The organism is Mesorhizobium sp. M1D.F.Ca.ET.043.01.1.1, assembly GCF_003952385.1.
Classification (GTDB): Bacteria; Pseudomonadota; Alphaproteobacteria; order Rhizobiales; family Rhizobiaceae; genus Mesorhizobium.
Window position 1 is genome coordinate 1,283,117 of record NZ_CP034444.1, and the last position, 111,141, is coordinate 1,394,257.

The 111,141-nt window shown below is 64.7% G+C and carries 116 protein-coding genes, 1 pseudogene and 1 riboswitch (1 of these 118 running past the window's edge); of the genes and pseudogenes, 46 read left to right on the forward strand and 71 right to left on the reverse strand.

The window, feature by feature from the left end; genetic code table 11:
- The first annotated feature begins 12 nt into the window (after window positions 1–12).
- The 4 genes from thrC to EJ067_RS06555 all read left to right on the forward strand — a co-directional run bounded on the left by thrC (window position 13) and on the right by EJ067_RS06555 (window position 6,324).
- Window positions 13–1,410: a threonine synthase gene (gene thrC, locus EJ067_RS06540; RefSeq protein ID WP_126085217.1), complete on the forward strand. Its 1,398-nt coding sequence runs from the start codon at window positions 13–15 to the stop codon at window positions 1,408–1,410.
- A 14-nt stretch (window positions 1,411–1,424) separates the two neighbouring features.
- Window positions 1,425–2,717, forward strand: coding sequence for a pitrilysin family protein (locus EJ067_RS06545; RefSeq protein WP_126085218.1), 1,293 nt, complete (start codon window positions 1,425–1,427; stop codon window positions 2,715–2,717).
- Between the two features lie 118 nt (window positions 2,718–2,835).
- Window positions 2,836–3,432: a GNAT family protein gene (locus tag EJ067_RS06550; protein WP_126085219.1), complete on the forward strand. Its 597-nt coding sequence runs from the start codon at window positions 2,836–2,838 to the stop codon at window positions 3,430–3,432.
- A 3-nt stretch (window positions 3,433–3,435) separates the two neighbouring features.
- A complete protein-coding gene (locus EJ067_RS06555; protein ID WP_126085220.1) occupies window positions 3,436–6,324 on the forward strand; it encodes an EAL domain-containing protein in 2,889 nt (962 codons plus the stop codon).
- Between the two features lie 273 nt (window positions 6,325–6,597).
- Here the strand turns inward: EJ067_RS06555 and EJ067_RS06560 are convergent, their stop codons facing one another.
- Window positions 6,598–7,206: a YqgE/AlgH family protein gene (locus EJ067_RS06560; RefSeq protein ID WP_095813713.1), complete on the reverse strand. Its 609-nt coding sequence runs from the start codon at window positions 7,204–7,206 to the stop codon at window positions 6,598–6,600.
- A gap of 127 nt (window positions 7,207–7,333) precedes the next feature.
- Between EJ067_RS06560 and EJ067_RS06565 the strand changes: the two genes are divergently transcribed.
- The 3 genes from EJ067_RS06565 (at window position 7,334) to EJ067_RS06575 (ending at window position 9,235) form a co-directional block, all read left to right on the forward strand.
- Entirely contained in the window at window positions 7,334–8,140 is an 807-nt protein-coding gene (locus EJ067_RS06565; protein WP_126085221.1) for a protein-disulfide reductase DsbD domain-containing protein, read from the forward strand.
- Between the two features lie 136 nt (window positions 8,141–8,276).
- Window positions 8,277–8,759 carry a peroxiredoxin gene (locus EJ067_RS06570; RefSeq protein WP_126085222.1) on the forward strand — a complete coding sequence of 161 codons (483 nt, stop codon included), beginning with the start codon at window positions 8,277–8,279 and terminating at the stop codon, window positions 8,757–8,759.
- A complete protein-coding gene (locus tag EJ067_RS06575; RefSeq protein WP_126085223.1) occupies window positions 8,759–9,235 on the forward strand; it encodes a DUF2938 domain-containing protein in 477 nt (158 codons plus the stop codon). The genes EJ067_RS06570 and EJ067_RS06575 overlap by 1 nt, the downstream gene beginning before the upstream one ends.
- Here the strand turns inward: EJ067_RS06575 and EJ067_RS06580 are convergent, their stop codons facing one another.
- From EJ067_RS06580 to coxB, 12 genes are all read right to left on the reverse strand, one after another.
- Window positions 9,236–9,817, reverse strand: coding sequence for a histidine phosphatase family protein (locus EJ067_RS06580; protein WP_126085224.1), 582 nt, complete (start codon window positions 9,815–9,817; stop codon window positions 9,236–9,238).
- Window positions 9,818–9,859: 42 nt separating this feature from the next.
- Complete coding sequence (rnhA, locus tag EJ067_RS06585; RefSeq protein WP_126085225.1) at window positions 9,860–10,393, reverse strand: ribonuclease HI; 534 nt, start codon at window positions 10,391–10,393, stop codon at window positions 9,860–9,862.
- On the reverse strand, window positions 10,390–11,352 hold the full coding sequence (locus EJ067_RS06590; protein ID WP_126085226.1) for a homoserine kinase: 963 nt from the start codon (window positions 11,350–11,352) through the stop codon (window positions 10,390–10,392). Before EJ067_RS06590 ends, rnhA begins: the two co-directional genes overlap by 4 nt.
- 6 nt (window positions 11,353–11,358) lie before the next feature.
- Entirely contained in the window at window positions 11,359–12,363 is a 1,005-nt protein-coding gene (gene ispH / locus EJ067_RS06595) for a 4-hydroxy-3-methylbut-2-enyl diphosphate reductase (protein WP_126085227.1), read from the reverse strand.
- Window positions 12,364–12,500: 137 nt separating this feature from the next.
- A complete protein-coding gene (locus EJ067_RS06600) occupies window positions 12,501–13,256 on the reverse strand; it encodes an SURF1 family protein (protein WP_189510441.1) in 756 nt (251 codons plus the stop codon).
- Window positions 13,253–13,639: a DUF983 domain-containing protein gene (locus EJ067_RS06605; protein ID WP_126085228.1), complete on the reverse strand. Its 387-nt coding sequence runs from the start codon at window positions 13,637–13,639 to the stop codon at window positions 13,253–13,255. The genes EJ067_RS06600 and EJ067_RS06605 overlap by 4 nt, the downstream gene beginning before the upstream one ends.
- An 84-nt stretch (window positions 13,640–13,723) precedes the next feature.
- Window positions 13,724–14,605: a cytochrome c oxidase subunit 3 gene (locus EJ067_RS06610; protein ID WP_126085229.1), complete on the reverse strand. Its 882-nt coding sequence runs from the start codon at window positions 14,603–14,605 to the stop codon at window positions 13,724–13,726.
- 1 nt (window position 14,606) lies between these two features.
- Window positions 14,607–15,236, reverse strand: a complete 630-nt coding sequence (locus EJ067_RS06615) for a cytochrome c oxidase assembly protein (RefSeq protein WP_126085230.1) — start codon at window positions 15,234–15,236, stop codon at window positions 14,607–14,609.
- Between the two features lie 7 nt (window positions 15,237–15,243).
- Entirely contained in the window at window positions 15,244–15,426 is a 183-nt protein-coding gene (locus EJ067_RS06620; RefSeq protein WP_126085231.1) for a hypothetical protein, read from the reverse strand.
- Complete coding sequence (locus EJ067_RS06625; RefSeq protein WP_126085232.1) at window positions 15,423–16,367, reverse strand: heme o synthase; 945 nt, start codon at window positions 16,365–16,367, stop codon at window positions 15,423–15,425. Before EJ067_RS06625 ends, EJ067_RS06620 begins: the two co-directional genes overlap by 4 nt.
- A gap of 74 nt (window positions 16,368–16,441) precedes the next feature.
- On the reverse strand, window positions 16,442–18,091 hold the full coding sequence (gene ctaD, locus EJ067_RS06630; protein WP_126085233.1) for a cytochrome c oxidase subunit I: 1,650 nt from the start codon (window positions 18,089–18,091) through the stop codon (window positions 16,442–16,444).
- A gap of 38 nt (window positions 18,092–18,129) precedes the next feature.
- Window positions 18,130–19,002, reverse strand: a complete 873-nt coding sequence (gene coxB, locus EJ067_RS06635; RefSeq protein ID WP_245468188.1) for a cytochrome c oxidase subunit II — start codon at window positions 19,000–19,002, stop codon at window positions 18,130–18,132.
- 339 nt (window positions 19,003–19,341) lie between these two features.
- On the opposite strand from coxB, the gene EJ067_RS06640 reads away from it, so the two are divergent.
- The 3 genes from EJ067_RS06640 to EJ067_RS06650 all read left to right on the forward strand — a co-directional run bounded on the left by EJ067_RS06640 (window position 19,342) and on the right by EJ067_RS06650 (window position 22,204).
- Complete coding sequence (locus tag EJ067_RS06640; RefSeq protein WP_126085235.1) at window positions 19,342–19,869, forward strand: invasion associated locus B family protein; 528 nt, start codon at window positions 19,342–19,344, stop codon at window positions 19,867–19,869.
- Window positions 19,870–20,000: 131 nt separating this feature from the next.
- Window positions 20,001–21,413, forward strand: a complete 1,413-nt coding sequence (tldD, locus tag EJ067_RS06645; RefSeq protein ID WP_126085236.1) for a metalloprotease TldD — start codon at window positions 20,001–20,003, stop codon at window positions 21,411–21,413.
- A 125-nt stretch (window positions 21,414–21,538) separates the two neighbouring features.
- Window positions 21,539–22,204 carry a transglutaminase-like cysteine peptidase gene (locus EJ067_RS06650; RefSeq protein WP_189510444.1) on the forward strand — a complete coding sequence of 222 codons (666 nt, stop codon included), beginning with the start codon at window positions 21,539–21,541 and terminating at the stop codon, window positions 22,202–22,204.
- Window positions 22,205–22,342: 138 nt separating this feature from the next.
- Here the strand turns inward: EJ067_RS06650 and EJ067_RS06655 are convergent, their stop codons facing one another.
- The 3 genes from EJ067_RS06655 to EJ067_RS06665 all read right to left on the reverse strand — a co-directional run bounded on the left by EJ067_RS06655 (window position 22,343) and on the right by EJ067_RS06665 (window position 27,205).
- Window positions 22,343–25,024, reverse strand: a complete 2,682-nt coding sequence (locus EJ067_RS06655; RefSeq protein ID WP_126085238.1) for a caspase domain-containing protein — start codon at window positions 25,022–25,024, stop codon at window positions 22,343–22,345.
- A gap of 169 nt (window positions 25,025–25,193) precedes the next feature.
- Window positions 25,194–26,435, reverse strand: coding sequence for a class I SAM-dependent RNA methyltransferase (locus tag EJ067_RS06660; protein ID WP_126085239.1), 1,242 nt, complete (start codon window positions 26,433–26,435; stop codon window positions 25,194–25,196).
- Window positions 26,432–27,205: a TlyA family RNA methyltransferase gene (locus tag EJ067_RS06665; RefSeq protein ID WP_126085240.1), complete on the reverse strand. Its 774-nt coding sequence runs from the start codon at window positions 27,203–27,205 to the stop codon at window positions 26,432–26,434. Before EJ067_RS06665 ends, EJ067_RS06660 begins: the two co-directional genes overlap by 4 nt.
- Before the next feature lie 106 nt (window positions 27,206–27,311).
- Between EJ067_RS06665 and EJ067_RS06670 the strand changes: the two genes are divergently transcribed.
- Entirely contained in the window at window positions 27,312–27,713 is a 402-nt protein-coding gene (locus EJ067_RS06670) for a GFA family protein (RefSeq protein WP_126085241.1), read from the forward strand.
- On the opposite strand, the gene EJ067_RS06675 is transcribed toward EJ067_RS06670, so the two are convergent.
- From EJ067_RS06675 to EJ067_RS06700, 6 genes are all read right to left on the reverse strand, one after another.
- A complete protein-coding gene (locus EJ067_RS06675) occupies window positions 27,710–27,997 on the reverse strand; it encodes a hypothetical protein (RefSeq protein WP_126085242.1) in 288 nt (95 codons plus the stop codon). The genes EJ067_RS06670 and EJ067_RS06675 overlap by 4 nt on opposite strands.
- Window positions 27,998–28,184: 187 nt before the next feature.
- Window positions 28,185–30,098: a 1-deoxy-D-xylulose-5-phosphate synthase gene (dxs, locus tag EJ067_RS06680; RefSeq protein ID WP_126085243.1), complete on the reverse strand. Its 1,914-nt coding sequence runs from the start codon at window positions 30,096–30,098 to the stop codon at window positions 28,185–28,187.
- 135 nt (window positions 30,099–30,233) lie between these two features.
- On the reverse strand, window positions 30,234–31,154 hold the full coding sequence (locus tag EJ067_RS06685) for a pirin family protein (protein WP_126085244.1): 921 nt from the start codon (window positions 31,152–31,154) through the stop codon (window positions 30,234–30,236).
- Window positions 31,155–31,163: 9 nt separating this feature from the next.
- Window positions 31,164–31,430 carry a DUF2277 domain-containing protein gene (locus EJ067_RS06690; RefSeq protein ID WP_126085245.1) on the reverse strand — a complete coding sequence of 89 codons (267 nt, stop codon included), beginning with the start codon at window positions 31,428–31,430 and terminating at the stop codon, window positions 31,164–31,166.
- A 64-nt stretch (window positions 31,431–31,494) separates the two neighbouring features.
- Window positions 31,495–31,746, reverse strand: coding sequence for an exodeoxyribonuclease VII small subunit (locus EJ067_RS06695; RefSeq protein ID WP_126085246.1), 252 nt, complete (start codon window positions 31,744–31,746; stop codon window positions 31,495–31,497).
- Between the two features lie 3 nt (window positions 31,747–31,749).
- A complete protein-coding gene (locus EJ067_RS06700; RefSeq protein WP_126085247.1) occupies window positions 31,750–32,676 on the reverse strand; it encodes a histone deacetylase family protein in 927 nt (308 codons plus the stop codon).
- A gap of 114 nt (window positions 32,677–32,790) precedes the next feature.
- Window positions 32,791–32,969: riboswitch (cobalamin riboswitch) on the forward strand.
- 42 nt (window positions 32,970–33,011) lie between these two features.
- Between EJ067_RS06700 and bluB the strand changes: the two genes are divergently transcribed.
- Window positions 33,012–33,749 (forward strand): 5,6-dimethylbenzimidazole synthase, encoded by a 738-nt coding sequence (gene bluB, locus EJ067_RS06705; protein ID WP_126085248.1) that lies wholly within the window; start codon window positions 33,012–33,014, stop codon window positions 33,747–33,749.
- A gap of 24 nt (window positions 33,750–33,773) precedes the next feature.
- On the opposite strand, the gene EJ067_RS06710 is transcribed toward bluB, so the two are convergent.
- Both EJ067_RS06710 and EJ067_RS06715 read right to left on the reverse strand, forming a co-directional pair.
- Window positions 33,774–34,754, reverse strand: coding sequence for a hypothetical protein (locus EJ067_RS06710; RefSeq protein WP_126085249.1), 981 nt, complete (start codon window positions 34,752–34,754; stop codon window positions 33,774–33,776).
- A 218-nt stretch (window positions 34,755–34,972) separates the two neighbouring features.
- On the reverse strand, window positions 34,973–35,581 hold the full coding sequence (locus tag EJ067_RS06715) for a TetR/AcrR family transcriptional regulator (protein WP_126085250.1): 609 nt from the start codon (window positions 35,579–35,581) through the stop codon (window positions 34,973–34,975).
- Window positions 35,582–35,701: 120 nt separating this feature from the next.
- Here EJ067_RS06715 and EJ067_RS06720 point away from each other — a divergent pair, with 120 nt between their 5' ends.
- A complete protein-coding gene (locus EJ067_RS06720; RefSeq protein ID WP_126085251.1) occupies window positions 35,702–36,919 on the forward strand; it encodes an MFS transporter in 1,218 nt (405 codons plus the stop codon).
- Window positions 36,920–37,027: 108 nt separating this feature from the next.
- Here EJ067_RS06720 and ribB read toward each other — a convergent pair whose 3' ends face one another.
- The 3 genes from ribB to aroC all read right to left on the reverse strand — a co-directional run bounded on the left by ribB (window position 37,028) and on the right by aroC (window position 40,381).
- Window positions 37,028–38,128, reverse strand: a complete 1,101-nt coding sequence (ribB, locus tag EJ067_RS06725; RefSeq protein WP_126085252.1) for a 3,4-dihydroxy-2-butanone-4-phosphate synthase — start codon at window positions 38,126–38,128, stop codon at window positions 37,028–37,030.
- Window positions 38,129–38,138: 10 nt separating this feature from the next.
- Window positions 38,139–39,095: an IS481 family transposase gene (locus tag EJ067_RS06730; protein WP_126063820.1), complete on the reverse strand. Its 957-nt coding sequence runs from the start codon at window positions 39,093–39,095 to the stop codon at window positions 38,139–38,141.
- Window positions 39,096–39,271: 176 nt separating this feature from the next.
- Entirely contained in the window at window positions 39,272–40,381 is a 1,110-nt protein-coding gene (gene aroC, locus EJ067_RS06735) for a chorismate synthase (protein ID WP_126085253.1), read from the reverse strand.
- Window positions 40,382–40,592: 211 nt separating this feature from the next.
- On the opposite strand from aroC, the gene EJ067_RS06740 reads away from it, so the two are divergent.
- Window positions 40,593–40,853, forward strand: a complete 261-nt coding sequence (locus EJ067_RS06740) for a DUF1344 domain-containing protein (protein ID WP_059186700.1) — start codon at window positions 40,593–40,595, stop codon at window positions 40,851–40,853.
- 3 nt (window positions 40,854–40,856) lie between these two features.
- Here the strand turns inward: EJ067_RS06740 and EJ067_RS06745 are convergent, their stop codons facing one another.
- The 4 genes from EJ067_RS06745 to EJ067_RS06760 all read right to left on the reverse strand — a co-directional run bounded on the left by EJ067_RS06745 (window position 40,857) and on the right by EJ067_RS06760 (window position 43,937).
- Window positions 40,857–41,444, reverse strand: coding sequence for a histidine phosphatase family protein (locus EJ067_RS06745; RefSeq protein ID WP_126085254.1), 588 nt, complete (start codon window positions 41,442–41,444; stop codon window positions 40,857–40,859).
- A gap of 55 nt (window positions 41,445–41,499) precedes the next feature.
- Window positions 41,500–42,318, reverse strand: a complete 819-nt coding sequence (gene fabI, locus EJ067_RS06750) for an enoyl-ACP reductase FabI (protein ID WP_126085255.1) — start codon at window positions 42,316–42,318, stop codon at window positions 41,500–41,502.
- 106 nt (window positions 42,319–42,424) lie between these two features.
- The gene (locus EJ067_RS06755; protein WP_126085256.1) at window positions 42,425–43,354 is read right to left on the reverse strand and encodes a J domain-containing protein; all 930 of its coding nucleotides are present in this window, start codon (window positions 43,352–43,354) and stop codon (window positions 42,425–42,427) included.
- 118 nt (window positions 43,355–43,472) lie between these two features.
- Window positions 43,473–43,937, reverse strand: a complete 465-nt coding sequence (locus tag EJ067_RS06760; protein ID WP_126085257.1) for an RT0821/Lpp0805 family surface protein — start codon at window positions 43,935–43,937, stop codon at window positions 43,473–43,475.
- Window positions 43,938–43,977: 40 nt separating this feature from the next.
- On the opposite strand from EJ067_RS06760, the gene pdxH reads away from it, so the two are divergent.
- A complete protein-coding gene (gene pdxH / locus EJ067_RS06765; protein ID WP_126085258.1) occupies window positions 43,978–44,595 on the forward strand; it encodes a pyridoxamine 5'-phosphate oxidase in 618 nt (205 codons plus the stop codon).
- 93 nt (window positions 44,596–44,688) lie between these two features.
- Here pdxH and EJ067_RS06770 read toward each other — a convergent pair whose 3' ends face one another.
- From EJ067_RS06770 to EJ067_RS06785, 4 genes are read right to left on the reverse strand one after another with little or no spacing between them, the layout of a single operon-like run.
- Entirely contained in the window at window positions 44,689–45,261 is a 573-nt protein-coding gene (locus tag EJ067_RS06770; RefSeq protein ID WP_126085259.1) for a hypothetical protein, read from the reverse strand.
- A gap of 10 nt (window positions 45,262–45,271) precedes the next feature.
- Window positions 45,272–45,850 (reverse strand): hypothetical protein, encoded by a 579-nt coding sequence (locus EJ067_RS06775; RefSeq protein ID WP_126085260.1) that lies wholly within the window; start codon window positions 45,848–45,850, stop codon window positions 45,272–45,274.
- Window positions 45,847–46,440, reverse strand: a complete 594-nt coding sequence (locus EJ067_RS06780) for a hypothetical protein (RefSeq protein WP_126085261.1) — start codon at window positions 46,438–46,440, stop codon at window positions 45,847–45,849. Before EJ067_RS06780 ends, EJ067_RS06775 begins: the two co-directional genes overlap by 4 nt.
- A complete protein-coding gene (locus EJ067_RS06785) occupies window positions 46,433–47,758 on the reverse strand; it encodes a hypothetical protein (RefSeq protein ID WP_126085262.1) in 1,326 nt (441 codons plus the stop codon). Before EJ067_RS06785 ends, EJ067_RS06780 begins: the two co-directional genes overlap by 8 nt.
- 252 nt (window positions 47,759–48,010) lie before the next feature.
- Here EJ067_RS06785 and EJ067_RS06790 point away from each other — a divergent pair, with 252 nt between their 5' ends.
- Window positions 48,011–48,643: a LysE family translocator gene (locus EJ067_RS06790; protein ID WP_126085263.1), complete on the forward strand. Its 633-nt coding sequence runs from the start codon at window positions 48,011–48,013 to the stop codon at window positions 48,641–48,643.
- A gap of 7 nt (window positions 48,644–48,650) precedes the next feature.
- On the opposite strand, the gene EJ067_RS06795 is transcribed toward EJ067_RS06790, so the two are convergent.
- Together EJ067_RS06795 and EJ067_RS06800 are read right to left on the reverse strand one after the other, a co-directional pair.
- Entirely contained in the window at window positions 48,651–49,406 is a 756-nt protein-coding gene (locus tag EJ067_RS06795; RefSeq protein ID WP_126085264.1) for a crotonase/enoyl-CoA hydratase family protein, read from the reverse strand.
- A 25-nt stretch (window positions 49,407–49,431) separates the two neighbouring features.
- A complete protein-coding gene (locus EJ067_RS06800; protein ID WP_126085265.1) occupies window positions 49,432–51,201 on the reverse strand; it encodes an acyl-CoA dehydrogenase family protein in 1,770 nt (589 codons plus the stop codon).
- 191 nt (window positions 51,202–51,392) lie between these two features.
- On the opposite strand from EJ067_RS06800, the gene EJ067_RS06805 reads away from it, so the two are divergent.
- Complete coding sequence (locus EJ067_RS06805; RefSeq protein WP_126085266.1) at window positions 51,393–51,629, forward strand: hypothetical protein; 237 nt, start codon at window positions 51,393–51,395, stop codon at window positions 51,627–51,629.
- Window positions 51,630–51,706: 77 nt separating this feature from the next.
- A complete protein-coding gene (locus tag EJ067_RS06810; protein ID WP_126085267.1) occupies window positions 51,707–52,867 on the forward strand; it encodes a glycoside hydrolase family 25 protein in 1,161 nt (386 codons plus the stop codon).
- Window positions 52,868–52,879: 12 nt separating this feature from the next.
- On the opposite strand, the gene EJ067_RS06815 is transcribed toward EJ067_RS06810, so the two are convergent.
- Entirely contained in the window at window positions 52,880–53,722 is an 843-nt protein-coding gene (locus EJ067_RS06815; RefSeq protein WP_126089520.1) for an AraC family transcriptional regulator, read from the reverse strand.
- Between the two features lie 249 nt (window positions 53,723–53,971).
- Here EJ067_RS06815 and EJ067_RS06820 point away from each other — a divergent pair, with 249 nt between their 5' ends.
- The 6 genes from EJ067_RS06820 to EJ067_RS06845 all read left to right on the forward strand — a co-directional run bounded on the left by EJ067_RS06820 (window position 53,972) and on the right by EJ067_RS06845 (window position 62,953).
- Window positions 53,972–55,438, forward strand: a complete 1,467-nt coding sequence (locus tag EJ067_RS06820) for an alpha-glucosidase/alpha-galactosidase (RefSeq protein WP_126085268.1) — start codon at window positions 53,972–53,974, stop codon at window positions 55,436–55,438.
- Window positions 55,439–55,541: 103 nt separating this feature from the next.
- The gene (locus EJ067_RS06825) at window positions 55,542–57,623 is read left to right on the forward strand and encodes an ABC transporter substrate-binding protein (protein WP_126085269.1); all 2,082 of its coding nucleotides are present in this window, start codon (window positions 55,542–55,544) and stop codon (window positions 57,621–57,623) included.
- Window positions 57,624–57,736: 113 nt separating this feature from the next.
- Window positions 57,737–58,744: an ABC transporter permease gene (locus EJ067_RS06830; RefSeq protein ID WP_126085270.1), complete on the forward strand. Its 1,008-nt coding sequence runs from the start codon at window positions 57,737–57,739 to the stop codon at window positions 58,742–58,744.
- Window positions 58,745–59,881 (forward strand): ABC transporter permease, encoded by a 1,137-nt coding sequence (locus EJ067_RS06835; protein WP_126085271.1) that lies wholly within the window; start codon window positions 58,745–58,747, stop codon window positions 59,879–59,881.
- 10 nt (window positions 59,882–59,891) lie between these two features.
- Window positions 59,892–61,562, forward strand: a complete 1,671-nt coding sequence (locus tag EJ067_RS06840) for an ABC transporter ATP-binding protein (RefSeq protein WP_126085272.1) — start codon at window positions 59,892–59,894, stop codon at window positions 61,560–61,562.
- Between the two features lie 20 nt (window positions 61,563–61,582).
- On the forward strand, window positions 61,583–62,953 hold the full coding sequence (locus EJ067_RS06845; protein ID WP_126085273.1) for an alpha-glucosidase/alpha-galactosidase: 1,371 nt from the start codon (window positions 61,583–61,585) through the stop codon (window positions 62,951–62,953).
- A gap of 59 nt (window positions 62,954–63,012) precedes the next feature.
- Here EJ067_RS06845 and purD read toward each other — a convergent pair whose 3' ends face one another.
- Complete coding sequence (gene purD, locus EJ067_RS06850) at window positions 63,013–64,296, reverse strand: phosphoribosylamine--glycine ligase (protein ID WP_126085274.1); 1,284 nt, start codon at window positions 64,294–64,296, stop codon at window positions 63,013–63,015.
- A 173-nt stretch (window positions 64,297–64,469) separates the two neighbouring features.
- Complete coding sequence (locus tag EJ067_RS06855; RefSeq protein WP_126085275.1) at window positions 64,470–65,264, reverse strand: phytanoyl-CoA dioxygenase family protein; 795 nt, start codon at window positions 65,262–65,264, stop codon at window positions 64,470–64,472.
- 88 nt (window positions 65,265–65,352) lie between these two features.
- On the opposite strand from EJ067_RS06855, the gene EJ067_RS06860 reads away from it, so the two are divergent.
- Window positions 65,353–66,264 carry a LysR family transcriptional regulator gene (locus tag EJ067_RS06860; protein ID WP_126085276.1) on the forward strand — a complete coding sequence of 304 codons (912 nt, stop codon included), beginning with the start codon at window positions 65,353–65,355 and terminating at the stop codon, window positions 66,262–66,264.
- 153 nt (window positions 66,265–66,417) lie between these two features.
- A complete protein-coding gene (gene ubiA, locus EJ067_RS06865) occupies window positions 66,418–67,401 on the forward strand; it encodes a 4-hydroxybenzoate octaprenyltransferase (RefSeq protein WP_189510450.1) in 984 nt (327 codons plus the stop codon).
- A 43-nt stretch (window positions 67,402–67,444) separates the two neighbouring features.
- Here ubiA and EJ067_RS06870 read toward each other — a convergent pair whose 3' ends face one another.
- The 3 genes from EJ067_RS06870 to EJ067_RS06880 all read right to left on the reverse strand — a co-directional run bounded on the left by EJ067_RS06870 (window position 67,445) and on the right by EJ067_RS06880 (window position 70,669).
- Window positions 67,445–68,011, reverse strand: a complete 567-nt coding sequence (locus tag EJ067_RS06870) for a DUF6101 family protein (RefSeq protein WP_126085277.1) — start codon at window positions 68,009–68,011, stop codon at window positions 67,445–67,447.
- Between the two features lie 185 nt (window positions 68,012–68,196).
- Window positions 68,197–69,627 (reverse strand): FAD-binding oxidoreductase, encoded by a 1,431-nt coding sequence (locus EJ067_RS06875; protein ID WP_126085278.1) that lies wholly within the window; start codon window positions 69,625–69,627, stop codon window positions 68,197–68,199.
- 79 nt (window positions 69,628–69,706) lie between these two features.
- On the reverse strand, window positions 69,707–70,669 hold the full coding sequence (locus EJ067_RS06880) for an L-threonylcarbamoyladenylate synthase (RefSeq protein WP_189510452.1): 963 nt from the start codon (window positions 70,667–70,669) through the stop codon (window positions 69,707–69,709).
- A 269-nt stretch (window positions 70,670–70,938) separates the two neighbouring features.
- On the opposite strand from EJ067_RS06880, the gene EJ067_RS06885 reads away from it, so the two are divergent.
- The gene (locus EJ067_RS06885; protein WP_126085279.1) at window positions 70,939–71,442 is read left to right on the forward strand and encodes a hypothetical protein; all 504 of its coding nucleotides are present in this window, start codon (window positions 70,939–70,941) and stop codon (window positions 71,440–71,442) included.
- 78 nt (window positions 71,443–71,520) lie between these two features.
- Here EJ067_RS06885 and EJ067_RS06890 read toward each other — a convergent pair whose 3' ends face one another.
- From EJ067_RS06890 to EJ067_RS06900, 3 genes are all read right to left on the reverse strand, one after another.
- The gene (locus EJ067_RS06890) at window positions 71,521–71,865 is read right to left on the reverse strand and encodes an ATPase (RefSeq protein ID WP_126085280.1); all 345 of its coding nucleotides are present in this window, start codon (window positions 71,863–71,865) and stop codon (window positions 71,521–71,523) included.
- 268 nt (window positions 71,866–72,133) lie between these two features.
- On the reverse strand, window positions 72,134–74,287 hold the full coding sequence (gene glyS, locus EJ067_RS06895; RefSeq protein WP_126085281.1) for a glycine--tRNA ligase subunit beta: 2,154 nt from the start codon (window positions 74,285–74,287) through the stop codon (window positions 72,134–72,136).
- A gap of 68 nt (window positions 74,288–74,355) precedes the next feature.
- Window positions 74,356–74,757 carry a DUF559 domain-containing protein gene (locus EJ067_RS06900; protein ID WP_126085282.1) on the reverse strand — a complete coding sequence of 134 codons (402 nt, stop codon included), beginning with the start codon at window positions 74,755–74,757 and terminating at the stop codon, window positions 74,356–74,358.
- A gap of 253 nt (window positions 74,758–75,010) precedes the next feature.
- On the opposite strand from EJ067_RS06900, the gene EJ067_RS06905 reads away from it, so the two are divergent.
- Window positions 75,011–75,190: a hypothetical protein gene (locus EJ067_RS06905; protein ID WP_126085283.1), complete on the forward strand. Its 180-nt coding sequence runs from the start codon at window positions 75,011–75,013 to the stop codon at window positions 75,188–75,190.
- On the opposite strand, the gene EJ067_RS06910 is transcribed toward EJ067_RS06905, so the two are convergent.
- Window positions 75,187–76,131, reverse strand: coding sequence for a glycine--tRNA ligase subunit alpha (locus tag EJ067_RS06910; RefSeq protein WP_126085284.1), 945 nt, complete (start codon window positions 76,129–76,131; stop codon window positions 75,187–75,189). The two genes, EJ067_RS06905 and EJ067_RS06910, sit on opposite strands and share 4 nt — an antisense overlap.
- 170 nt (window positions 76,132–76,301) lie before the next feature.
- On the opposite strand from EJ067_RS06910, the gene EJ067_RS06915 reads away from it, so the two are divergent.
- Window positions 76,302–76,763, forward strand: a complete 462-nt coding sequence (locus EJ067_RS06915) for a GNAT family N-acetyltransferase (RefSeq protein WP_126085285.1) — start codon at window positions 76,302–76,304, stop codon at window positions 76,761–76,763.
- Between the two features lie 379 nt (window positions 76,764–77,142).
- Here EJ067_RS06915 and EJ067_RS06920 read toward each other — a convergent pair whose 3' ends face one another.
- Window positions 77,143–78,918, reverse strand: coding sequence for a tetratricopeptide repeat protein (locus EJ067_RS06920; protein ID WP_126085286.1), 1,776 nt, complete (start codon window positions 78,916–78,918; stop codon window positions 77,143–77,145).
- 294 nt (window positions 78,919–79,212) lie between these two features.
- The gene (locus EJ067_RS06925) at window positions 79,213–80,226 is read right to left on the reverse strand and encodes a polyprenyl synthetase family protein (protein ID WP_126085287.1); all 1,014 of its coding nucleotides are present in this window, start codon (window positions 80,224–80,226) and stop codon (window positions 79,213–79,215) included.
- Window positions 80,227–80,389: 163 nt separating this feature from the next.
- Here EJ067_RS06925 and EJ067_RS06930 point away from each other — a divergent pair, with 163 nt between their 5' ends.
- The 7 genes from EJ067_RS06930 to EJ067_RS06960 all read left to right on the forward strand — a co-directional run bounded on the left by EJ067_RS06930 (window position 80,390) and on the right by EJ067_RS06960 (window position 84,767).
- Window positions 80,390–80,614: a DUF2007 domain-containing protein gene (locus tag EJ067_RS06930; protein ID WP_059186744.1), complete on the forward strand. Its 225-nt coding sequence runs from the start codon at window positions 80,390–80,392 to the stop codon at window positions 80,612–80,614.
- Window positions 80,614–81,423, forward strand: a complete 810-nt coding sequence (locus EJ067_RS06935) for a methyltransferase (RefSeq protein WP_126085288.1) — start codon at window positions 80,614–80,616, stop codon at window positions 81,421–81,423. Before EJ067_RS06930 ends, EJ067_RS06935 begins: the two co-directional genes overlap by 1 nt.
- 210 nt (window positions 81,424–81,633) lie before the next feature.
- Window positions 81,634–82,491, forward strand: a complete 858-nt coding sequence (locus EJ067_RS06940) for a S49 family peptidase (RefSeq protein ID WP_126085289.1) — start codon at window positions 81,634–81,636, stop codon at window positions 82,489–82,491.
- Window positions 82,492–82,574: 83 nt separating this feature from the next.
- Window positions 82,575–82,760, forward strand: coding sequence for a membrane protein (locus EJ067_RS06945; RefSeq protein ID WP_040971812.1), 186 nt, complete (start codon window positions 82,575–82,577; stop codon window positions 82,758–82,760).
- Between the two features lie 25 nt (window positions 82,761–82,785).
- On the forward strand, window positions 82,786–83,667 hold the full coding sequence (locus EJ067_RS06950; RefSeq protein WP_126085290.1) for a 4-(cytidine 5'-diphospho)-2-C-methyl-D-erythritol kinase: 882 nt from the start codon (window positions 82,786–82,788) through the stop codon (window positions 83,665–83,667).
- Window positions 83,667–84,215, forward strand: a complete 549-nt coding sequence (gene moaB, locus EJ067_RS06955; RefSeq protein WP_126085291.1) for a molybdenum cofactor biosynthesis protein B — start codon at window positions 83,667–83,669, stop codon at window positions 84,213–84,215. Before EJ067_RS06950 ends, moaB begins: the two co-directional genes overlap by 1 nt.
- A 126-nt stretch (window positions 84,216–84,341) precedes the next feature.
- Complete coding sequence (locus tag EJ067_RS06960; RefSeq protein ID WP_126085292.1) at window positions 84,342–84,767, forward strand: aldehyde-activating protein; 426 nt, start codon at window positions 84,342–84,344, stop codon at window positions 84,765–84,767.
- Window positions 84,768–84,794: 27 nt separating this feature from the next.
- Here the strand turns inward: EJ067_RS06960 and EJ067_RS06965 are convergent, their stop codons facing one another.
- On the reverse strand, window positions 84,795–85,769 hold the full coding sequence (locus tag EJ067_RS06965) for a hypothetical protein (RefSeq protein ID WP_126085293.1): 975 nt from the start codon (window positions 85,767–85,769) through the stop codon (window positions 84,795–84,797).
- 176 nt (window positions 85,770–85,945) lie between these two features.
- The gene (locus tag EJ067_RS06970) at window positions 85,946–86,449 is read right to left on the reverse strand and encodes a glycosyltransferase (RefSeq protein ID WP_126085294.1); all 504 of its coding nucleotides are present in this window, start codon (window positions 86,447–86,449) and stop codon (window positions 85,946–85,948) included.
- A gap of 149 nt (window positions 86,450–86,598) precedes the next feature.
- On the opposite strand from EJ067_RS06970, the gene EJ067_RS06975 reads away from it, so the two are divergent.
- The 3 genes from EJ067_RS06975 to EJ067_RS06985 all read left to right on the forward strand — a co-directional run bounded on the left by EJ067_RS06975 (window position 86,599) and on the right by EJ067_RS06985 (window position 89,798).
- Entirely contained in the window at window positions 86,599–87,753 is a 1,155-nt protein-coding gene (locus EJ067_RS06975) for a PA0069 family radical SAM protein (RefSeq protein WP_126085295.1), read from the forward strand.
- Between the two features lie 159 nt (window positions 87,754–87,912).
- Window positions 87,913–88,611 (forward strand): ribonuclease HII, encoded by a 699-nt coding sequence (locus tag EJ067_RS06980; protein ID WP_126085296.1) that lies wholly within the window; start codon window positions 87,913–87,915, stop codon window positions 88,609–88,611.
- A 92-nt stretch (window positions 88,612–88,703) separates the two neighbouring features.
- On the forward strand, window positions 88,704–89,798 hold the full coding sequence (locus EJ067_RS06985; RefSeq protein ID WP_245468096.1) for an ISAs1 family transposase: 1,095 nt from the start codon (window positions 88,704–88,706) through the stop codon (window positions 89,796–89,798).
- A 269-nt stretch (window positions 89,799–90,067) separates the two neighbouring features.
- On the opposite strand, the gene EJ067_RS06990 is transcribed toward EJ067_RS06985, so the two are convergent.
- The 7 genes from EJ067_RS06990 to EJ067_RS07020 form a co-directional block, all read right to left on the reverse strand.
- Window positions 90,068–90,559 (reverse strand): F0F1 ATP synthase subunit B, encoded by a 492-nt coding sequence (locus EJ067_RS06990; protein ID WP_126085297.1) that lies wholly within the window; start codon window positions 90,557–90,559, stop codon window positions 90,068–90,070.
- Window positions 90,560–90,569: 10 nt separating this feature from the next.
- Window positions 90,570–91,151 (reverse strand): F0F1 ATP synthase subunit B, encoded by a 582-nt coding sequence (locus EJ067_RS06995; RefSeq protein ID WP_126085298.1) that lies wholly within the window; start codon window positions 91,149–91,151, stop codon window positions 90,570–90,572.
- 62 nt (window positions 91,152–91,213) lie between these two features.
- Window positions 91,214–91,438, reverse strand: coding sequence for a F0F1 ATP synthase subunit C (locus EJ067_RS07000; protein WP_027164582.1), 225 nt, complete (start codon window positions 91,436–91,438; stop codon window positions 91,214–91,216).
- An 80-nt stretch (window positions 91,439–91,518) separates the two neighbouring features.
- Window positions 91,519–92,277: a F0F1 ATP synthase subunit A gene (locus EJ067_RS07005; RefSeq protein WP_126085299.1), complete on the reverse strand. Its 759-nt coding sequence runs from the start codon at window positions 92,275–92,277 to the stop codon at window positions 91,519–91,521.
- A 64-nt stretch (window positions 92,278–92,341) separates the two neighbouring features.
- Window positions 92,342–92,734 carry an AtpZ/AtpI family protein gene (locus EJ067_RS07010; RefSeq protein ID WP_126085300.1) on the reverse strand — a complete coding sequence of 131 codons (393 nt, stop codon included), beginning with the start codon at window positions 92,732–92,734 and terminating at the stop codon, window positions 92,342–92,344.
- Window positions 92,735–93,024: 290 nt separating this feature from the next.
- Window positions 93,025–94,206 (reverse strand): cell wall hydrolase, encoded by a 1,182-nt coding sequence (locus tag EJ067_RS07015; RefSeq protein WP_126085301.1) that lies wholly within the window; start codon window positions 94,204–94,206, stop codon window positions 93,025–93,027.
- 137 nt (window positions 94,207–94,343) lie between these two features.
- Complete coding sequence (locus tag EJ067_RS07020) at window positions 94,344–95,642, reverse strand: MFS transporter (RefSeq protein ID WP_245468189.1); 1,299 nt, start codon at window positions 95,640–95,642, stop codon at window positions 94,344–94,346.
- Window positions 95,643–95,749: 107 nt separating this feature from the next.
- Between EJ067_RS07020 and EJ067_RS07025 the strand changes: the two genes are divergently transcribed.
- Entirely contained in the window at window positions 95,750–96,670 is a 921-nt protein-coding gene (locus EJ067_RS07025; RefSeq protein WP_126085302.1) for a LysR substrate-binding domain-containing protein, read from the forward strand.
- Window positions 96,671–96,717: 47 nt separating this feature from the next.
- Here EJ067_RS07025 and der read toward each other — a convergent pair whose 3' ends face one another.
- Window positions 96,718–98,148: a ribosome biogenesis GTPase Der gene (gene der / locus EJ067_RS07030; protein WP_126085303.1), complete on the reverse strand. Its 1,431-nt coding sequence runs from the start codon at window positions 98,146–98,148 to the stop codon at window positions 96,718–96,720.
- A 67-nt stretch (window positions 98,149–98,215) separates the two neighbouring features.
- Complete coding sequence (locus EJ067_RS07035) at window positions 98,216–98,881, reverse strand: tetratricopeptide repeat protein (RefSeq protein WP_126085304.1); 666 nt, start codon at window positions 98,879–98,881, stop codon at window positions 98,216–98,218.
- Window positions 98,882–99,086: 205 nt separating this feature from the next.
- Here EJ067_RS07035 and EJ067_RS07040 point away from each other — a divergent pair, with 205 nt between their 5' ends.
- Complete coding sequence (locus EJ067_RS07040) at window positions 99,087–100,103, forward strand: polysaccharide deacetylase family protein (RefSeq protein WP_126089523.1); 1,017 nt, start codon at window positions 99,087–99,089, stop codon at window positions 100,101–100,103.
- Between the two features lie 16 nt (window positions 100,104–100,119).
- Here the strand turns inward: EJ067_RS07040 and sbmA are convergent, their stop codons facing one another.
- The 3 genes from sbmA to EJ067_RS07055 form a co-directional block, all read right to left on the reverse strand.
- On the reverse strand, window positions 100,120–101,385 hold the full coding sequence (gene sbmA, locus EJ067_RS07045) for a peptide antibiotic transporter SbmA (RefSeq protein ID WP_126085305.1): 1,266 nt from the start codon (window positions 101,383–101,385) through the stop codon (window positions 100,120–100,122).
- Between the two features lie 122 nt (window positions 101,386–101,507).
- Complete coding sequence (locus tag EJ067_RS07050; RefSeq protein ID WP_126085306.1) at window positions 101,508–102,668, reverse strand: YbfB/YjiJ family MFS transporter; 1,161 nt, start codon at window positions 102,666–102,668, stop codon at window positions 101,508–101,510.
- Window positions 102,669–102,739: 71 nt separating this feature from the next.
- Window positions 102,740–102,937, reverse strand: coding sequence for a hypothetical protein (locus EJ067_RS07055; RefSeq protein WP_126085307.1), 198 nt, complete (start codon window positions 102,935–102,937; stop codon window positions 102,740–102,742).
- Between the two features lie 96 nt (window positions 102,938–103,033).
- Between EJ067_RS07055 and EJ067_RS07060 the strand changes: the two are divergent.
- The 3 genes and pseudogenes from EJ067_RS07060 to EJ067_RS07070 all read left to right on the forward strand — a co-directional run.
- Window positions 103,034–103,945: pseudogene (locus EJ067_RS07060) on the forward strand (LysR substrate-binding domain-containing protein); the annotation flags it as partial.
- A 102-nt stretch (window positions 103,946–104,047) separates the two neighbouring features.
- Window positions 104,048–105,304, forward strand: a complete 1,257-nt coding sequence (locus tag EJ067_RS07065; protein WP_126085309.1) for an aminopeptidase — start codon at window positions 104,048–104,050, stop codon at window positions 105,302–105,304.
- Window positions 105,305–105,381: 77 nt separating this feature from the next.
- On the forward strand, window positions 105,382–105,735 hold the full coding sequence (locus EJ067_RS07070) for a DUF488 domain-containing protein (protein ID WP_126085310.1): 354 nt from the start codon (window positions 105,382–105,384) through the stop codon (window positions 105,733–105,735).
- A 95-nt stretch (window positions 105,736–105,830) separates the two neighbouring features.
- Here the strand turns inward: EJ067_RS07070 and EJ067_RS07075 are convergent, their stop codons facing one another.
- Window positions 105,831–106,178, reverse strand: coding sequence for an ArsC family reductase (locus EJ067_RS07075; protein ID WP_126085311.1), 348 nt, complete (start codon window positions 106,176–106,178; stop codon window positions 105,831–105,833).
- Between the two features lie 186 nt (window positions 106,179–106,364).
- Window positions 106,365–106,718, reverse strand: a complete 354-nt coding sequence (locus tag EJ067_RS07080; RefSeq protein WP_126085312.1) for a nuclear transport factor 2 family protein — start codon at window positions 106,716–106,718, stop codon at window positions 106,365–106,367.
- 206 nt (window positions 106,719–106,924) lie between these two features.
- Between EJ067_RS07080 and EJ067_RS07085 the strand changes: the two genes are divergently transcribed.
- Window positions 106,925–107,158 carry a hypothetical protein gene (locus EJ067_RS07085; RefSeq protein WP_126085313.1) on the forward strand — a complete coding sequence of 78 codons (234 nt, stop codon included), beginning with the start codon at window positions 106,925–106,927 and terminating at the stop codon, window positions 107,156–107,158.
- 59 nt (window positions 107,159–107,217) lie between these two features.
- Window positions 107,218–107,526 carry a hypothetical protein gene (locus EJ067_RS07090; protein WP_126085314.1) on the forward strand — a complete coding sequence of 103 codons (309 nt, stop codon included), beginning with the start codon at window positions 107,218–107,220 and terminating at the stop codon, window positions 107,524–107,526.
- Between the two features lie 33 nt (window positions 107,527–107,559).
- Here EJ067_RS07090 and EJ067_RS34480 read toward each other — a convergent pair whose 3' ends face one another.
- From EJ067_RS34480 to EJ067_RS07115, 6 genes are all read right to left on the reverse strand, one after another.
- Entirely contained in the window at window positions 107,560–107,730 is a 171-nt protein-coding gene (locus tag EJ067_RS34480) for a hypothetical protein (RefSeq protein ID WP_189510454.1), read from the reverse strand.
- The gene (locus EJ067_RS07095) at window positions 107,705–108,070 is read right to left on the reverse strand and encodes a hypothetical protein (RefSeq protein WP_126085315.1); all 366 of its coding nucleotides are present in this window, start codon (window positions 108,068–108,070) and stop codon (window positions 107,705–107,707) included. Before EJ067_RS07095 ends, EJ067_RS34480 begins: the two co-directional genes overlap by 26 nt.
- Window positions 108,067–108,765 (reverse strand): hypothetical protein, encoded by a 699-nt coding sequence (locus EJ067_RS07100; protein ID WP_126085316.1) that lies wholly within the window; start codon window positions 108,763–108,765, stop codon window positions 108,067–108,069. Before EJ067_RS07100 ends, EJ067_RS07095 begins: the two co-directional genes overlap by 4 nt.
- Complete coding sequence (locus EJ067_RS07105; protein ID WP_126085317.1) at window positions 108,762–109,688, reverse strand: IS1595 family transposase; 927 nt, start codon at window positions 109,686–109,688, stop codon at window positions 108,762–108,764. Before EJ067_RS07105 ends, EJ067_RS07100 begins: the two co-directional genes overlap by 4 nt.
- A gap of 96 nt (window positions 109,689–109,784) precedes the next feature.
- Window positions 109,785–110,771, reverse strand: a complete 987-nt coding sequence (locus EJ067_RS07110) for a 2-dehydropantoate 2-reductase (RefSeq protein WP_126085318.1) — start codon at window positions 110,769–110,771, stop codon at window positions 109,785–109,787.
- Window positions 110,771–111,141, reverse strand: partial view of an acyl--CoA ligase gene (locus tag EJ067_RS07115; RefSeq protein WP_126085319.1) — the 3' portion only. Its footprint extends 1,159 nt past the window's final position; the window shows 371 of its 1,530 coding nt (coding positions 1,160–1,530); its start codon lies beyond the right edge, outside the window; it ends in the stop codon at window positions 110,771–110,773. Before EJ067_RS07115 ends, EJ067_RS07110 begins: the two co-directional genes overlap by 1 nt.

Consider the following 111,141-nt stretch of genomic DNA (forward strand, 5'->3'; position numbering starts at 1 on the left):
GGACTGTTAGCGATGCAATATGTGAGTACCCGCGGGGATGCGCCCGTGCTTGGATTTTCCGACGCGGTGCTGGCCGGGCTGGCGCGCGACGGCGGGCTTTACGTGCCGCGCGAATGGCCGCAGTTCTCGGCCGCCGACATCCGTGCCATGCGCGGACTTGGCTATCCCGACCTTGCCATCCGCGTCCTGACGCCCTTCCTCGGCGGCGAGATCGCCGCGCCCGTCTTCGAGCGGCTGGTGCGCGAGGCCTATGCGACTTTCCGGCACGACGCGGTCTGCCCTCTGGTGCAGACCGGCACGAACACCTTCGTCCTCGAGCTGTTCCACGGCCCGACGCTCGCCTTCAAGGACGTGGCGATGCAGCTACTGGCGCGGCTGATGGACCATGTGCTTGCCGAACGCGACCAGCGCGCCACCATCGTCGGCGCCACCTCCGGCGATACCGGGGGTGCCGCAATCGACGCTTTCGCCGGCCGCGACCGCACCGATATCTTCATCCTTTTCCCCAACGGCAAGGTCTCGCCGGTGCAGCAGCGGCAGATGACGACGTCGAGCGCGGCCAACGTCCATGCGCTGTCGATCGAAGGCAATTTCGACGACTGCCAGGGCCTGCTGAAGGACATGTTCAATGATCACGCCTTCCGCGACAGGGTGTCGCTGTCGGGCGTCAATTCGATCAACTGGGCCCGCATCATGGCCCAGATCGTCTATTATTTCTCCTCCGCGCTATCGCTCGGCGCGCCCGAACGGCCGGTGTCCTTCACCGTGCCGACCGGCAATTTTGGCGACATTTTCGCCGGTTACGCCGCCAAGCGCATGGGGCTGCCGGTCGAACGGCTGATCATCGCCACCAACGACAACGACATATTGGCGCGCACATTGTCGAGCGGCGAATACCGTACCAAGGGCGTGTTCGCCACCACCTCGCCATCGATGGATATCCAGGTGTCGTCGAACTTCGAGCGCCTGCTGTTCGAGGCTGCAGGCCGCGATGCCGCCACCGTCAGGCGCTACATGAACGGGCTGAAGCAATCCGGCGCCTTCACCGTCGAAGCAGGCGAAATGGCCAGGATCCGCGCGGAGTTCGACGCCGGCCGCGCCAGCGTCGAGGAGGTTGCCGCAACCATCCGCCAGACGCTCGAAGCGAGCAGCTACCTGCTCGATCCGCACACGGCGGCCGCCGTGCACGTAGCCGCCGGCCAGCCGTCTGGCGCCGTGCCCATGGTGGTGCTGGGCACCGCTCATCCGGCCAAGTTCCCGGCAGCGGTAGAGGCTGCCAGCGGCGTTGCCCCGGCGCTCCCCTCATGGCTTGCCGGCTTGATGACAGCCGACGAAAAGTACACCATACTTCCATCCGAGCTGAAAATGGTGGAAGATTACGTGAGCCGCCACACGCGGGCGGCCCGTTAGGGAGTAGTTGCCATATGGGTGTTGAGGTAAGCCGTCTGTCGAACGGCCTGACAGTCGCCACCGAAACCCTTCCAAGCCTCGAATCCGTTGCCCTTGGCGCCTGGGTCAAGTCAGGCGCCCGTAATGAACGCGACGAAGAGCATGGCATGGCCCATCTGCTCGAACACATGGCGTTCAAGGGAACCAAGCGGCGCAGCGCCTTCGAGATCGCCTCGGAAATCGAGAATGTCGGCGGCGAGATCAACGCCGCCACCAGTGTGGAGACGACGTCCTACTATGCCAGGGTGCTCTCCGACGATGTGCCGCTGGCGGTCGATATCCTGGCCGACATCCTGCAGGAATCGGAATTCGATCCCGAGGAACTGGAGCGTGAGCAGCATGTGATCCTGCAGGAGATCGGCGCCGCGCACGACACGCCCGACGACATCGTCTTCGACCGCTTCACCGAAACCGCCTTCCGCCACCAGACCATCGGCCGATCGATCCTCGGCACGCCGGAGACGGTCAAATCCTTCACTTCTAAGCAGCTGCACGATTTCATCGAGCGGCAATACGGCGCCGAGCGGATGGTGATCGTGGCGGCCGGCGACATCAAGCACGACAATTTCGTGCGCGAGGTCGAAAAGCAGCTCGGCGGCTTTCGCGCCAAGGCCGACAGCAGCATTCCGCAATATGCGCAATATGTCGGCGGCGACTTCCGCGACGACCGCGACCTGATGGATGCGCAGATCGTGCTCGGCTTCGAGGGCCGCGCCTACCATGTGCGCGACTTCTACGCCTCGCAGGTGCTGTCGATGATCCTCGGCGGCGGCATGTCATCGAGGCTGTTCCAGGAGGTGCGCGAGAAGCGCGGCCTGTGCTACTCGGTCTATGCCTTCCACTGGGGCTTCTCCGACACCGGCATTTTCGGTGTGCATGCCGCGACCGGGCAGAGCGATATCGCCAAGCTGGTGCCGGTCATCATCAACGAACTGCAGAAGGCCGGCGAAAGCATCCAGCAGGAGGAGCTCGACCGGGCACGCGCGCAATATCGCGCCGGCCTCATCATGTCGGCCGAGAGCCCGGCAAGCCGCGCCTCGCAGATCGCCAGGCAATTGCTCCTGTTCGGCCGGCCGATCGCCAAGGAGGAGTTGATGGAGCGGCTGGCGGCGCTGACCGTCGAGCGGCTGACCGACCTCTCGTCGCGGCTGTTCTCGACCAAGCCGACGCTGACCGCCGTCGGCCCGGTAGGCACGCTGGCGCCCTACGAGGCGATCCTCGAATCGCTTGCGGGTCCGCAGACGACGGCCCGCAGGCTCGCCGTCTAACCCTAAGCAGGTTCCGCAAAAGTGTCCCACGGTTTTGCGATCAGAACCTGCGAAAAACCAGGGAATCTAAGCAGATATTCGTGGGGCATCCCACGAATATCTGCTTAGAACAAACGCCGTGTTCGCGCTCCCTTTCTTTCGTCGCGACCTGCCGGCACTGAAGGGTGAAAAGGTCACGCTGCGCGTGCCGCTGACCAACGACTACCGCGAGTGGTCGACACTGCGTGGCGAAAGCCGCGCCTTCCTCGAGCCCTGGGAGCCGCGCTGGCAGCCGGACGAGCTCGACCGCACCGCCTGGCGGCTGCGCATCGGCCGCTACCGCGAGGACTATGCGCAAGGCACGGCCATCGCTTTCTTCATCTTCGAGAAGTCGAGCGGCAAGCTCGCCGGCGGCATCACGCTCGGCAACATCCGCCACGGCGTCGCGCAAAGCGGCCATATCGGCTACTGGATCGGCGAACGCTACGGCGGCCGCGGCCTGATGACCGAAGCGGTCAAGCTGGTGTCGCGTTTTGCCTTCGATACGCTGAGGTTGCACCGGATCGAGGCTGCCTGTATTCCCGACAACGCCCGGTCGATCCGCGTGCTTGAAAAAGCCGGATTCCGGCGCGAAGGACTTCTGCGATCCTATCTCAGGATCAACGGCATCTGGCAGGATCACTACCTCTACGCCCGGATCGCGGACGATCCGCCGGGTGATGGAACGAAGGGCTGATATGTGACGAATTTTCCGCGAATCGCGTCGCTGTTCGCCCTCATCCTGGCGGTCGTCGTCACGCTCTCGGCAGCCGCGCCGGCGCTAGCCGTCGAGCCGATCAAGATCGCCCGCGACGACAAGGCGCTCGATCTTTCGGGCGCCCTCGAGATCTACCCGAACCAGGGCGAGAATTTCCAGGTCTCCACCGCGCCCGGCCCCGACGGCATCGTGCGGCGCATCGAGGTCGAGGCCAAGGACGCGCGCTCGACCGGCGACTGGGCGGTGTTCGCGCTCGCCAACACCACCGACCAGCAGCTGGACCGACTGATCGTCGCGCCGCATTTCCGCCTGGTGAATTCCGGCATCTTCTGGCCGGATCTCGGCTCGACCCGCATCGCGGCGATCACGCCCAGCGAAGGCTTCGCGCTCGACCGCCAGACCAGCCCCGACGCCGACGTCTTCCGGGTGACGCTGAACCCCGGCACGGTGGTCACATTCGTGGCCGAGCTTGCCTCGCCGAAGCTGCCCCAGGTCTATCTGTGGGAGCCGGAATCCTACAAGGACTCGGTCAATTCCTACACGCTGTTCCGCGGCATCGTCATCGGCATCGCCGGGCTGCTGGCGCTGTTCCTGACCATCCTGTTCGTGGTCAAGGGAACCTCGATGTTCCCGGCCACCGCCGCCCTCGCCTGGGCGGTGCTCGCCTATATCTGCGTCGATTTCGGCTTCCTCAACAAGGTCATCGAGATTTCGCCCGGCAATGAGCAGATGTGGCGGGCCGGAACCGAGGTGGCTTTGGCCGCGACCTTCGTGGTGTTCCTGTTCGCCTATCTCAACCTCAACCGGTGGCACGGCCATTTCAGCTATGGCGCGCTGGTCTGGATCCTCGGCCTGCTCTTGATCGCCGGCGTGGCGATCGTCGATCCGGCGGTCGCCGCCGGCATAGCCCGCATCTCGTTCGCGGCAACCGCCCTCACCGGCCTCGGCCTCATCATCTTCCTCGGCATTCGCGGCTATGACCGCGCGATCATGCTGGTGCCGAGCTGGGTGATGGTCTTGCTCTGGCTATGCGGGTCGTGGATGGCGATCACCGGGATGCTGGACAACGATATCGCCCAGCCGGCGCTGGGCGGCGGCCTGATCCTGATCATCCTGTTGATCGGCTTCACCGTCATGCAGCACGCCTTCGCCGGCGGCGCGCTGCACCAGGGCCTGTTCTCCGACCTCGAGCGCCAGGCGCTCGCGGTCGCCGGATCGGGCGACACCGTGTGGGACTGGGACGTGCTGCGCGACCGCGTGGTGACCAAGCCCGACATCAGCCTGCAGCTCGGCCTCGCCCCCAACAGCCTGTCGGGCGCGGCCCGCAACTGGCTGCCGGTGCTGCATGCCGACGACCGCGACACGTTCCGCACGACGCTCGACGTGGTGCTGGAGCACCGCCGCGGCCGGGTGGCGCAGAATTTCCGCCTGCGCGGCGCCGACGGCCATTATCACTGGTTTTCGCTGAGGGCGCGGCCGGTGATCGGCTCGGACGGCGAAGTGATCCGCTGCGTCGGCACGATGGTCGACGTCACCGAGCAGAAGAAGTCCGAGGAAAGGCTGCTGCACGACGCCGTGCACGACAACCTCACCGGCCTGCCGAACCGCGAGCTGTTCATGAACCGGCTGGAGGCGATCATCTCGATCGCCCGCACCGAGGACAAGGTGCGCCCGACGGTCTTCGTCATCGACATCGACCGCTTCAAGCAGGTCAATGACGGGCTCGGCATTTCCGCCGGCGACACCATCCTGCTCACCATCGCGCGCCGGCTGCACCGTCTGCTCAAGCCCAAGGATTCGCTGTCGCGCTTTGCCGGCGACCAGTTCGCGCTGATGCTGCTTTCCGAGCAGGACCCTGCCCGCATCGCCGCCATGGCCGACGCCATCAAGCATGCGATCAACAACCCGATCACCTTCGCCAAGCGCGAGATCGTGCTCACCGCCTCGATCGGCCTGATCACCTGGACGACGGCGCAGACCTCGTCCGAGGACATGGTCAAGGACGCCGAGCTTGCCATGCACCAGGCCAAGCGTTTCGGCGGCGACAGGATCGAGCCGTTCCGGCCGGCCTTCCGCACCGTCGGCACCGACCGGCTGCAGTTCGAATCCGATCTTCGCCGCGCCATCGAGCGGCGCGAGTTCACGCTCGCCTACCAGCCGATCGTGCGGTTGGAGGACGGCAGCGTCGCCGGCTTCGAGGCGCTGTTGCGCTGGGACCATCCCAGGCGCGGCATGATCCCGCCCGGCGATTTCATCCCGGTGGCCGAAAATTGCGGCCTGATCGTGCAGCTCGGTCTGTTCGCCATGCAGCAGGCGGCCGAGGATCTCGCCACCTGGCAGAAACAGATCGGCGACGCGCCGCTGTCGGTTTCGGTCAATCTCTCCAGCCGGCAGCTCATCCGCCGCGACCTCGTCAGCGACGTCCGCTCGGTCATCGCGCGCGCCAATCTGAAGCCGCGCTGCTTCCGGCTCGAGCTCACCGAATCCCTGGTGATGGACAATCCCGAGCAGACCGCGCATGTGCTGAGCAAGCTCAAACAGCTCGGCATCGGGCTGTCGCTCGACGATTTCGGCACCGGCTATTCCTCGCTGTCCTATCTGACGCGCTTCCCCTTCGACACGATCAAGATCGACAAGAGCTTCGTCGACGACGCGACGCCGAAGCGGGCGGTGCTGCTCAAATCGATGGTCAACATGGCGCATGAGCTCGGCCTGTCGGTCGTGGCCGAGGGCATCTCGGACGAAAGCGACGCGCTGGAGCTGCGCCAGATGGGCTGCGAATATGTCCAGAGCTTCATGTTCGGCGCGCCGATGCCCGGCGACCAGGTGCTGAAGACGCTGAGGGAGCAGTACCCGCTGACGCAGGCTTAGCCTGGCGCAGCGCGCCAGCGGTTGCAGACTGGCGGAGACAACCCCCAACCTCGTCATCCTAGGGCGAACCAAGGAGCGAAGCGACGCAGCGCAGACCCTAGGATCCATGCCATTACGCTAAGGCGTTGCAACGGTTCAGAATTCTGAGCCGCTGCGCCCTTCGATAAGGTCACGGCATGGATCCTAGGGTCTTCGCGACGGAGCTTCGCTCCTGCTTCGCCCTAGGATGACGAAGGCGCGAGCGTTCATGCTAATCGCGAGCGTTGGTTGGCTTTACGCGTGCCCCGCAGCGGCGCTGAGATGGGCGAGATCGATGCCGATCGAGGCAAGGATGCGGTCGTATTTGCGCTCGATGTCGGCGTCGAACAGCAGTTCGGGCGTCGCCGGGCAGGTCAGCCAGCCATTCTCGGCGATCTCGCTTTCGAGCTGGCCGGCACCCCAGCCGGAATAGCCGAGCGCCATCAGCGCATGACGCGGCCCGCGGCCCGTCGAGATGGCGCGAAGAATGTCGACGGTGGCGGTCAGGCAGATGTCGTCGGAGACGTTGAGCGAGGATTCCACACGATAGTCGCCGGAATGCAGCACAAAGCCGCGACTGCGGTCGACCGGCCCGCCATTGCGCACGACGAAGTCGCGCGCATGCGCCGGCAGCCGGATCGCTTCCTGCTCGTTCACGATGCCAAGCTGCACCAGAAGGTCCGGGAACAGCATCTGCTGCGTCTGGTTGATGATCAGGCCCATGGCGCCCTCGTCGCTGTGGGCGCAGATATAGATGACCGAGCGCGTGAAACGGTCGTCCTTCATGCCGGGCATGGCAATCAGGAACTGATCGTCGAGAAAGCCGCGGCCGGCCGCCTTCTTTTTGTGGCGCAACAAGTCCATGACGTTGAGCGTAACCCGTTTCCGCCGCGCCGAAAAGATGGTGAGGCTGCCGGATGTCACGCAAATATGATACCGGCAGGACAATGAAATCATTGCGCGGCCAAGAACGGGCGATCAAATCACCGCCATGCGATACCTGAACATTGCGGCGCTCGGCGCCGTCATCGGCCTGGGAGCGGGCCTGCCGGCCGAGGCATCGTCCTCGGCCTGGTACAACAGCGAAGGCGGCAAGGTGCGGCTGGTGACCAGCGGCAAGCCTGACGAGGCCGGCAAGATCCACGGCGTGCTCGACATTGCGCTCAAGCCCGGCTGGAAAACCTACTGGCGCGACCCCGGCGACGCCGGCGTGCCGCCGCAGATCGACATCACTGCCAGCACCAACATCGCCGACGCAAGGCTGTCGTTCCCGCCGCCGCAGCGGCACGACGACGGCTACGGAAAGTGGGCCGGTTACGACCGCCCCGTGTCGCTGCCGGTGACCTTCACGCTGTCGTCGCCCGACCAGCCGGCGACGATCGACGCCAACGTCTTCCTTGGCATATGCGAGACGATTTGCATTCCGGTGCAGACCCGGCTCAGCGTCGATCCGACGTCCGATCCGGACAACGCTGTCGACGCGGCGCTGGTGAAGACGGCGCTTGCAATGCTGCCCTCGCCGGCGCGGCCCGATTTCGGCATCCGCGTGCTGTCCGGCGACCACGAGACCCTTATGGTCGAGGCGCGGTCCCCGGGCGATCCGGACTCGGTCGATTTCTTCATCGCCGGCGAGCGCGACTACATGTTCGGCGCGCCGGTGCGCAGCGAAAAGGACGGCAAGCTTGTCTTCACCGTGCCGATCCTCGACCGGCCGTCGGCGACGCCTACGGGTGGGGGGCTGTACTACACGCTGACCAGCGCCGAGGGCGCGGTGGACGGACTGCTGCCTTTCCCTTGATCCAGCCCCTCTTGGAGCCGCAATTGCGGTCGGAAAACCGCCGGGCAGTTTTCCTGCAATTGCTCTGGATGGTTGCGGGAACCCGCCCAGTCCGATACGCAGGCACAGATCCTTCCAATCCCCAAGCGAGGAATCCATGACCATTTCGGTTGGCGAAAAACTGCCCGAAGCGACCTTCAAGGTGATGACCGCCGACGGCGCCAAGCCGGTGACCGGCGCTGAAATCTTCGCCGGCAAGAAGGTCGTGCTGTTCGGCGTTCCCGGCGCCTTCACGCCGACCTGCAGCAACAACCATTTGCCGGGTTATCTGGAGAACCACGACGCCATCCTGGCGCGCGGCGTCGACACCATCGCGGTCGTTTCGGTCAACGACGTCCATGTCATGGGCGCCTGGGCGCGCTTCACCGGCGGCGAAGGCAAGATCCTTTATCTGGCCGACGGCAGCGCCGACTTCGCCAAGTCGGTCGGCCTCGACAACGATCTTTCCGCGAGCGGCATGGGGCTGCGCTCGAAGCGCTTTTCGATGATCGTCGAGGACGGCAAGGTCACGGCGATCAATGTCGAGAGCAAGCCGGGTGTCGACGAGAGCGGCGCGGCCAAGATCCTCGAGCAGCTCTGATGCTCGATATCGCCTGGCGCGCCGTCGCGATCGGCATCGGCGCCACGGTCTTCATGGACGTCTGGGCGATCGTGCTCAACAAGGCGTTCGGCCTGCCGCGGCCGAATTGGGGCCTGGTCGGCCGCTGGGTCCGGCACCTGCCGGAGAAGGTCTTCCACGACGATATCGGCCGGGCCGCGCCCTATGCGCATGAAAAGGCGCTGGGCTGGGCGTTCCACTATCTGGTCGGCATCCTCTACGGCGTGATCCTGGTCGTGCTCGCGGGCGCGGGCTGGCTTGCCGCGCCGACCTTCCTGCCGGCCTTCATCCTCGGCATCGTCACCGTCGGCGCCGGCTGGTTCCTGCTGGCGCCCGGCATGGGCGCCGGCTGGGCGGCGTCCAAACTGCCCAACCCGATGCTGGTGCGCACGCTCAACCTCGTCTCGCACACGGTCTTCGCGGTCGGCCTGTTTTCGACGGCGCTGCTGCTCCGGTAGTCAGCGCGGCTGGCTGTCGATCGGCCGCCATCCATGGATGACGCGTCGTGCGCCGATATCGTAGGCGAAGTAATTGCCGCCGCCCGCCGGCTGATCGGCCTCGCGGCTGATTTCCTGCCCGCTCAGATGGAGCAGCAAAAGCGTTCCTGCTCCGCCATGGCCTACGAAAGCGATGTCATCGCCTTCATTGGTTGCGAGCGCGATTTCGACTTCGCCCGCGATACGATTTTGGGCATCGACAGCTCGCTCCCATCCGCGAATGCTGACGTGCGGATTTGCGAAGAACTGATCCGCGACCGCTTCGAATTCCGGCGGCGGCAGAAAGCCGGTTGCCGACCGATCATTCTCATGCATCCGTCCCCTCACCTCGACGGCAAGACGGAGATGCCTTGCCAGGATTTCGGCGGTTTCGGTCGCCTTGCGTTCACCCGACGACACGATGCGCCGGATCGACCCGACCCAGGGCTGATCGAGCATTGCAGAGGCTCTCGCCCTGCCGATGTCGGATAGCCCCCACTCCGGCACTGGAATGTCGGCGTCGATCTGAACCTGGGGGTGCGTGATGTAGTAGGCGATCGGCACGACTGAGCTCCTCCGGTCAGAGAGCTGGCTCCTTTGCGGAGATCAATAGCTCTGGGTCGAGCGTCGGGGCGCGGGCTTCCTGGCCGGAGCGCCTCCCGGCTTCGGCGCAGCCACAACCGGTGCCGGCCGCGCTTGCTTCGGCTTGAACGGCGCCATGCCTTGCCTTGCCAGTTCGTCGGCGCGCTCGTTTTCCGGGTGGCCGGCATGGCCCTTCACCCAGTGCCAGGTGACCTTGTGGCGCCGGTTGGCGTCGTCGAGCGCCTGCCAGAGCTCGCCGTTCTTGACCGGCTTCCTGTCGCCGGTCTTCCAGCCGTTCTTCTTCCAGCCATGGATCCATTTGGAGATGCCGTCCATGACGTATTTGCTGTCGGTATAAAGATCGACCGTGCAGGGTTCCTTCAGGGCATTGAGCGCGGTGATGGCGGCAAGCAGTTCCATGCGGTTGTTGGTGGTCTCCGCCTCGCCGCCCGACAGCTCCTTGGTGATGCCGTTGTAGCGCAGCACAGCGCCCCAGCCGCCTGGGCCGGGATTGCCCGAGCAGGCGCCGTCGGTGAAGATCTCGATCTCTTTGTTCATATCAGCCCGTATTCGGATGGCGATCTGATGGCGCGGTGGAAGCGCATGCGGCGGATATATTCGGTCGGATCGCGCTTCATCACCAGGCCGCCGTTGGGGATGGTCAGCCAGTCATAGAGCCTGGTCAGCATGAAGCGCAGCGCCGAGCCGCGCGCCAGCATCGGCAGCGCCGCCTTCTCGCCGCCTTCGAGCGGCCGCACCGACTGGTAGCCGGCAAGCAGCGCCGTGCCCTTGGTGAGGTTGAAGGAAAAGTCCTTCTCGAAGCACCAGGCGTTGAGGCAGGTGGCGACATCGTAGGCGTAGAGGTCGTCGCAGGCGAAATAGAAGTCGATCAGGCCCGACAGTTTTTCGCCGAGGAAGAAGACATTGTCCGGGAAGAGATCGGCATGGATGATGCCTTGCGGCAGGTCGACCGGCCAGTTGCGCTCGAATTCGGCAAAGTCTGCGTCGACCTCCGCCGCCAGGCCCGGTTCGACCTCGTCGGCGCGGTCGCGCGACGCGGCCCAGAGCTTGCGCCAGCCGTCGATGGCAAGCGCGTTCGGCCGCTGCATCGGGAAATCCCGGCCGGCGAGATGGAGCGCGGCCAGCGCCTTGCCGACCTCGCCGCAATGCGCCGCCGTCGGGCGCCTGAGCGACAGGCCTTCGAGGAAGGTGATGATGACTGCGGGCCGGCCGGCGAGCGTGCCGATGACGGTGCTGTCATGCGCGGTGACCGGCAGCGGGCAGGAAATGCCTTTCCGCGCGAGATGGCCCATCAGGCCGAGGAAAAACGGCAGATCGGCCTTGTCGACGCGCTTCTCGTAGAGCGTCAGGATATAGGAACCGGTGGAAGCGTGGACGAGAAAATTCGAATTCTCGGTGCCCTCGGCGATGCCCTTGTAAGACAGGAGCTCGCCCACAGGATAGGCTTTCAGGAATGCGCTCAGCTCGTTTTCGTTGACGTCGGTGTAGACGGCCATCTGGGTTTACGCGGCTCCGTTGACGAAGGCCATGTCGGCCGCCGTCAGTTCGACATCGCGCAACACCCGCATCACCGGAAAATCCTCCGTTTCGGTGGCCGTGATGGCCAGATCGATGGTGACGTCGAAGCGCTGCCGGAAGGCGTCGATGATCTCATCGACGATGATTTCCGGCGCCGAGGCGCCGGCCGACAGGCCGAGCGTCGAAATCTCGCCGATCTCATCCCACGGAATTTCGGCAGCCCGCTGCACGAGAAGCGACATCGCGGCCCCGGCGCGCTCCGCCACTTCGACAAGACGCCGCGAGTTGGACGAGTTCGGCGCGCCGACGATGAGGAAGAGGTCGGCGCCGGCGGCCGTTTCCTTCACCGCCTCCTGGCGGTTGGTGGTGGCATAGCAGATCGATTCGGCCGCCGCGGCGTGAAGCTGCGGGAAGCGCTCCTGCAGCGCCCGGATGATGCCGGCGGTGTCCTCGACCGACAATGTGGTCTGGGTGACGAAGCCAAGCGCCGCCGGGTCCGTCGGCACGAAGGTTGCCGCATCCGCTTCGGTCTCGATCAGGGTCACCGCGCCCTCCGGCAACTGCCCCATCGTGCCGATCACCTCCGGGTGGCCGGCATGGCCGATCAAAAGCACGTGGCGGCCGAGCCGCTGATGGCGCATCGCCTGCTTGTGCACCTTCGACACCAGCGGACAGGTGGCGTCGAGATAGAAGAGGTGGCGCGCCTCGGCGTCGGCCGGCACTGATTTCGGCACGCCATGCGCGGAAAAGACGACCGGCGACTGGCGATGCTCGGGTGGGATCTCGGACAATTCCTCGATGAACACCGCGCCCAGGCTCTGCAATCCTTCGACGACATAGCGGTTGTGCACGATCTCGTGGCGGACATAGACCGGCGCGCCGTATTTCTTCAGCGCCAGCACGACAATCTGGATGGCGCGGTCGACACCGGCGCAGAAGCCGCGCGGCTGGCAGAGCCTGATCGTCAGCGGTGGCTTTTTCTCAATCATCAAAACGGGCCGGTTCAGTCGGAAAGCTATCTGATTGTTTTGACGCAATTCCGGACGGAAAACCGCTCACACTTTTCCTGGAATTGCTCAAGGGCGAAATGAGGCGTGCAGCCCTGCCCTGTCAAGAGCGGCCGCGCTCAACCTTCCTTCGCCGGGCGGCGGAGCCTCAGGATCAGCACCGCGGCAAGGGCGGCGGCCAGGCCATACCAGGTGACGGCATATTGCAGGTGGTTGTTCGGCAGATCGATGATGGTAACGCCGCCGACCGGCAGACCGCCGGGATTGGGCGTCCTGTCGGCATCGATGAAGAACGGCACCAGCCCGGCGCCTGCCGTCAGGCCGGCGCTCGAAGCCATGACGTCGCGGTCCTTCCAGTAGAAGATGTTCTTGGCGACATCGTTGTCGGGCAGCATCATCGAAGGTTTTTCCGGGAGCGGATTGCGGGCAAGCCCGGTCACCGTCACCTTGCCGGCGACCTCGCCCTGCCGGCGCTTGGCCGGATCCTTGAGATCGTAGGGGACGAAGCCGCGATTGACGAGCACGAACCGGCCATCTTCGAGCTGCAGGGGCGTGTAGACGTTGAAGCCGCTGTTGCCTTCCCAGGTCGAGAAGAAATGCCGCTCGCCCTGGTGCAGGAAGGTGCCGGTCACCGTCACCGGCGTGTAGTCGACATCATGAGAGGCGGCGAATTCCTTCTCGACATCGGCCAGCGGCAGAGGCGCCGCGTGCGTGCGCCTGTCGATGGTCTCGAGCAGCCCTTCCTTCCAGTGCATGCGCTGCACCTGCCAGGTGCCGAGACCGAGGAGAATGGCGAACAGGACAAGGCCGAGACCAAGCAGCAATGCCGAGCGCGGCCGCCAAGGGCCGGCAGCCGAACCGGTCGTATCGCTCATTGGCCGCTGTCCAGCCTGCCTTCCGCGGCTTTCTTCGAATATTGCAGGGTGATCAGCACGCCCTTGATCAGGCGCAGCGCCGTCAGGCTGAGCACCAGCGCCAGCGGTATCCACAAAATGAAATGCAGCCAGAGCGGCGGGCTCAGCGTCACTTCCATCCACAGCGCCAGACCGACGACGATGAAGCCGATGATCAGGATGACGAAGACAGCCGGGCCGTCGCCGGCATCGGCAAAGGAATAGTCGAGGCCGCAACTGTAGCAGCGCTTGCCGACAGTCAGGAAGCCTGAGAACAGCTTGCCCTCGCCGCAGCGCGGGCAGCGGCCGTGCAGCCCGGCCGAGATCGGGTCGATGGGTGGCCAGATCGCCTTGTCTTCGCTCATGTCGGGCATCCTATCGCATTGCGCGCAAAAGATAAGGCGGCCACGTCGCCGCAGCCGCCTTTTGGGATTCCGAAAACCGTCGGTTTAATGGGCTTCGATCAACGCGCCATTCGAGGCCCAGACATAGATGCAGCTGAACAGGAACAGCCAGACCACATCGACGAAGTGCCAGTACCAGGCAGCCGCCTCGAAGCCGAAATGCTGCTTCGGGGTGAAGTCGCCGCGCATCGCGCGCACCAGGCAGACGAGCAGGAAGATGGTGCCGATGATGACGTGGAAGCCGTGGAAGCCGGTCGCCATGAAGAAGGTGGCGCCGTAGATGGAATCCTTAAAGGCGAAGGGCGCGTGCATGTACTCGTAGGCCTGCACCATGGTGAACAGCATGCCGAGGCCGACGGTCAGCACTAGGCCGTTGATCAGGCCCTTGCGGTCGCCGTGAAGGAGCGAGTGATGCGCCCAGGTCACCGTCGTGCCCGACAGGAGCAGGATGATGGTGTTGTAGAGCGGCAGATGGAAGGGATCGAGAACCTCCAGGCCCTTCGGCGGCCAGACACCGCCGGTGAAGGTGGTGCGGGCATATTGCGCCGCTTCGCCGGGGAACAGGCTGGCGTCGAAGAAGGCCCAGAACCAGGCGACGAAGAACATCACCTCGGAGGCGATGAACATGATCATGCCGTAGCGCAGATGCAGCGAGACGACGCGCGTGTGGTGGCCCTCATGCGCTTCCTTGATTGTGTCCGACCACCAGGCGAACATCGTGTAGAGCACGATGATCAGGCCGATGAAGAACAGCCACGGATTGGCGATGTTGTGGCCGAAGACCGGGAAGTTGCCGGCCTTCAGATACTGCATCAGGCAGACGCCGCCGATGGCCGTGACCAGCGCGCCGATCGAGCCCAGGAAAGGCCAGGGGCTGGGATTGACGAGATGGTAGTCGTGGTTCGGTTTTGCGTGCGCGTCTGCCATATCAACCCCCGAGGCTTGCTTCGGAATCTGGAACTTTGTTGCTGTTCTTGCCAGCAGCCGGCGCGGACGACGCGACCGGCTGTTTCTTTTCGACCGGGAACATGGTGTAGGACAGGGTGATGGTCTTCAAGTCCTTCAGTTCCGGCACGTTGACGATGTCTGGATCGACATAGAACACGACCGGCATGTCCAGCGTCTCGCCGGGCTTCAGCGTCGTGTCGGTGAAGCAGAAGCACTCCACCTTGTTGAAATAGGCGCCCGCCATTTCCGGCTGCACGTTGAAGGAGGCGCGGCCGGTGATCGGGCGGTCGAACTTGTTGGTGGCGCTGTAATGCGCCTGCGTGGTCTCGCCGATCTTGATCGTCACCGAACGGGCGACGGGCTCGAACTGCCACGGAATGCCGTTGGTGTTGGCGTCGAAGCGGATGGTGATGTCGCGGTCGAGCACGCGGCCGGCATATTGCTTCTCGGCGCGCTGCGTCGTGCCGCCATAACCGGTGACCTGGCAGAACATCTTGTAGAGCGGCACCGCCGCATAGGCCATGCCCACCATGCCGGTGAAGAAGGCGAGGCAAACCGCCACCACGATGCGGTTGCTGTTCTTCCTGAGGGGGCTGGTCTCGACGCTCATCGCCGCCTCACATCAAATTCGTGGGCATCACGCCCGAAGCGTGATGGCCGAAGCGCACGATGGTGGCGATGTAGAAGATGATGACGAGCGCGGCGAGCGCGACACCGATGGCGACGGAGCGGTTGCGCCGCGCCTTCCGCTGGCGTTCGGTCAAGGTGACCAGTTCGAGGTTCTTGTCGGCCACGATCATGCTCCCCCCATGACGAGGGCGCGCCCGACCACGCTGTCGACGAGATAGGCGGCGAAGATTGCAAAGAGATAGAGTAGCGAATAGCCGAACAGCGCCTTGGCCGGCTTCATCGCGCGGTCGTCGTCGCTCATCCCCAGCACCTTCCAGGCATACCAGACGAAGCCCAGGCCGAGCGCCAGGGAGACGGCGCCATAAGCGGCGGTGGTGTAGCCGAGCAGCCAGGGCAGCACGCCGACCGGCGCCAGGATCAGCGCATAGGCAAAGATCTGGCGGCGGGTCGAGGCCGGGCCGGCGACGTTCGGCATCATCGGGATGCCGGCGCGGGCGTAGTCGTCCGACTTGAACAGCGCCAGGGCCCAGAAATGCGGCGGCGTCCACAGGAAGATGATCAGGAACAGGATCAGGCTTTCGAGGCTGACCGATCCGGTCACCGCGGCCCAGCCGATCACCGGCGGGATGGCGCCGGCGGCACCGCCGATGACGATGTTCTGCGGCGTCCAGCGCTTCAGCCACATCGTGTAGACGACGGCGTAGAAGAAGATGGTGAAGGCAAGAAGCGCCGCCGACAGCCAGTTGATGAGCACGCCCAGCGTCATCACCGACAGTGCCGACAGCACCAGGCCGAAGCTCAGCGCCTCGCCCGGCGTGACGCGTCCGGCCGGGACCGGACGGCCGGCGGTTCTTGTCATCACCGCGTCGATGTCGGCGTCGTACCACATGTTGAGCGCGCCCGAGGCGCCGGCGCCGATCGCGATCGCCAGGATGGCGATCACCGCCAGCAGCGGATTGATGGCGACCGGCGCCGCGACCATGCCGACAAAGGCCGTGAAGACGACCAGCGACATGACGCGCGGCTTGAGGAGAGCGAAGAAATCGCCCGCGGTGGCTTCCGACATTCGAAAGCCAACTTCCTCCATCAATTTGTGGTCGGCAAGGGCCATGCGTACTTAAAGTCCATCATTCCGTTGGCCAAGAACGCCGGCTCGCCGGCGGCCTCGTATTTCGGGCAGCCGCCTTACTTGATCTTCGGCAGCTGTTCCCACTGGTGGAACGGCGGCGGCGAAGGCAGCTGCCATTCGAGCGTGGTGGCACCCTCGCCCCACGGATTGGCGCCGGCGACCCGCTTCTTCTGGAAGGCCTCGAACACGCCATAGAGGAAGATCGCAACGCCGACGGCCGCGATGTAGGAGCCGTAGGACGAGACCATGTTCCAGCCGGCGAACGCGTCCGGGTAGTCGACGGTACGGCGCGGCATGCCGGCGAGACCGAGGAAGTGCTGCGGGAAGAAGATCAGGTTGACGCCGACGAAGGTGACCCAGAAGTGGGTGTTGGCGATCACCGGCGAGTACATGTAGCCGGTCATCTTCGGGAACCAGTAGTACCAGCCGGCGAAAATGGCGAACACCGCGCCCAGCGACAGCACGTAGTGGAAGTGGGCGATCACGAAATAGGTGTCGTGCAGCGAGCGGTCGAGACCGGCATTGGCCAGTTGAACGCCGGTGACGCCACCGATCGTGAACAGGAAGATGAAGCCCAGCGCCCACAGCATCGGCGGCTTGAAGGAGATCGAGCCGCCCCACATCGTGGCGATCCAGGAGAATATCTTCACGCCGGTCGGCACCGCGATGACCATGGTGGCGAACACGAAATAGCGCTGCGTGTCGAGCGACAGGCCGGTGGTGTACATGTGGTGCGCCCAGACGATGAAGCCGACGGCGCCGATCGCGACCATGGCGTAGGCCATGCCGAGATAGCCGAAGACAGGCTTCTTCGAGAAGGTCGAGACGATGTGGCTGATGATGCCGAAGCCCGGCAGGATCAGGATGTACACCTCGGGGTGGCCGAAGAACCAGAATAGGTGCTGGAAGAGGATCGGATCACCGCCATTGTCCGGCACGAAGAAGGAGGTGCCGAAGTTGCGGTCGGTGAGCAGCATGGTGATGGCGCCCGCCAGCACCGGCAGCGACAGGAGAAGCAGGAAGGCCGTGATCAGTACCGCCCAGGCGAACAGCGGCATCTTGTGCATGGTCATGCCGGGCGCGCGCATGTTGAAGATGGTGGTGATGAAGTTGATCGCGCCGAGGATCGACGAGGCGCCGGCGATGTGGATCGACAGGATCGCGAGGTCCATCGCGGGACCAGGCTGGCCGGAGGTCGAGAGCGGCGGATAGATCGTCCAGCCGCCGCCGACGCCGAAGGCGCCGGGCGCGCTCGGCACGAACATCGAGGAAAGCAGCAGGATGAAGGCCGGCGGCAGCAGCCAGAAGGAGATGTTGTTCATGCGCGGGAAAGCCATGTCCGGCGCGCCGATCATGATCGGCACCATCCAGTTGGCGAAGCCGCCGATCAGGGCCGGCATCACCATGAAGAAGATCATGATCAGGCCATGCGCGGCGCCGAAGGCGTTGTACATGCTCTTGCCGCCGTCGATGGCGGCGTCGCCCTGCATGCCGTAGACCATCTGCGCCAGACCGCTGAAGATCTGGATGCCCGGCTCCTGCAGCTCCATGCGGATGGCGACCGAAAGCGCGCCGCCGATAATGCCGGCGATGATCGCGAAGATCAGGTAGAGCGTGCCGATGTCCTTGTGGTTGGTCGAATACACCCAGCGGACCCAGCCATGCGGCCTGTGGTCGTGGTGCTCGTGAGCTGCAGCCTCTGCCATATTCCGCTCCGTTCCCTAAATCTTGCTAACCCGCGGCGTCAGTTGCCGGCGGCCGCTACCTTGTTGGTGCCATCGATCTCGGCCATCAGCGCCTTGTTGGCGGCAGGCACATCGGTCTTGGCCGTCTCCAGCCAGGTCTTGAACTGCGCATCGGACACGACGCGAACCGCGATCGGCATGAAGGCGTGATCCTTGCCGCAGAGCTGCGAGCACTGACCGTAGTAGAGGCCTTCCTTCTCGGCCTTGAACCAGGTCTCGTTGGTGCGGCCCGGCACGGCGTCCATCTTGATGCCGAAGGACGGCACGGCGAAGGAGTGAATGACGTCGGTGGCGGTGATCAGCACGCGGGTCATGGTGTTGACCGGCACCACCAGCTCGTTGTCGACGGCAAGCAGGCGCGGGTAGAGGTTGCGGTCTTCCTTGCCGGCCTTGGCGCGATCACCATCCTGAAGGATCGCCGAGTTGAAGGAGAAGCTCTTGTCGATCTGGTATTCGTAGTCCCAGTTCCACTGGTTGCCGGTCGCCTTGACGGTGAGCTTGGCTTCTTCCGGCGGCGTGTACTGCGCGGTGAGCAGCTGGAACGAGGGAATGGCGATGAGCAGCAGGACGATGACCGGCCCGACCGTCCAGATGACCTCGATCAGCGTGTTGTGGCTGGTCCGCGAGGGCAACGGGTTAGCGCTCGCGCGGAACCGCAGGATGCAATAGGCGAGCAGGATCAGCACCAGAAGGGTGATCACCACAATGAACACAAACGTGTAGTTCCCGAACCATTCGATCTGCCGCATCATCTCGGTCGCGGGCGCCTGGAAGGCGGTTTCCCATGGCCGCGGCTGATCAGCATAGGCGGACGTGCCGGAGAGGAGCGCGCCTGCGGCCGCAGCACCTGCCAGAAGTCTGGCGCCTGCCATGAATTTTCTCATCGCCCTCTCGTCTCCCACTTCCTGCGATCGGATCGCACCAATAACGAACGACGCCGGGATTGGGAATCCCGGTCTGTCCTAAGGTGGTTCAAACCATACTCTATTTCCCTCCGCAAGGAAGGAGCGGGCGAAACCGTGCGGCATTTTTGCGCGCAGCCCGAAGGGCATCCCCGGCCGTCGAGGCAGTGTGTGCCGGACGGTCGCAATTCGGGCGAATTTGCTCTGGAAAAGCGCGTAACTGCCAGTATCTGGGCGGGCCGGCGACGGTCTCGTCCTTTACTTGGCCTTGGCGCAGCTTAAAGTGCCGTGATTCGCAATGGAGCCGTCATGACTTCCTGGCTTTTGAGACCCCTGGCGAAGGTCGTCTTCCTTGCCGCCTTGCTTGGCGCCGGCGTGGCGAACGCCGCGCCGCCGCAGACCGCGGCGCCGCCCAGCGGCACGGTAAAGTCGACGCATGGCGCGTGGTCGATCATTTGCGACACGCCGGCCGGCGCGACCTCCGAGCAGTGCGTGATGATGCAGAACGTCGTCGCCGAGGATCGTCCGGAGATGGCCTTCAGTGGTGTGCGCACCGCCGACAACAAGGCCGAGATCCTGCGGGTGCTGGCGCCGCTCGGCGTGCTCCTGCCCAACGGGCTTGGCCTCAACGTCGACGGCAAGGACATCGGCCGCGCCTATTTCGTGCGCTGCTTCCAGGACGGCTGCTATGCGGAAGTGATCCTCGAGAAGCCGTTGCTCGACACGCTGAAGAGCGGCACCTCGGCCACGTTCATCGTCTTCCAGACGCCGGAGGAAGGCATCGGCATCCCCGTCGATCTCAAGGGATTCGCCGAAGGCTTCGCCGCCCTGCCCTGAGCGCGGCGGCACCGCGGGTCGTCCACTTGTCCGCGGCGATGACAATCGCGTGTGAATGCCGCCGATTGTCTTGACGTGCCTTCGCCCCTACATCGGGTGGAATGATGAAACCGCCAGTGGACAGTCCCGCCATGAATAGCCTGATCGGCCAATTCGACATTTCCGACGACCGCGTCAAAGAGATCGTCGCCGACACCATCAAGGGCGCCGACGACGGCGAGCTTTTCCTCGAATACAGCGAGAGCGAAGCGCTGATGTTCGACAACGGCCGGCTGAAGACGGCCAATTTCAACACCGACCAGGGTTTCGGTCTGCGCGCCGTCGCCGGTGAGGCAAGCGGCTATGCGCACTCCAGCGATCTTTCGGAAGCCTCGCTGCTGCGCGCGGCCGACGCGGTCTCGGCGGTCAAGGGCGGCTATTCCGGCACGCTTGCCGCAGCGCCCGCCCGCACCAATCGCCACCTTTACGGCGACGAAAATCCCATCCCCTCGCCCAGCTTCGAGGCCAAGGCGAAGCTGCTGCAGGAGATCGATGCCTGGCTGCGCGCCGCCGATCCGCGCGTGCGGCAGGTGACGGCCTCGCTCGCCGCGTCCTGGCAGCATGTCGAGATCGTGCGCGGCGACGGCCAGGTGGTGCGCGACATCCGTCCCATGGTCAGAATCAACGTCTCGGTGGTGGTCGGCGATGGCGACCGGCAGGAAAGCGGCTCCTACGGCATGGGCGGCCGCAAGAGCTTCGGCGAGTTCCTCACCGAGGAGAGCTGGAAGCACGCCGCGCGCGAGGCGCTCAGGCAGGCGCTGGTCAATCTCGAGGCCGTTCCGGCGCCGGCCGGCACCTTTGACATCGTGCTCTCCAGCGGCTGGCCGGGCGTGATGCTGCACGAAGCGGTCGGCCATGGCCTGGAAGGCGACTTCAACCGCAAGAAGACGTCGGCCTTCGCCGGGCTGATGGGCCAGCAGGTGGCGGCCAAGGGCGTGACCGTGGTCGACGACGGAACGATCGCCGAGCGTCGCGGCTCGCTCACCGTCGACGACGAGGGCACGCCTTCGGCGCGCAATGTCCTGATCGAGGACGGCAAGCTGGTCGGCTACATGCAGGACCGCCAGAACGCTCGCCTGATGGGCATGAAGGCGACCGGCAACGGCCGGCGCGAAGGCTACGCGCACCAGCCGATGCCGCGCATGACCAATACCTACATGACCGCGGGCGACATGAACCCGGAGGAGATCATCGCGTCGGTCAAGAACGGCATCTATGCCGTCTCCTTCGGCGGCGGCCAGGTCGACATCACCTCCGGCAAATTCGTGTTCGGCTGCACCGAGGCCTACATGATCGAAGACGGCAAGGTCACCCAGCCGATCAAGGGCGCGATGCTGATCGGCAATGGGCCCGACGCCATGCACCGCGTGACCATGGTCGGCAACGACATGAAGCTCGACAACGGCATCGGCATGTGCGGCAAGGCCGGACAGGGCGTGCCCGTCGGCGTCGGCCAGCCGCATCTGAGGATGAACCAGATGACGGTGGGCGGCACCAGGGTTTGAGGCAAGGGATGGTCGGGGCTAGCAGCGAACACGATCGTGTTAGCAAGTTATTAATTGTTCAATTGCCTTGGCCGGCGTTTCCGCATTAACTCATCGCCAGTCTCCTCGTTGCGGTAGTGTTGGCAGTGCAGCGTTCCCCTGGCGTCCTGACCTCTTGCTTCCTCCTTGGCCTTGTTTCGTTGATCGGCGCGACGTCGCTATCTGCCGGTCCGGCGGCGGCGCAGTCGACATTGTTCAAGCGGCCATCGACGCAGCCCTCCGCGGACCGGGTTCGCTCCGCCTCGGTTGGAGGACGCACCAGCGTTCCCTACGGCTGGCTCGATTTCTGCGGCCGCCGGCCGAAAGAATGCAAAGTGGCGGCTTTGCCGGCCGCGAGCGTCAAGCTGACCGCGCAGAACCTGCGCACCCTCAAGCGGATAAACCAAAAGGCGAACCGCGCCATCAAGCCCGTCAGCAATTACGACCACTGGGGCACGATGATGGATCACTGGGACTATCCGGTGGACGGCAAGGGCGACTGCAAGATCTACGCGCTCTACAAGCGCAAGCTTCTCATGGAAGCGGGATTCCCCCGCCAGGCGCTGCTGATGACGGTGGTGCGCGACCTCAACAATGAAGGCCACACCATCCTGACGGTGAAGACCGACAGGGGCGACCTCGTCCTCGACAATCTGGTCGACGAGGTCCGGCCCTGGAATGCGACCGGCTATTATTTCCTGAAACGCCAGTCGCAGCAGAACCCGAATGTCTGGGTATCGATCAACCAGCGCGGCGGCACGCCGAAAACCTGACGGATGCCGCCAGGCTTGTAAGCCGAGCGGCCCGCATAACCAGGACTCGGGTCAGCAAGCAGGTGCTCCCTGTCTTACAAATTCGCGGGCCGGAAAGTCCGGCCCGCGCAACGGCAAGCTATTGTCCGGCCCGACAGCCTACTGCTTGCAGGGCGGCTCGCCCGGCTGCCCGCAGGCAAACTTCTTGTTTCCTTGCGGCGGCTGCTCCTTGGGCTGCTGTGGCAGGCGCCGTTCCTGCGGCTGGGCCTGAAGCCTCGGTTGCTCGCGGAACTCAGGCTTCCGCGGCCTGGAGAACGCCTCACCATTGGGCTGTTCCTGCAGCTTGTACTGGCGCTGCGCATTCTCGTTCGGCCTGTTGACCCTGAACTTGCGCTGGACGTCGACCTCCGCGCCGCCGGACCCTTCCTGGTTCTGCAGCCGGCGGAACTTCCTGCCCCTGTCGCTCCCGCCGACCGGGCCCTGGTTCTCGTCGGAGAACACGGACGGATTGTTTCTCCTAGGCCGCTTCTGCACGCTCGGCCCGTTGTCGGCCGGCTCACCGTTGACGATCGGCAGCCTGCGGAACTTCCTGCCCCTGTCGTTGCCGCCGACCGGGCCCTGGTTCTCGTCGGAGAACACGGACGGATTGTTTCTCCTAAGCCGCTTCTGCACACTCGGCCGGTTGTCGGCCGGCTCACCGTTGACGGTCGGCAGCTTGCGGAATTTCCTGCTCTTATTGTCGCGGTTGGCCGAGCCCTGGTCGCCCGGTTCGACCATTGCCTGGCCGGCGGACAAATCCCTGCGCGTCAGCTTCTTGGGTTTGCCGGACAGCAGGTTCGGATTGTTCTTCCCAAACCGCTGCTGAGCGCTCTGGCCGTTGTCGGCCGGCATGCCGTTGACGGTGGGTAGCTTGCGCAGTTTCTTGCCCTTCTGCTGACCGGTGCCCTGCTCTCCCGTTACGGCGGCGCCGGCATTTCCCGTCGCCTCCTGATTGCCGCCCACAATGCCTTGCCTGCCGAACTGCTTCCTGGACTTGCCGCCCGGCAAATTCCGGCCGTCAAGCACTGGTTTGCCGTTGACGAGCGGCAGCGTTCTGCCATCGGCTCCCGGCAAGGCGTGGTCGGTTCCTAGCCTGCGGGTGGAAAGGTCCTTCGACAGCGGAACCGCAGCACCAGGCTGCTGGTCCTGCGTCTGGCCGGGCCTAAGCGGCACGCCGCTCTCATTCTGATTGAACCGGGTCTGACCGGACATGGCCGCCCTCTTCTTCAGCACCGGCGGCAGCGCGACCCTGGCCGCCAGCGCGGCGCCGGTGCCGACGGCGGCTCCGCCCATCTTCTGGCGGGTGGTGAGGCCACCCTCGGCAGTGCCGCTTGGCTGTCCGGCCTGATTGGTAATCTCGTTGTTGATCACCGTGTTGTTGATGACGGTCGCGTTGTGGATGTTGTTGAAGATGATGTTGTCCGGCGGCGGCACGATGTGACGCGGCGGCCTGACCCATACGGGCACGGACACGAAAACCGGCACCGGCAGAACGAAAACCTCGACCGGCGGCCGCGGCGGCGGCAGCACGATGAAATCCGGCGGGGGCGGCGGCAGGAAGATGATTGCGATCGGCGGCGGCGGGTCGAAATCGAAATCGGGATCGTCGAAATAAAGCACCGGCCGGTCGATGTAGATAATCTCCTCCGGCGGCGGCGGCGGCACGTCATAGACAATGACGGTGAAGCTCGGCGGCGGCTCGAGCTCGGCGTCGAAATGCTCCAGCCGGCGGCGGGCGTCCCAGGCATGCGGTCCGCGCGGATAGCGTTCGAGGTAAGACCAGTAGGCTTCGGGCGTATCGCGCATCCAGGTCTGGCGCCAGGTGATCGCCTCGCGACGCGCCGCGATGATGGCGCGCACCCGCTTGGCCATCGGATCGTGCGGATAGGCGACGAGGAAATCCTGGTAGCCGCGCAGCGTGTCGCGGTCGAGGGCCGCGACATAGGCATCGCGGGCGTCGAAATCGCGGATTTCCCTTGTCCGGTTGGCCTGGTCTTCAGCCTCGGAAACCCTCGGCGCCGGCGCATCGGGCGCGCGGTCGAAGAAAACGAAGGGCACGCTGATCTTCGAAGCGTTCCACGGCACCTCGGCGCCTTCTGTCACCTCGTTGACGCGCAGGCGCGTGCGGTCGAACACATCTTCGAGCGGCAGGCCGCCCTCGCGCATCATCTCGGCCAGAGCCTGGGCATAGGCGCCATAGGGTCCTTTACCCTCGGGCGCGACGGTTCCCGGAGCGGCATTGAAGGCGATCAGCATGTTCGGGTCGGGATCGGCGAGCGCGAGGCCACCGGCCAGCGGCTGCTTCATCCGCGGGAAGCCATTCGGCCGCGCCCCGTCGAGCACAATGATATTGACCTTCGTCGGCAGCGCGGCAAGCGGCCGGGTCAGGTCGGAGACGCGAATGGCCTGGATCGGCACGTCGGCAGGATTGGCGATGTTGGCGTCGACCGGCAGGAAATAGTTCTCGCCTTCGAACTGCGCGCCGTGCCCGGCGAGGTAGACGAAAACCACCGCCTCGGGACCGGCGGCCGAAACCTTGGCGAGGAAATCGCGGAAGGCGCCGCGCAGCGATTCCTGGTCCACATCGCGCGCGCCGACGACGTCGAAACCGGCTGCCTGCAAGGTCTGTCCGATCAGGCCCGCATCATTGGCGGCCGTCGCGAGCTCGCCGGACTGATAGGCGCCATTCCCGATGACGAAGGCGAGGCGTTTCTGCTCCTGCGCGAGCGCGCCGGTCGCCGACGCTACGGCGAACACGATGAGAACAACGATTAGGCCGATGAATTTCTGAAGTGCCTGCATTGCAATCCGCCGTCCGTTGTCCGCCATCCGTTCAGAACAATAACGCCGGAGAGGCAGGAATGTTTCCCTACAGCGCGAAATCAAGACCCTGCAAAAAGGCGGCTTTAGGGCGCAATTTCGTCGAAAGAACAGAGACTTCACAAAACTTCTTGCGAACGCCGCACGTGAACTACCGGCGCCGTCTCGGCTTCTCCAGCAGCGCGACGGCCTCGACATGCGGCGACCACAGGAACTGGTCGATCGGCGTGACGCTCTTCAGTTGATAGCCGCCGTCGAGGAGGATGCGCAGGTCCCGCGCCAGCGTCACCGGATTGCAGGACACGGCCGCGACCAGCGGCACGTCCGAGCGGGCGATCTGCTTGGACTGATCCTCCGCCCCTGCGCGCGGCGGATCGAAGACCAGGCCGTCGAAGCCGTTCAATTCCTTGAAGGTCAGCGGCCTGCGGAAGAGGTCGCGGCGTTCGACGGTCACCCGCTTCAGGCCGCTGGCGAAACGAAAGGCGCGGTCGAGCGCCGCAAGGGCCGGCGCGTCGCCCTCGACGGCATGGACCTCCGATCTCGCCGCGAGCCGGAGCGCAAAACTGCCGCAGCCTGCAAAAAGGTCGGCGACCTTTTTTGCGCGCGACAGATGCTGGCCGACGAGTCCGGCCATCGTCTGCTCGGCGGCCTCCGTCGCCTGCAGGAAGGCGCCCGGCGGCACCGCGACGGCGACCGACCCGAACTGCACCACCGGCTTCTTCGGCTCGACGATCACCTCGCCGTCGACCGAAAGTCTCGCCAGCCCCTCGGCAAGAACGAAATTCGAGGCGATGCGGCGCTGGTTCTCACCGAGCTTGCCGGCGTCCTGGACGGCGACATCGAGGCCCGAGGCGGTAACGGTGACCGTCATGGGGAAGGCCTTCGGCGTGGCGCAGACAAGAGCGGCCAGCCTCCGCAAACGATCGAGCGACGCAACGATCGCCGGCAGCGAAATCGGGCACTCCTCGATCGGGATGATCTCGGAAGAAAGCGCGCGCACGAAGCCGAGCAGCATGCCGGCCTCGGTGCGCCGGGCGCTGAAGACGACGCGGCGGCGGGTCTGCGGCGCGCACGGCACCAGCGCGTCGACCGCGCTGGCGATGCCCTTGGCCTTCAACGCCTGCACCACCCGCTCGCGCTTCCACTGGCGATAGGCCTCGGCTTCGAAATGCTGCAGTGCGCAGCCGCCGCATTCGATGAAATGGCGGCAGGCCGGTTCGACCCTGAGCGGGGACGCCTCCAGCACCGACATAAGCGTCGCGCGGTCCTTCTGCCGCGCCGCGGTGACCGTCTCGCCCGGCAGCGTGAACGGGATGAAGACCTCGCCGCCATCGGCATTGGCGATGCCGTCGCCCTGCGAGCCGAGCCTGGTGATGCTGAAGCGCGCGCTCATCGCGGTTCCGCGTCCTTGATCGCGGCGAGCAGGAATTCGCGATTGCCGTCGCCGCCCTCGATCGGCGACGAGTGCAGCCCGAGCACGCGCCAGCCCGGCATGCCGGCAAGCCAGTCGCGCAAACCGGCGGCGATGGCCTCGGCATCGCTCGGGTCCTTGAGCAGCCCGCCCTTGCCGATCGCCTCGCGGCCCGCCTCGAATTGCGGCTTGACGAGAAACAACGCCCTGGCGCCCTCGCCCGCCAGGGCGAGCGCCGGCGGCAGCGCCAGCTTTAGCGAGATGAAGCTGACGTCGCAAACCAGGAAGTCCGGGATGCGGCCGCCGAGGTCCGCTGTCGTGAGGTCGCGGGCGTTCAGCCCCTCGACCACCGTCACGCGCGGGTTGGCGGCGATATCGGGATGCATCTGGCCATGGCCGACATCGATCGCCGTGACATGGGCGGCGCCGCGCTCAAGCAGAACCTGAGTGAAGCCACCGGTCGAGGCGCCGATGTCGAGCGCGTCGCTCTCTGAGGGGTCGAGGCCGAAATGGTCGAGGCCGGCAATCAGCTTCAGCGCCGCGCGCGACACATAGCCTCGAGCCGGGTCGTCGATGGCGACGAGGCAGTCCGCCGCGACGGACTGGCCGGGCTTGCGGGCAACCGCGCCGTCGACGGTGACCGTGCCGCGCTCGATCGCGTCGCGGGCGCGCGAACGGCTGGCGAACAGGCCGCGCTCGACGAGCAATTCGTCGAGCCGCTGGCGTGTGCTGGCTGGCAACGGAGAGTTCATCGGCCTTCATTGGCGAAAGCCGGACGCGAACGCAATGGCAGCCTGTTGAATATGGCGCGCGGGGCACGGCAGAATGCGGGCCGTTTCACCAGCCCAGGAGGAGGCAATGCTGAAGGGAACCTGCCATTGCGGCGCCGCGCACTGGACCCTGGAAGGCGATCCGAGATCGGTCACGGCCTGCAACTGCACGCTTTGCCGCCGCTACGGCACGCTCTGGGCCTATGACTATGTCGACGAGCGCATCCGCATCGCCGGACCGGTGCGTTCTTACAGGCGCGCCGCAGTGGCCGAGCCGGCGCTCGAGATCCTGTTCTGCCCGACCTGCGCCTGCGTGCTTGCCTGGCGCGGCCTGCGTTCAGGTTCCAGCGGCCGCACACGCATCGCCGTCAATGTCAGGCTGGCGCCGCCGGAGACTGTGGCCGACCTGCCGATCGACCATTTCGACGGTCTCGACAGCTTCGACGACCTCCCGCGCGACGGCCGCTGCGTGCGCGACATGTGGTTTTAGAAGACCCTCCGCGAGACCGGCCGCTCGACGGCCGGCGTCAGGCCGTTGTCGCTGGAAGCCTGGCTGCGCGAAGCCTCAGCCGGCAGCGGCGCGCCCGGCGCGGCTTCAGGCAGTACCACAAGCTGGGGAACCTGCTTGTAGGAGAAGCCGCCGCGGATGTTGCCCATCTTGCCGGCGACGATGTCCATGACCGCCTTTTCGAGGTTGCGGTCGTAAGGCGTTTCGGCTGCCACCGGCGCGGCCATGGCCATCAGGAAGGCCATGCCGCAAAGGAACGGTTTCATTGTTCTTACCCCCGCGTAAAGCGCGTCGCATCCCTTGATTTCGGGAGACATGCCTCAGACCAAGGTCTTAGCAGGGGGGCGTTGAAAATCGGCCAAAAGACAGGGTAACCGAAGCGCCAAACAAAAGCGTCAACAAACACTTACAACCGGAAGCCGGCAAAGCGATTCAGCACGTTGAGAATTCGATTCAAGCGCGCTGCGCCTGCACGCCGTGGCCGAGCGCGGCGAAGACCGTGCGCACGATGCCGGCCGTGTCGAGGCCCGCGTCGGCATACATCTTCTCCGGCCTGGCGTGATCGGTGAACTCGTCCGGCAGCACGAGCGGGCGCACCTTGAGGCCGTTTTCCAGCAGGCCTTCATGGGCGAGGAAATGCAGCACATGGCTGGCGAAGCCGCCGACCGCGCCCTCCTCGATCGTCACAAGAACCTCATGCGAGCGCGCAAGGCGGCGCACGAGATCTTCGTCCAGCGGTTTGGCGAAGCGGGCATCGGCAACGGTGGTGGAAAGGCCCGCCGCGCCGAGTTCTTCCGCCGCCAGCAGGCAATCCTGCAGCCGCGTGCCGAAGGAGAGAAGCGCCACCTTGGTGCCTTCCTTGAGGATACGGCCCTTGCCGATCTCGAGCACCGAGCCGCGCTCCGGCATGTCGACGCCGACGCCGTTGCCGCGCGGATAGCGGAAGGCGATCGGGCCGCCATCATAGTCGGCTGCGGTGCGCACCATGTGGCGAAGCTCGGCCTCGTCGGCTGCGGCCATGACAACGAAGCCGGGCAGCGAGGCCAGGAAGGTGGTGTCGAAGGCGCCGCAATGGGTGGCGCCGTCGGCGCCGACGAAGCCGGCGCGGTCGATCGGGAAGCGCACCGGCAGCTTCTGGATCGCCACGTCATGCACGACCTGGTCATAGGCGCGCTGCAGGAAGGTCGAATAGATGGCGGTGAAGGGCTTGTAGCCTTCGGTGGCGAGCCCGGCGGCGAAGGTCACCGCGTGCTGCTCGGCGATGCCGACATCGAAGGTTCGCGACGGGAACACCTCGCCGAAAAGGTCGAGGCCGGTGCCGCTCGGCATCGCGGCGGTGATCGCCACGATGCGATCGTCCTCGCGCGCTTCCTGGATCAGGCTCTCGGCGAAGACCTTGGTGTAGCTCGGCGCGTTGGCCGGCGCCTTGGCCTGCGCGCCGGTGATGACGTCGAATTTGTTGACGCCGTGATATTTGTCGGCGGCGGCTTCAGCCGGCGCATAGCCCTTGCCCTTCTGGGTCACGACATGAATCAGCACCGGGCCGTCGGCATTGTCGCGCACGTTCTTAAGCACCGGGATCAGGTGCTCGAGATTGTGCCCGTCGATCGGGCCGATGTGGTAGAAGCCCATCTCCTCGAACAGCGTGCCGCCGGTGACGTAGCCGCGCGCATGCTCGACGGCGCGGGTGATGGCGCGGTCGGCCCGCTTGCCGAGATAGGACGACAGCTTCTTGCCGAAATCGCGCAGGCCGAGATACGCCTTGCCGGAGGCGAGCCTCGCCAGATAGGCGCTCATCGCGCCGGTCGGCGGCGCAATCGACATGTCGTTGTCGTTGAGGATGACGATGAGGCGGGCGTCGAGCGCGCCGGCATTGTTCATCGCCTCATAGGCCATGCCGGCGGACATGGCGCCGTCGCCGATGACGGCGATGACGTTGTTGCGGCCGCCCGCGAGCTCGCGGCCCACGGCCATGCCGAGGCCGGCGGAAATCGAGGTCGAGGAGTGCGCGGCGCCGAAGGGGTCGTATTCGCTCTCCGCCCGCCGGGTGAAGCCGGAGAGACCGCCTTCCTGGCGAAGCGTGCGGATGCGATCGCGGCGGCCGGTCAGGATCTTGTGCGGATAGGCCTGGTGGCCGACATCCCAAATCAGCCGGTCCTGCGGCGTGTTGAAGACATAGTGCAGCGCAACCGTCAGCTCGACCACGCCCAGCCCAGCGCCGAGATGGCCGCCGGTGTGCGACACGGCATCGATCAACTCGGCGCGCAGTTCCGTCGCCAGCTGCGTCAGCTCGCTTTCGTCAAGCGACCGCAAATCCGCGGGAATGCGGACCTTGTCGAGAAGCGGCGTGTCGGGCTTTGGGTTCACTCTGGTGCAGCCTGCTCAGTCTTAACGTTGCGCTAACCTTTGAATATGCGCCTCGATCATGCGCGAAATATGCTGCTGGCGGGCGAATGTAAATGCGTGCCAGTGACGCGGCTGGCGCACGTCGTCCATCCCGCTCTAACCTTCCGGCAGCGGAATGAATTCTTCCTCATCGCCAGGAACGATATCGAAGCGGCCCGTCTTCCATTCTTCCTTGGCCTGCTCGATGCGTTCCTTCGAGGAGGAAACGAAATTCCACCAGATATAACGCTTGGAACCCAGCGACGCTCCGCCGAACAGCATGAAATGCGCGCCGCGCTCGGACGAAACGACGATCTCCTCGCCCGGCTTGAACACCAGAAGTCGCTCGGCCGGGAAGCGGTCGCCGGCGATGGAAACCTCACCCTCCAGCGTATAGATGGCGCGCTCCTCTGCATCGGCGGGGATTTTGACGCTGGCGCCCGCCGCCAGCCGCAAATCGGCGTAGAGCGTCTCCGAGGCGGTCGCGACCGGCGAGCGCAGCCCGGAAAATTCACCGATGACGACTCGGCCGCTGACGCCGTCGGCGTCGATCTCGGGCAGGCGGATCACCGACGTATTCGCGAACACCGGGGCGACCTCTTCCCTGCCGTCGGGCAAGGCCAGCCAGGTCTGCAGGCCAGAGACCGACATCGGCGCGCCACGCAACTCCTTGGGCGTGCGCTCGGAATGAACGATGCCGCGGCCGGCGGTCATCAGGTTCACGTCGCCGGGTGAGATCACCATTTCGGTGCCGAGCGAATCGCGATGCCTGATCTTGCCGTCGAACAGATAGGTGACCGTGGAAAGCCCGATATGCGGATGCGGGCGCACGTCGATCGCCTGGCCAGCGCGCAGGATCGCCGGTCCCATGCGGTCGAAGAAGATGAAGGGACCGACCAGCCGGCGTTTCGCCGTCGGCAGGGCGCGGCGAACCTCGAAGCCGCCAATATCCTTGGCGTTGGGGATGACCATCAACTCGATCTGGTCGCAGGCAAACGCGTCGCCGGCCTCAGGGTCGTTTCCCGGGAAGAAGCTCATGTCATGACCTCAGGCGAAGCGGAGCGCGGACCTGGCTTTCGCCTTAGCGGCCTCTTCCTCGCGATTGCGCGGATGCTGCGTGGTTTCGAGGCTGTCGAGCAGCTCGCGCGCGGCTGCCGCGATCGCCTCGACGGCGTGGTGAAACGCATGCTCGTTGCGCTTGGACGGCTTGGTCGAGCCGCTCAGCTTGCGCACGAACTGCAGCGCCGCATCTTGGACCTCGTCATCAGTCGCCGGCGGATCGAAATTGAACAGGGTCTTGATGTTGCGGCACATGCTTGAACTCCTTACCTGCTTTTCTTCCCCCGACCTGCTTTTCTTCCCCCGCCCCTCTTCCACGCTACTCGGCGTCGAGCGGCTCCGTTCCAACCGGCTTGCCGTCGCGCGACAGCCTGATCTTCTCGACCTTGTCCTCGGCCGCCTTTAGCAGCCGGTCGCAATGGGCTTTCAGCGCCTCGCCGCGCTCGTAGATCCTGATCGACTGATCGAGCGGGACATCGCCGCGCTCCAGATCATCGACGATCTTCTCCAGCGCGTCGAGCGCCTGCTCGAAGCTCATCGTCTTGACGTCTTCGTTAGCTTCATCAGCCATAATTCATCCCTTCATCAGCCGCCCGACATGGGCGGCGACCGAAAATGCCAGTCCCTGCAGATCGTAGCCGCCCTCCAGCAGGCTGACGAGCCGGTTGCCGCTGTGGCGCCCGGCGCGCTCCATAAGCTGGCCGGTCGCCCAGTCGAAATCGTCTTCGGTCAGGTTGATCGCGGCCAGCGGATCGCGATGGTGCGCATCGAACCCGGCGGAAATGATGATCAGGTCCGGCTTGAATGCGTCGATCGACGGCAGCACGCGCGACAGGAAGGCGTCGCGGAACGTATCGCTGCCGGTGCTCGGCGCGAGCGGCGCGTTGACGATGTTGCCGGCGCCGGTTTCGCTCTTGGCGCCTGTGCCCGGGTAAAGCGGCATCTGATGCGTCGAGCAATAGAGCACCGACGGATCGTCCCAGAAGATGTCCTGCGTGCCGTTGCCGTGATGCACGTCCCAATCGACGATGGCGACGCGCTCGGCCTGGTGCTTCTTCTGCGCGTAGCGGGCCGCGATCGCCGCGGTGTTGAACAGGCAAAAGCCCATCGCCGTCGTCCTCTCGGCATGATGGCCGGGCGGACGGGCGGCGACGAAGACATTGGCGGCGCGCCCCTCGAAGACATCGTCGATCGCCGCATTGGCGGCGCCGATCGCCGTCACCGCGGCCTGCCAGCTCTTCGGGCTGGCGCTGGTGTCGGCATCGATCGAGACGATGCCGGTCTCAGGAATGGCCGCGCGGACGCGGGCGACGAAATCTTCCGGATGGGCATAAAGGATGGTTGCCTCGTCGCCTTCCGGCGCCCTGACGCGGTCGAGAGCCGAGAAAGCCTCGTCGTCCAGCACGCGCTCGATGGCGCGCAAACGGTCGGGACGCTCGGGATGACCGGGCGGCGTGAGGTGCTCCAGGAATACCGGATGGGTGTAGAGACGGGTAGCCATGGCCCCTAATCTAGGCACCTGTCGCCCGGATAGCCATGTTTCGGCGCCGAATGATTGGGGAAAATCGCGCCCGATCGTGCGCAAGCGGCATTGGCGCGGCTTCCGCTTCGCTATAGAGTCCTGCCGCTGCCTGGTGCCCGCGACGCGGGAGAATCGGGAACACGGTTGAAATCCGTGGCGTGCCCAACGCTGTGAGGGGGACCGCGCCGGCAAAAGCCACTGTCCTAGACGGGAAGGCGCCGGATGCGGGTCGATCCCGAGCCAGAAGACCGGCCCGGCAGAAATGGTCGTCCGCATGGTCAGGCGGAGGGCTGCTTATCGCAAGGGGACAAGCGATGCAGGCACGAATGGCCGCCACCGGCGGCGGCGACTTTGACCAATTGGCGCGCGAGGCCGTCTACCGGGCGATGTTCACCCGGCGCGACGTGCGCAGCCATTTCACTGCCGACGATCTCGACGATGGCGTGCTGGCGCGACTGTTGACGGCTGCCCATCATGCGCCGTCGGTCGGCTACATGCAGCCGTGGAACTTCATCGTCATCCGCGATGCGACAAGACGGCGGCAGGTGCGCGACCTGTTCCTGGCCGCGCGCGAGCAGGAACTGCCGGCGATCGAGGCGGAGCGGCAGGCGCTCTACCGCACGCTGAAGCTCGAGGGCATCTGCGAAAGCGCGCTCAATCTTTGCATCACCTGCGACCGGCAGCGCTCGCAGAATTCGCCGCTCGGGCGCTGGCACAATCCGGAGATGGACCTCTACAGCACCGTCTGCGCGGTACAGAACTTCTGGCTGGCGGCGCGCGCCGAAGGCGTCGGCGTCGGTTGGGTGAGCATCATCGAGACCGAGGCGCTGAAGCGGCTGTTGTCGATCCCCGACCATGTCACGCCGATAGCCTATCTCTGCGTCGGCCGCGTCTCGGAATTCGCGCCGCGGCCGGACCTCGAGGCGCATGGCTGGGGGCGGCGCCTGCCGCTGCCCGACCTGGTGATGAGCGAGACCTTTTGCGGCGCCGGCGAGGCGCCGCTCAAATCGGCGATTGCCAAGCTTCGCGGCGCTGACCTGCCGAAGCCTTGATCGGGTTGCCTTCGGGGCTGCCGATCAGGCAGGCCGGGGCGAATCCCAGCGCGAGCCGCCGAAGGAGCCCAGCGCCTTGTCGCGAAGCTCCCTGAACTTCGACGAGGCCTCGGCTAGGCGCCGGTCCCATTCCGGATTGGGAACCTGGCCTTCGATGGTGGCGAAATAGACCTGCATCAGCGAAGCGATGGCGAAAGGCTCGATGAAGGCCGCCTTGAAGGCCCAGGCGAAGACGATGGCCAGCACGAAGGCCCAGCCGGCGAGCTGCCCGGGCATCACCCAGAGGATGGCGGCTGCCGGGGCAAGCATCAAAAGGAAGATGACGAAGGACACGCCCCACATGATCACCGCCAGCCAGACGGCATTCTTGACCATGTGCTTGCCGTTCTGCGCGTAGAGCACGACGCCTTGCCTGGCGGTCTCGAAAGGCGAGTTCGAATTGATGCGGATGTTGTAGCCGAGGATGATCTCGTCGACATAGGTCAGCGACAGCCGAATGACCGTGTTGATGAAGCTGACGAGGCCGCTCAAGCCGGGAATGGGGAGGAACGCGGCAATGCCGCCGATCAGGCCGGTGATGGCGCGGATGGCGCCTTTGACCAGTTGGTCGACCACGAAAAGGATATTGGCCTCGGCGAAGCGCTGGGTCACCACTTCCTTCGCATAGGCGATCTGGCCCTGGCCATCCGGAACGTCGTGGCCGTCGATCAGATGCACCATGACGGCGATGTGGCCGGCCTTGAGCACATAGAGGATATATTCGCGGATCCAGTAGACGGCGATCGAGACGACGCCGAAGCCGACGACCCCGCCCCACAAGGCAAACGACATCGGTCCGTCAGGGTCGGTGGAGATATGGCCAACGCCATAGCCGACACTGGCGCCGGTGCCGGTCGCCATGATGTAGGCCAGCGTGATGCCGAAATAGACGATCATGCGAAAGACGATGAACGGCCATGTCCGCATCATGATGGACACCGACCGGCCGATGCTGAAGTCCCACATAGCCCCGACTCCCCGCCTCGCGCATGACCCCGAAAATCGGAATCGTTTTTTCGGAAAGGATCATGCGCAGAATCAAAAGTGTTACAGCGTCCTTTGCGCGTTCGAAGAACCGCTGCGCTGCAAGACAATTGGCGGGAGAGGATGCGCTCGCCCCTGACATTGTCAACGCGGCGGCGGCGTGCCGGGCCCAAAAACCGGTGCACAAACCGGCAGCGTGGTTACGCGGTGGTTTGCTCTGGTTTCCTGAGCAAGCCTTCCAGCAGCTGCTTGAACGCCGCTATCGCCTTCTTGGAGGTCGCTTCGGGATCCTCGGAATTGGCGATGCGCTGCGCGGCCTGGCTGCTGGCGCCGTTGATCAGCCGCGCAGCGGTCTCGGGATCGAGATCGGGAACGACGACGCCGTCCCGCTGCAAGCTGGTCAGATGCCCGGTGATCGACGCCGTGCAGGCATTGGCGTTCGGCCATTGCGCCGGATCGCCAAGCACCGCCGGGCCGTCGCGGAACATGATGCGCTGGATCTCCGGCTCCAGCGCCATCTCGATATAGGTGGTGCATTCGTCGACGAAATGCTGCCAGCGGGTCGGCGCCCGTGACGCCACCTCGTTCACCCGGGCGGCCATCTCGCCGTCGATCTCGGCGATCACCGCCTGCAAGAGCCCCTTCTTGTCGCCGAAATGATGATAGAGTGCGCCGCGCGTCAGGCCCGCCGAAGCGGTGAAATCATCCATCGAAGCCTCGGCATAGCCGATCGTGCCGAAGGCGTGGCGTGCGGCCGCGATCAGCTTGGCGCGCGTCTCGGCGATCATCTCCTTGCGCCGTCTATGCATGGCTCTGGCCCTATTCGCATACGTCTCGTATGCCAATTGACATACGCGACGTATGAACTATCTGACATTCATACGCGGCGTATGTAGTTGCGGCGCCTTTCCCTGTCGAGGAGCACGATCATGCGAAACCCCTATTCGGAAATCTTTCGGGCTCCCGGCACGAAGGGCTTCGCCGCGGCGGCGTTTATCGCTCGGCTGCCGATCGCCATGTCGCCGATCGGCATCGTGGCGATGCTGTCGCAGACGTATGGCGAATACTGGCTGGCCGGCGCTGTCTCGGCGACTTACGCGCTGGTCAACGCCTTCCTGTCGCCGCAGGTATCGCGGCTGATGGACCGGCTTGGCCAGACCCGCATTGCCATGCCGACGACACTCGTTTCGGTGCTTTCCTTCGCTGCCTTGATCGCGGCGGCCAACCAGCACTGGCCGGTATGGACCTTGTTCCTGTCCGCGCTGCTTGCGGCCGCCATGCCCAGCGTTCCGGCGCTGGTCAGGGCGCGCTGGACCGAGATTTTTCGCAATCGCCCCGAGTTGAACACGGCCTTCGCCTTCGAATCGGCGGCTGACGAGTTGGTCTATGTCGCCGGCGCCTCGCTGTCGGTGGGCTTGAGCACCGCGCTGTTCCCCGAGGCCGGCATGGTGGTGAGCACGCTGCTGCTTGCCTTCGGCTCGGCGGCGTTCCTGCTGCAGCGTTCGACAGAGCCACCCGTGCGTCCGGCGGAACATGGGGCGGCCGCTTCGGCGATCCGGTTGCGGCCGGTTCAGATCATCACGTTCGCCCTGATCTTCGTCGGCGCGACCTTCGCGACCACCGAGGTCACCACGGTGGCGATCACCAAAGCGCTCGGCCAGCCCGAAGCGGCGAGCCTCGTCATCGGCGTCTACGCGCTCGGCTCCTTCGTGCTCGGCATCATCGTCGGCGCGCTTAGCCTGAGAGCGCCGCTGCAGCGGCAACTGGCGATAGCGGTGGCAGTGATTGCGCTCACCACGCTGCCGCTGCTCTTTGCCGACACGGTGCCGACGCTGGCGCTCGTCGTCTTCGTCAGCGGCGTCGCGATCTCGCCGACCTTCATCACCGCCTTCGGCCTGATCGAGCGTCACGTGCCGGCCGCGATGCTGACGGAAGGGGTGACCTGGGTGACGACAGGGATCGGTATCGGCATGGCGCTGGGCTCCTTCGCCGCCGGCTGGATGGTCGACGCTTTTGGACCGCAGAACGGCTTCTGGGTGTCGGTCACGGCAGGCGCGATTGCATTTGCCACGGTGCTTGCCGGTCAGTACCGGCTAGCGACACCGGATTGCGACGTGGACGGTAACGAAGCGATGGCGTCGGGTTGAGTGACGAAGCGTTCAGCCATCCATTTCAGATGACGCCTGCGTCACGGACGCTTCAGTCAATCGCGTAAGCGTGCGATTTGCTTGGAGGAGCTTCCGTCCCTCGACAGCCTAGAGAATTTCCGTCTTGGCGATATGGATGCCGAAGCCTTCGAGGCCGACATAGTGGCGCTCACGCGAGGCGATCAGGTTGATCGAGGAAATGCCGAGATCCTTCAGGATCTGGGCGCCAAGGCCGATCTCACGCCATTCGTTCTCACGGCGGCGCGCTTCCTCATGGTCCTCACGCTCGCCGCTCAGCGGGCGCTTGCGCTCCTGGTGGGCGACGCCCACCGAGCCCTCGCGCAGATAGACGATGACGCCGCGCTTGCGCTCGCCCATTGCCTTCATGATGCGGTCCAGCCGGTGGCTGGTGCCGAAGACATCGGTCACGACATCCTCCGAATGCAGGCGCACCGGCACCTCCTCGCCATCGCGGATATCGCCGAAGACGACCGCGACATGGTGCATGGAATCCCAGGGCAGCGTGTAGGTGAAGACCTGCGCCTTGCCGCCGGGGGTTTCGATGTCGGAGCAGGCGACGCGCTCGACCAGCGTTTCCTTGCGCTGGCGGTAGGCGATGAGATCGGCGACCGAAACCTGCTTCAGGCCATGCTGTTCGGCGAAGGCCTGGACCTCGGGCCCGCGCTTGACGGTGCCGTCGTCATTGACAAGTTCGGAAATGACGCCGACCGGCGGCAGTCCGGCGAGCTTGCAGAGGTCGACAGCGGCCTCCGTATGGCCCGAGCGCATCAGCACGCCGCCCTCACGCGCGATAAGCGGGAAGATGTGACCGGGGCGCACGAAGTCGGAGGCGCCGACATTGCCGTTGGCAAGATTTCGCACGGTGAGCGTGCGGTCGTCGGCCGATATGCCCGTCGTGGTGCCGTGCTTGAAGTCGACGCTGACGGTGAAGGCGGTGGTGTGGGCGGAATCATTGTCCGCCACCATCGGCGCAAGGTTGAGCCGCCTCGCATCCTCGCGCAGCATCGGCGTGCAGACGATGCCGGACGTGTTGCGGACGATGAAGGCCATCTTTTCCGGCGTGCAGTGGACGGCGGCGACGATCAGGTCGCCCTCATTCTCGCGCCCGTCATCGTCCATGACGACGACGATCTCGCCGCGCTCAAAAGCGCGGATCGCTTCGACGATCTTCTTCTGGTCGTATGGCATGTGGCGCTCACTAGCTGTGGAGCCTCAACAGGTTGTCCTCGGTTAGAGCGAGGCGACTGATAGGTGTTTTGGACTTTAGGCTCCCGTGGGGACGGTGCCAATTGTATCTGTGCAGCCAGACCGGCAACTCTGCGGCGCGGTGATCTGAAGTCGGATAAGCGATGGCATAAGCCCATTCGCGCAGTGCTGTCTGGATGAAGCGCTCGGCCTTGCCATTGGTCTTGGGTGTATAGGGTCTTGTCCTGACGTGCTTGAGGCCGAGATCGCGGCAGGCCTTGGCGAAGGCCTTTGATCTGTAGCAGGAGCCGTTGTCGGTCATGACGCGGGCTATCGTGACGCCGAGGCTGGCGTAGTAGGCCACCGCCGCCTTGAGGAAGGCGATGGCGCTTTCTTTTTTCTCGTCGGGCAGGATCTGCGAGAAGGCGATGCGGGAGGCGTCGTCGATGCAGACATGGACGAACTCCCAACTGCTGCCGCGCGAGCTGGCATTGCCGGTGCGCTTGCCGGTAATGCGATGACCGATGCGCTCGAAACGACCGAGCTTCTTGATATCGATATGGATCATCTCGCCAGGATGCTCGCGCTCGTAGCGTCGGATCGGCTCGGCCGGTTCGATATCCCGCAACCGCGACAGTCCGGCACGCTTGAGAACCCGGCTAACGGTGGCGGGCGAGACGCCGACCTCATGGGCGATGTGCTTGCCGGTCCAACGTTGCCGCCGCAGCGCCATGATGCGCTCGGCGATCAACGCAGCGGTGGCCTGCGGCATATGGGCGGGCCGCGAGGAACGGTCGATCATGCCGGCCCGCCCTTCGGACTTGTAGCGCTCGACCCAGCGCGCCACGATCTTGGCCGACACGCCGTAGACACGCGCCGCATGGGCTTTGGAGAAAGCGCCTTCTATCACCGACAGCGCCATCTCCTCTCGACGCAGCGGTGTGAGACGGGCATTCTTATGGATGTTCATTCGGATCCTCCGATGGATGCTGAAGCGTGGTAACTCCAGTCTCCTCGGTCCGGTCCGAATGGACAACCTCCCGAAAGCTCACAACTAGCTCGCTAGGGGAATAGGGCAGTAAGGGAGTAGGGGAAAGGAAAAAATTGGCGGTCACGAGAGGCCGCTCAACAAACTCCCCTATTGCCTTACTCCCCTACTCCCCTCCCCGTCTGTCCTCGATGCCGCAGATAGTGGTCGGCAATCGCGCAGGCAACCATGGCCTCGCCGATCGGCACGGCGCGGATGCCGACGCACGGATCATGGCGGCCCTTGGTCATGACCTCGACATCCTTGCCGTCCTTGTCGATGGATTTGCGCGGCGTCAGGATCGAGGAGGTCGGCTTGACGGCGAAGCGGGCGACGATCGCCTGCCCGGTCGAGATGCCGCCCAGGATGCCGCCGGCATTGTTGGACAGAAACACCGGCTTGCCGTCATTGCCGATGCGCATCTCGTCGGCGTTCTGTTCGCCGGTGATGCGCGCCGCCTCGAAGCCGTTGCCGATCTCGACGCCCTTGACGGCGTTGATCGACATCAGGCCGGAGGCGATGTCCTGGTCGAGCTTGGCATAGATCGGCGCGCCGAGGCCGGCCGGCACGCCGTCGGCGACGATCTCGATCACCGCGCCGACCGAGGAGCCGGCCTTGCGGATGCCGTCGAGATAGGCGGCAAAGACCGAGACCGAGGCCGGATCGGGGGTGAAGAACGGGTTCTCGGCATCGCCGACGAAATTCCAGTTCCAGTTGGCGCGATCGATCGCTTTTTCGCCTATCGAGACCAGCGCGCCGCGCACCACCATGCCCGGCACCACCTTGCGGGCCAGCGCGCCGGCAGCCACCCGCGCCGCCGTCTCGCGCGCCGAGGAGCGGCCGCCGCCGCGATGGTCGCGCAACCCGTATTTGACCTCGTAGGTGTAGTCGGCATGGCCCGGCCGGTACTGGCGAGCGATCTCGCCATAATCCTTGGAGCGCTGGTCGACGTTCTCGATCAGCATCGAGATGGGCGTGCCGGTGGTGATCATCGTCTCGCCGTCCTCGTCGAGGATGAAGCCGGACAGGATCTTGACCTCGTCAGGCTCCCGGCGCTGGGTGACGAAGCGCGACTGGCCAGGGCGGCGCCGGTCGAGCTCGGCCTGGATGTCCTCGCGCTTGAAGCGGATGCCGGGCGGGCAGCCGTCGACAACGCAGCCGAGTGCGGAGCCATGGCTTTCACCCCAGGTGGTGACGCGGAAGAGATGGCCGAAGGTGTTGTGAGACATGGAAAAACGCCCTGCCCGGCGGCGGAGCCGGTTCGCCGGTTCAAGGCTGCCTTCTATTGGCGTTTTCCACAGCGGTCAAACGGTGATCAGCTGCATCAATCTGTGATCCGGCCGATTTAGTTTTGACACATTCGGTTGGTTTCTGCTCTCTTCCATCCGCCGTTGAGGATCCGCCGCTGACCAGCCGGCGCAATGACCAAAGAGGACGACGATGCGTACCCTGATTGGCGCCGTTGGCGCCATGCTCATGATTTCCACCGCCGCATTCGCCGGCCAGACCGAAGGCCTGATCAAGAAGGTCGACAAGGACACGCTGACGCTGACGCTGGACGACGGAAAGTCCTACAAGCTAAACGCCGAGACCGATCTCGACGCGCTGAAGCCCGGCATGGACATCGTCATCGCCTTTGACGTGACCAATGGCGAGAACGTCGTGACCGATATGCAGTTGCCGGACAGCGACGCCAACTAAGATCTACAGCCACTCCAGGCTCCGGCCCTCCAGCCGGAGCAGGCGATCCTGCGGGATTTCGAGGCCGGCCGCTTCCTGCTTGGACAGGCCGGCGACGACGCGGAAGAAGCAGCGCATGACGCCGCCATGGGTGACGCAGACCGTCTGCCGGTCCAGCGCGTCGAACCATGGCTTTAGCCGCTCGAGAAGCATCTCATAGCTTTCGGCGCCCTCGCCGGGCGGCTGGAAGTCCCATTTGGCGGCGCGGCGGCCCTTGGTCGAGCCCGGATGCTGGGCCTCGAGCTCGGCGAAGGTGAAACCCTGCCAGTCGCCGAAACTCAGCTCCACCAGGCGCGGGTCGGTGCGATAGTCGGAGGGGTCGAGCCCCATCGCCGCGCGCATCAGCTCCATTGTCTCGCGCGTGCGCCGCATCGGGCTGGCGACAAAGTCGAAATCCGCGGGATTTCTGACGAGCGCTGCCAGACGATGGCCGTTACGGGTCGCCTGCTCGCGGCCGAGCGCGTTGATGTCGGTATCAGCCTGGCCCTGCAGCCGACGCTCGGTATTCCACTGCGTCTGGCCGTGGCGCACGATGTAGACGAGCGGATACATCAGGTCTTCCGTAGGTCGGGCCAGGGCCTGGACGGGAGGGATAGGCGGAGAAGAGTTAGTCCTTGACGGTCGAGATGTCCGGCGCGTCGACCGCCTTCATGCCGACGACATGGTAGCCGGAATCGACGTGATGGACCTCGCCCGTCACGCCCCGCGACAGATCCGACAGGAAGTAGACGCCGGAATCGCCGACCTCTTCCTGCGTCACCGTCTGCTTCAGCGGCGCGTTGTACTCGTTCCACTTGAGGATGTAGCGGAAGTCGCCGATGCCCGAGGCGGCCAGCGTCTTGATCGGGCCGGCCGAGATCGCGTTGACGCGGATCTTCTTGGGACCGAGGTCGACGGCCAGATAGCGCACGCTCGCTTCGAGCGCCGCCTTGGCGACGCCCATGACGTTGTAGTGCGGCATCACCTTCTCGGCGCCGTAATAGGTCAGCGTCAAAAGCGAGCCGCCTTCGCTCATCAGCGGCTCGGCGCGCTTGGCGATGGTGGTGAAGGAAAACACCGAAATGTCCATGGTGCGCAGGAAATTGTCGCGCGTCGTCTCGACATAACGGCCGGTGAGCTCGTCCTTGTCGGAGAAGGCGATGGCATGGACGAGGAAGTCGAGCTTTCCCCAGTGCTTGGCGATGTCGGCAAAAACCGCGTCGAGGCTTTCCGGGTCGGTGACGTCGCAATGCCCGGCGACATGGGCGTTGAGTTCCGCCGCCAGCGGCTCGACGCGCTTCTTGAACGCCTCGCCCTGATAGGTCAGCGCGATTTCGGCGCCGTGATCGGCGCAAGCCTTGGCGATGCCGAAAGCGATCGACCGATTGTTCGCGACGCCGAGGATGAGGCCTCGCTTACCGGCCATGAGGCCCTGTCCACCCGCCATGTGCGCGTTCTCCGCAAGAATGTCTGCTTTGTGGAGCCCTATCGCACAGGCACAGAGCCCCTTCAAGCGTCGAAAACAGACTGGCTTGAGGAGAAAATCGCCTCGATCAGCCTTTTCGCTTGCGCATCAGGGCTTCGAGATCGGCATCTCCGCCCTCCGGCAGCATCAGCCGCACATGGGCGTAAAGGTCGCCATGGCCGCCGGCTTTTTCCGGCAGGCCCCTGCCCTTCAGGCGCAACACCTTGTCCGAGCTCGACCATGCCGGAACGTTGACCGCCAGCTTGCCGGTCGGCGTCTCGACGGCCACCTTGGCGCCAAGCACCGCATCTGCGAGGTCGACGGGAAGGTCGACATGCAGGTCGCGGCCCTCGATGCGGTAACGCGCATGGCGGCGGATGTGGATCTTGACCAGGGCGTCGCCCGGCTGGCCTGGTCCCTGCTCGCCCTGGCCCTTGAGGCGGATGGTCTGGCCATCCTCGACATAGGCCGGCAGCTTGACCGCCATCTTGCGGCCATCGGGGAACATCGCCGTCACCTTCTCGGCCGTGGCGGCCTCTTCGACGGTGATGTCCAGCGTGACGTTGAGGTCAGCCGCCTGGGCCGGCTGGCGACGGTCGCCGCGGCCAGCGCCGCGCGCGCCCGAAAAGGCATCGCCAAAGATCTGGCTGAAGATGTCGCTGTTGCCGTCGAACGGATCGCCGCCCGGGCGTCCGGTGCGGAACTCGAAATGCGCCCCGCCGGGGCCCTGCTGACGCCGGAACCCGGCGAACGGGTCGCCTCCGCCGGCCGCACCTTCGAAGCCCTGGAATCTCGGCTTGCCGTCGGCGTCGATCTCGCCGCGATCGTAAGCGGCGCGCGTCTTCTCGTCGCCGACGATCTCGTAGGCCTGGTTGGCGGCGGCAAAACGCTCCTTCGCCTTCGGATCATTCGGATTCTGGTCCGGATGATGCTGCTTGGCGAGCTTGCGGTACGCCGATTTTATGTCCTTGGCCGATGCGTTCCTGGCAACGCCCAGCACCTCATAGGGGTCGCGCATGCTTCCTGCCTGACAGAGAGGATGAGTCCACGGTTGCCCCCTATATGCGCTTGGATAGGAAGAAATTCCAGTGGCGCAAGAGGGATCGGCGAGCGAAAATCGGAACACCCCGAATTATTCAGAGCGCTTTGAACTGTTGCATATGCCAGCCACCGGCGCCAGCCATGCAAAGCTCGCCCTTGTATAGGGCGACGCCGTCGAAGCTCTCGCGCGTGGCGTTGAAGCGGCGGCAGGTGAGGCCGCCATCCTTGAGCTCCACCAGTTCGGTGATCGCGCCGCGCGAGCCGGTGCCGGCATTGGCCCAGGGCACGGGCTGGCTGCCGAGCTCCCGGATGTCGGCGGACGAGACCGCGTTGCCGATGGTGGTCTGATCCGAATCGGTGTCGCTGCCTGCCGGCTGGGCGGGAGAAGACGGCGCGCTGGAGGTGACGATCGAGCGGTCGACCTCCGCCTTCTCGAGACTGAAGCCGCCGGCGCCGCAGGCAGCAAGGGGGAGCGCCAATGTCAGCAGCGCAGCCTTGGCGCTGGCCGAAGCGATAACGCTCCATTGCCCGCTGTCAAAAGCTTGCGCGATACGCGACAATCGGCGAACTCCTCCCGCAATGTTAAAAATTTGGAAAACTATGAACGAAACCGAGTTAACAAGCAGTGACTTTACAGAGGTGGCGGAGCCGTTCCGGCTCTTTGCCGCATGGCTGGAGGACGCCACCAGGAGCGAGCCCAACGACCCCAACGGCGTGGCGCTGGCAACCGTCGATGCCGACGGCATGCCGGATGTGCGGATGGTGCTGCTCAAGGGGTTCGACGAAAAGGGATTTGTCTTCTACACGAATTTCGAGAGCGCCAAGGGCCGCGAGATTCTTGGCAGCATGAAGGCGGCGATGTGCTTCCACTGGAAATCGCTGCGCCGCCAGGTGCGGGTGCGCGGGCCGGTCGAGATCGTCAGCGACGCCGAGGCCGACGCCTATTACGCGACGCGGCCGCGCGGCAGCCGCATCGGCGCCTGGGCCTCGAAGCAGTCGCGGCCGCTGGAAAGCCGATTCGCGCTGGAGAAGGCGGTGGCCGAATACACGGCGCGCTACGCGATCGGCGAGATCCCGCGGCCGACGCACTGGTCGGGCTTCCGCATCCTGCCGCAGACGATCGAGTTCTGGCACGACCGTCCGTTCCGGCTGCACGACCGCATCGCCTTCTCGCGCAATGCCAAAGGCGGCTGGGACAAGACGCGGCTGTATCCCTAGAGCGTTTCAGCGATTCATAGAATCGCCCGGTCTAAGTATTTGTTTTTACACAATTCCGGGCGGAAAACGTTAGACACTTTTCCTGGAATTGCTCTAATCCTTTTCCAGCTGGAACAGCAGGAAATGCGGCCGCTCGCTGGCGACACCGACGGCCGGGCGCACCGACTTGGTCGCCTCCTTCGGCACAAGGAACGTCTCGCGCAGGTTGAGCGTATCGCCGCCCTTGGCGCCGGAGAAGATCGCCGACGTGCAGGTCTGCACGTTGTCCGTGGTTTTCAGCGACACAACAACGGAAGTCGGCGACCAGCGCCGTCCGTCCTTGTCGATCAGCATCACCTTGCAGCCGAGCCATCGGTTCTGCAGGTCGGGATCGCCGATCTTGACCTGGAAGTCGGCCAGCACCGGCACCGAATCGGGCGGCAGGTTCGACATGCCGAAGGCGCCGCGCAGGTCCGTCAGCTTCCAGTCGCTGCCGCCGAAACGGGCGCTTTCGCCCCAGGCGACACGGCGCGGAAACAGGTCGCTGTCGCCAAGCAGCGCCTTGACGTTGTCGTAGGACTCAATGGCCAGGCTCAGTGGGATGAGCAGAACAAGCGACCAAAGGCTGCGGCGGCGCCATTTCCGCTCGCTCGTCCCGCTCTCGCGATCCAGAAGCTCCGCCGTCATTCGATACCCCTCAGATCGGCTGCGTCATATCGAGCGTGCCGAGCGTTCCGGGCGGCAGGCCGTCGGGTCCGATGGCGACCGGCCCGAGCGATATTTCGGCTTGCGAATCGAGCGCCGACAGCAGCTTTTCCGAAACCAGCACCACCGCATCGCTCGCTTCATCCGGCCGCAGCTCGAAGATCAGCCTCGCCTTCTTCGGCAGGCCGGGGTCGATGGCCACGGGAAGCAGGCCATTGGCGAAGGACAGCCGCTCGGTCTGGTCATAGGTCAGGCCCGTCGTTCCGCGCCAGGACGCGACCGCCACCGTTGTCGATTGCGCCCGTGCCGCAAGCTCCACCGTGACGACGGCCCAGATGCCGCCGGTGGTCAGGACCTTGCTGTCGCCGAACCTGTCGACTTTCAGGTTGCGGGCGAATTCCACCTTCTCGGCACGGATTTCGAAGCCTCGCCCGACGACCGTGTCGCCGAGCTTGCCGCGCGCGGGGATCGGCCCGATCAGGTCGCCGTAATGCGGCTTCGACAGCTGCAGGCCGTAGCAAAGCGACACCGCGGCGAGCAGCAGGACGACGTTGGCGAGCTTGCGCATCATGGCTGGATTTCCACGCTGCCGGGCCCGCTGCCGACGGGCAGCGTCAGCGTGCCGATCGGCGCCGGATTGAACCAGCCCGGCAGACCGTAGAGATTGTCGCGCTGCTTGTAGGTCTTGCGGATGACCGTCAGTTCGAGGCTTGCCGGCGGAGCCGCTCCGTCCGGCAATTGCCAGACAAAGACCATGCGCTCCGGCATGCCGGGGTGCAGTTCCGGCGACAACGTGGAATCGCGTGTCAGCACGATGAAAGGTTTCGTCGCCGGATCGACCGTTGCCCGGCTCGCCCGCAGGACATCGAAATAGTCCTTTGTCGATTTTGCCGTCCGGTTGGTCATCTCGAGCTCGAGGACGAGTGCCTTCGCGCCGGGCTTGAGCGGCACGCCGTAGAGGTTCTCGCCTTCGGCGGAGTAGGCCTTGAGCGGCCTCAGCAGCCATTCGCCCGTTTCGATCCGGCCGCCGGGCGCCAGAACGGCAAGAGGCTCGTGCCTTGCGCCGAAGGCGCCCATGACGCCGGCGACGGCAATCGCCGCCGCGGTGCCGAAGCCGGCCACCAGCCAGGCTTTCAGGCGGGAACCGGCATTCTCAAGCATTCTGGGCCTCGACTTCCGCGCCGCCCGGCGAGCCGGCCGGCCGCGCATCTTCGCTGGTCTGGCGCTTCGGCAGCGCGAAGGCCGTTTCGAGGACGGCGGCGAGGAAGCAGATCCGGACAGGCTCGACGAGGATGCCAGTCGAGGAGTCCTGGAACGGGCTGCCGAACAGCAGCGATACGCCCTCGGAAAGCACCTGCCAGGTATCGAGCCCATGCGGGCCGATGAGGCGCGTCATGCCGAGCCACGCCCAGGCCGCCAGCCAGTCGATCAGGCGGTAGCCGACGATCAGCGTGACGATCAGCACCAGGCCCGAGCTCAGCGTGATGCGCACGCCATTGGCGATCGGCAAATAGCGCGAGCGGTAGCCGGAGACGAAGTGCTCGACGAAGTCGCGCAGGAATTTCGGAATGGCGCGGTAGCGCTCGCCGGCACGTTCGACGCGCCGGTGCATGCGCCTCAGCTCCCTGTCGTCGCGCACGTCGTAGCCGTAGATCAGCGCGGCAAGCACCAGCCAGATCACCGGCAGGAGCATGTAGAAGAACAGGTTGACCAGCTTGGCGGTCGTGTCGATCGACGTGACCTCGACGGGAACCATCGGATCGGCAAAGGCGCTTGCGATCGGGTTCGCGATGCCGTCGGCAGCGGCCTGCAGGGTCGAAAAGAAATTGCGGCTCATGATCCAGCCGACGACCTCGTCCTTCCAGCGCGAGATCACATAGAGACCGATGAAGATCCAGTTGGTCTCGCAGATGACCACGACGATCTGCCAGAAGGAGCGCGAGCCGCCGCGCGCCTGCTTGGTGATGGCGAAGCGGCGGATCAGCCAGGAGATGACGACAGAAAGGACCAGCCACCGGGAATCCAGGACGTCGAGCACGTTGCCGGCGCCCTCGCCGAAGGGCGCCATGTCGAGCGTGACGCGGGAATATTGCCGCACGGTGTCGCCGAGAAAGCCCCAGGCGGCGTAATAGGCGAAGAAGGGCAGCAGCGCGACGGTGACCATGCGCGCCAGCCGCGCGCTGCCGCTGCGCGCCTCGCCCAAACTTTCATCGCGCGCGGCCTGCTGTGCCGCGCGTGTTGCCGGCAAAGCCGGCAGCAGCATCTGGAACATGGCGACGGTGACAATGAGCTGCGTCAGCGCGACCAGCGTCAGCAAGGCAAGCCCCGCCATATGGTTGACAAGGGCGGTGCGCGCGGCGAGCTGCATGAACAGGTCGCCGAACACGATGCCGAGGAGCACCATGGAAACCAGTTGCGGCCAGAAGCGCCACCAGAGCTTGAAGGTCAGCGCCAGCGGCTTTGCGGCATCGGCAAGCATGTCGAGGCGTTCAGTTGGTTTGCGAACGCCCCCCAGTCATGTCGGCGGGTCGGGTATCGAAGGCGGCGTCTCGGCTCATGTCCTCTCCATTTTCACGAGCCCCCGCACGCGTCGACGAGAGATAGTACAGACCCGAGCGCTTTGACACCCCTGCACCAACCTTTAGGCGAAATTGGACGCACAACTCGCCTTACGCCAGGAGCCATTTCCGGTCATATTGATGCCAGGACCTCAAGCTTGGCGAGGGTCGGCATGGCAATCTTCCTGGCATTCCTCGGCGTCGCGCTCGTGGTGATCGTCACGCCCGGACCCGATACCGCGATCACCATCCGCAACACCTTGCTCGGCGGCCGCCCGGCGGGAATCCTGACCGCGCTCGGCGTCGGTTGCGGCTTGACGATCTGGGCGCTCGCGACGAGCGTCGGCCTCGTCGCGCTGCTGACGGCGTCCGAACCGCTCTTCCTCGCCGTCAAATATGCCGGCGCCGCCTATCTCGTCTATCTCGGCATGCAGGCGCTGCGCGAGGCGATCCGGCCGGCGCATTTCGACCATGCGCAGGCGCCGGCCCTGCATCATAGACGATTGGCGGCGATCGCCGCATTCCGGCAAGGCCTCATCAGCGATCTCGGCAATCCGAAAATAGCCGTGTTTTTCCCCAGCCTGCTGCCGCAATTCGTGCCGGCCGGACAAGCGTCTTTTCTGTCGCTGCTCCTGCTCGGCGTCGTCTTCGCGCTGATCACCTTCATCTGGCTGACCATCTACGCAACTGTCGTGGCCAAGGCCGGCGACTGGCTGCGACGGCCGACTGTGCGCCGCGTCGTCGAAGCGGTCAGCGGCACGCTGCTGATCGGGCTCGGCATCCGCATCGCGGCCGAGCAGCGATAACGTTAAATCAGCCCGCCTTCTTGCGCGTCATGAAGGCCGTCAGCGCGGCGCGCGCCTCGTCGGAGGTCAGTCGCTCGCGGAAGTGCGCGCTTTCGACCTCGATGCGGGCGATCAATTCGTCGCGCGGCTCGCGCATCAGGTCGCGCGCGATCTTCAGCGCTTGCGGCGGCTTGGCGGCGATCTCGTCGGCGGCCGCCAGCACCGCGCTTTCAAGCGCGTCTTCCGCGACCACGTCGTAGATCAGGCCGGCGGCCTTGGCGCGCTCGGCCGAAAAACCTTCGCCGAGACCGAGCAGCGCGAAGGCGCCCTGCCGGCCGAGGACCCGCGGCGCCAGCAGGCTGGAGCCGGCCTCCGGCACCAGGCCGAGGTCGACGAAGGGGGTGCGGAAGAGCGTGCGCGGGGTGGCGAAGGTCAGGTCGCAATGCAGGTTGAGCGTCGTGCCGATGCCGACGGCGATGCCATCGACGCCCGAAACCATCGGCTTTTCAGTCTTGGCCAGCGCCATCAGGAAATCCCAGACCTCGTTACCGCCCTCGCCGCCGGTGGCGATGACCAGGAAGTCGGCAAGGTCGTTGCCGGAGGAAAAGGCGCCGGGCACACCGAGGAAGACGTGGACGCGGATAGCCGGATCGGCATCGCCCTCGACAAGAGCGGCCGACATTTTGCCGTACATGGCGCGCGTCAGCGCATTCTTCTTGTCGGGCCGGTTCATGCGGATGATCTGCACGGCGCCCCGGCGCTCGATGAGGATATGGTCGGTCACGGTCGGTTCCTTCGAATGTCAGGGGTCAGGCGGATATCAATGCCCTGCCGGCGACGGCGAGGCTGTCGGCGCCGTCGATGACGCGCTCCTTCAGGGCGCGTGTCTCGCCGAGCAGGTTTTCGGCAAAGAAGCGGCAGAGCGCGATGCGGCCGCGGTCGGCCAGCCCGCCTTGCGCCAGATAGGCGCCGCCGGCGGCGAGCGAGATCAGGCGCAGATAGGGCGTGGCGCCGGCCATGGCGGCGTCGGCCTTGCCGCCGGCCAGCAGCTTCTGCAGGAAGCGCGTCGCCTCATCGAGATCGGCAAGGGCGCGATCGAGATTGTCGGCGGTGCGGCCGAAGCCCTCGATGTTGGAGGTGCGCACGCCGTCGGCCATCGCTTTGAGCTCGCCGATATAGCGGTGCACATGCTCGCCGCCGCCGAGCGGCAGCTTGCGCGAGACGAGGTCGATCGCCTGGATGCCGTTGGTGCCTTCATAGATCGGCGCGATGCGCGCATCGCGATAAAGCACGGCCGCGCCTGTCTCCTCGATGAAGCCCATGCCGCCATGCACCTGGACGCCCAGCGAAGCGACCTCGACGCCGACGTCGGTCGAGAAGGCCTTTGCCAAGGGCGTCAACAGATTGGCACGGTCGCGCCAGGTGGCGGCGGCCTCGCCCTCGGCGACGCGCGCGCGGTCGATGGCATGCGCGCAGGAATAGCTGATGGCGCGCGCGATCTGGGTCAGCGCCCGCATGGTCAACAGATTGCGCTGCACATCCGGGTGATGGACGATCGGCGCCATACCGGACCCGGCATAGTCCGACGCCTTGCCCTGGCGGCGCTCATTGGCATAGGCGATCGCCTTCTGCGTCGCGGCCTCGGCCACCGCCACGCCCTGCATGCCGACGGCAAGGCGGGCGTTGTTCATCATGGTGAACATGCAGGCGAGACCCTTGTTCTCCTCGCCGATCAGCCAGCCGATGGCTCCCCGCGTCGCGCCCTGGAAACCATCGCCGTAGATCATGGTGCAGGTCGGCGAAGCATGGATGCCGAGCTTGTGCTCGAGGCCGGAACAGAAGACGTCGTTGCGGGCGCCGAGCGAGCCGTCGTCATTGACCAGGAATTTCGGCACCAGGAACAGCGAGATGCCGCGCGTGCCGGCCGGCGCGTCGGGAAGCCTCGCCAGCACCAGATGCACGATGTTGTCGGTGAAATCGTGCTCGCCATAGGTGATGAAGATCTTCTGGCCGAAGATGCGGTAGGTGCCGTCGCCGGCGGGCTCGGCGCGGGTGCGCAGGGCCGCGAGGTCGGAGCCCGCCTGCGGCTCGGTGAGGTTCATCGTGCCCATCCACTCGCCGGAGACGAGCTTGGCCAGATATTTTTCCTTGAGCGTCTTGGAAGCGTGCTTGTCGAGGGCCTCGACCGCACCCATGGTCAGCGTCGGGCCGATGCCGAAGGCCATGGCGGCTGAGTTCCACATTTCGAGCGCGGCGACGCCGAGCATTGTGGGCAGGCCCTGGCCGCCGAATTCTTCCGGCCCGGAGAGCGCGTTCCAGCCGCCGTCGATCCAGCGCCGGTAGAGCTCCCTCCAGCCGGGCGGCGTGGTGACGGCCGCGTCCTTCAACACCGCGCCATGCTCGTCGCCGATCTTGTAGAGCGGCGCCACCTCTTCGCTGGCGAAACGGCCCGCCTCGGCCAGGATCGCGTCGACGAGGTCTTCGCCGAGATCGCCGAAGGTGCCGGACTCCAGCGCCGGCTTCAGGCCGGCAACGTGCTTCAGCGTGAAGGCGATATCCTCGACCGGTGCGCGATACATGTCTGCTCCTCCTCCGTTCCGGCCAACCGTAGTCGCGGGGCCGAACCGAGACCATCCGCCTTTGGGCCGGTCCCGCGCCTTCTTTTTACGTAAACGTCAAACTTTGTCACGCGGATTTTGCATTCCTTTCCAGGCGTACTAGATACGAAGCAGCCGGCCGTCGAGGTCCGGCTCGAGACCAGGCCGAACCCATGCTTGCCAGACCTGACGCCTATCGTTGCATCGAATGCGGCCTCCCCTATCGGGCTGCCGGCTTCTGGTACCATGAAGGCAAGATGGAGCATGGACCGGCCTACTGGACGGACCGCGGCATATTGTGCTCCCCGCAATGCTCGCTGGCGCATCACAAGAAACGCGCCGCCGAGGGCACGCTGCCGCAAGATCCGGCGCCCGATCCTTTCGAGGCGCAGTCGCTGTTTCGGCGCTGAGCGCCCAATCGGCTTTGAAAGCACTTCCTTAACCATAGCGGTTCAAGATCGTCCTCTGGTCAGTGGGGACACCCTGATTGAAAAAGCCGGCGCGCCCTCTTCGCCGCCTGGCGCTTCTCGCGGCAGCGGTTGCGCTGGGCACGGCGGCAAAGGCCTCGGATTTCTCCGAGCCCTGGAAGAATGCCGACCGCGCGCTGGTGATCGACGCCTACGAATACAATTCCATCGACTGGGCTGAGCTTGCCACCGACAAGCGCATCGTCGGCTTCATCAACAAGGCTTCCGACGGGCTGCCGCCGCCCTATTTCTGCTTCGGCGAAGAGACCGACGTGAAGCTCTGCAAGGCGCTGTGGAAGCGCTACGCGGTGACGCGCGAGCTCTTCCAGACGCGCAAGGTGGTGGCCAGGGCGCTCGGCCTGAAATGGGGCGCCTACCACCTTGCCCGCCCCGGCAATCCGGTCGAGCAGGCCAATAATTTCGTCGATTTCGCCGAGCCCGCGCCGGACGATCTCATTGCCCTCGACATCGAGGGCATCGATCCGGCGCAGTGGATGTCGCTCGAGGACGCGGAAGAATTCGTGCGCCAGGTGCACCGCCGCCTCGGGCGCTTCCCGGTGCTCTACTCGAACGGCAAGACCGCCCAGTACATCGCCGACAACCGCTACACTTACCGGCTGCTGTCCAGACTGCCGCTCTGGTATGCGCGCTACAAGCCGGACATCGACGTGCATTTCCCGATGGGCAACTGGCAGGGCTACGCGCTGTGGCAGTTTTCCGCCAAGGCGAATTGCGGCCGCTTCAGCTGCCCCTATCGCGTGCCGGGCACGCCCAACGACATCGACGTCAGCGTCGCGCCGATGAAAGCCGATGAGTTGCGCCAGCAATGGGCCTTCGGCGGGCTGATCGACGTGCCGCCCGACTATCTGGCCTCGATCCCGGTGCCGATCCCGCGCGAAGCCGGCCTCGCCGGCAAGGTCACCATCACCTATGCCGATGTGGCGGCGCCGCCGACTTTCGAGGAGCTGGTCGCGGTACTCGGCGCGCGCTGGGAGAAATTCCGCGACGGATTCCGCATGCCGGTGGTGAAGACCGTACCGCAGCGCCCGGGTTTCGGCATCGTTCAATATGTCGCCTGGAAGCGGGCCGGGCAGCGCACGCCCGAACAGCTCGACGCCGCCTTCGCGGCCGCCGATCCGGTCAGCACCGCTTCGACGACGCTCGACCACCGCAGGCAATAGTCAACGGCACCGTCAACGATGATTGCCCAGGCTGGCATACATGCCGGTGGTGCGAAACTGCGTCGGGTTGATGCCGTAGCAGCGGCGGAAAACCTTGGAGAAGTAGTTCGCGTCCTCGAAACCGCACAGCACCGCGACTTCCTTCACCGGCAGGAAATCCGCCCTGGTCAAGAGTTTCGCCGCGCGCTGCAGCCGTTGCTGCAGCACGAATTCGGCCGGCGGCAAGCCTTCGCTCTCGGCAAAGCAGCGTGAGAAATGCGCGCGGCTGAGACCGCTGATCCCGACAAGCTCCGCCACCGGCAGAGGCTTGTCGAGATTGGCGTTGATGTGATCGATCACCGGCTGCATGGCGCTCTGCTTCTCGGCGAAGGCGTGCGAGCCGAAGACATCGTCATAGAGCGCCATCGCCGCCTCGTAGGCGATCGCCGACGCGGCGCCCGGCGAGCCCGCCCCCTTGATGAGGCGCAGGCTGCAATCAGCAAGGTGATCGATGGTCGGGGGCTGCAGCCGAAACACGGGGCCTGACACGCCGAGGATGGACTTGTGGACGCGCAGCGCTTCCTCGCCGTTCATCGAGATCCAGAAATATTCCCAGCGGTCGCCCTTGGCCAGCCAGTAGCGATGGTTGTGCGGCACCAGCACCAGCAGCGTGTCGTTCGCCTGCAGGCGATAGTTGCGGTTCTCGTAGCGCAACTGCCCGGTGCCGCTGATCGTATGCTGGAGCACGGTGAACGGGGTCTGGCCGCGCTTTCGCCCGTCCCAGTCATAGGTCTCGTCCTCGCGCACCTCGTAGCCTGAGCTGGTCGGCATGGCGTGCAGGCGCTGGCGGCCGCGCGGCAGCGAGATCGTCCGCATCGACTGCCCGTTGGCGATCAGGTCCTGCAGCACAAAATTACCCTCGAAAGCATAATCCTTCTCTGGCCGCGCCCGCGAATAAGCGCATAATCCGGCTCATCAAGAACGGGAAAGACCCGCGGTCGAGGAGCGGGCGGGAGGAGAAAGAGCCGGATTTCCGGCTCGAATGGCGAGCACGCGTGCTGGCGTGCGGCCATATCCTCCCCTGCTGCTCCTTGCCTAGCATTCGAATGGATCGAGGTGAAGGTGATGGGTTTCAAAATCGCTATCATTGGCGCCGGGAGCGTCGGTTTCACCAAGAAGCTGTTCACCGATATTCTCTGCGTCCCCGAATTCCGGGACATCGAATTCGCGCTGACCGACATCAGCGAGCACAATCTCGGCATGATCAGGGCGATCCTCGAAAGGATCGTGGAAGCCAACAATCTGCCGACCAGGGTGACGGCGACGACCGACCGCCGCAAGGCGCTGGAGGGCGCGCGCTACGTCATCAGCTGCGTGCGCGTCGGCGGCCTCGAAGCCTATGCCGACGATATCCGCATTCCGCTGAAATATGGCATCGACCAGTGCGTCGGCGATACGATCTGCGCCGGCGGCATTCTCTATGGCCAGCGCAACATTCCGGTGATCCTCGATTTCTGCAAGGACATCCGCGCGGTCGCCGAGACCGGCGCCAAATTCCTGAACTATGCCAACCCGATGGCGATGAACACCTGGGCCGCGATCGAATACGGCAAGGTCGACACGGTCGGGCTCTGCCACGGCGTCCAGCACGGTGCCGCGCAGATCGCCGAAGTGCTCGGTGCGAAATCGTCGAAGGAACTCGACTATGTCTGTTCCGGCATCAACCACCAGACCTGGTTCATCGAGCTCAGGCTGAACGGCCGGCCGATCGGCAAGGACGAGCTGATCGCCGCCTTCGAAGCGCACCCGGTCTATTCGAAGCAGGAAAAGCTGCGCATCGACGTGCTGAAGCGTTTTGGGGTCTATTCGACCGAGAGCAACGGGCATCTCTCCGAATATCTGCCCTGGTACCGCAAGCGCCCCGACGAGATCACACGCTGGATCGACATGTCGGACTGGATCCATGGCGAGACCGGCGGCTATCTGCGCTACTCGACCGAGACGCGCAACTGGTTCGAGACGGAATATCCGCAATTCCTCGAAGCGGCGTCGAAGCCGATCGATCCGGCAAAACGCTCCAACGAGCATGCCAGCCACATTCTCGAGGCGCTGGAGACCAACCGCGTCTATCGCGGGCACTTCAACGTCCGGAACAACGGCGTGATCGCCAACCTGCCGCAGGACGCCATCATCGAGTCGCCCGGCTTCGTCGACCGCTTCGGCATCAACATGGCGGCCGGCATCACGCTGCCCGAGGCCTGTGCCGCCACCTGCATGTCCTCGATCAACGTCCAGCGCATGTCGGTGCATGCCGCGATCGCCGGCGACATCGATCTGTTGAAGCTCGCCGTGCTTCACGATCCGCTGGTCGGCGCGGTTTCGACGCCGGAGGAGGTCTGGCAGATGGTGGACGAGATGGTCGTCGCCCAGGCCGCCTGGCTGCCGCAATACGCCGATGCCGTGCCGGCGGCAAAAGAGCGGCTTTCGAAATCCAGGGTCAAGACCCGCGAATGGGCGGGCGCGGCGCGGCGAAGCGTGCGCTCGATCGAGGAATTGCGCGCCGAAAAGGCGGCATTGAAACAGGCCGGTTGAGCCTCGGCTATTGTGCTGGCCCAGGGAGGCGGGTCGGCCGGTTCAGCCGCCTGGAAATAGCGGGCGGAAAGCAGAAAACGTCCTGATCACGTGGGAGGAGACAATGAGGACCTTACGCAGAATTGGCATTGCCGCCGGACTGACGCTCGGCGTTTCAGTTCCGGCTCTCAACGCTTTCGCATCCGAGCCGACGGCGCCTCCGGAACCGGCGACGTTTCCGGCCGAAGGCAAGATCCATTTTGTGGCGCGCGACTCCATCCTGGAGTTCAAGGCGCTGCCCGAATATCACGAGCCCGACTGGGTGACGGAGAAATACGTCAAGACCGGCAAGCTGCCGCCGGTGAAGGACCGGCTGCCGAAAGAGCCGCTGGTCTTCAAGACCGCCAACATGCCGGACGGCGTCGGCGTCTATGGCGACACGATGCGGCACGTCATCGGCGGCAGGCCGGAGGGCTGGAACTACGGCGCCGGCCAGACGCAAGGCTGGGGTGGCATCGACATCGGCCTTTCGGAATGCCTGACGCGCACCGCGCCGCTGTTCCAGGTCGAGGCCAAGGACACCGAACCGCTGCCGAACCTCGCCAGGAGCTGGGAATGGTCGAAGGACGGCCACAAGCTCACCATGCATCTCATCGAAGGCGCCAAATGGTCGGACGGCGTGCCCTTCAACGCCGACGACGTCATGTTCTACTGGGACGATGAGGTCGTCGACCCCAACGTCTCGCCGCTGAACGGCGCGACGCCGGAAACCTTCGGTGTCGGCACGACGCTGAAGAAGATCGACGACTACACCGTCGAGTGGACCTTCAAGGACGCGTTCCCGAGACAGTATCTCTACACGATGGCCTATGGCACCTTCTGCCCCGGCCCTTCGCACATATTGAAGCCGCAGCATCCGAAGTATTCGAAGAATACCTACGACCAGTTCAAGAATGCCTTCCCGCCGGAGTTCATGAACATGCCGGTGATGGGTGCCTGGGTGCCGGTCGCATACCGGCCCGACGACATCATCGTCCTGCGGCGCAACCCCTATTACTGGAAGGTCGACGAGAAGGGCAATCAACTGCCCTATCTCAACGAGCTGCAATACAAGCTCTCGACATGGGCCGACCGCGACGTCCAGGCGGTGGCGGGCTCGGGCGACTTCTCCAACCTCGAGCAGCCGGAAAACTTCGTCGCCTCGCTGAAGCGCGCCGCCGAGAAGAACGCGCCGGCACGGCTTGCCTTCGGTCCGCGCCTCATCGGCTACAATCTGCGCTTCAACTTCTCCGCCAATGGCTGGGGCAACCCGGACGAGCGCGGCCAGGCGCTGCGCGAGCTGAACCGCAATGAGGACTTCCGCAAGGGCGTCACCATGGCGCTCGACCGCAAGGCGCTCGGCGATTCGCTGGTCAAGGGGCCGTTCACCGCCATCTATCCCGGCGGCTTCTCGTCCGGCACCAGCTTCTACGACCGCAAGTCGACCGTCTACTATCCCTTCGACCTCGAAGGCGCCAAGGCCGAGCTTGCCAAGGCCGGCCTCAAGGACACCGACGGCGACGGCTTCGTCAACTTCCCGGCCGGCACCGCCGGCGGCAAGGATGTCGAGATCGTGATGCTGGTCAACAACGACTACATCACCGACAAGAGCCTCGCCGAAGGCGTCGTAGCGCAGATGGAAAAGCTGGGCTTGAGGGTCGTGCTCAACGGCGTAAACGGCACGCAGCGCGACGCGACCCAATATTCGGGCCGCTTCGACTGGCTGATCCGGCGCAACGAGCAGGAGCTCACCTCCGTCGTGCAGAACACGGTGCAACTCGCTCCGGTCGGTCCGAAGACCAGTTGGGACCATCGCGCGCCGGAAAGCGGCGAGGTCGATCTGATGCCGTTCGAGAAGAACTTGGTCGACATCGTCAACAAGTTCGTCTCGACGCAGGACAACGACCAGCGCGCGGAGCTGATGAAGAAGTTCCAGAAGATCTCGACGGAAAACGTCTACAATGTCGGCCTGACGGAATATCCGGGCGCGCTGATCGTCAACAAGCGCTTCTCGAACATCCCGCAGGGAACGCCGATCTTCATGTTCAACTGGGCCGAGGATTCGATCATCCGCGAACGCGTCTTCGTCGCGGCCGACAAGCAGGCCAAGTATGAACTCTTCCCTGAGGAACTCCCCGGCAAACCGGGAGACAAAGGCCCGATGTAAGGTTTACCTCCCCTGACGAAGAAAGTCCGGCCGCGCCGCGGCGCGGCCGGACCAACGAAACTTCCGCACGCACCCGAGGGAGCGACCGGCCAGACAAAGGAAGCGGACCGTCCATGTTGCGATTCCTGCTCATGCGCATAGCGTCGGCGCTTCCCGTCCTCGCCATTTTGAGCCTCGTCACCTTCGCCATAATCCAGGCGCCTCCCGGCGACTACGCCGACTATATCCGCTCGCAGCTGATCAACCAGGGCGGAGCCTCCTACGCCGAGGCGGATGCGCAGGCGCAGGCCTACCGGAAAGAACATGGCCTCGATAAGCCGCTGCCCGTCCAGTATCTCAACTGGATCGGCGGCATCGTCACTCGCGGCGATTTCGGCTACAGCCTCTATTACAACAAGCCGGTCGCCGATGTGGTCGGCGAGCGGCTGCCGCGCACGCTGCTCCTGGCGCTGGTCTGCCACCTGCTCGCCTCGGTGCTCGGCATCAGCTTCGGCATATGGGCGGCGACCCGGCAGTATTCCTGGATCGACTCCACGCTTTCGGCCATCTCATTCCTCGGCATGACGGTGCCGCGCTTCCTGATGGCGCTGATCATCGTCTACCTGCTGGTCTTCCAGTTCAACGTGTCGGAGATCGGCTCGTTCTTCTCGCCGCAATATGGCGGCGCGCCATGGTCGTGGGCGAAGTTCGTCGACCTCGTCAAGCATGTCTGGCCGGTGGTGGCGATCGCGACCTTCGGCGGGCTCGCCTACAACATGCGCGTCATGCGCGGCAACCTGCTCGACACGCTCAACGCGCAATATGTCGAGACGGCGAAGGCCAAGGGACTGACCGGCGGCGCGGTGGTGATGCGCCATGCCGTGCCCAACGCGCTGCATCCTTTGGTCATGTATCAGGGCGTGGTCCTGCCCTACATGCTGACCGGCGAGATCGAGACGGCGATCATCTTCGCGCTGCCCACAGTCGGACCGGCGATCGTCGGCTCGATGGCGGTCGGCGATGTCTATGTGACCGCAACCTTCATGATGGTGCTGTCGGCGACGCTGATCGTCGGCAACATCATTGCCGACATGCTGCTCGCGCTTCTCGACCCGCGCGTGCGCCAGTTCGGGGAGCATTAGATGCTGGCGCGCGATCCATCACCTCCACCGCCGCCGGCCGAAGGCGCAGTGCACCAGCCCGCCCACGGCAACGAGAGCTACGTGGCGCTCGTCTGGCGCCGGCTGAGGCGCTCCTGGACCGGCATGGCCGGACTTTGCCTAGTCGTGCTGCTGCTCGCGATGGCCGTGTTCGCGGAATTCCTGGCGCCTTTGGACCCGAAGGCGACCGATATCGCCTTCGCCCCGCCGGAGGTGCCCGCTTTCCGCGACAAGGACGGCAATTTCACCGCGCGGCCGAGAATCTACGTGCTGGCCGAGTCGACCGATCTCGACCCGGTCACGTTCCAGCCGATCGTCGGGCCCGACTACGACCATCCGCGACTGCTCGGCTTCTTCGTCGAGGGCGCGCCCTACAAGCTGCTCGGTCTCATCCCGGCGGACCGGCACCTCTTCGGTTCGATGGACGGCCAGCCGGTGCATTTCCTCGGCACCGACAAGTTCGGCCGGGACGTGCTGTCGCGCGCCATCCATGGTTCGCGCGTCTCGCTGATGATCGCGCTGACGGTCGTCTTCATCGTCACCGTCATCGGCACCACTGTGGGCATGGCATCGGGCTATTTCGGCGGCAAGTTCGATGTCTGGATGCAGCGCTTCGTCGAGCTTGTGCTCGCCTTCCCGCAACTGCCGCTCTATCTCGCGCTGACGACGCTGATCCCGGTCACCGCGCCGACCAATGTCTTCCTCGCCTTCGTCATCATCGTCATGTCGGCGCTGGGCTGGGCGCAGATGTCGCGCGAGGTGCGCGGCAAGACTCTGGCGCTGGCGCGCATCGACTATGTGCGCGCCGCCATGGCGGTGGGCGCCACCGACCGGCGCATCATCATGCAGCACATCTTCCCCAATGTGATGAGCCATGTGATCGTCGCCGTGACGCTGGCGATCCCGACGGTGGTGCTGCTCGAATCCTTCCTCGGCTTCCTCGGGTTCGCGGTGAAGCCGCCGCTGATCTCGTGGGGGCTGATGCTGCAGGACACTGCCACCTATTCGGTCATCGGCACCTATCCGTGGATCCTGTCGCCGGTCGGCTTCGTGCTGATCACCGTCTTTGCCTTCAACGCGCTGGGCGACGGCCTGCGCGATGCCGTCGATCCCTATTGAGGTGGCGAGGATGACGACGATCGCGCTAGCCGAATCCTTCGCACCCGCCGTCCGGCACGACCATGACGGTCGCCATGAGCAGCCCGTCATCGACGCCCGCAACATCGAGGTCGCCTTCAAGGTCGAGCACGGCACCGTCGAGGCGGTCAAGGACGTCTCGTTCCAGCTCTATCGCGGCGAGACGATCGCGATCGTCGGCGAATCCGGCTCCGGCAAGTCGGTGACGGCACGCACCGTCATGGGCCTGCTGTCGCGGCGGGCGACGGTATCGCCGAGGTCGAGCGTCGAATATCTCGGGCAAAACATCCTGAAATTTTCCGAGCACGCCCGACGTAAGCTGCGCGGCAACCGCATCTCGATGATCTTCCAGGAGCCGATGAGCTCGCTCAACCCGATCTACACGGTCGGCAGCCAGATCGTCGAAGCGATCAGGGTGCATCGCAAGGTGAGCCGCAGGCAAGCCTGGGCGCGGGCGCTCGAGCTTTTGCGGCATGTGCAGATTCCCGAGCCGGAAGCGCGGCTCAAGCAATATCCGCATCAGCTCTCCGGCGGGCAGCGCCAGCGCGTCATGATCGCCATGGCTCTGGCCAACGACCCCGACGTGCTGATCGCCGACGAGCCGACGACAGCGCTCGACGTCACGGTGCAGGCGCAGATCCTGAACCTGATCCGCAATCTGCAGAAAGAACTGCGGATGGCGGTGATCCTCATCACCCACGACCTCACCGTGGTGCGCAAGTTCTCCGACTACGTCTATGTCATGCAGCATGGCGAGATGCGCGAGCACAACGTCACCGAACGGCTCTTTGCCGACCCGCAGCATCCCTATACGCGGCGGCTGCTTGCTTCCGAGCCGCACGGACGGCCGAAGCCATTGCCTGACAAATCCGGCACCATTCTCGAAGCGAACGGTGTGCGCGTCTGTTTCATGATGCGCCACGGCAGCTTCCTGAAGCCCGACTGGCGCGAGTTGGTCGCGGTCGACGATCTCGACCTCAAGCTCTGCCGCCACGAGACGCTTGGGCTGGTCGGCGAATCCGGCTCCGGCAAGACAACCTTCGGCCAGGCCCTGCTTCGGCTGCTGGACGCCAGGCGCGGCGAGATCCGTTTCGACGGCCAGCCGATCCACGGGCTGACGAGGGCGGGGATGCGGCCGCTGCGCTCGCGCATGCAGATCGTCTTCCAGGATCCTTTCTCCTCGCTCAATCCGCGCATGACGATCGGCCAGATCATCGAGGAAGGACTGGCCGTCAACAGGATCGGTGCGACGCGGCGCGAACGGGTCGAGCGGGTGCGCGAGGCGCTGGTGAGCGCCGGCATGCCGGGCGATATCCTGTCACGGTTTCCGCACGAGTTCTCCGGCGGCCAGCGGCAACGCATCGCGATCGCGCGGGCCATCGCGCTGGAGCCGGAATTCATCCTGCTCGACGAACCGACATCGGCGCTCGACCTTTCGGTGCAGGCGCAAATCATCGACCTGTTGCGCAAGCTGCAGGACGAGCGGGGCCTGAGCTACCTGTTCATCTCGCACGACCTCAAGGTGGTGCGGGCGCTGTGTCATCGCGTCATCGTCATGCAGCACGGCAAGATCGTAGAACAGGGCCCCGTCGACGAGGTGCTTTCCAATCCCAAGACCGCCTACACCGAACGGCTCGTCAGGGCCGCCTTCGACGTGGCGTGACCATATGCCGGAGGTTCACAGTGGCTAGAAATCCCAAGATCACGTTCATCGGCGCCGGCTCGACGGTGTTCATGAAGAATATCGTCGGCGACGTGCTGCAACGGCCAGCGCTGTCCGGCGCCACGATCGCGCTGATGGACATCAATCCGCAGCGGCTGGAGGAGAGCGCCGTCGTGGTCAACAAGCTGGTCGCCACGCTCGGCGTGAAGGCCAAGGCCGAGACCTATTCCGACCAGCGGAAGGCGCTCGCCGGAGCCGACTTCGTCGTCGTCGCCTTCCAGATCGGCGGCTACGAGCCCTGCACCGTCACCGATTTCGAGGTGCCGAAGAAATACGGCCTGCGCCAGACGATCGCCGACACGCTCGGCGTTGGCGGCATCATGCGCGGCTTGAGGACCGTGCCGCATCTGTGGAGGATCTGCGAGGATATGCTCGCCGTCTGCCCGCAAGCGATCATGCTGCAATACGTCAACCCGATGGCCATCAACACCTGGGCAATCGCGGAGAAATATCCCACAATCAAGCAGGTCGGGCTCTGCCACTCGGTGCAAGGCACGGCGATGGAGCTGGCGCACGATCTCGACCTGCCCTACGAAGAGATCCGCTACCGTTCGGCCGGCATCAACCACATGGCCTTTTATCTCAAGTTCGAGCATCGCCAGGCGGACGGCACATACCGCGACCTCTATCCCGACCTTGTGCGCGCCTATCGCGAAGGCCGCGCACCGAAGCCGGGCTGGAACCCGCGCTGCCCGAACAAGGTGCGCTACGAGATGCTGACCCGGCTCGGCTATTTCGTCACCGAAAGCTCGGAGCATTTCGCCGAATACACGCCCTATTTCATCAAGGACGGCCGCCCCGACCTGATCGAGAAATACGGCATTCCGCTCGACGAATATCCCAAGCGTTGCATCGAGCAGATCGAGCGCTGGAAGGGCCAGGCGGAGGCCTACCGCTCGGCCGACCGGATCGAGGTCGAGCAATCGAAGGAATACGCCTCCTCGATCATGAACTCGGTGTGGACCGGCGAGCCGTCGGTGATCTACGGCAATGTCCGCAACAATGGCTGCATCACCTCGCTGCCTTTCGACTGCGCGGCGGAAGTGCCGTGCCTGGTCGATGCCTCGGGCATCCAGCCGACCTATATCGGCGACCTGCCGCCGCAGCTGACCGCACTGATCCGCACCAACATCAATGTCCAGGAACTGACGGTGCGGGCGCTGATGAGCGAAAACCGCGAGCACGTCTATCACGCGGCGATGATGGACCCGCACACGGCGGCCGAGCTCGATCTCGACCAGATCTGGTCGCTGGTCGACGACTTGCTCGCCGCCCATGGCGACTGGCTGCCGGCCTGGGCGCGCAGCGGCCACAAGAGCGCGGCCGCCTGATCACGTTTGTTTTGAGCAATTCCGGACGGAAAACCGCTACGCACTTTTCCTGGAATTGCTCAGGCGCCGCCGGTCTGCTCGCGCTCGACGGCGCGCCAGCCGATGTCGCGGCGGCAGAAGCCCTGCGGCCAGTCGATATGGTCGACCGCCGCATAAGCCTGCTTCTGCGCCTCCGCGACTGTGGCGCCGGTCGCGGTGACGTTGAGCACGCGGCCGCCATTGGCGACCAGCGCGCCGCCATTGATGGCGGTGCCGGCGTGGAAGATCTCGGCGCCTTCGGCTGCCGCTTCGTCGAGGCCGCGGATGACCGAGCCCTTTTCCGGCGTGCCGGGATAGCCCCTCGCCGCCATCACCACGGTGAGTGCGGCCTCGTCGCTCCAGCGCGCCGACATATGCGCGAGCTGGCCATCGACGGCGGCGTTGAGCAGGACCAGCAGGTCGTCCTTCAGCCGCATCATCAGCACCTGGCATTCCGGATCGCCGAAGCGGGTGTTGTATTCGATGAGCTTCGGGCCCTGGTCCGTGATCATCAGTCCGGCGAACAGGATGCCGGCGAAGGGCGCGCCGAGATTGGCCATGCCGCGCATGGTCGGCTCGATGATCTCGCGCACGGCGCGCTCGGTCATTTCGGGCGTCATCACCGGCGCCGGCGAATAGGCGCCCATGCCGCCGGTGTTCGGGCCGGTGTCGCCGTCGCCGACGCGCTTGTGGTCCTGCGCGGTGCCGAAGGGGAGCGCCGTGGCGCCGTCGCACAGGCAAAAGAAGCTCGCCTCCTCGCCGGTCAGGTATTCCTCGACGACCACCTCGGCGCCGGCGGCGCCGAAGGCGCCTTCGAAACAGGCCTCGAGCGCGGCCAGCGCCTCGGGAAGCGTCATGGCGATGGTGACGCCCTTGCCGGCGGCGAGCCCGTCGGCCTTGATGACGATCGGCGCGCCGGTCGTCTCGACATAGGCTTTCGCCGAGGCGAGATCGCCGAAGCGGCCATAGGCGGCGGTCGGGATGTTGAATTTCGCGCACAGATCCTTGGTGAAGCCCTTCGAGCCTTCGAGCCGCGCCGCCACCTTGGACGGACCGAAGACGCGGATGCCCCAGGCGCGCAGGTCGTCGGCGATGCCGGCCACCAGCGGGCCTTCCGGACCGACCACGACGAGGTCGATCTTCTTTTCCTGGCAGAAGGCGGCAACGGCGGAATGTGCGGCGATGTCGAGCTTGACCAGCTCGGCGACCTGACCGATGCCCGGATTGCCAGGCGCGGCGTAAAGCTTGGTCAGCAGCGGCGAGGCGGACATCTTCCAGGCGAGCGCATGTTCGCGGCCGCCCGAGCCGAGAAGAAGAACATTCATGGCCACCTCTTGCTGCCGATCGTCCCCGTCGAGAGAACCCGCTATTGGTCCGCGGGCGGCGGGTCAAGGCGTCTTGGCATTTTGGCGGCAGTTGCGCACGGGAACATGGCCTCACCAAGAATTGATGAGGCTGGCCACGGCTGACGGAGATTGCCTGCTCCGGAAGACACGCCTTAACTCTGGAACACGACCGGGAACCAGTCCTCGCGCAGTTTCTGGCCGGGCTTCATGTCATGGCCCGGATAGGGCGGCGAGGTGCGGCCGGGACGCTCGACATAATGCGCGTCGTCGCCGACCCAGCGCAGCGACAGCGCCCGGCGCCGGGCCGACGTCATGTTGCCGCGCGCGCCGTGCGCCGTGCGGAAGTCGAACAGGATGGCATCACCCGGTTCCATCTCCCATTCGAGAACCTTCATCGACGGATCGTTGTCGGGGTCAGGCACCGGCCGGTAATCGCCCTCGTCGGCATAGAAATTGGCGTCGTTCAGCCAGCGCACCGGCAGGACCATCTTCTCCCATTTGTGCGAGCCGGCGATCAGCCTGAGCGTCGCCTCCTTCACCGGATCGATCGGGATCCAGAAGCTCACCGTCTGGCTGCCGTCGACGAAGTAATAGGGAATGTCCTGGTGCCAGGGCGTCGGCTTCTGCGTGCCGGGCTCCTTGACCAGAACATGGTCGTGGAAGAACTGCGCGCTGCGCGACTGCATGACGGCGGCCGCGAGCTCGGCGGCCGGCGATTCCTTGACGATCCTGACGAATTCCGGGATGCGCTCCCAGTTGCAATAGTCGTCGAAGAAACTGCCCTTGCCGTTGGCGATGTCGGACGCGGTGGCGCTGCGGTTCTTCATGTTGCGCTCGATGCCGTCGGCGATGACATCGACCCAGTCCCTGAAGGCGCCGCGGATGCAGACCGCGCCGTCGCGTTGGTAATCGGCAATCGTTGCGGCATCGATTTTGGGGCTGGCCATCGCGCTCTCCGTGATTGGACGCCAACTATCGCAGGCGCGTCATATCGGGTAAAATAATAACTTCTCATCTCGCTTATAGTTTTGTCCTATGAATTTGACCCTCACGCAGTTGCGCTATGTCGTTGCCGTGGCACGCTACGGCAGCGTCACCATGGCCGCCAGGGCGCTGAACGTGTCGCAGCCTTCGATCTCGGTGGCGATCGACAATGTCGAGGATGCGCTCGGCCAGAAACTGTTCGTGCGCCAGCGGGGAAGCGGGATCGCGCTGACGTCGTTCGGCCGCGGCGCGGTTGCCAAGGCCAGGCAGGTGCTGGCCGAGGCGGACGAGTTGGCCGCGCTCGGATCGCGCGAGGCCGATGTCGGCGGCGAGCTGGTGCTCGGCTGCTTCGAGGATCTCGCCCCCTATTTCGCCCCGGCGCTGATGCGCGCTTTCGCCGAGCGCTGTCCGTCGGTGACCGTCATTGTCCGCGACGAAACCTTCGAGACGCTGGGGCGGCGCCTGGCCGACGGCGCGGTCGATCTCGGCCTGACCTACGATCTTGGCTTGCCGGCGCATTTCAAGCGCGTGCTTCTGCACGAGCTTCGGCCGCACGCGCTGCTGCCGGCCGGCCACGTGCTGGCGGACAAGCGGACCGTCAGCCTGGCGGAGTTGGCCGCGCATCCGCTGATCACCACCGAGCAGCCGCACAGCTGGCAGCACATGCTCGATCTCTTCCTCAGTCGCGGCCTGTCGCCCGTCGCCCAGTCGTCGACAAGCTCGTTCGAGCTGCAGCGCAGCATGGTGGCCAACGGCTTCGGCGTCGCCGTCAGCTACACCAGACCGCATGGCGACAGGACCTATGACGGCCTGCCGCTGGTCTGCAAGCCGATTTCCGATCCGCTCCCGATGCAGCGCATCATTCTTGCCCATGACACGCGCCAGCGCCTTCCGAAGCCAGCGCTCGCCTTCATCGCGGTCGCAAAAGCCTGGTTCGCCAGTCACGATGTTTTCAATGGCTGAGCGACTAGAGTGGTTCACCGTTTCACGGAAACGGCGAACAACTCTATCTCTTTGTTTCCACGCAATTCCGGACGGAAAACCGCTTCGCACTTTTCCTGGAATTGCTCCAGGCGGCCGCTTGACGGCGCCGATTGCTGCTGCCACTCCATCGCGATGGAAACCATCCAGTCGAAAGCCGCCCAGGGCCGCGTCGCCGACGCGCCGAGCGGCCATTGGGTCTACCGGGTGCTGCCGCGCTGGCTGTGGCCCTATGCGCAGCTCGCGCGCTGGGACCGGCCGATCGGCTGGCAGCTGCTTTTGTGGCCCTGCTGGTGGTCGGCCGCCCTTGCGGCAAGCGCCTATCCGCGCCCGACGGACCCGCTGCTGACGCTGCTGCCGGCGCCGTGGTACCTGTTGCTGTTCTTCGTCGGCGCCGTCGCCATGCGCGGCGCCGGCTGCACCTATAACGACATCGTCGACGAGGACATCGACAACCAGGTCGAGCGTACCCGCTCGCGGCCGCTGCCGGCCGGCAAGGTGACGCGTCGCCAGGCCTGGGCGTTCCTCGTCATCCAGGCGCTGGTCGGGCTTGGCGTGCTCTTGCAGTTCAACAGCTTTGCCATTCCGCTCGGCATCGCCTCGCTGGCGATCGTCGCGATCTATCCGTTCATGAAGCGCATCACCAACTGGCCGCAATTCGTGCTGGGGCTCGCCTTCTCCTGGGGCGCGCTGATGGGATGGGCGGTCGAGTTCGGCGACCTCGATGGCCCGGCAATCATGCTCTATATCGGCTCGATCCTGTGGGTGATCGGCTACGACACGATCTACGCGCATCAGGACAAGGAAGACGACGCCATCGTCGGCGTGCGCTCGACGGCGCGGCTCTTCGGCGACAACACCAAGACCTGGCTGGTCGGTCTCTATGGCGGCACGCTCGTCTGCTTCGCCATCGCCTTCGCTTCGGCGCAGGTGCCGATGCCGGCGCTGGCCGGGCTGATCGCCGCCGGCGCGCACATGGCGCGCCAGATCATCCGGCTCGACATCAACGATCCGGATCAGTGCCTGAGATTGTTCAAGTCGAACAACCAGGTCGGCTGGCTGATCTTCCTGGGGCTGATCGGCGGCGCGCTGTGGGTGGCGTTGAAGCCGCTGGTGTGACGGCACCTTCCCTTCTCCCCGTGTGGGAGAAGGGGAAATCGCGCTACTCCCGCGCGATGATTTCCTGGCCGCCGATGACGAGGCGCAGGCCGAGATTGCCGGTCCTGCGGCGGGCGAGGAAGCGCGGGCGGCGCATGTTGGAGACACGGCCCTTGCGGCGTTCCTGCGGCGGCAGCGCCTTGATGGCGGCGCCGAGCGATTCTTCCAGCGTGCGGGCGATGCCGTCGGCCTCGATCAGGAGCATCGGCAGGCGATAGGCGTCGGCCCAGGCGCGCCAGTCGGCGGCCACGTCGTCGAGATCGTCGGCGACAAGCAGAGGCACCGACAGCATCGGATCGTTGTGCAGGAGTTCCAGCGTCACGGTGACGTTGCCGTCCGGATCTTCCATGGCGCGGGCGGCGACGCCGCGGAACGCGTTGGCGGGCAGCGCGATGATCGCCGGCACGCCGCTCATCTCCAGCATGCGCCGGATGACGGCGCCGCGATGATCGATGGTGAAGGTAACATCGCCATAATCGTCGCGCGTGGCATAGCTTACCATCTGCGGCAGGCGAAACGGGTCGAGACGCATGTTGCGCCCCGCCCAGACTGGCTTCAGTCCAGTGTTCATCGAATGCCTTCCTGTTTCTCCTGAGGGCCGTTTTCCGGTTCTCTCCGGGCCGGTTTTTCCGGCCTCGTTATGAGGAGAAACATTAGCGCTCGCTTCTTACCGCCGCGCTTAAGAAAGTCAGTTAAATTTTGCTGATCGGAGCCGATGGTTATCGGAATGCAACCAGCCACAACATATTGGAAGGATCAGATAACCTTACCGGGATTCATGATACCGGCCGGATCGAACGCCGCCTTCACGCGGCGCATCAGGTCGATCGCCATCGGCGGCGCCGTGGCGATCAGCTCGTCGCGCTTCAGCTGGCCGATGCCATGCTCGGCCGAGATCGAGCCGTGGAAGGAGCGCACGACGTCGTGCACGGCCTTGTTCATCGGGCGGTAGAGGCCGAGGAACGCTTCGTCGTCACCGCCTTCGGGGCGGGAAATGTTGTAGTGCAAATTGCCGTCGCCCATATGGCCGAAGCAGACGACGCGCGCGCCGGGGCTGACGGACGCAACAGCGGTTGCCGCCTTCTCGATGAGGTCCGGGATCGAGGCAATGGGCACCGAAATGTCGTGCTTGATCGAAGCGCCCTCCGGCTTCTGGCACTCGGGCAGCGTCTCGCGGAAATTCCAGAAGGCATCGCCCTGGGCAAGGCTGGCCGCGACCACCGCGTCGCCGACGATGCCTTGCTCGAGGCCGGCTGAAAGAATCTCCTCGATCAGCGCCCTGCCGTCTTCTTCCGAACGGCCGGAGGAAACCTGCATCAACACATACCATGGCCAGTCGTCGGCCAGCGGCCGCGTGATGCCTTGGCCATGCTTTAGCGTGAAGTCGTAAGGCCTCTTGCCGATCAGTTCGAATGCGGTGAGCGACGAGCCGGCCTGGTCCGTCGCCAGACTGAACAGCGACAGCGCGTCGCGAGCCGAAGACAGGCCGGCAAAAGCGACCTCCCTGCCCTTCGGCTTGGGAAAGAGCTTCAGCACTGCGGCGGTGATGACACCAAGCGTGCCCTCGGCGCCGACGAAGAGGTCCTTCAAATCGTAGCCCGTGTTGTCTTTCTTCAATTTGCGCAGGTCGTCGAACACCTCGCCGGTCGGCAGCACCACCTCGACGCCGAGGCACAGCTCGCGCGCGTTGCCATAGGCAAGCACGCCGGTGCCGCCGGCATTCGAAGACAGATTGCCGCCGATCTGGCAGGAACCTTGGGCCGCGAGCGACAGCGGAAACAGCCGGTCGGCGGCATCGGCGGCCTCCTGCAGCGTCTGCAGGATCACGCCGGCCTCGGCGGTGACCGTGTTCGACAAAACATCGATCTCACGGATGCGGTTCAGCCGCGACAGCGACAGCACGATGTCGTGCCCGGACCTGTCCGGCACCTGGGCGCCGACCAGCCCGGTATTGCCGCTTTGCGGCACGATCGGCGTTCCGGTCTCGGTCGCCAGCCGCATGATGCGGCTCACTTCCTCGACGCTGCCCGGCCGCAGCACCAGCGAGGTCCGGCCATGCCAGAGGCCGCGCCGCTCGGTTATGTAAGGCGCGATGTCGGCCTGGTCGCGCAGCGCGTATTTGTCGCCGACGATTGCCGCGAAGCGGTCGATGAGGGCGGGATCGAGGTCGAAGGGTTGGTCGTTCATGAGCCCGAACCTAGAGCAATTCCAGGAAAAGTGTGAAGCGGTTTTCCGTCCGGAATTGCGTCAAAACAAAGAGATAGGCTCAGGCGATCTTGTCACGCGGGGCGGCGGCGCGCACGAGGCGGTCGTTAATCGCCTCGCCCAGGCCGTCGAACGGAATCGGCTCGACGGCGATGGTGGCGGCACCGCTGCGGTCGAGCGCCTGCATGTAGGCGAACAGGTTGGTCGCGGCCTCGCGCAAATCGCCGGCCTCGGAAAGATTGCGCACCGCGACCGCATTGCGCCAGCCTTCGGCACGATCACGGCCGAAGGCGAGCAGCGCCTCTCCTTCGCCGATTTTTTCGGCATTGAGCCGGACCGATGCGCCCGGCGCATAGTGCGAGGCGAGCATGCCGGGCGCCTCGATGCCGGCGGCGCCGCGCATCATCTTCATGCCCACAACAGCTTCGATGTCCTCGGCAGCGATACCGCCCGGCCTCAGCAGCCGCAGTTCGCCGTCCTCGATCTTGACGATGGTGGATTCCAGGCCGACCGGCGTCGCGCCGCCATCGACCACCAGCTTGATCTTCCCGCCAAGATCGGCCGCCACCGCCTCGGCCGTGGTGGCGCTGATCCTGCCGGAGGAATTGGCGCTGGGAGCCGCGAGCGGCCGGCCGAGCCGCGCGATCAGCTCGCCGCCAAAACCTTTCGGCATGCGCAGCGCGATGGTGTCCAGCCCCGCGGTGACCAGCGGATGGATGCCGTTTTCCGCATGCTGCGGCAGCACCAGCGTCAGCGGGCCAGGCCAGAAGGTCTCGGCCAGTTTCGCCGACAGCGGATCGAATGCAGCAATGCGGCCTGCCATGGCGAGATCGGCGACATGGGCGATCAGCGGATTGAAGCGCGGACGGCCCTTGGCCTCGAAGATACGCGCCACGGCAACGCCGTTGGTGGCATCGCCCGCCAGCCCGTAGACGGTCTCGGTCGGGATGGCGACGACATCGCCGCCTTCGAGCAGCGCCACCGCCCGCTCCATCGCCTCGCCGACGGCAAGTATCTCAGCCAAATTCACCACCGTTCCTGAACACGCCGGTCCCGTAATACGGCATGGAACGAGGGGCAAGGGCGGGTATTGGCGATTTATCAATCCCTAAAATGTTAAGTTTCGACGCAAGCCGGCATCAATTCGCCGCCGCTAGGCTACGGATTTCGGGGTGTTGGGCTCGGGGAGTTACCGTGATGCGTATGCTTTGCTTTGACGCAAATCCGAACGGACGGCCGTCACGCATTTTTCCTGGAATTGCACTGGCAGCGGTCGGTATCGGGCTTTTGGCGATGACCGGCTTGGCGCAAGCTTCGTCCATCGTCGTGCTTGGCGTTGCCACCTCGACGCCATCCGTAGTCAGGCTGCCCTCCATCGAGCCCGGTAGGGTTTCCGCGGCTTCCACGCCGTCCATAGTGGGGCTCGACGAGCCGGTGCCAGCCGTCACCGAAGAGAAGGTGGCCGCAATCCCGGAGAAGTCCGGGCAGAGGCATGCGCAGGCGCCGACGATCATTCGCGGCGGTATCGTAGGTGGCGCTTCAGCAGCGCCCGCTGCGAGCGCCCCGGCCACAGCGCCGGCGGCTGCAACACCGGCAAACGGCAGCGCGCCGGCTGCGGCCACGCCTCCCAACGGCACGGCCGCTGCACCCCCCAACGGCGACGCCAAAGCGGCCGATGACAAGGCCGCCGCCGAGAACAAGGCGGCCGCGACCGCAAGCGCCTCGGACGAACAGGCGCAATCGAAAGCCCAACCGCAAGAACCCCCGGTATCGCCGCGCTTCAGCAAGGCAATGTAGGCGCGCAAACCTTCAGGACCGACAGAGGGGCGACGCCTGCCGCGTCGTCCCTCCTGCTTTCAACCGGCAAGAAACGGCTCAGGCCGCTTCTTCCTTGTCGTCGTCTTCAGACTCTTCTTCTTCGTCGTCCTCGCCGTCTTCGTCCTCATCGTCGCCCGAGGCCTTGGGTTCCCCGTCTTCGTCGGCGTCCTCATCGTCGTCGCCGTCTTCGTCGTCCTCATCGTCACCCGAGGCAGTGGCTTCCTCATCGGCTTCTTCGTCGCCGGCGTCTTCGTCGCCTTCTTCCTCATCGTCTTCGGACGGATTGACGGCTTCGACCGCCGCGGCGGCAGCATGGTCGAGGATGTCGTCGGAAGCGGTTTCGGTGGCCTCGGCGGCGGCCGGGGTCTCTTCAGTCAATTCGATATCGTGAACGGAATTCATGGCATGCCTCCGTGGTTGGGGAACGTCCTGAGGCGTGTCGCGCCGAAATGAATTTCAGGCGACGCGGCTCAAGTCTTTGTTTGATGCATGTCGTGGTCCCAGAACCGCTGAACATTTCTGGGCGACATGCATTGGTTCTCCCATGCGGAGGTCATCGTCGTATGACTGTAAGCCGGCTCCGGCGTATTAAATTTGGCCGCCAAATTGTCGAAGCACGCCCGCGCCTTGTGAGGCGCGGGCAGCTTCGGATCGGCAATTTCTTGAGCCGTCAGCCGACGATTTTTGAAAAATCGGCAACCTGGTCGGTGGCGGCGCGGATGCGGGCAAGCAGCGCCAGGCGGTTGGCGCGCACGGCCTGGTCCTCATCATTCACGAGAACGCCTTCAAAGAATGAATCAACAGGTTCGCGCAACACGCTAAGCGTCAGCATGGCGGCGGAAAAATCTTCATTCTGAATCGCTTGGCCGGCTTCCTTCTCGGCTTGATTCACCGCGGAAAACAGCATCTTTTCGGCGTCTTCGCGGAACAGCGCCGGCTCAACGGTCTCGGCGACCAGCGTTTTCTTCTTCTCCTCGGCGGCCAGGATGTTGGCGGCGCGCTTGGTGCCGGCGAGCAGGTTCTTGCCGTCCTCGGTGTCGAGCAGGGAGCCCAGCGCCTCGACGCGACGGACGATCTGCAGAAGGTCGTCGGACTGCGGGGTAATGACGGCATCGATCAGATCGTACCGCGCGCCCTGGTCGCGCAGATAGACTTTCAGGCGGTCGTGGAAGAAGGCAAGCAGGTCGGATATCTGCCTGGCCCCGTCCGTAAAATTCGCAAAGGCCTTGGCGAAGACCGACGTCAGTCCCAGGCGAATGCGGTTCTCGATCAGGATCCTGACCACGCCGAGCGCAGCGCGGCGCAGTGCGAACGGGTCCTTGCTGCCGGTCGGCTTTTCATCGATCGCCCAGAAGCCGGTGAGCGTGTCGAGCTTGTCGGCAAGCGCCACCGCAACCGAGACCGGGTCGGTTGGCACCCGGTCGGACGGGCCTTGCGGCTTGTAGTGCTCCTCGGCGGCCGCTGCCACAGACGCATGCTCGCCCTGCAGCAGCGCATATTTGCGGCCCATTGCGCCCTGAAGTTCGGGGAACTCGCCGACCACTTCGGTCTGCAGATCGGCCTTGGCGAGCACCGCGGCGCGGGCGACGAGCGCGCGATCGGCGCCGACCACGGGCGCCAGCTCTTCAGCAAGCTTCTTGATCCGCGCGACCCGCTCCCCTTGCGTGCCCAGCTTGGCATGGAAGGTGACGTTGAGATGATCGAGCCGCGCCATGCGCTGGTCGAGCGGCTTCTTCAGGTCCAGCTCGAACTTCGCCGCCGACTCCTGCAGCGTGCCGAGGTCCGGCAGGTCGCCCTGGTCGGTCTTCCAGAAATAGAGCGCGTCGGAAAGGCGCGCGCGCACCACCTTGCCGTTGCCGTAGGCGATCTCCTTGCCGCCATCCTTCGCCTCGATGTTGGCGACGAGGATGAAGCGGTTGGAGAGGTCCTCGGCCGCGCCTTGCGGCCGGGTGACAAAACACTTCTGGTTGGCGCGGATGGTGAGGCGGATGACCTCGGCCGGAATGGTGAGGAAGTCCTGCTCGAACTCGCCCATCAGCACGATCGGCCATTCGACCAGGCCGGAGACTTCCTCCAGCAGGCCTTCGTCCTCGACGAGATCGAGGCCGTTGGCGAAGGCGACGTTGCGCGCGTCGGCGAGGATGATCTCCTTGCGCCGGTCGGCATCGAGCACGACCTTTGCCGCCTCGAGCTTGGCCACGTAGTCGTCGAAACGGCGAACGGTGATCGGCCCCGGCGCATGGAAGCGGTGGCCAAAGGTGACGTTGCCGGAGCGGATGCCGTCGATCTCGAAGTCGACCACCACCGGCTCCTCGGTCTCCGGGCCGAAGGTGCAGACGATCGACTGAAGCGGCCGCACCCAGCGCAGCGAGCCGGGCTTGGCCGAGGCCGGCCCCCAGCGCATCGATTTCGGCCAGGGAAAGTCTTTGATAATGCCGGGCACCAGCTCGGCAATGATCTCCTCAGCCGCCCTGCCCGGCTTCGCGATGTGGGCGACGTAAAAGTCGCCCTTCTTCGGATCGGAATGGACATGCGCCTCGGCGATCGATGAAAGGCCTGCCTTGCGCAGGAAGCCCTGCACCGCCTGCTCGGGCGCCGTGGTCGAGGGACCCTTGATCTCCTCGCGAATGTCTTTCGAGCGCGCCGTCAGCCCGCGGATGTCCAACGCCAGGCGCCGCGGCGTCCAGTATTCGCGCGCCGCCTCGTAGGTCAGGCCCGCCTCGACAAGACCGTCGGTCAGCATCTTCCTGAGATCGCCGGCAGCCTTACGCTGCATGCGCGCGGGGATTTCCTCGGAGCGAAGTTCCAGAAGCAGGTCAGGCATAGTTAAGCTCCCACCCTCCCCTCGATGGGGAGGGTCGGCGCGTAGCGCCGGGGTGGGCTGGCGGCCTCTCAGCTGCCATTACCTTCGGCACCGTCGCGCAGATGCAGGTGTAATTTCCGTTCTTCCACCGCCGCATAGATTGTATCGAGGACGGAATCCAGTTCGTTTTTTATCTCGTGATTCCAGAAACGGACAACGCGGTAGCCCTGGCCTTCAAACCACCGCGTTCGAACTTCATCATGGCCCAGCTGATCATCGGCACCATGGTGGAAGCCATCCACCTCAATAATCAGCTTCAGCCGATGTGAGATAAAGTCGGGATAGTAGCCACCAACCGATGCTTGCCGACGAAAGTGCGTGCCTTCGACTGGGATGCGCCAGAGGTGCCGCCACAACCTGCGTTCCTCGTCGGTCATCGCCGCGCGCAGCCTTCGCGCGGACTGCAACTTGAAGCGATCAAGTTTTGGCATAGGGAAGCGCCCGTCACCCCCACCCGCCGCTTCGCGGCGACCTCCCCCATCAAGGGGGAGGTAGAGGGCGCATAGCAACTCGGCCGGCCGCTGTCACCCTGCCTGCCGATCGCCAATCAGACCTATATCGGGAAATTTTCAGTTCTTTGTCGGGACGACGCGTGCCCACCCGTCCTAAGAGCAGACATCCCATGAACCAAACGCGGCACTGAAGCGACCAACGCTCAGGCGGAGAACTATTGGCTGAACGACGATGAAAACGGCATCGAGAACCCTGCAGATCCTGGCACTGAGCGCCTGCTTCGCCGCCCAGATGCATGGTACGTTCTCGATGCCTGGCGTGAGGCAGGCCCTGCGCACGATCGAAAGCGCAAGCAGCCAGAGCATATTGCCGCCGCCCGTCGCCGAGATCGCGAAAGCCTTGCTGGCTTAAGCCGCCAGACCGCCCGCCTGCGTCTGCAGGAACGCCTCGCCGCAGGCTTTCGCCAGATTGCGCACCCTGAGGATGTAGCTCTGGCGCTCGGTGACGGAGATCACGCCGCGCGCGTCGAGCAGGTTGAAGACGTGGCTCGCCTTGATGCACTGGTCATAGGCCGGAAAGACCATACGGTGCGCCGCCAGATTGTCATTCGACGCCGGCGCACCGGCGGCAAGCAGCGCCTTGCACTCGGCTTCGGCATCCTCGAAATGCCGCAGCAGCATCGCGGTGTTGGCAAATTCGAAATTGTGGCGCGAATATTCCTGCTCGGCCTGCAGGAAGACATCGCCATAGGTGACCTTCTCGGCGCCCTCGCGGCCGTTGAAGTTCAAGTCGTAGACGTTGTCGACGCCCTGCACATACATGGCGAGGCGCTCGAGCCCATAGGTGAGCTCGCCCGCCACCGGCGCGCATTCGATGCCGCAGACCTGCTGGAAATAGGTGAACTGCGACACTTCCATGCCGTCACACCAGCACTCCCAGCCGAGACCCCAGGCACCCAGCGTCGGGCTTTCCCAGTCGTCCTCGACGAAGCGGATGTCATGCAGCAGCGGATCGACGCCGATCGCCTCGAGCGAGCCGAGATAAAGCTCCTGCAGGTTCGGCGGGTTCGGCTTCAGGATCACCTGGTACTGATAGTAATGCTGCAGCCGGTTCGGGTTCTCGCCGTAACGGCCGTCCTTCGGACGCCGCGACGGCTGCACGTAAGCCGCGTTCCAGCGACGCGGACCGAGCGCGCGCAAGGTGGTCGCCGGATGGAAGGTGCCGGCGCCGACTTCCATGTCGTAGGGCTGCAGGATCACGCAGCCATAGGCAGCCCAGTAATTGTGCAGCGTCAGGATCAGCCCCTGGAAGGAGCGGCTGGGGTGCATGTGGGCAGGAATGTCGATGGTCACGGCGGCCTCGGAAAGCGCTGGGATTCAAGCCTTCCCTAGTTGCCGGGCCGGCAAGCGTCAAGGCAGGCGCCGCATCACGGAGAGGTTGAACGCTTTGCCGGCGGCTGGCCCATTGCAGGGCGTCGCAGCAGGCCGTTTGCTCGCCTGACCGTAACGACAGAGATTCCGCAATGCCCGGTCAACTCACCGTCCGTTCCGTCAGCCGGCAGGACCACGAACAATGGCTGCCGCTCTGGGACGGCTACAACGCCTTCTACGGCCGCTCGGGCGAGACCGCGCTTGCCGGCGAGATCACGCAGATGACCTGGTCGCGCTTCTTCGACGCCTACGAGCCGGTGCATGCGCTGGTGGCCGAGCGCGACGGCAAGCTTCTCGGCCTCGTCCACTATCTCTACCACCGCTCGACCACGGCGATCGGGCCGAACTGCTATCTGCAGGATCTCTTCACGTCGCAGGCCGTGCGCGGCCAGGGCGTCGGCCGGGCTCTGATCGAAGGCGTCTACGAGCGCGCAAAAGCCGCTGGCTCTGGCCGCGTCTACTGGCTGACGCATGAGACCAACCACACCGCAATGCAGCTCTACGACAAGATCGGCGAGCGCTCCGGCTTCGTCGTTTATCGCAAGATGTTCTAGTTCCTCGACATAGGGATTTGAGAGCCGCCGTTCGTCTGGAGCAGACTTTCATCGTCCATTTCCGCGAGATGAGCGCTAACGCTGGAGATTGACTAATCCTTCGCGACCTCGTCATTCCAGGGCGGAGCAGCCGCGAAGCGGCGTCGCGCAGACCCTGGAATCCATGCCGTGACCTTGATCGAAGAACGCAGCGGAGCAGAATTCTGCACCGTTGCAACGCCTTAAGGTCACGGCATGGATTCTATGGTCTGCGCCGCGTCGCTTCGCTCCTTGCTCCGCCATAGAATGACGAAGCGATAGGCGTTTCGGCTAGGACGCCAAGCCGAAACGAAAACGGGGCTCGACGAGCCCCGCATTCTTGAACGTCGACGAAAGTCGCTCAGCCCTTCGGCGGAGGCGGCGCGACCGGTTTCACCTTCGGGGTTTCCTGCGCCGTGTTGGATTCGATCGGCGGCAGACCCTTGAGCAGCTTCTGCTGCAGGGTGGCGAGCACGTCCGGGTCCGGCTTCAGGTCACGGGCCTGGGTCCATTGGAAGGTCGCTTCCAGCTTGCGGCCGACACGCCAGTAGGCGTCGCCCAGATGGTCGTTGAGGACCGGATCTTCCGGCTTCAGCGACACAGCGCGCTCCATTTCGCGCACGGCGTCGTCGAAGCGGCCGAGGCGGTAATAGGCCCAGCCAAGCGAATCGACGATGTAGCCGTCGCTTGGCCTGAGATCCACGGCCTTCTGGATCATCGCCAGGCCTTCCTTGAGGTTTGTGTTCATGTCGACCCAGGAATAGCCGAGATAGTTCAGAACCTGAGGCTGGTCGGGCTGCAGCTCGAGCGCCTTGCGGAAACTGGGCTCGGCCTTCGGCCATTCCTTCAGCCGCTCATAGGCGATGCCGCGCTGGTAAAAGATGTTCCAGTTGGCGGCGGTCGGCGCCTTCAGCTGCTCGACAGCCTTGTCGTAGAGATTGGCGGCCGAGCGGAAATCCTCCTTGGACGAGTAGACGCCGCCAAGCGCCAGATAGCCGCGCATGTCGGTCGGATGCGCATCGACATAGCCCTTGAGATGCGCGATCGCCTCGTCGTGACGGTCGATGTCTGCGAGGTTCAGGCCAAGCTGCAGCTCCGACAGCTGCTTCAGCGGCGAGGTGGCCGGAATGCGGCGATAGAGCGCGATCGCGGCTTCGCCGTCCTTCAGCTGCTCGGCGACCGCCGCGAGCTGCACGAGGGCGGCGTCGCTGTCCGGCTTCAGCGCCAGCGCATATTGCAGATAGAGCCGCACGAAGGGCTCGCCGCCGCCACGGTTGAGCGCGGTGGCGAGATCGAGCAGGATTTCCGAGGCGCCGTCCGCCGGAGTGGCGACCAGGGGCTCCATCTTGTCGCCCTTGTTGATCCTGTCGCGCAGCGTGGTGATTTCCAGCTTGCCCGGCGCGAAGGCTTCGGCCTGGTTCAGCACCGCAACCGCCTTTGCCTTGTCGCCCTTGCGGGCGAGGAAGGAGGCATAGGCCTGGGCGTTGCGCATCCACGTCTCGGGCGCGGAGCCGCCCGCGGCCGTGTCGGCCAGAGTGGCGGCATAGATCTCATCGGCCTTGTCGGTGAGGCCGGCAGCGTCGGCGATCAGCGCGCGATGGAAGGACTTGAACAGGCCGAACCAGTCCGGCCCCTTGAGCTTGTCGATCGAAGCCATCGCCTCGGACGCATCGCCCGCGCCTTCCTTGGCCCAGCCGTCCATGACGCCGGAGAGCAGCCGGTCGAGATCGGATTCGAGCGACAGCTTCAGCCAGTACTGGGCCTTGGCGTAGTCCTTCTTGTGGAAGGAATCGACAGCAAGCGCCAGGCGCGAGAAGCGCTCGACATCGGGCACTTCCTTGAGCTTGTCGGCATAGACCAGCGATTCCTCGAAGCGGCCCTGCGCGACGAGCGCCAGCATCAGGCTCTGCTGCAGGTCGGTGTCGTTGGGGGCAAAGGCCAGCGCCTGCTTGTAATAGGCGATGGCATTGTCGAGATCGTTGTCGCTCTCGGCGGTGTGAGCGGCGAGATAGGCGCCCGAGAAGGACGTGATCTGGATCGGTTGGGCGTTTTCCTTGGCATGGGCAGGCAGCGCCGACAGCGCCACACCCGTCAAAAATGCCAGCCTTGCCAGCCAGCGCGCACGTCCTTGCCGCATCGTATCCCTTTCAGCCAGACGCGATCCCGCCCTTGGCGGACCGCCCACAGACTCGTTCTTTTCCAGACAAAGCATGGCCTTTTTGGGGTCACGCTTCAATCCGGAGCGAATCACATTCGTGCCGCTCAACAGAGCATGGCCGCCGGGAATAATATCTGCATCCAGCCTTGACGTCGATTACCCGTCTGGCTGATGCGCCGATCTCGCATGGCAATCGATCGTTCTACAAACGGGTAGAGCGGAAGCCCTCGGCGGCAACGGCATCGCACGGCGGACGCCCGGAAACCAAGGCTCTCAGTTGACGCGGCTGATGCAGAAATCGATGACGTCGATCAGCGCCGACTTCTGCGGCGTCGCCTCCAGCGGCGCCAGGGCGTCGCGGGCGATCTCGCCGAAGTGACGGGCGCGGCCGATCGTGTCGGCAATCGCCCCGTGGCGGGTCATCAGGCCGATCGCCTTCTCCAGCCCGGCATCGTCGGTGACATTGTCCTCGATCGCGCGCTTCCAGAAGGTGCGCTCGGCCTTGGTGCCGCGCCGGTAGGCGAGGATCACCGGCAGCGTCACCTTGCCCTCGCGGAAATCGTCGCCGACATTCTTGCCGAGCTCCTTGCTGGAGCCGCCATAGTCCAGCGCGTCGTCGATGAGCTGGAAGGCAAGGCCGAGATTCATGCCGTAGGAGCGCAGCGCGGCGCGATCGTTGCGGCTGGCCTGGGCGATTACCGGGCCGACCTCGGCGGCGGCCGAGAACAGGGCGGCGGTCTTGGCCTTGATGACCGCGAAATGCTCGTCCTCGGTGGTCTCCAGGTTCTTGGCGGCGGCCAGTTGCATCACCTCGCCTTCGGCGATGATGGAGGCGGCGCTCGACAGGATGTCCAAAGCTTCCAGCGAGCCGACCTCGACCATCATGCGAAAAGCCTGGCCGAGCAGGAAATCGCCGACCAGCACGCTCGCCTGGTTGCCCCAGATCATGCGCGCCGTCTTCTTGCCGCGGCGCAGCGCGCTTTCGTCGACGACGTCGTCATGCAGGAGCGTGGCCGTGTGCATGAACTCGACCGCGGTGGCGAGCTTGACATGGCCCTCGCCGGCATAGCCGAACATCTGGGCGGCGGCGAGCGTCAGCATCGGCCTGAGCCGCTTGCCGCCGGACGATATCAGGTGGTTGGCGACCTCGGGGATCATCTCGACGTCGGAGCCGGCCTTCGACAGGATCAGCTCGTTGACGCGTCCCATGTCGGCTGCCGTCAGATCGATGAGATCCTTGATGGAAGCAGGTTCCCGCTTGCCCTCGATATTCAGAACGACACCCACCACGATCACTCCCGTCTCAGTTGACGCGCACGACAACACCCTGGTCCCGACGGGACTCTAGGTCGGCACAACCGCGCACGGCAAGAGGCGAATTGGCGCGGCTTGGCTGGCGCGGGTCCGCCTCGACGTTTACATGAACGCCGCAACCTGCGATTTTCATTCCATGATTGAACTCGTCCGCACCAATGACGCCGTCCTCATCTCCTTCGTCGAATCGCTGATGCGCGACGCCGGCATCGCCTGCTTCGTCGCCGACCAGAACATGAGCGTGCTCGACGGATCGATCGGCATCCTGCCGAGGCGCATCATGGTCGATGCCGACAAGGCCGATGCGGCGCGGCGCATCCTGAAGGATGCCGGCATCGAGAACGAGATCCGCCGGAAATAATGCCCGCTCCAAGCAACCTCGCTCCCAACGCCTCGCAGGCCGACACCCCGGCCCATACGGTCGATGCCTTCCATCGCGGGCGCTTCTGGCTGGTGCAGCCACGGCAAGGCCACCGCGCCGGCATGGATGCCATGATGCTGGCGGCGGCCGTGCCGTCGGTTTTCTCCGGCAGGCTCGCCGATTTTGGCGCCGGTGCCGGCGCCGCGGCCCTTGCCGTCCTGTCGCGCTGTCCGCAATCGCGCGCGGTGCTGGTCGAGCGCTCCGCCGAGATGGCCGGCTTTGCCGCCGCCACGCTCGCGCATCCGGGCAATGCGCATCTCGGCGACCGCGCCTCGGTGCTGACGGCCGACGTCACGCTTGCCGGCCGCGCACGGGCCGAAGCCGGGCTTGCCGACAACTCCTTCGACTTCGTCATCATGAACCCGCCCTTCAACGCCGCCGAGGATCGCGCCACGCCGGACGCGCTGCGCCGGGAAGCGCATGTCACGGAGGATGGGCTGTTCGAGCGCTGGATCAGGAGCGCGGCGGCGATCGTCAAGCCGCGCGGCGGGCTGGCGGCGATTGCCCGGCCGGAGCAGCTCGTCGCCATGCTCGACGCGATCGAAGGCCGCTTCGGCGATGCCGAGATGCTCTGCGTCCATCCTCGCCCGGACGCGGCGGCGATCCGCATCGTCGTCAGGGCAGTGCTCGGCGCGCGCGGCAAGCTGTCGATCCGGCCGCCGCTGATCTTGCACGGACCGTCCGGCAACGGGCCGACGGAGCGGACCGAGATGATCAACAACGGGCTGGCGTCGCTGTTCGGCGATTGATCCTTGAAGCGCGTCGCGTTGAAACGGAACCAGGCGACGCGCTTCAAGGTCTTATTTTATGCATGTCTTTTTCGCAAAACCGCCGCACACTTTTGCGCGACATGCATCGGTCGGCACTACGGCATTGCCGTTGGCCGGCGAATTCCTACATGCCGGGAGCAAGGATGAGGTCTCACCTTGCTCTTGCACCTCTTCTGGAGACAAGTTTTCGTGAAACGCTTCTTCAACCGCCTGCTGCCGAAATCCTGGCGCTCGACAGTCGTCACCATTCCCGTCATCCGGCTGCATGGCACCATCATGGCCGGCGGCGGCCAGTTCCGGCCGAGCCTGTCGCTCGCCTCGACGGCCGGCATGATCGAAAAGGCGTTCGGCTTCGACGCGCCGGCGATCGCGATCTCGATCAACTCGCCGGGCGGCTCGCCGGTGCAGTCGCGTCTGATCTTCAAGCGCATCCGCGACCTGGCGGCGGAAAAGGACAAGAAGGTGCTGGTCTTCGTCGAGGATGTGGCGGCTTCCGGCGGCTACATGATCGCGATCGCCGGCGACGAGATCTTCGCCGACCCGTCCTCGATCGTCGGCTCGATCGGCGTGGTCTCGGCATCGTTCGGCTTCCCGGAACTGATGAAGAAGATCGGCGTCGAACGGCGCGTGCATACCGCCGGCCAGAACAAGGCCGTGCTCGACCCCTTCAAGCCCGAGAAGAAGGAGGACGTCGAGCGGCTGAAGGCGCTGCAGCTCGAAGTGCACGAGACCTTCATCGATCTCGTCAGGGAACGGCGCGGCACCAAGCTCAAGGACGATCCGGACCTGTTCACCGGCCTGTTCTGGACCGCCAAGAAGGGGCTGGAGCTCGGTCTCGTCGATGCGCTGGGCGACATGCGCAGCGTGCTCAAGACCCGTTTCGGCGACAAGACCCAGCTCAAGCTGATCACCGCGCCGCGCGGGCTTTTCGGCCGTTTCGGCCTGTTCGGCTCGCGCTTCTCGGCGCCCGACATCGCCGCGGCAGTCGCCAGCGGCGCCATCGATGCGGCGGAAGAGCGCGCGCTGTGGGCGCGCTTCGGGCTTTGAAAAAGCCATGAAAGCGTCTAGCATAATTGCTTAACCGACCCGTACGGCCGGCCTTGCCGCGCAAACGCGGAAGGAGTTTCGAGATGCCGCAGATCATTTTCTTCGTTGTCGTCGGCGCGGCCGCCTATTTCGGCTATCGCGCGTTCATCCGCGAGGCCGAGCGCGTGACGGCCAAAATCCGGCGCACCGAGAAACAGGCGGCCAACGGCACGATGGGCACGCTGGTCAAGGACCCCAAGACCGGCGAATACCGTCTGGCCAAGGACTGAACCCATCTCGCCAGCAGCCGACATTCTGGAGCCCGAGGCCAAGTCCCGGACATGGCTTGCGCCTGCCAAGATCAATCTGGCGCTGCATGTGACCGGCAGGCGCGACGACGGCTACCACCTGCTCGACAGCCTTGCGGTCTTCACCCGCTTCGGCGACCGGCTGCAGATCGAGCCGGCCGAGCGCGACGCGTTCTCGGTATCTGGCCCCTTCGCCGCCGGCGTGCCGCTCGATGACAGCAATCTGGTGGTGAAGGCGCGCGACGCCTTGCGGCGGGAAGCCGGCGCGCAGCAGGCATCGCCCATCGCGATCCGGCTGGAAAAGAACCTGCCGATCGCTTCCGGCGTCGGCGGCGGATCGAGCGACGCGGCGGCCGCGCTCAACGGGCTTTCGCACCTATGGAACCTCGATATCGACGAAGCCGGACTGGCGGGGATCGGCCTGTCGCTCGGCGCCGATCTGCCGATGTGCCTCAGGGCGAAGCCGCTGATTGCGCGCGGCATCGGCGATGACTTGTCGCCGCTGGCTGGCTTTCCGGCTCTGGCGCTGGTTCTGGTCAATCCGGGTGTCGCCGTCTCGACGCCCGAGGTGTTCAGGGCGCTTGCCAGGCGCGACAGCGAGCCGTTGCCGCCACTGCCCGGCCGCCTGGACTTCCACACGATCTGGAACTGGCTGGAGACCACGCGCAACGATCTCGAGCCAGCCGCCCGTTCGATCCAGCCGGCAATCGGTGAAACGCTCAAGGCGCTCAAGAAGGCAGGCGCCGCCTTCGCCCGCATGTCGGGCTCCGGCGCCACCTGTTTCGGCCTGTTCGAGACCGGCAATGTCGCCAAGCGCGCGGCGATCGACATCCGCGGCCGCCATCCCGGCTGGTTCGTCGCCGCGACGCGCAGCATGGAGGCCGACTGATGGCCAACGACGGCCGGCCCTTCATCCCGGTGCGCATCGCGGTGCTGACGGTTTCCGACACGCGCAGCCTCGCCGACGACAAATCGGGGCAGACGCTGGCCGACCGCATCGTGGAAGCCGGCCACATATTGGCCGCGCGCGACATCGTCACCGACGATCGTGAAAAGATCCGCGAAAAGGTGCTCGGCTGGTCGAAGGACCAGGCGGTCGATGTCGTCATCACCACCGGCGGCACCGGCTTCACCGGTCGCGACGTGACGCCGGAGGCGCTGGAGCCGATCTTCGAAAAGCGCATGGACGGCTTTTCCGAAGTCTTCCACCGCATCTCCTACGACAAGATCGGCACCTCGACGATCCAGAGCCGGGCGACGGGCGGCGTCGTCAACGCCACCTTCGTCTTCGTGCTGCCGGGCTCGCCCGGCGCCTGCAAGGACGCCTGGGACGGCATCATCAAGGCACAGCTCGACTACCGGCACATGCCCTGCAACTTCGTCGAGATCATGCCGCGCCTCGACGAGCATCTCAGGCGCGGCGGCAAGCCTGCCTAATAAAACGCCGGCAAAGCATTCAATCGGCATCCGGTTTGCAGGCGGAATGGCGCTCCCGCCTTCGAGGCGCCATTCCGAAGCCGATGAGGGCAAAGTACCTTGTGCCGTGAAGCAAGGGACAGCGCCATGACCGTGCACAACGGCGGATGCCATTGCGGCAATATCCGCCTCAGCTTCTCCACCGCGCTCGATCCGGCGGCAATGGAAATCCGTGCCTGCCAGTGCTCGTTCTGCACCCGGCATGGCTCGCGTGCCGCCGCCGATGCGGGCGGGCGTCTGGCCATTTCGGTCGAAGACAAAGCACGGCTGCAGGTCTACCGCTTCGGCCTGCGCACCGCCGACTATCTCATCTGCCGCGAATGCGGCGTCTATGTCGCGGCGATCGCCGGCGGAGGCGCTGACGCCAGGGCGATCGTCAACGTCAACGCGCTCGACGACCGCGAGCTATTCTGTCGCGAGCCGATCCCTGTCCGCTATGACGCCGAGACGCGCGAGCAGCGGCTGGCCAGGCGCCGCAGCGCCTGGATGCCGGTCGAAGTCCACGGGATATGAGAGCGGCCGAACTCACGAATGCCGCAATCAGCGGATGACCGGCTCACCGTGGAAGCGGCGGCGCGAGGGCTTGGAGACGCCGAAGCCGATTTCCATCATCAGCCGCGGCGTACGCGCGGGCACGGTGCCCATGTGGAAGCCGAACGGATCCTCGACGAAGCCGAGACCCGCCTCGCCCGTCAACGTGACCGGGCTTTGCGGACCGTAGACGTCCAGCACATCTTCTGCCGGATGGCCGACAAGAAGCGTCAGCTGATGCTTGAGCGCGCGGCGCTTGTGGCTGCCGCGGACATAGACATGCGGACCAGTGCCTTCGTCGACCGGCGCCAGGTAGAAGAAGAACTTCAGCATGCGCCAGTCGTCGAGGTCGAAATGATATTTGCCGAGCGAGGCGAGGTTCTTGTCGGCGTCGGAAGGCTTGCCGGTCGGGAAGCTCCACCAGACGCGCGTGGTGATCAGCTTTGCCTGGCCGCCGAGATAGTGCCGGGCGACATCGAGCAACAGCGGGTCTTTCTGGACGGCAAGGGCCGCGGGACAATCCAGGATGCGCTCGAAGAAATGTCCGCTGAGCAGGGAGCGGCCGAAACGCTTCTCCGCCTCGGCATGGTCGCCCGGTATGAATTCGAGACGGCGGTCGAAATTGCCGAAACAGGGCGTGCGCTGCGCGAAAGCGGCGATCTCCTCATGGATCGACGGCGGCAGCATGAAGCCCGAAAACAAACCCTCCGAACGCAGCGCCTCGACCACCGCCTCGCGATCGGTGCCGGTGAACATGGTCTTTTCCGTGTTGTCTGACGGGCCGGCCCGTTTGGCGCCCAGCCAATGCATTCGGCGCCCGGGCATGGTGCGCGCCAGCATGAACATCGGCAACCAGGCAGGGTTTTCGCGAAGATCCGTCATATAGGTCGGGATGCGCACGGCGATGCGCTTGAACAGGCTGCCGTCGCGGGCGATCGCCTCCAGGCTGGTCGCGCCGGAATTGTCTGGGGGAGTAAGATCCATCGGGTCCTCATATGCATGCGTCCGACGAAACGACAGTTGCCTATCGCTTCGGCACTACCCAATCCCGATTGTCCCGCATGGGAAGAATGCTAACCTCACCTTCGATTTTGTGCAATGCACAATAAAGCCGCGGCTGATTTAGCTGCCCAGCTTTTCCCCTTGCGGGCGCGCAGGCATCACTTTGGCGGCGCCACCCAGATTTCGGCATTGAGCCGTCTGGTGGCGAGGCCGCGCGCCAGGGCTTCGGCGTTGCGGGCGCTCTTGGCCAGCGCCGCTGCCTGGCGCTTGCTGATGACAAGGCCCTCGGCCAGCGCCCGGTTGCCGGAAAACACCCGGGCGAGAAACGGCGCACGATTGGCACGGGCGCGCGAGAAGCGCGCCGGCATCGTCTGCCTCGCCGTGTGGGCGACGACCTCCTCGATCCAGCCTTCGGCCAGCCGCGCGCCGGGTTCGAGAAGCAGCAGCCAGTCGCCCTTTGCCTGACCGATGCCGGCAGCGATCCCTCCGGCCACGCAGTGGCAGCCGGCGTGCTCGGCGACGCGATGCGTCAGGTCGGTCGAGCCGGCATCGCAGACGATGACGTCGCGCACCACGCCCTCGACGGCGCCGCCGATCAGCGAGGCGAGCGTACGGGCAAGGCCTTCTTCGTCGTTCCGGGTTTCGATGAGAACGCTGAGCATTCCTAGCCGAATAGCGGAAAGCCGGGCGCTGCGCCAGTTGCGCGTTCCAGTCGAAAAAGTTCTTGCTTTGTTCTCATCGGCGAAATAGGAATAGTTTCATGAACAGAGCGATTCGACAGCCTGCCGACAGTCCCTGGGAGAGGGCGAAAATGGAACAGATCGTGCGCGCCGACATTGCCGCTTTCGGAGCCGGCAGAGCCGAGATGGCCAACGCGATGATGGAACAGAGCGGCATGCGCGTGCGCCCCGAGCGCAACCGCGGACGCTCTGCCGGCATCAATCCGTCCGGCCGCTTCGAGCCGGTCAGCCGGCATGTGTTCGACGACGGCTGGAACTCGCTGGAGGAACTGCCGCCTTTCAAGACGGAGGTGCAGGTCGAGAAGCCGCGCACCATCATCACCCGCAACGAGTCGCCGGACATCTCCTTCGACCGTTCGATCAACCCCTATCGCGGCTGCGAGCATGGCTGCGTCTACTGCTTCGCCAGGCCGACGCATGCCTTCATGGGCCTGTCGCCGGGGCTCGATTTCGAATCGAAGCTTTTCGCCAAGCCGGATGCGGCACGCATGCTCGACAGGGAATTGTCGAAGCCCGGCTACCAGCCGCGCACCATCGCCATCGGCACCAACACCGATCCCTACCAGCCGATCGAGAAGCAGTACCGGATCATGCGCGAGATCCTGGAAGTGCTGGAGGCGCGCGGCCATCCGGTCGGCATCGTCACCAAGTCGGCGCTGGTGACGCGCGACATCGACATCCTGTCGCGCATGGCCGAACGCGGCCTCGCCAAGGTGGCGCTGTCGGTGACGACGCTGGACCGCATGCTGGCGAGGACGATGGAGCCGCGCGCATCGACGCCGACGAAGCGGCTGGAGGCGATAAGGCAGCTTTCGGATGCCGGCGTGCCGGCTTCTGTGATGGTGGCGCCGATCGTTCCCGGCCTCACCGATCCGGAGCTGGAGCGCATCCTCGATTCGGCGCGCGCCGCCGGCGCCAGGGAAGCCGGCTATGTCGTGCTGCGGCTGCCGCTCGAGGTGGCGCCGATCTTCAAGGACTGGCTCCTGCGGCATTATCCGGATCGCTACCGGCATGTGATGTCGCTGATCCGCTCGATGCGCGATGGCAAGGATTACGATTCGGAATGGGGCAAGCGCATGAAGGGCGCCGGACCCTACGCCTGGCAGATCGGCCGGCGCTTCGAGATCGCCGCCAAGCGGCTCGGCCTCAATGCCGAGCGACGGCAGCTTCGGACCGACCAGTTCGTCGCAGGCTCCGGCGCCGGCGAGCAGCTGATGCTGCTTTGACGAAGACAAGCCAGGGCGTGGCCTAGCGGCTGTGCCCTGCCCCACAATCCCGTCCGGCCCCTGTCCCCCGGCCGTGAGACGGTGCCCTCCCGGTCCGACGCCCCATCCGACCCGGAGGGACTTGCGGAGAATCGGAGCCGATGCGAACCTCGCCGCACCATGGCTCGCGCGCGTTTCGATTCTCCGCTTCTCTTTGAAATGGTCGAAAAGCCCGACTTCTCGATCGAGACGAAGGCGATGGCCGACGGGCTATGGCCGGTGGCGGGCATGGATGAGGCTGGCCGCGGGCCGCTCGCCGGTCCGGTGGTGGCGGCGGCGGTCGTGCTCAACCCCGCCAACATTCCCGAGGGGCTCGACGATTCCAAGCGCCTCACCCATCTGCAGCGCGAGGCGCTGTTCCTGAAAATCCTGGGCTCGGCGCTCAGCGTCTCGATGGCGTCGATCAGCGCCGAAGGCATCGACAACAGCAATATTCTGAAAGCCAGCCTGGAAGCGATGCGCCGCGCCGCAGCCGGCCTGTCCTTGCGGCCGAAACTGGCTTTGGCCGACGGCCGCGACGTGCCGCCTGGGCTGCCCTGCGAGGGCCGCGCGCTGATCAAGGGCGATCAGCGCTCGCAATCCATCGCCGCCGCCTCGATCGTCGCCAAGGTGATGCGCGACCGCATGATGTGCGGCTGCGGCGGCCATCACGAGCACTACGGCTTCGAGGTGCATATGGGCTATGCAACGGTCCGGCACCGGACCGCGATCGAGACGCATGGGCCGGTGGCGAGACTGCACCGCGCCTCGTTCGCGCCATTCCGGCTGGGCGGGGTCGAGGTCGCGGAAGAGGAAGAGAGCTTCGCCGGGCTCGAGTGAGCGACGGCGTCGGTGACGGCTGCTCTCCCCCCTTGTGCAGGGGAATCGCATATGGCTTTTTGGGACTTGAAGTTGGCCTGAGAAGGGATTCTTTGGGCAGGCAGTCGAACGAGGGAGAGACTGCCATTTCCAGCCTTGAGAGCTATTTCGGCGCGCTACCCGATCCGCGCGCCGGCAATGCCACGCATCGGCTTGGCGATTTGATCGTGATGATGATCGCGGCGAGCCTGTGCGGGGCGAGCAATGCGACGGAGTTCTCGTTGTTCGCGCAAGAGCGCAAGCAGGCGCTGTCGCGGTTGATCGCGTATGAGGTGGCGCCCAGCCACGATACCTTCTCGCGGCTGCTGCGGCTGCTCGATCCGGAGGCGTTCAGCCGTGCCTTTGCCGCCTTTGCCGCGGGCTTCGCGCGGGCGTGTGAGGAAGTGGTCTCGCTCGACGGCAAGGCGCTGCGGCGAGCCTACGAGAAAGGCCTTGCAGCCAGTCCTCCCCTGACGGTGTCGGCTTTTGCCGCCGAGACGCGGCTATGTTTGGCGGCGGTCTCGCCCGGCGAGGAAGAGAATGAGGTCGAGGCCGCCCTCAAAGTCATCGAACTTATTGATCTTACTGGACGATTGGTCACAGCCGATGCGCTCCACTGTCACACGCGCATGGCAAAGGCCATCACCGAACGGGGCGGCGACTACCTGCTCGCGCTCAAAGGCAATCGTCGCCATTGGGTCGGCCACGCCAATCGCCATCTGGCCGAGACCGCCCCCGCAGTCGCGGAGCGGACCGAAACCAGCCATGGCCGCAGCGAATGGCGCCAAGCCGAGGTCGTGGTATCGGCTGAACCGCTGATGGCCGGCCACAAAGCCTTCATCCGCATCACCAGCCGGCGCGACCAGGCCAAGCCGCTGACGCGCCTGTTCATGGCCTCCACCTTGCTGTCACCCCAGCAAGCCCTCGAGCTCACCAGAGCCCATTGGCAGATCGAGAACGGCCTGCACTGGATGCTGGATGTTCATCTGGACGAGGATCAATCCCGTGCCCGCAAGGACAACGCCCCCGCCAACACCGCCCTCCTCAACCGCATCGCCAGAAATCTCCTTCAGGCCGCAGATGTCGATAAAGTCCCCATCAGTCACCGCATCAAGAAATGCGCTTGGAATGACGGCTATCTCATCCAGGCCATCACCCATATGCGATAGCCCTGCCCCCTTGTGGGGGAGATGTCCGGCAGGACAGAGGGGGGCGCTGTCCCGCCGACCTGTCAGCAAGTGGCGCGAATTCACTGCACAGCTTGCACCCAATCCAGCACATACGGATGAGAGGCCGCGATCCTTCGCGCCCCCCTCTGCCCTGCCGGGCATCGCCCCCACAAGGGGGGAGATTGGCAGTTCCGGCGCTTCGCTCCATCTCCAAACAAAAAGCCGCCGGGTTGCCCAGGCGGCTTTTGATTTCAAACCTGCGAAGCTCGTCAGTTCAGCTTGGCCTTCACGTCCTGCAGCGCCGACTTGAACAGGTCCGCGCCGGCCTTGGCGTCGACCTTGGCGGCCAGCAGCGCGCGGGCGGCCTCGACGGCGATGTCGACGGCGCTGGCGCGCACCTCGCCGATCGCTTCGCGCTCGGCCTGGCCGATCTTCTGCTCGGCAAGCGCGGTGCGCCGGGCGACATAGTCCTCGGTCTTCTTGTGCGCCTCGGAGGCAAGGAGCTCGGCCTCGCGCTTGGCGGCGGCGACGATGTCGGCAGCCTCCTTCTCGGCTTCCTTGCGCTTCTGCTGGTATTGGCCGAGCAACTGCTGGGCCTCCTCACGCAGGCGGCGCGCTTCCTCGAGCTCGCTGCTGATCTTGGCCGCGCGGGCGTCGAGCGACTTGGCGAGCATGCCCGGCACCTTCAGATAGATGATGGCGCCGAGGAAGATGATCAGGGCAATCGTGGCCCAGAGTGTCGCGAGTGATGTGGCGTCCATGATGCCCTCCTCACCGGGTCGCGGATTTGACCGCGGCCGAAACCTCGGCCTTGTCGGTCTTGCCGCCGACCAGCGCCTCGACGATGGCCGACGTTGTGTCCTCGGCGATCGTGCCGACTTCCTTCATCGCCTTGGCCTTGATCGAGGCGATGCTCGCCTCGGCCTCGCCGAGCTTCTTCTCGAGTTCCGCCTCGAGCCTCTTGCGCGTGCTTTCGGCTTCGGTCTTGGCTGCGTCGCTCGCCTGCTGGCCGATCTTGTTGGCGTTGGCCTTGGCTTCCGCCAGCTCCTGCTCATAGGCGGCAACGGCAGCGTCCGCTTCGCCCTTCAGCCTTGCGGCGTGGTCGAGATCCTGCGTGATGCGATCGTTGCGGACATCGATGATGCCGCCGACGCGCGGCATCACAACCCGCTTCAGGAACAGATAGAAGAGCCCGAATGTGATGACCAGCCACAGGATCTGCGACGGGAAGGTCTCGGCATTGAACGGCGGGAACGTGCCATGCTCCTCGGCAGGCACGGCGGTGCCCGCATGCGTCTCGCCTTCGGCCGCGGCTGGCGCGGTTTCTTGCGCAAAGGCAGATGTCACGAACATCTCATTCCCCTGTCCATACGGCGGGGCCGCACCATGCGGCCCCTATCGTCAGCGCGTGCTTCTTACTTGAAGACCAGGAGCAGCGCGATGAGGAGCGAGAAGATGCCCAGAGCTTCGGTCACGGCGAAGCCGAAGATCAGGCGGCCGAACTGGCCGTCAGCAGCCGACGGGTTGCGCAGGGCGCCCGAGAGGTAGCTGCCGAAGATGTTGCCGAGGCCGATGCCCGCGCCGCCCATGCCGATGCAGGCGATACCAGCGCCGATAGCAGCTGCTGCAGTTGCGTCCATTTCAAAACTCCTGTGGTTTTCGGTAATCGTTGCGGTTGGTACGTTGGGTATGCTGGCGCCGGGGCGCCGGTGAAAATCGGTCAGTGGCTCGGGTGCAGAGCGTCGTTCAGGTACATGCAGGTCAGCACCGCGAAGACGTAGGCCTGCAGGAAGGCGACCAGCAGTTCCAGCGCGGTCAGCGCGACAGCCATTGCGAGCGGCAGGACCGAGCCGGCGATGCCGACCGCGCCCAGCGCGCTGAGGCTGACGACGAAGCCAGAAAACACCTTCAGCGTGATGTGACCGGCCAGCATGTTGGCGAAAAGACGAACCGAGAGGCTGACGGGACGCGAGACGAAGGAAATGATCTCGATCGCCACCACCAGCGGCAGGAGATAGCCGGGCACGCCATGCGGCACGAACAGCTTGAGGAAGCCGAAGCCGTGCTTGGCGAAGCCGTAGACCAGGACGGTGCCGATGACCAGCGCGGCCAGCGTGAAGGTGACGATGATGTGGCTGGTGACGGTGAAGAAATAGGGGAACAGGCCGATCAGGTTGGCGACCAGCACGAACATGAACAGCGAGAACACCAGCGGGAAGAACTGCATTCCCTGCTTGCCGGCCGCGTCGCGCAGCATGTTGCCGACGAACTCATAGGCCATTTCCGAGACCGACTGCAGGCGGCCCGGGATGAGCGCGCGGCTGGCGGTGCTCATGTAGAGGAAGGCGGAAGCGACGATGACCGTCACGACCATGAACAGGGCGGAGTTGGTGAAGGAGACGTCGTAGCCGCCGATATGGAGCGGGATGATCGGATGGATCTGGAACTGGTGGATCGGATCGACCTTGTCAGCAGCCACTGTAAATCCCCGTCAAAGCCAAGCCGGCTTCTTAAGTTTCTTTCGCGCCTTGCGGCGCCTCATCTCATTCCTTCGGCTCGCGCGGCGTACCGCCCTGACCGAACTGTGGCGCCAGTCCCGCCGAACGCAGGACATTGAGTATGCCGGCGCCAAAACCCAGCAACAGGCCGACAATCAGACCCCATGGCGCCGTTCCGGCCAAGCGGTCGATGATCCAGCCCAAGCCGACACCAACCACCACTCCGGCGATGAACTCGCTGGACAGCTTCAGTGCCTGACCGTAACCGGTCGCAGCGTTCGCTTCGTCTTTCCCCTCGAGCCGGTCCGTGCGTCTTGTCGCAAGCGATGCTTCAAGCTCGCGCCGGCGGCGCTCAAGTTCGTCGTCGCGGATGGTGGCTTCTGGCTGCCTGCCGCGGCCGGTTTCTCCGGTTCCGTCTGGCCTGTTTTCGTCGGCCATCGCAACCCCCCTGCCCGGGCAGACGATCACCGTCCGTCCGCTTCTAAAGTCGCCGGCAACATAGTTAGAGGGTCCGCGCCCGTCAAGCCACGGGCCGAACTTCAAAGTGATGTATTTTCTATTTTAAAATCAATGACTTATTCAGGTGCGACATCGTGCCCGTCACGCCCGCGCGAGGACTCGGCGCGAATCCGCCCGGCAAGCCGCGCCGATCGGCGTGCGCGGCGAGCGACAAACGGCCTTGACGAAGGGCGTCGATTGAGCGGCTTAGTTCGAGCCGCCTAAACGGCTCAGCTCCAGCCGCCGCCATAGGTGCGGTAGAAGATATGCAGGCCGATCCTGGTCATCCGATGCATGGCGCGCGCCCAGCCGGGATGCACATAATTGGCGTAGTAATGCGTGGAGGATCCGACCTCGGGGATGAAGATCTTGCCGGCGGTCACCGCCATGGCGACATCCTGGGCGGTCTTGTAGGCGACCGGGTCGTTGATGCGCTTCTTCCTGCCGTCGCAGGCGAAGGAGAACTGGCAGCGGTTGAACCAGTTGTCGTTCTGGTAGACGACGCCGCAGATCGTCTTCGGATAGGCGGGATTGCGGACGCGGTTGAGAATCACCTGCGCCACCGCGGCCTGGCCGCGCACCGGTTCGCTGCGCGCCTCGAAATAGATGCCCTTGGCAAGGCATTCCTGTTCCGGCCTGGAAAAGACGGCCGCCGGCAGCGGGTTCTGCATCCAGGCGTGGTCGCCCTTGCCCATCGGCGGAATGAAGCGGCCGTCGTTCGGATCATCCTGCAGCAGCGCTTCGAAGGGTGAGGCCTTGGCGTAGTCGGGCGCCGATTGGGCATAGGCGGTGGCGAGGATATCGGGCTTGTCGTTGTTGACGAGCGCGACGAGGGCCGCCGGCAAGTCTGGATCGGGCCTCTTGTCCTCGCGGATGTGGAAGGCCTGGGCGATCTGGATCTCCTTCCCCTTGATGCCGGGCTTGGCGAAAGTGAGCTTCAGGCCACTGTCCATCGCGGGACGGAGCAGTGAGGAGGTGCGCTCGAAGATCGAGCCGGCGCTGAAATTCTTCGGCGGCGTCACCGGCGAGACCTGGACGAGGCGGCCCTTCTTGTCGGCACGCACGACGCGATCCTCGTTGGGCGTGGCGCCGGCGACATTGCCCTTGCCGCGCAACGCGACCGTGCCGACGCCCGGCAATGCCACGCCGGAGCCGGAGATCGAGCCCGTGGCGGCCGAATCGACGAACGGCATCTCGGCGGCATGCACCGAACCGGCGACGGATTTTTCGACATACGCGTTCCAGCGATGGCTGGGCGATTCCAGCCCCGAAACAAGGCTTGCCATGTCCTGGTAGGCGACGACGGAGGGGGAGCCGACCCAGAAGCCGAGCCCCAGAACCAAAGGAGGAAGGACGGAACGTTTATTCGCAACGGCGGCGGCGACGAGCCGCATAAAAACGCGTCGATGCACGGAACTCTCCAGAAACGCTACTGACCCCGGAGAGCCAAAATGAAGCATTAACCTTGATGGTCGGTTAACGGCATCGATCGTGTTTTTTTCGTGTTGGAGACAAGCCGGCCCCCCTGCCGCGGAAAGCCGGCCAGGAATCAGGCTGGGTTAATCAGGCTCCGTGCTTCGGGTTGGGCGCAGGAAGATCGGCCACGCAATCGCCGCGCAGGTCGCGGCCGCCAGCCATACGCCGGGCCAGGCGCATAGCAGCAAGAGCCATGGAATGGCGATCGGCAGAAGCCGACGAAGACGAGCGTGTTGGCGAGGCTGAGCGCGGTGCCGACATGGCCGGCGCCGGCAAGCGTCGCCAGCTCTGTATAGGCGACACCGTGCCAGGCCGAGACGGAGATGCCGGCCACGACCACCATGGCGGGAAGGAGCGGCATCAACGCCGGCTGCGTGGACGCCGCGATCACCAGCAGCCAGAGGACCAGGAACGCCAGCGCGCTGAACACGCTGCAGAATTTCAGGAATGGCCGGCGGTTGCCGTGGCGGTCGGTGAAGCGGCCGCTCCAGACGCGCATCACCATGGCGCCGGTCTGCACGGCGGCGAGGCTGGCGCTCGTCACCCATGTGCCCATGCCGGCGAAGTCGTGCAGGAAGACGACGGCGAAGGTGAGCACCGCCACCTGCGGGAAGCAGAGCAAACCGATGGCCGTCGAGATGCGCCAGACCTCGATGTTGCGCAGCGGCGCCGGACCGCTCGTCGCGGCGGCGGCGTGCGCGTCGCCTTGCGTCGGCGGCTCGTGCAGCCAGCGCCAGGCGAAGAAAGCCGAGAGGGCGGAGACAGCCGCAAGCAGGCCGAAGACAGCGGCAAAGCCGAAGTCCAACGCGAGCGAAGGCAGCACGAGCGCGCCGAGCCCGCCGCCGAGCGGCACTGCCGTCTGCCTGATGCTCATGGCAAAGCCGCGCTCGCCTTCGCCGAACCAGCCCATGATGGCGCGGCCGCTGGAGCCGTTGACGCTGCCGCCGAGCAGGCCGGCAACCAGCAGGCTTGCCGACAGCAGCGTGACGCCGGGAACGGCTATCTTCGTCGGCACGACGAGCATCGCCATGACGAGAAGCCATGCCGCTGTCGCGCCGAGCCCGGTCAGCAGCACGCGGCGGTCGCCCCAACGGTCGGTGAGCAAGCCCCAGGGCAATTCGCTCAACGCCACGCCGAGGCCGAGAAGCCCGAGCGCCAGTCCAAGCGAGGCGTTGTCGAGCTGATAGCCCTGGCGCATCGCCACAGCGGTCGCCGGTATGCCGGAGAAGGTGGCGGAAAAGCCGGCATTGGCCGCGACACCGATGCCCAGCACCTTCCAGCGATGGTTGGGTCCGAAGCTCCGGCCGGCCGAGCCGGCGGAGGGGCCTGTTTCTGGCGGATCGCAATCGGTGGATGTGACGATGGCGGACATAATTCCATTCCCGTTGACTGGCCTTGACGGGACGGATGTAGCGCCGTAGCTTCATTCGAAAAATCAGGAAGTTTTTGATCAACAATCCTGAAAACAAGGACAATTCCATGCGGCGCGTCACTTTCGATCTCGACGTCCTCAGGACTTTCGTCACCGGCATGGAACTTGGCAGCTTCGCCAAGGCGGCCGAGCGGCTCGGTCGCTCGACTTCAGCGGTGAGCGCGCAGTTGAAAAAGCTGGAGGAGCAGGCGGCGACGCCGATCTTCCGCAAGGCGGGGCGCGGCCTGGCGCTCACCGAAGCCGGCGAGACCATGCTCGGCTATGCGCGGCGCCTGATCGAGCTCAATGACGAGGCGGCCTCCGCCATCCGTGACGTCGAATTGGAAGGCTGGGTGCGGCTCGGCCTGCAGGAGGATTTTGGCGAAGCCGTGCTGCCGGAAGTGCTCGGCCGCTTCGCACGAGCCCATCCCAAAGTGCGGATCGAGGCGCGGATCGGACGCAGCCACGAGCTTGCCGAGCGTGTCCTGTCCGGCAGCCTCGACATTGCCCTCGCCTGGCACGACGGCACGACCCTGCCCTACAGCCGGCATGTCGCCGACGTGCAGGCGCGCTGGATCGGTCCGGCGAAACCGATCATGGCGGACGCACGCCAGGGCGAGGCGCTGCCGCTGGTGGTGTTCGAGGCGCCCTGCCTGCTGCGCACCGTGGCGACCGAGACGCTTGACCGCGCAGGGCTGGCCTGGCGCATGGCGTTCTCCAGCCCCAGCCTTGGCGGCATCTGGGCTGCGGTCGCGGCCGGCCTCGGGCTGACGATCCGCACCGATATCGGCCTGCCCGCCAATGTCAGGGCGCTCGCGCCCGGCGTGCTCGGCCTGCCGGCACTGCCGAAGATGGCGCTGCATCTGCACCAGAAGGATGCCGAGCTCGATCCGGTGGCGGCGCGGCTGGCGGAGATTCTTTTGCAGGCGGCGATGGAGACGCTGCCGGAGGGGGCGCGAACCGGTGAGGGGTTGCGGGAGGTCGCGTGAGGTCTTGGCCGGCGCCTTTCGAGGCGTTGGTGCCAACGCCCCAGCCCTCAGCGCTTCTTCGCCCTACCTGCAAACGGATTGTCGGAGGTGCGGAGCGCCATGCGGATTGGCACGCCGGGCATGTCGAAGGCCTCGCGCAGGCTGTTCGAGAGGTAGCGCACATAGGATTGCGGCATCACGTCCGGACGCGAGCACGAGACGACGAAGCCCGGCGGGCGGGTCTTGGCCTGGGTGACATATTTGATCTTCAGCCGGCGCCCGGCGACGGCGGGCGGCGGATGATGAGCGAGGATGCCTTCCAGCCAGCGGTTGAGCTTGCCGGTGGAGACGCGGCTGTTCCACACCCTGTGCGTCTTGATGACTGCATCCATCAGACGGTCGAGGCCGCGACCGGTCTCGGCCGAGACCGTCACCGCCTGGATGCCGCGCACCTGGGGAAGAAGCCGCTCGGTCTTCTCGCGCAGCTCGGCGAGAAGCTCCTGCGGGTTGTCGATCAGGTCCCATTTGTTGAAGGCAATCACCGGCGCGCGGCCCTCGCGGATGATCAGGTCGGCGATCTGCAGATCCTGCTTCTCGAAGGGGATGGTGGCGTCGAGCACGATGATGACGATCTCGGCGAAGCGGATGGCGCGCAGACCGTCCTGCACGGAGAGCTTCTCGAGCTTTTCCTGGACCTTGGACTTGCGCCGCATGCCGGCCGTGTCGAAGAGTTTTATGCGGCGGCCGCGCCAGTCCCAGTCGACCGAGATGGAATCGCGGGTGATGCCGGCTTCCGGCCCGGTCAGCAGCCGCTCCTCGCCGATCAGCGCATTGATCAGGGTCGACTTGCCGGCATTGGGGCGGCCGACGACAGCGATGCGCAACGGCTTGGTGTCGTCATAGGTTGCTTCAGCGTCCGGATCGGCGATGTCCTCGCCGATCAGCGCCTCGCTGATGGCGATCTCGTCGCCCGGCTCTTCCTCGTCCTCGCCGAAGGCGCGTTCCTCGCCGAGCGCGGCGATCACCGCGTCGCGCAGATCGGGCATCCCCTGGCCGTGCTCGGCCGAGACGGGGATCGGCTCGCCGAGACCGAGCTCCCAGGCTTCCAGCATGCCGCCTTGCGCGCCGCGCGCTTCCGCCTTGTTGGCGACCAGCACCACCGGCTTGCCGGATTTGCGCACCACATCGGCGAAGGTCCGGTCGTCGGGCATCAGGCCCGACTTGGCATCGACGGTGAAGAAGATCAGGTCGGCCTCGCGGATGGCGATCTCGGTCTGCTGGCGCATGCGGCCGGGCAGCGTCGAGGCGGCCGCGTCCTCGAAGCCGGCGGTATCGATGACGTCGAAGTGAAGGTCGTAGAGCTTGGCGGCGTGCACGCGACGGTCGCGCGTCACGCCCGGCGTGTCGTCGACAAGCGCCAGCTTCTTTCCCACCAGCCGATTGAAAAGAGTCGATTTGCCGACGTTAGGCCGGCCGATGATGGCGACTTTGAAGCCCATCCGGCTTTACCATTTGTTGCGCATGTCGTTGATCCCAAAACCGCTGCGCACTTTTGGGCGACATGCGCTACGACGCATTGCCCGACCCGCGGATCAGCTCGGCCATCAACTGCGCCCGCTGGCGCGCATTGCGCGGGGCACCGTCATCCGAAGCGATCTGGTCGAACAGTTTCAGCGCGTCCGCCGACTTGCCTTCCTTCCAGGCGGCAAGGCCGAGCGCCTCGCGCGCCGAGCTGCGCAGCGGGTTGGTGTCGGCGGTGAGCGCCTCGACGCGGCTGGAGACGTCGGCAAACGACCCATGGTCGACCAGGAGCAGCGCCGCCCTCAGCCGGGCCATGTCGCGGATGCCGGCGGGAATGGCGCTGTCGGCGGCGACCTCGTCGAAATCCTTGACGGCGGCGTCGACATCGCCCTTGTCGGCCTTGACGGTCGCGGCGCGCATGCGGGCGAGCAGCGGATAGGCGCCGTAGCCATCCTTCTCCAGCTGGTCGAGCGCGGCGATCGCCTCGTCGTTCTTGCCGTCATTGGCAAGCTTGAGCGCAGCCGAGAACGCATCTCCCGAGCGGTTGGCGCGGGTCTCGTCCCAATAGCGGTAGCCGACGACGGCAGCGGTCGCCACCACGATCAGGATCGCGGCGCCGAGCAGGGCCGGACCAAAACGGTCCCACAGCTTCTGCGCCTGCTCGCGACGAATCTCTTCGTTCACTTCGCGGATAAAACTGTCGTCCGACATCAATCAAAAACCATTGCTGCCCCGGAACAGGGCGCTTCTTGAGCCCCGCGTTTTAGCGAAATTTTGTCGGCATGGAAGGGGGAGCGCCGGAAAATCGGCGGGACAAGCCAGGGCGGCTTCCAGCCGGGCGTAACGTACCCATGCCACAATTGGGCAATAGCCGGCTTTCCAATCGTCAGAAGATCGCCGAAGGTTGCCAGTGCCAGTGCCACATCCGTTCAGCGTCCTTGCGCTCAGTCTCGCCGCGCTCGCGGCCCCCGTTGCCGCGGCGTTCGCCGATCCGCCGAAATCGCCGGAGCCGACGCCGGCGAAGCCAAAGCAGATCGTGCTCGTCTCCTTCGACAGCGCGCGCGAGATCTCGCAATGGGAACGCAGCCGTGCGCTGGCCAAGCGCACCGGCGCGCATTTCACCTACTTTCTGTCCTGCGTCTTCCTGCTCTCGCCGGAAACGCGCGGCGCATACACGGCGCCGGGCAAGGGCGCCGGCAAATCGAATATCGGCTTTGCCGCCTCGAAGCAGGAGGTGGCGGACCGGCTGGAGCAGGTCCGGCTCGCGGCCGCCGAAGGCCACGACATCGGCAGCCATGCCTGCGGCCATTTCGACGGCAAGGACTGGAGCAAGGCCGAGTGGCTGGCCGAATTCGGCGCGTTCCGGCGCATCCTGGAAAACGCTTATGCGATCAACGGCATCTCGCCGGAGCCGCCCGGCTGGCGCGATTTCGCCCGTCACACCGTGACCGGTTTCCGCGCGCCGTATCTTTCGACCGACAAGGCGCTTTACGAAGCGCTGCCCGAGGCTGGCTTCCAGTACGACGCGAGCGGCGTCTCGAACGGCCCTACCCTGCCGCCGACGAAGAACCGCACCACCCGCTTCGCTCTGCCGCTCATACCGGAGGGGCCGAAGGCGAAGCCGGTGGTCGCCATGGACTACAATCTCTATGTCGGGCATTCAGGCGGCTTCGAGAAACCGTCGATGGCGGACGAGTTCGCCGATCGCGCCTACCACGCGTTCCGCGCCGCGTTCGATACGCAATACAATGGCAAGCGACTGCCGCTCGAACTCGGCTTCCACTTCACGCAGATGAACAATGGCGCCTATTGGGACGCGCTGGAGCGCTTTGCCGGCGAGGTCTGCATGAAAGCCGACGTCGAATGCATCAGTTTTCGAGACTATGTCGAGCGGCAGCGGGCCGGCCAGGCGCCGGCCACCGTGGGCGGCTGAGCCGCCCACGTACTTATCAAGTTCGGGCCGGATCTTCGGCGCTCTGCCGCGCAAGATAGCGCTGGTCGATATCCGGCAGCGGCTCGCCGTACAGCGTGGCCTCGAAGGCACGCAGGCGCTTGTAGATCGAGATCAGCTCGACAATCTGCGGCCAGGCGCTGACCAGATACTGGAACGAACTGGAGACCTGGCCGAAGGCAGTGCTGATCTGCTGCCATATGCCCAATGTGATCTTGCCGGCGGCGATGGTCGGAATCAGGATCACACTGGAGAAGATCGCGTCGGCCTGGCCGAAGCCGGCCCGGAAAACGTTAAAATAGGCATAGTGGAAGTAATAGCGGAAATAGGTGCGTCGCACGTTCTGGAAAAGTTCTGCCAGGGCTGGAGGCGAGGCGCGGCTCGGATCGTCCTCGCCATGGACAAGTTCCTTTCGGTAGGCAGCTTCGACACGCTGGTTGCGGAATTCCATGCCTGGCAGCTTGATGCCAGCTACGGCCAGCAAAACCGTGCCGAAGAACGACCAGACCAGGGCGGCGATCACCAAGGAATGAGGGATGGACCCGATGAGCGGCAGTTCGGTGATATGCGCCGAGAGGGCGTCGAGCACGGGCAGGAAGGCAATTAACGTCAGCAGCGAATCAGCGAAAGCGACACCCAGTTGCTCCATGGAGGTGGAGAATCGCATAGTGTCTTCCTGAACGCGCTGCGAAGCACCTTCAATGTGACGCAGTCTCGGCCAGTTCTGTGCATAGAAGTCGTTCATCGCCGTGCGCCAGCGAAAAATGTAGTGGCTGACGACAAATTTCGTGACGACGTACAACGAGATGAACATCGCGCCAATCAGGGCGTAGATCCAGAACAGGCTGTAGAGTTCCGCTGCTGTCACCGTGCCCGGTGCGCTGATCGCCTTTTGAAAAAGATCGAAAAACGGCCCGCGCCAGTTGTTCAGCGCGACATAGATCTGCACGTTTATGTAGGTCGAAAAGAGGATGAACGCGGAGACGAGGATGGACCAATTCTGCCAGGGATGCGGAGAGTAGAAACGCCAAAACAGGTAGAAGGCGGCCAGCATCACGGCGAAATAGATATAGAACCATAGGAAGGGCGGCGACCAGAACATCGGCACGCCGAGGATAGGCGGGGCGTCGGGAGCGGCCGGCGGCAGACCGATGGCGGCGCCCAGCTGCTGACCGCCGAAAAACCAGAACAGAATTCCCGCAAGACTCCAGAGGGCGGCCGAGGTGAAAAACAGCTTCGGCTTAGGGAAGAAGGATACGAACACTGTGGCGGGTTTCCTCGGTCTGACCGCAAATCAGCGGCGTTGCTGTTCGGCGGGCATAAGGTCACACATTAGTGGGAAAGAAAATGCCCTGCCCTGCGCCCAGCACCGAGCAAGACCACAAATCATGGCGATTTTGGCGCAGCCGACCAGGCGATGACGCCGGAGAGCAGCAAGGCCACGGCGGCCATGAGCGAGGCGAGCACGTAATTGCCGGACGCCTGGGCGAGCAGGCCGGCGGCGATCGGACCGACGATCTGGCCGAGGCCGAAGGCTGCCGTCATCACGGCGAAGATGCGGCGCGGCGTCAGCGGTGCGAGCTGCCGTGCCGCCTGAAGGCCAAGCGCGGTGATGGCGATGAAGGTGCCGCCGAGAAGCACGCCGGCGAGAAGCGGCCCGGTGAAACCCTTGACGACAACGCTGGCGGTGACGCCGACCACCTCGACCAGGCAGCTCACGGCATAGGCCGCGTATAGTCCGATCCTGCCGGCGAGCTTCCGCCAGAACCAGGTCGACGGAAAACCGGCAAGACCGGTGACCATCCAGACGGTGGCCTCGAAGACGCGTCCACCGCCGCCCTGGCGGACGATCGCGACCAGGAAAGTGGCCGTTACCACATAGCCGAAGCCGAACAGCCCGTAAGCGAGGATCATCTTGGTCAGCGACCTGTCCCTCGGCAGCGCCGGTTCAGGCCCGTCGACGCCGTTGGCGGGTGTGGCGGAGCCCGCGAGCAGCGCGACAAAGAGCAGGCCGACGGCGGAAATCGCTCCGGACCACAGCCAGCCGGCGGCCCATCCGGCATGGGAGGTGACGAGAATGGCCAGCAGCGCCGAGGATGCCGCGATGCCGAGACCGACGCCGCCGAAATGCAGCGCCTGCAGGTCGCCGCGGCCGGCCTCGGCGAGATGGCTGAAGACGATCGACGACATGAACACCATGACGAAGGCGCTGGCCAGGCCGGCGAGGAAACGAATGACGAGGAAAGCGGCCATCGTTTCGTTCAGCCCCATCAGCCCCGCGAGGACGGCGCTGGCGGCAAGGCTCGCGAACATCAGCAGGCGCTCGCGGCCATGCGCCCAGCCGCCGGCGGCGGCGAGCGCGCCGATGAGATAGCCGAGATAGTTGGCGGAAGCGATCCAGCCGGCATCGGCCGGCGTCAGGTGCAACTCCTCCATCATGCCGGGCAGGATCGGCGTGTAGACGAAACGGCCGATGCCCATGGCGACGGCAAGCGCCGTCATGCCGGCAATGGCGAGGCGCAAGGGAGATGGCGAGGCGGCGTTCATTGCAGCGCAACATAAGTGTGCGCGCCGGCGAAACAATGCGCTTGTGTTGGGCCAGTTCGGTCAAGCCGCCTTCAGCGGCAGGTCGTCTCGTAAGCCGTGCGATGCGCCGTCAGCCGGAACGGTATGTCGCCGAGCTCGCGCTCCGACATGGTGTCGAGCACCGGATGCGACAGCGGATCGACGACCCAGCGGGCGATCTCGCCGTCATCGTGCCGGCGCTTTACCGGTGCCGCGACGGAAAGCCCCTTCAGCAAAGATAAAATCTTCATCGGATTGCCTCCAATGTCTGGCTCACCTCGCTAAAATCCGTGTTCCCACCCCAGGTTTCAATTGAGATTTCGGCCCTTCGGGTTTAGAAAATCTGAATGGCTATGCTGAACCGTGTCCATCTCAACGGCCTGCGCGCCGTCGAAACCGTTGCACGGCTGGGCTCGCTCGCGGCTGCGGCCGCCGAGCTCAACGTTTCGGTCAGCGCCGTCAGCCAGCAGGTCAAGCGCACGGAAAGACAGCTTGCCCAGGCGCTGTTCGAGCGGACGCCGGCAGGGCTTGTGCCGACGGAATTCGGCACCGTCTTCGCGGCCCGGCTCAGCGCCGGCTTCCGCGAGCTCGCGCAAGCGGTGGCGCTGGCCGACGAGGCGAGCGAATGCACGCTGGTGGTGTCGGTGGCGCCGGCCTTCGCCTCGAAATGGCTGCTGCCCCGGCTGTCGCGGCATTTCACCCGGCACCCGAACGTTCTGCTGCGGATCGACGCTTCCGCCCGGATCGCCGACCTCGACCGGTCCGACATCGACATCGCCATCCGGCTGGGCGACGGCAAATGGCCGGGCGGCCGGGCGGAGCTGCTTTTGGCGCAAGAGGTGTTTCCGGTCTGCGCGCCGTCGATCGCGGCCAGACTGAAGTCGATCGAGGACCTGGCGCAGACCTGCGCCATCACCGACGAGCGATCGATGATCAGCTGGGACAGCTGGTTCGAGGCCGCGGGCGTCGAACCGGTCACTTTCCTGAAAGGGGCGCGCTTCACCGATCCGATGCTCTGCCTGGAATCGACGATTGCCGGCCATGGCGTGATGCTTGCCTGGCAATTGCTCACCGCCGATGCGCTGGCCGACGGAAGGCTGGTAGCGCCCTTCGGCGTGCGCGCCGAGAGCGGGCTCGGCTACTGGATGGTCACCTCGGCCACCAAGAGCGAAAGCCGCAAGGTGCGCGACTTCAAGATCTGGATCCGCGAGGAGATCGCGGCCACCATGGCGCAGTTCCGCGCGCTCGACAGCGCGGCTTAAGCTCGTTTGAGCGTGAACAGGACCAGTCGATCGCGGTGGAAAGGCCAACCGCAGCGGTCTATGTAAGGACCAGACCACACAATCACGGCAGGCAGGATCATGACCACACATTCGCGCGGCGTTTCGGCAACGATCGACCCGGTGAAGCTCGACAGGCTGGCCGAGGTCGCCGTCAAGGTCGGGCTGCAGCTGCAGCCTGGGCAGGACCTGGTGCTGACCTCGTCGATCGCGGCGCTGCCGCTGACGCGGCGCATCGTCGAACATGCCTACAAGGCCGGCGCCGGGCTGGTGACGCCGATCTTCAATGATGACGAGATCACGCTGGCGCGCTTCCGCTACGGCGCCGATTCCGGTTTCGACCGCGCCGCCGGCTGGCTTTATGAAGGCATGGCCAAGGCCTTCTCCAACAATGCCGCGCGGCTCGCCGTGCGCGGCGAGGACCCGGCGCTGCTGTCGGCGCAAGACCCGGCCAAGGTGGCGCGCGCCAACAAGGCGAACTCGATGGCCTACCGGCCGGCGCTGGAGAAGATCACCGGCTTCGACATCAACTGGAACATCGTGGCCTATCCCGACCTTGCCTGGGCAAAGCAGGTGTTTCCGGGCGAGCCCGACGACGTCGCGGTGGCCAAGCTCGCCGACGCCATCTTCTCGGCCTCGCGGGTGGATGTCGAGGATCCGATCGGCAACTGGAAGGCGCACAACGCGGCGTTGGCCGAGCGCACCAAATGGCTGAACGAGCACAATTTCCATTCTCTGCATTTCACCGGCCCCGGCACCGACCTGACCGTTGGACTGGCGGAAGGCCATGAATGGATGGGCGGCGCCTCGACCGCGAAGAACGGCATTACCTGCAACCCGAACATCCCGACCGAGGAGGTCTTCACCACGCCGCATGCCTGGCGGGTCGAAGGGCACGTGTCATCGACCAAGCCGCTTTCCTACCAGGGCACGCTGATCGACGAGATTTCGGTGCGCTTCGAGGGCGGGCGGATCGTCGAGGCCAAGGCCGCGAAGGGCGAGGACGTGTTGAAGAAGGTGCTCGACACCGACGAGGGCGCGCGCCGCCTCGGCGAGGTGGCGCTGGTGCCGCATTCCTCGCCGATCGCCAAGAGCGGGCTGTTGTTCTTCAACACGCTGTTCGACGAGAATGCCGCCTGCCACATCGCGCTCGGACAATGCTATTCGAAGTGCTTCGTCAACGGCGCGTCGCTCAGCCAGGACGAGATCGCTCAGCGCGGCGGCAACAAGAGTTTTATCCATATCGACTGGATGATCGGCTCGGACAAGATCGACATCGATGGTGTGGCCAAGGACGGCAGCCGCGTGCCGGTCATGCGCAAGGGCGAGTGGGCCTGACACGACTTTTTTTGCGCAATTCCGGACGGAAAACCGCTTGCACACTTTTCCTGGAATTGCTTGACCAAGGAGGCGTAGTGGCCTTCGACATTGCGGTGAAGCGCGTCTACGAGGCGCCGGCGAAAGCCGACGGCCGGCGGGTGCTGGTCGACCGCATCTGGCCGCGAGGCGTCGCCAGGAAGGATGCAGCGCTGACGCTCTGGCTGAAGGACATCGCGCCGAGCGACGAATTGCGCAAATGGTTCGGGCACGAGCCCGGGCGCTGGGCGGAGTTCCAGAGGCGCTACAGAGCCGAACTTGACGCGAATGGCGACGCGGTGGCCCAGTTGCATGGCCTGGTGGGTGAAGGCAAGGTGACGCTGCTCTATGGCGCGCGTGACGAGGCACACAACAACGCGGTGGCGCTGGCGGGATATTTGCGGGAGATGTGAGGAACTCTGCGCAACCCATCATGATTGGCGAAGACCGACGCGACATCTGATCTCCCCCCTTGCGGGGGAGACTGGCAGCTTCCCGCCGCGCAACCCTACCTCACTGCCTCTTGATAAATGTCCGGCCTGAACCCGACCAAGATACGCTCGCCGACTTCCAGCACCGGGCGCTTGATCATGGTCGGCTTGGCGAGCATCAGCTTCTTCGCCTTCTTCTCGTCGAGCGCTTCCTTGGCCTTCTCCGGCAGCTCGCGAAAAGTGGTGCTGCCCTTGTTAAGCAGCTTTTCCCAGCCGACCTCGCCGACCCAGCCGTCCAGCCTCTCCGCCTCGATGCCCTCGGCCCGGTAGTCATGGAAGCGGTACGGAATGTCGTGGCTATCCAGCCAGGCGCGCGCCTTCCTGATCGTGTCGCAGGTGGTGATGCCGTACATGGTGATCGTCAATTCAGACCTCGGGCGGATGGGTTGCGAATCTGACGGGAACCTAGGCCTGCCCTGCCCGCTTTGCCAGCGTGACCATGTGAAGACCATTCGACGCGCCGCATGGCGGCGGCCGGAATATCATTCCGGTCGCCATCCTCATTTTCAATCGTGCAGAGCAAAATGCGAAAGGCCAAGAGCAGGCCGGCCTCAATAATAGAAGCGCTCTTCGCTGATCTTACCGTTCTTGACCGTGTAGAGGCCAACCTCGTCCATTTTGACGCGTTCGCCGGTAGATTTGGGCGTCACGTCAAAGCTGAAGCGCAAGGCGAACTGGTCGCCATTGACATAGGGGCCCTCGACCGAGCCGCCGTGAACCTCATGGTTGGCTTCCCACCATGCGCCCTTCTGCTTCACGGCTTCCTTGCCGTTGCAGACGGCCATCGGCCCTTCCATGGCCTCATAGCTGACGATGTCGTCAGCATTGTATTTCGCGGCAGCGCCGTGGCTGTCGCCCTGCTTGAGGAGTTCGGTGAAATCCTTGGCTATTTCGGCGGTGGTCATGATTTCCTCCCGGTTTGGACCAGACATGAAGTAGGGATCGATTCTTCGCCCGCCACCGTCAGGTCACCTCGCAGGTGACAATTCGTGTCAGGATGGCGGCCTCAGCGGCGAAGATATTCACGCTTCGAAGGATAGGGCGATTATGTACTTTACAAACAGACCGACTCGGAGCACGCTCAAACCCTTGGGAAGCGCGGGGGTTAGCCATGTCGTCCGACCAGATCACTTTCAAGTGCAACGATTGCGGACACGCCGTCTCGATTGACGAGAGCAATCCGCCCAAGGACGACGACATCCTGAAGTGCTTCGGATGCGGTCGCGAGTTCGGCCGATATGCCCAAGTCAAGGAAGCACTTATCGAACTTGCCAAGGCCGAAATCGACAAGATGGTCGAGAACACATTCGGTACTGGCGTGAAGCCGACTTGGACAAAGGGCTGAAAGGCCACTGACGGTAACAGCGAGCTTTTGCATCTCTGTAGCTTTCGCAGGATTTCAATATGTCAAACGATCATGCCGCCATTGTCGGTATCTTGAATGGCGTGAATATAATCTTCTCGGCTCTCATTCGAGAATTGGACAGCAATAAGCTGGTGGATAAGCAGAGGTTCGCCGACCAATTAGAAGCTGGTGCCAAGGAAGCCGCCGCAACCGCTACGGGCAAGGCTGCGCAAGTCCAGCGACTTGATCTTCTGATGATGGAGAACTTGGCGAAACTTTTACGCGACCCATCGGCACCGCCGACTTGGATACCGACCGTGATAGAAGGCGGTTTATCTGACGAGCCAAATCAAGATGGTTCGAGTTAATTACGCTCGCCCAATTACGCCGTCTTGTGGGTTTCATTTCTTTCGCTTCGGCTTTACAGCCGGCTTGTGTTTCGGGTCTGGCGGCGTTTTCGCCAGCTTGCCCATTAGAGCGTCGGCGGCGGACTTTTCATTATCCGCGCCAATCTCTTTCGCCACTCGAATGAATTCGGCGGACTGATCAGCTTGCTTCGTCTTGGGCTTCATTAAACATTCTCATCTGGTCGGCTGCGGCGGCCTTCTCACGCTTCGCCTTGCGGGCTTCTCGCTTGGGCTCTCCGTCCGCGATTTGCTGCTGCATTTTAACCAGCTTCGCGTCTTCCGTCGAAATCTCGCGTAGCGCACCCTTGCCTTCGTCCGGCCAAGCACACGGGACCACAAAGAAGCCCGGACTGGCTGTCCGAACATGCGCCAGGATCGTCGGCCACCAATGCAGCAACAAAGCGGCCTTACGGCAGAAGAGCCAATTGTCCCAGCGCTCTTTATGGAAAAGCTTGAAGACCCGCACCATGGCGGCTGGCATATTTTCATCAAAGGCGACCTTCAAGCCGCCTGCCGCAAGTCAGCCTCGAAGCGTACGGCTTCTCTAACTTGCTTTTCAGATATTTCGAACTGGTCCGCCACCACAACACAGCTTCCCTCCACCTTTACGGCATGGGCCAGCCTCTCTGTCGGTATATGGCTTTCCTGCAGAATTGGTCTTCCAAAAGAGAAGCGCGGATGAACGATAACGTTCGGGGCTGTTTCCTTTCGCGGATACCAAGCGACCATATTGCCGGCCGGGTCGAAAATAACATCCTCTTTCAGAGAAGGCATAACGATGATCGGCATCTCAAAGTTCTTGGTTTTCAGATCCTCATAAACGAGTTCGACGCCGTGCTTTCTGGAAATCGCCGCTACGATTTTCCTGCCATCAGTTTGGAACACAATACGCGTCGCAAAAGGATGCGGGTGAGCGAGGGTAGCTTTCGCCTCCTGCAAGATGGAGCGGATTTCGTTCAGACGTACTCCCTCGTTGGCAAACCTCGCAACGAAACGAAGCTCCATGAGATTGGTGAAATTGACCGCAACCTTTCCATTCACCAACCCAAGCTGGTTATCAATGACCGGCTGCTGGCGTCCCTTCTTGCCGTTCACCCAAACCCGCACAGACGCCTGGGGCGCTTCAACTAGCTCTGCGGTTTCAGGAACGGTGAATATTCCGCCGCCTAGCAAGTCGGGTTTTCGAGGATCGAACGTCACAGGACGCCTACCGACGAGTCCCGATATTTCAGACGCTTTCCAACGATGCCAGCCATAGCCTTGACCGTCCGGTTGTTGTCATCGACGCCAAGCGCGACGCGGTTACTGTAGCGGAAATCGAACTCCGCAAGATAGCGGTGAAGATGCTGCTCACCGCAATGTTGGTAAACACCCTTCATGCCGCGCTTGAAGATGCTGTAATAGCCTTCAACCGTGTTCGTATGGACATGGCCACGGCCATACTCTTGGTTCTTGTGGGTCACAAAATCATGAGAAGCGAATTCCGCTCCGACGCGCGGATACAGATTGCTCTCGTCGGTCATCAAAGCCGTTTCCTTGGCAATGTTGGCGCGCACGATCGGCACGACGCGAGCAACGGTAGCGCCATCCACATGAAAGGAACGCGCGATGCCGCCGCGTTCCACTAGCGTCAAAACAACGTTCTTGTGGCCGCCACCGCCGAAGCGCTTAGGCTGGCCCTTCAGCCGGCCAATGTAGGTTTCATCAACCTCGACCTGCTTCCCTTCACCGCCGATGGGAGAAAAGCCGCCGTCGCGCATCGCTTCGCGCAGACGATGGAACATGAACCAAGCGGTCTTGTACTGGACCTGTAGCGTGCGGTGCAGCTGATGGGCGCTGATGCCCTTCTTGCTGGACGCCAGAAGGTGCGCCGCCTGCCACCACTTATGCAGCGGAACGTGGCTGCTTTCGAACACCGTTCCGACCTTCACCGTGAACTGCTTCTTGCACTCCAAGCAGCGACGAAGGCCAGTGCGGGCAGTCGCGCCGGTCACGCGGGTAATGCGGTTCTGTTCGCAATTGCCGCACTTCGGGCAAACCGGACCCTCCGGCCACACAATCGCTTCCAACCGCTCGAAAGCGGCTTCTTCGTTGTGAAAGTGCGGTTCGGAAAGGACGCTCATAACCCGGATTCCTAGTGTGAAATCAAGGTATCAGCGTTTCCCGTGTTTGTAAAGTACATAATCGCCAAGGATAGTCTAGAACAAAACAGGAACATTCTACAAGGAAGAATAACATCCACGTTCGATCGCCAGGCGCCGCACCAGCGCCAGAACGCTGTCGATGGCCGGCGTCGGCTGGCCGGTCAGGCGGCCGAGTTCCTGCACGGCGCTCACCAACGCATCAATCTCCATCGGGCGGCCGCGCTCGAGATCCTGCAGCATCGAGGTCTTGTGCTCGCCGACATCGCCGGCGCCCTTGATGCGCCGGTCGACGGAAACGGGAAAACGCACGCCGAGGCTCTCGCCAATGGCCTGAGCCTCCAGCATCATGGCGTGGGCAAGCGCGCGCGTGCCTTGATCAGCGACGATGGCGGCGAGCGTGCTGCCGGTCAGCGCCGAGATCGGGTTGAAGGAGAGATTGCCCCAGAGCTTCACCCAGATCTCCGAGCGTATGTCCTCGCGGACCGGCGCCTGCAGCCCGGCCTTGACCAGTTCGCGCGCGAGTGCTGCGACACGCTCGCTCTTTTCGCCGGAAGGCTCGCCGAGCGAAAAGCGCGTGCCCTCGACATGACGGATCAGGCCGGGCGCATCGACCTCGACCGCCGGATAGACGACCGAGCCGATGACGCGCTTGGGCCCGATGCGCTGCCAGATCGTCCCGCCGGGATCGACCGCGTTCAGCCGCGTGCCTTCGAGCGCGCCGCGTGCCCTGTAGAAATACCACCAGGGCACGCCGTTCTGCATGGTGACGACGGCGGTCCCCTCGCCCAGCAGCGGCGCGATCTGGCCGAGCGCCGGCGCCAGCGAGTGCGCCTTCAACGCCAGCACGACATAGTCCTGCGCGCCGAGCTCTTCTGCCCGGGCCGCGGCCCTCACCCGTGTCGCTTGCTCCTTGCCGTCCTCGATCAGGCGAAGGCCGTTGGCCTCGATCGCTTCGAGATGCGCGCCGCGCGCCACGATCGACAGATCGACGTTGCCGGCGATCGCCAGCTTGGCGGCGAGATAGCCCCCGATGGCACCGGCGCCAAAGACTGTGATGCGCATCAGCCGAGACCGAGCTTTGCCGCAAGGCCGATGCGCTGCAACTTGCCGGTCGCGCCCTTCGGAATCTCGTCCAGGATCACCACCTTGCGCGGCACCTTGAAATCGGCGAGCCGCGTCGCGGCGAAGCCGCGAATATCGGCCTCGCTGGCGCTCTGGCCTTCGCGCAGCACGATCGCCGCCGCGACCTCTTCGCCGAGCTTGTCATGCGGCATGGCGAACGTGACGACCTGCGCCACCGCCGGATGGTCCATCAGCACGCCGTCGACCTCGAGCGGCGAGATCTTTTCGCCGCCGCGATTGATGATCTCCTTCAGCCGGCCGGTGACGCGCAGATAACCGTCCTCGTCGAGCACGCCCTGGTCGCCGGTGT

Coding starts and splice junctions, on each gene's coding strand:
- thrC (WP_126085217.1), top strand. CDS start 13: ATGCAATATGTGAGTACCCGCGGGGATGCGCCCGTGCTTGGATTTTCC.
- EJ067_RS06545 (WP_126085218.1), top strand. CDS start 1,425: ATGGGTGTTGAGGTAAGCCGTCTGTCGAACGGCCTGACAGTCGCCACC.
- EJ067_RS06560 (WP_095813713.1), bottom strand. CDS start 7,206: ATGGACTTGTTGCGCCACAAAAAGAAGGCGGCCGGCCGCGGCTTTCTC.
- EJ067_RS06565 (WP_126085221.1), top strand. CDS start 7,334: ATGCGATACCTGAACATTGCGGCGCTCGGCGCCGTCATCGGCCTGGGA.
- EJ067_RS06570 (WP_126085222.1), top strand. CDS start 8,277: ATGACCATTTCGGTTGGCGAAAAACTGCCCGAAGCGACCTTCAAGGTG.
- EJ067_RS06575 (WP_126085223.1), top strand. CDS start 8,759: ATGCTCGATATCGCCTGGCGCGCCGTCGCGATCGGCATCGGCGCCACG.
- rnhA (WP_126085225.1), bottom strand. CDS start 10,393: ATGAACAAAGAGATCGAGATCTTCACCGACGGCGCCTGCTCGGGCAAT.
- EJ067_RS06590 (WP_126085226.1), bottom strand. CDS start 11,352: ATGGCCGTCTACACCGACGTCAACGAAAACGAGCTGAGCGCATTCCTG.
- ispH (WP_126085227.1), bottom strand. CDS start 12,363: ATGATTGAGAAAAAGCCACCGCTGACGATCAGGCTCTGCCAGCCGCGC.
- EJ067_RS06600 (WP_189510441.1), bottom strand. CDS start 13,256: ATGAGCGATACGACCGGTTCGGCTGCCGGCCCTTGGCGGCCGCGCTCG.
- EJ067_RS06605 (WP_126085228.1), bottom strand. CDS start 13,639: ATGAGCGAAGACAAGGCGATCTGGCCACCCATCGACCCGATCTCGGCC.
- EJ067_RS06610 (WP_126085229.1), bottom strand. CDS start 14,605: ATGGCAGACGCGCACGCAAAACCGAACCACGACTACCATCTCGTCAAT.
- EJ067_RS06615 (WP_126085230.1), bottom strand. CDS start 15,236: ATGAGCGTCGAGACCAGCCCCCTCAGGAAGAACAGCAACCGCATCGTG.
- EJ067_RS06620 (WP_126085231.1), bottom strand. CDS start 15,426: ATGATCGTGGCCGACAAGAACCTCGAACTGGTCACCTTGACCGAACGC.
- EJ067_RS06625 (WP_126085232.1), bottom strand. CDS start 16,367: ATGGCCCTTGCCGACCACAAATTGATGGAGGAAGTTGGCTTTCGAATG.
- ctaD (WP_126085233.1), bottom strand. CDS start 18,091: ATGGCAGAGGCTGCAGCTCACGAGCACCACGACCACAGGCCGCATGGC.
- coxB (WP_245468188.1), bottom strand. CDS start 19,002: ATGGCAGGCGCCAGACTTCTGGCAGGTGCTGCGGCCGCAGGCGCGCTC.
- EJ067_RS06640 (WP_126085235.1), top strand. CDS start 19,342: ATGACTTCCTGGCTTTTGAGACCCCTGGCGAAGGTCGTCTTCCTTGCC.
- tldD (WP_126085236.1), top strand. CDS start 20,001: ATGAATAGCCTGATCGGCCAATTCGACATTTCCGACGACCGCGTCAAA.
- EJ067_RS06655 (WP_126085238.1), bottom strand. CDS start 25,024: ATGCAGGCACTTCAGAAATTCATCGGCCTAATCGTTGTTCTCATCGTG.
- EJ067_RS06660 (WP_126085239.1), bottom strand. CDS start 26,435: ATGAGCGCGCGCTTCAGCATCACCAGGCTCGGCTCGCAGGGCGACGGC.
- EJ067_RS06665 (WP_126085240.1), bottom strand. CDS start 27,205: ATGAACTCTCCGTTGCCAGCCAGCACACGCCAGCGGCTCGACGAATTG.
- EJ067_RS06670 (WP_126085241.1), top strand. CDS start 27,312: ATGCTGAAGGGAACCTGCCATTGCGGCGCCGCGCACTGGACCCTGGAA.
- EJ067_RS06675 (WP_126085242.1), bottom strand. CDS start 27,997: ATGAAACCGTTCCTTTGCGGCATGGCCTTCCTGATGGCCATGGCCGCG.
- EJ067_RS06685 (WP_126085244.1), bottom strand. CDS start 31,154: ATGAGCTTCTTCCCGGGAAACGACCCTGAGGCCGGCGACGCGTTTGCC.
- EJ067_RS06690 (WP_126085245.1), bottom strand. CDS start 31,430: ATGTGCCGCAACATCAAGACCCTGTTCAATTTCGATCCGCCGGCGACT.
- EJ067_RS06695 (WP_126085246.1), bottom strand. CDS start 31,746: ATGGCTGATGAAGCTAACGAAGACGTCAAGACGATGAGCTTCGAGCAG.
- EJ067_RS06700 (WP_126085247.1), bottom strand. CDS start 32,676: ATGGCTACCCGTCTCTACACCCATCCGGTATTCCTGGAGCACCTCACG.
- bluB (WP_126085248.1), top strand. CDS start 33,012: ATGCAGGCACGAATGGCCGCCACCGGCGGCGGCGACTTTGACCAATTG.
- EJ067_RS06710 (WP_126085249.1), bottom strand. CDS start 34,754: ATGTGGGACTTCAGCATCGGCCGGTCGGTGTCCATCATGATGCGGACA.
- EJ067_RS06715 (WP_126085250.1), bottom strand. CDS start 35,581: ATGCATAGACGGCGCAAGGAGATGATCGCCGAGACGCGCGCCAAGCTG.
- EJ067_RS06720 (WP_126085251.1), top strand. CDS start 35,702: ATGCGAAACCCCTATTCGGAAATCTTTCGGGCTCCCGGCACGAAGGGC.
- ribB (WP_126085252.1), bottom strand. CDS start 38,128: ATGCCATACGACCAGAAGAAGATCGTCGAAGCGATCCGCGCTTTTGAG.
- EJ067_RS06730 (WP_126063820.1), bottom strand. CDS start 39,095: ATGAACATCCATAAGAATGCCCGTCTCACACCGCTGCGTCGAGAGGAG.
- aroC (WP_126085253.1), bottom strand. CDS start 40,381: ATGTCTCACAACACCTTCGGCCATCTCTTCCGCGTCACCACCTGGGGT.
- EJ067_RS06740 (WP_059186700.1), top strand. CDS start 40,593: ATGCGTACCCTGATTGGCGCCGTTGGCGCCATGCTCATGATTTCCACC.
- EJ067_RS06745 (WP_126085254.1), bottom strand. CDS start 41,444: ATGTATCCGCTCGTCTACATCGTGCGCCACGGCCAGACGCAGTGGAAT.
- fabI (WP_126085255.1), bottom strand. CDS start 42,318: ATGGCGGGTGGACAGGGCCTCATGGCCGGTAAGCGAGGCCTCATCCTC.
- EJ067_RS06755 (WP_126085256.1), bottom strand. CDS start 43,354: ATGCGCGACCCCTATGAGGTGCTGGGCGTTGCCAGGAACGCATCGGCC.
- pdxH (WP_126085258.1), top strand. CDS start 43,978: ATGAACGAAACCGAGTTAACAAGCAGTGACTTTACAGAGGTGGCGGAG.
- EJ067_RS06770 (WP_126085259.1), bottom strand. CDS start 45,261: ATGACGGCGGAGCTTCTGGATCGCGAGAGCGGGACGAGCGAGCGGAAA.
- EJ067_RS06775 (WP_126085260.1), bottom strand. CDS start 45,850: ATGATGCGCAAGCTCGCCAACGTCGTCCTGCTGCTCGCCGCGGTGTCG.
- EJ067_RS06780 (WP_126085261.1), bottom strand. CDS start 46,440: ATGCTTGAGAATGCCGGTTCCCGCCTGAAAGCCTGGCTGGTGGCCGGC.
- EJ067_RS06785 (WP_126085262.1), bottom strand. CDS start 47,758: ATGCTTGCCGATGCCGCAAAGCCGCTGGCGCTGACCTTCAAGCTCTGG.
- EJ067_RS06790 (WP_126085263.1), top strand. CDS start 48,011: ATGGCAATCTTCCTGGCATTCCTCGGCGTCGCGCTCGTGGTGATCGTC.
- EJ067_RS06800 (WP_126085265.1), bottom strand. CDS start 51,201: ATGTATCGCGCACCGGTCGAGGATATCGCCTTCACGCTGAAGCACGTT.
- EJ067_RS06805 (WP_126085266.1), top strand. CDS start 51,393: ATGCTTGCCAGACCTGACGCCTATCGTTGCATCGAATGCGGCCTCCCC.
- EJ067_RS06815 (WP_126089520.1), bottom strand. CDS start 53,722: ATGCGGACGATCTCGCTGCCGCGCGGCCGCCAGCGCCTGCACGCCATG.
- EJ067_RS06820 (WP_126085268.1), top strand. CDS start 53,972: ATGGGTTTCAAAATCGCTATCATTGGCGCCGGGAGCGTCGGTTTCACC.
- EJ067_RS06825 (WP_126085269.1), top strand. CDS start 55,542: ATGAGGACCTTACGCAGAATTGGCATTGCCGCCGGACTGACGCTCGGC.
- EJ067_RS06830 (WP_126085270.1), top strand. CDS start 57,737: ATGTTGCGATTCCTGCTCATGCGCATAGCGTCGGCGCTTCCCGTCCTC.
- EJ067_RS06835 (WP_126085271.1), top strand. CDS start 58,745: ATGCTGGCGCGCGATCCATCACCTCCACCGCCGCCGGCCGAAGGCGCA.
- EJ067_RS06840 (WP_126085272.1), top strand. CDS start 59,892: ATGACGACGATCGCGCTAGCCGAATCCTTCGCACCCGCCGTCCGGCAC.
- purD (WP_126085274.1), bottom strand. CDS start 64,296: ATGAATGTTCTTCTTCTCGGCTCGGGCGGCCGCGAACATGCGCTCGCC.
- EJ067_RS06855 (WP_126085275.1), bottom strand. CDS start 65,264: ATGGCCAGCCCCAAAATCGATGCCGCAACGATTGCCGATTACCAACGC.
- EJ067_RS06860 (WP_126085276.1), top strand. CDS start 65,353: ATGAATTTGACCCTCACGCAGTTGCGCTATGTCGTTGCCGTGGCACGC.
- ubiA (WP_189510450.1), top strand. CDS start 66,418: ATGGAAACCATCCAGTCGAAAGCCGCCCAGGGCCGCGTCGCCGACGCG.
- EJ067_RS06870 (WP_126085277.1), bottom strand. CDS start 68,011: ATGAACACTGGACTGAAGCCAGTCTGGGCGGGGCGCAACATGCGTCTC.
- EJ067_RS06875 (WP_126085278.1), bottom strand. CDS start 69,627: ATGAACGACCAACCCTTCGACCTCGATCCCGCCCTCATCGACCGCTTC.
- EJ067_RS06885 (WP_126085279.1), top strand. CDS start 70,939: ATGACCGGCTTGGCGCAAGCTTCGTCCATCGTCGTGCTTGGCGTTGCC.
- EJ067_RS06890 (WP_126085280.1), bottom strand. CDS start 71,865: ATGAATTCCGTTCACGATATCGAATTGACTGAAGAGACCCCGGCCGCC.
- glyS (WP_126085281.1), bottom strand. CDS start 74,287: ATGCCTGACCTGCTTCTGGAACTTCGCTCCGAGGAAATCCCCGCGCGC.
- EJ067_RS06900 (WP_126085282.1), bottom strand. CDS start 74,757: ATGCCAAAACTTGATCGCTTCAAGTTGCAGTCCGCGCGAAGGCTGCGC.
- EJ067_RS06905 (WP_126085283.1), top strand. CDS start 75,011: ATGAAAACGGCATCGAGAACCCTGCAGATCCTGGCACTGAGCGCCTGC.
- EJ067_RS06915 (WP_126085285.1), top strand. CDS start 76,302: ATGCCCGGTCAACTCACCGTCCGTTCCGTCAGCCGGCAGGACCACGAA.
- EJ067_RS06920 (WP_126085286.1), bottom strand. CDS start 78,918: ATGCGGCAAGGACGTGCGCGCTGGCTGGCAAGGCTGGCATTTTTGACG.
- EJ067_RS06930 (WP_059186744.1), top strand. CDS start 80,390: ATGATTGAACTCGTCCGCACCAATGACGCCGTCCTCATCTCCTTCGTC.
- EJ067_RS06935 (WP_126085288.1), top strand. CDS start 80,614: ATGCCCGCTCCAAGCAACCTCGCTCCCAACGCCTCGCAGGCCGACACC.
- EJ067_RS06945 (WP_040971812.1), top strand. CDS start 82,575: ATGCCGCAGATCATTTTCTTCGTTGTCGTCGGCGCGGCCGCCTATTTC.
- moaB (WP_126085291.1), top strand. CDS start 83,667: ATGGCCAACGACGGCCGGCCCTTCATCCCGGTGCGCATCGCGGTGCTG.
- EJ067_RS06960 (WP_126085292.1), top strand. CDS start 84,342: ATGACCGTGCACAACGGCGGATGCCATTGCGGCAATATCCGCCTCAGC.
- EJ067_RS06965 (WP_126085293.1), bottom strand. CDS start 85,769: ATGGATCTTACTCCCCCAGACAATTCCGGCGCGACCAGCCTGGAGGCG.
- EJ067_RS06970 (WP_126085294.1), bottom strand. CDS start 86,449: ATGCTCAGCGTTCTCATCGAAACCCGGAACGACGAAGAAGGCCTTGCC.
- EJ067_RS06975 (WP_126085295.1), top strand. CDS start 86,599: ATGGAACAGATCGTGCGCGCCGACATTGCCGCTTTCGGAGCCGGCAGA.
- EJ067_RS06980 (WP_126085296.1), top strand. CDS start 87,913: ATGGCTCGCGCGCGTTTCGATTCTCCGCTTCTCTTTGAAATGGTCGAA.
- EJ067_RS06990 (WP_126085297.1), bottom strand. CDS start 90,559: ATGGACGCCACATCACTCGCGACACTCTGGGCCACGATTGCCCTGATC.
- EJ067_RS06995 (WP_126085298.1), bottom strand. CDS start 91,151: ATGTTCGTGACATCTGCCTTTGCGCAAGAAACCGCGCCAGCCGCGGCC.
- EJ067_RS07000 (WP_027164582.1), bottom strand. CDS start 91,438: ATGGACGCAACTGCAGCAGCTGCTATCGGCGCTGGTATCGCCTGCATC.
- EJ067_RS07010 (WP_126085300.1), bottom strand. CDS start 92,734: ATGGCCGACGAAAACAGGCCAGACGGAACCGGAGAAACCGGCCGCGGC.
- EJ067_RS07020 (WP_245468189.1), bottom strand. CDS start 95,642: ATGTCCGCCATCGTCACATCCACCGATTGCGATCCGCCAGAAACAGGC.
- EJ067_RS07025 (WP_126085302.1), top strand. CDS start 95,750: ATGCGGCGCGTCACTTTCGATCTCGACGTCCTCAGGACTTTCGTCACC.
- der (WP_126085303.1), bottom strand. CDS start 98,148: ATGGGCTTCAAAGTCGCCATCATCGGCCGGCCTAACGTCGGCAAATCG.
- EJ067_RS07035 (WP_126085304.1), bottom strand. CDS start 98,881: ATGTCGGACGACAGTTTTATCCGCGAAGTGAACGAAGAGATTCGTCGC.
- EJ067_RS07050 (WP_126085306.1), bottom strand. CDS start 102,668: ATGAACGCCGCCTCGCCATCTCCCTTGCGCCTCGCCATTGCCGGCATG.
- EJ067_RS07055 (WP_126085307.1), bottom strand. CDS start 102,937: ATGAAGATTTTATCTTTGCTGAAGGGGCTTTCCGTCGCGGCACCGGTA.
- EJ067_RS07065 (WP_126085309.1), top strand. CDS start 104,048: ATGACCACACATTCGCGCGGCGTTTCGGCAACGATCGACCCGGTGAAG.
- EJ067_RS07080 (WP_126085312.1), bottom strand. CDS start 106,718: ATGACCACCGCCGAAATAGCCAAGGATTTCACCGAACTCCTCAAGCAG.
- EJ067_RS07085 (WP_126085313.1), top strand. CDS start 106,925: ATGTCGTCCGACCAGATCACTTTCAAGTGCAACGATTGCGGACACGCC.
- EJ067_RS07090 (WP_126085314.1), top strand. CDS start 107,218: ATGTCAAACGATCATGCCGCCATTGTCGGTATCTTGAATGGCGTGAAT.
- EJ067_RS34480 (WP_189510454.1), bottom strand. CDS start 107,730: ATGAAGCCCAAGACGAAGCAAGCTGATCAGTCCGCCGAATTCATTCGA.
- EJ067_RS07105 (WP_126085317.1), bottom strand. CDS start 109,688: ATGAGCGTCCTTTCCGAACCGCACTTTCACAACGAAGAAGCCGCTTTC.
- EJ067_RS07110 (WP_126085318.1), bottom strand. CDS start 110,771: ATGCGCATCACAGTCTTTGGCGCCGGTGCCATCGGGGGCTATCTCGCC.